Annotated in this window: 93 protein-coding genes and 1 tRNA gene (1 of these 94 running past the window's edge); 17 read left to right on the top strand and 77 right to left on the bottom strand. The window is 43.5% G+C overall.

What is annotated here, in order from left to right; all coding sequences use genetic code 11:
- The 28 genes from rplB to T357_RS20295 form a co-directional block, all read right to left on the bottom strand.
- On the bottom strand, positions 1–317 hold the 5' portion of the coding sequence (gene rplB, locus T357_RS0110540) for a 50S ribosomal protein L2 (RefSeq protein ID WP_031552133.1). Its footprint begins 529 nt before the window's first position; only the first 317 of its 846 coding nucleotides appear in the window; it begins with the start codon at positions 315–317; its stop codon lies beyond the left edge, outside the window.
- Positions 318–393: 76 nt separating this feature from the next.
- Complete coding sequence (rplW, locus tag T357_RS0110535; RefSeq protein WP_031552130.1) at positions 394–693, bottom strand: 50S ribosomal protein L23; 300 nt, start codon at positions 691–693, stop codon at positions 394–396.
- Positions 693–1,313 carry a 50S ribosomal protein L4 gene (gene rplD, locus T357_RS0110530; RefSeq protein ID WP_029199703.1) on the bottom strand — a complete coding sequence of 207 codons (621 nt, stop codon included), beginning with the start codon at positions 1,311–1,313 and terminating at the stop codon, positions 693–695. The genes rplW and rplD overlap by 1 nt, the downstream gene beginning before the upstream one ends.
- Before the next feature lie 25 nt (positions 1,314–1,338).
- Positions 1,339–1,968, bottom strand: coding sequence for a 50S ribosomal protein L3 (gene rplC / locus T357_RS0110525; protein WP_031552127.1), 630 nt, complete (start codon positions 1,966–1,968; stop codon positions 1,339–1,341).
- A 52-nt stretch (positions 1,969–2,020) separates the two neighbouring features.
- Positions 2,021–2,338 carry a 30S ribosomal protein S10 gene (rpsJ, locus tag T357_RS0110520; RefSeq protein ID WP_029199705.1) on the bottom strand — a complete coding sequence of 106 codons (318 nt, stop codon included), beginning with the start codon at positions 2,336–2,338 and terminating at the stop codon, positions 2,021–2,023.
- A gap of 610 nt (positions 2,339–2,948) precedes the next feature.
- Positions 2,949–4,202, bottom strand: coding sequence for a PspC-like choline-binding domain-containing protein (locus T357_RS0110515; protein WP_031552122.1), 1,254 nt, complete (start codon positions 4,200–4,202; stop codon positions 2,949–2,951).
- A 206-nt stretch (positions 4,203–4,408) separates the two neighbouring features.
- Positions 4,409–5,416: a class I SAM-dependent methyltransferase gene (locus T357_RS0110510; protein ID WP_031552118.1), complete on the bottom strand. Its 1,008-nt coding sequence runs from the start codon at positions 5,414–5,416 to the stop codon at positions 4,409–4,411.
- A gap of 2 nt (positions 5,417–5,418) precedes the next feature.
- Entirely contained in the window at positions 5,419–6,612 is a 1,194-nt protein-coding gene (locus tag T357_RS0110505) for an acyltransferase family protein (RefSeq protein WP_031552115.1), read from the bottom strand.
- Between the two features lie 112 nt (positions 6,613–6,724).
- Positions 6,725–7,939, bottom strand: a complete 1,215-nt coding sequence (locus T357_RS0110500; protein ID WP_031552112.1) for a ribose-phosphate pyrophosphokinase — start codon at positions 7,937–7,939, stop codon at positions 6,725–6,727.
- 164 nt (positions 7,940–8,103) lie between these two features.
- On the bottom strand, positions 8,104–9,072 hold the full coding sequence (locus tag T357_RS0110495) for an ATP-binding protein (RefSeq protein ID WP_031552109.1): 969 nt from the start codon (positions 9,070–9,072) through the stop codon (positions 8,104–8,106).
- Positions 9,059–9,856 carry a DnaD domain-containing protein gene (locus tag T357_RS0110490; protein WP_031552106.1) on the bottom strand — a complete coding sequence of 266 codons (798 nt, stop codon included), beginning with the start codon at positions 9,854–9,856 and terminating at the stop codon, positions 9,059–9,061. Before T357_RS0110490 ends, T357_RS0110495 begins: the two co-directional genes overlap by 14 nt.
- Before the next feature lie 795 nt (positions 9,857–10,651).
- The gene (gene murC, locus T357_RS0110485; RefSeq protein ID WP_031552103.1) at positions 10,652–12,052 is read right to left on the bottom strand and encodes a UDP-N-acetylmuramate--L-alanine ligase; all 1,401 of its coding nucleotides are present in this window, start codon (positions 12,050–12,052) and stop codon (positions 10,652–10,654) included.
- Positions 12,053–12,277: 225 nt separating this feature from the next.
- On the bottom strand, positions 12,278–14,971 hold the full coding sequence (locus T357_RS0110480) for a translation factor GTPase family protein (RefSeq protein ID WP_044916722.1): 2,694 nt from the start codon (positions 14,969–14,971) through the stop codon (positions 12,278–12,280).
- Positions 14,972–15,004: 33 nt separating this feature from the next.
- Complete coding sequence (locus T357_RS0110475) at positions 15,005–15,514, bottom strand: shikimate kinase (RefSeq protein ID WP_031552093.1); 510 nt, start codon at positions 15,512–15,514, stop codon at positions 15,005–15,007.
- A gap of 186 nt (positions 15,515–15,700) precedes the next feature.
- The gene (locus tag T357_RS0110470) at positions 15,701–17,398 is read right to left on the bottom strand and encodes a putative manganese-dependent inorganic diphosphatase (RefSeq protein WP_031552090.1); all 1,698 of its coding nucleotides are present in this window, start codon (positions 17,396–17,398) and stop codon (positions 15,701–15,703) included.
- A 425-nt stretch (positions 17,399–17,823) separates the two neighbouring features.
- A complete protein-coding gene (locus tag T357_RS0110465; RefSeq protein ID WP_049962380.1) occupies positions 17,824–20,628 on the bottom strand; it encodes a transglycosylase domain-containing protein in 2,805 nt (934 codons plus the stop codon).
- 9 nt (positions 20,629–20,637) lie between these two features.
- Positions 20,638–22,188 carry a ribonuclease Y gene (gene rny / locus T357_RS0110460; protein ID WP_031552085.1) on the bottom strand — a complete coding sequence of 517 codons (1,551 nt, stop codon included), beginning with the start codon at positions 22,186–22,188 and terminating at the stop codon, positions 20,638–20,640.
- Between the two features lie 570 nt (positions 22,189–22,758).
- The gene (locus T357_RS0110455) at positions 22,759–23,229 is read right to left on the bottom strand and encodes a MarR family winged helix-turn-helix transcriptional regulator (RefSeq protein ID WP_031552081.1); all 471 of its coding nucleotides are present in this window, start codon (positions 23,227–23,229) and stop codon (positions 22,759–22,761) included.
- A 106-nt stretch (positions 23,230–23,335) separates the two neighbouring features.
- Complete coding sequence (locus tag T357_RS0110450; protein WP_031552078.1) at positions 23,336–23,881, bottom strand: glutathione peroxidase; 546 nt, start codon at positions 23,879–23,881, stop codon at positions 23,336–23,338.
- A 51-nt stretch (positions 23,882–23,932) separates the two neighbouring features.
- Positions 23,933–24,844 (bottom strand): NAD(P)/FAD-dependent oxidoreductase, encoded by a 912-nt coding sequence (locus tag T357_RS0110445; RefSeq protein WP_031552075.1) that lies wholly within the window; start codon positions 24,842–24,844, stop codon positions 23,933–23,935.
- Positions 24,845–24,864: 20 nt separating this feature from the next.
- Complete coding sequence (gene trxA, locus T357_RS0110440) at positions 24,865–25,173, bottom strand: thioredoxin (RefSeq protein WP_031552072.1); 309 nt, start codon at positions 25,171–25,173, stop codon at positions 24,865–24,867.
- Between the two features lie 207 nt (positions 25,174–25,380).
- Positions 25,381–25,935, bottom strand: coding sequence for a regulatory protein RecX (locus T357_RS0110435; RefSeq protein ID WP_081828128.1), 555 nt, complete (start codon positions 25,933–25,935; stop codon positions 25,381–25,383).
- 145 nt (positions 25,936–26,080) lie between these two features.
- Entirely contained in the window at positions 26,081–27,172 is a 1,092-nt protein-coding gene (recA, locus tag T357_RS0110425) for a recombinase RecA (protein ID WP_044916716.1), read from the bottom strand.
- A 429-nt stretch (positions 27,173–27,601) separates the two neighbouring features.
- Positions 27,602–28,882 carry a TolC family protein gene (locus T357_RS0110420; protein WP_031552063.1) on the bottom strand — a complete coding sequence of 427 codons (1,281 nt, stop codon included), beginning with the start codon at positions 28,880–28,882 and terminating at the stop codon, positions 27,602–27,604.
- 84 nt (positions 28,883–28,966) lie between these two features.
- Positions 28,967–30,172 carry a TolC family protein gene (locus T357_RS0110415; RefSeq protein WP_031552060.1) on the bottom strand — a complete coding sequence of 402 codons (1,206 nt, stop codon included), beginning with the start codon at positions 30,170–30,172 and terminating at the stop codon, positions 28,967–28,969.
- A 21-nt stretch (positions 30,173–30,193) separates the two neighbouring features.
- On the bottom strand, positions 30,194–33,409 hold the full coding sequence (locus T357_RS0110410; RefSeq protein WP_081828127.1) for an efflux RND transporter permease subunit: 3,216 nt from the start codon (positions 33,407–33,409) through the stop codon (positions 30,194–30,196).
- A gap of 20 nt (positions 33,410–33,429) precedes the next feature.
- Positions 33,430–34,551 (bottom strand): efflux RND transporter periplasmic adaptor subunit, encoded by a 1,122-nt coding sequence (locus T357_RS0110405; protein WP_049962379.1) that lies wholly within the window; start codon positions 34,549–34,551, stop codon positions 33,430–33,432.
- Between the two features lie 87 nt (positions 34,552–34,638).
- Complete coding sequence (locus T357_RS20295; RefSeq protein WP_049962378.1) at positions 34,639–35,292, bottom strand: TetR/AcrR family transcriptional regulator; 654 nt, start codon at positions 35,290–35,292, stop codon at positions 34,639–34,641.
- A 365-nt stretch (positions 35,293–35,657) separates the two neighbouring features.
- Between T357_RS20295 and ispE the strand changes: the two genes are divergently transcribed.
- Positions 35,658–36,536, top strand: coding sequence for a 4-(cytidine 5'-diphospho)-2-C-methyl-D-erythritol kinase (gene ispE / locus T357_RS0110395; protein ID WP_031552048.1), 879 nt, complete (start codon positions 35,658–35,660; stop codon positions 36,534–36,536).
- A 63-nt stretch (positions 36,537–36,599) separates the two neighbouring features.
- Positions 36,600–37,304, top strand: a complete 705-nt coding sequence (locus tag T357_RS0110390; RefSeq protein WP_330373112.1) for a GntR family transcriptional regulator — start codon at positions 36,600–36,602, stop codon at positions 37,302–37,304.
- A gap of 258 nt (positions 37,305–37,562) precedes the next feature.
- Here T357_RS0110390 and T357_RS0110385 read toward each other — a convergent pair whose 3' ends face one another.
- From T357_RS0110385 to T357_RS0110355, 7 genes are all read right to left on the bottom strand, one after another.
- Positions 37,563–39,710, bottom strand: a complete 2,148-nt coding sequence (locus tag T357_RS0110385; protein WP_031552043.1) for an ATP-binding protein — start codon at positions 39,708–39,710, stop codon at positions 37,563–37,565.
- Positions 39,711–39,713: 3 nt separating this feature from the next.
- A complete protein-coding gene (locus T357_RS0110380; RefSeq protein ID WP_031552040.1) occupies positions 39,714–40,916 on the bottom strand; it encodes a metallophosphoesterase family protein in 1,203 nt (400 codons plus the stop codon).
- 169 nt (positions 40,917–41,085) lie between these two features.
- Positions 41,086–42,564 carry a low temperature requirement protein A gene (locus tag T357_RS0110375; protein WP_031552037.1) on the bottom strand — a complete coding sequence of 493 codons (1,479 nt, stop codon included), beginning with the start codon at positions 42,562–42,564 and terminating at the stop codon, positions 41,086–41,088.
- A gap of 282 nt (positions 42,565–42,846) precedes the next feature.
- The gene (locus T357_RS0110370; RefSeq protein WP_031552033.1) at positions 42,847–43,716 is read right to left on the bottom strand and encodes a phosphoribosylaminoimidazolesuccinocarboxamide synthase; all 870 of its coding nucleotides are present in this window, start codon (positions 43,714–43,716) and stop codon (positions 42,847–42,849) included.
- Positions 43,717–44,010: 294 nt separating this feature from the next.
- Positions 44,011–45,108 (bottom strand): sugar kinase, encoded by a 1,098-nt coding sequence (locus T357_RS0110365; protein WP_031552030.1) that lies wholly within the window; start codon positions 45,106–45,108, stop codon positions 44,011–44,013.
- Between the two features lie 162 nt (positions 45,109–45,270).
- Positions 45,271–47,076, bottom strand: coding sequence for a methyl-accepting chemotaxis protein (locus tag T357_RS0110360; RefSeq protein WP_031552028.1), 1,806 nt, complete (start codon positions 47,074–47,076; stop codon positions 45,271–45,273).
- A gap of 16 nt (positions 47,077–47,092) precedes the next feature.
- Positions 47,093–48,454, bottom strand: coding sequence for an ABC transporter substrate-binding protein (locus tag T357_RS0110355; RefSeq protein ID WP_031552025.1), 1,362 nt, complete (start codon positions 48,452–48,454; stop codon positions 47,093–47,095).
- A gap of 489 nt (positions 48,455–48,943) precedes the next feature.
- Between T357_RS0110355 and T357_RS0110350 the strand changes: the two genes are divergently transcribed.
- Positions 48,944–49,885, top strand: coding sequence for an AraC family transcriptional regulator (locus T357_RS0110350; RefSeq protein WP_031552023.1), 942 nt, complete (start codon positions 48,944–48,946; stop codon positions 49,883–49,885).
- Positions 49,886–50,378: 493 nt separating this feature from the next.
- Here T357_RS0110350 and T357_RS0110340 read toward each other — a convergent pair whose 3' ends face one another.
- Both T357_RS0110340 and T357_RS0110335 read right to left on the bottom strand, forming a co-directional pair.
- A complete protein-coding gene (locus tag T357_RS0110340; RefSeq protein WP_031552021.1) occupies positions 50,379–51,143 on the bottom strand; it encodes a YesL family protein in 765 nt (254 codons plus the stop codon).
- Positions 51,144–51,331: 188 nt separating this feature from the next.
- Positions 51,332–53,002 (bottom strand): BCCT family transporter, encoded by a 1,671-nt coding sequence (locus T357_RS0110335; protein WP_081828126.1) that lies wholly within the window; start codon positions 53,000–53,002, stop codon positions 51,332–51,334.
- A gap of 144 nt (positions 53,003–53,146) precedes the next feature.
- On the opposite strand from T357_RS0110335, the gene T357_RS0110330 reads away from it, so the two are divergent.
- Complete coding sequence (locus T357_RS0110330; RefSeq protein WP_031552017.1) at positions 53,147–53,854, top strand: DUF6553 family protein; 708 nt, start codon at positions 53,147–53,149, stop codon at positions 53,852–53,854.
- Positions 53,855–53,869: 15 nt separating this feature from the next.
- On the opposite strand, the gene T357_RS0110325 is transcribed toward T357_RS0110330, so the two are convergent.
- The 22 genes from T357_RS0110325 to clpB all read right to left on the bottom strand — a co-directional run bounded on the left by T357_RS0110325 (position 53,870) and on the right by clpB (position 83,844).
- Complete coding sequence (locus T357_RS0110325) at positions 53,870–54,898, bottom strand: galactose ABC transporter substrate-binding protein (protein ID WP_031552015.1); 1,029 nt, start codon at positions 54,896–54,898, stop codon at positions 53,870–53,872.
- Between the two features lie 212 nt (positions 54,899–55,110).
- Positions 55,111–56,094: a sugar ABC transporter substrate-binding protein gene (locus T357_RS0110320; protein WP_031552013.1), complete on the bottom strand. Its 984-nt coding sequence runs from the start codon at positions 56,092–56,094 to the stop codon at positions 55,111–55,113.
- 79 nt (positions 56,095–56,173) lie between these two features.
- A complete protein-coding gene (locus T357_RS0110315; protein WP_197027333.1) occupies positions 56,174–58,249 on the bottom strand; it encodes a cache domain-containing sensor histidine kinase in 2,076 nt (691 codons plus the stop codon).
- Complete coding sequence (locus T357_RS0110310) at positions 58,242–59,855, bottom strand: response regulator (protein ID WP_031552007.1); 1,614 nt, start codon at positions 59,853–59,855, stop codon at positions 58,242–58,244. Before T357_RS0110310 ends, T357_RS0110315 begins: the two co-directional genes overlap by 8 nt.
- Positions 59,856–59,953: 98 nt before the next feature.
- On the bottom strand, positions 59,954–60,337 hold the full coding sequence (locus tag T357_RS0110305; protein WP_049962377.1) for a hypothetical protein: 384 nt from the start codon (positions 60,335–60,337) through the stop codon (positions 59,954–59,956).
- A 172-nt stretch (positions 60,338–60,509) separates the two neighbouring features.
- The gene (locus T357_RS0110300) at positions 60,510–61,514 is read right to left on the bottom strand and encodes an ABC transporter permease subunit (protein WP_031552003.1); all 1,005 of its coding nucleotides are present in this window, start codon (positions 61,512–61,514) and stop codon (positions 60,510–60,512) included.
- Between the two features lie 29 nt (positions 61,515–61,543).
- Positions 61,544–63,052: a sugar ABC transporter ATP-binding protein gene (locus T357_RS0110295; RefSeq protein ID WP_031552000.1), complete on the bottom strand. Its 1,509-nt coding sequence runs from the start codon at positions 63,050–63,052 to the stop codon at positions 61,544–61,546.
- A gap of 188 nt (positions 63,053–63,240) precedes the next feature.
- Entirely contained in the window at positions 63,241–64,392 is a 1,152-nt protein-coding gene (locus T357_RS0110290; RefSeq protein WP_031551997.1) for a galactose ABC transporter substrate-binding protein, read from the bottom strand.
- Positions 64,393–64,503: 111 nt separating this feature from the next.
- A complete protein-coding gene (locus tag T357_RS0110285) occupies positions 64,504–65,436 on the bottom strand; it encodes a glycosyltransferase family 2 protein (RefSeq protein WP_031551995.1) in 933 nt (310 codons plus the stop codon).
- Positions 65,433–66,314, bottom strand: coding sequence for a LicD family protein (locus T357_RS0110280; protein WP_031551992.1), 882 nt, complete (start codon positions 66,312–66,314; stop codon positions 65,433–65,435). Before T357_RS0110280 ends, T357_RS0110285 begins: the two co-directional genes overlap by 4 nt.
- A 2-nt stretch (positions 66,315–66,316) precedes the next feature.
- Entirely contained in the window at positions 66,317–67,654 is a 1,338-nt protein-coding gene (rfbH, locus tag T357_RS0110275) for a lipopolysaccharide biosynthesis protein RfbH (protein WP_031551989.1), read from the bottom strand.
- 149 nt (positions 67,655–67,803) lie between these two features.
- Positions 67,804–68,895 carry a CDP-glucose 4,6-dehydratase gene (gene rfbG / locus T357_RS0110270; protein ID WP_031551986.1) on the bottom strand — a complete coding sequence of 364 codons (1,092 nt, stop codon included), beginning with the start codon at positions 68,893–68,895 and terminating at the stop codon, positions 67,804–67,806.
- Between the two features lie 7 nt (positions 68,896–68,902).
- Entirely contained in the window at positions 68,903–69,673 is a 771-nt protein-coding gene (gene rfbF, locus T357_RS0110265; protein ID WP_031551983.1) for a glucose-1-phosphate cytidylyltransferase, read from the bottom strand.
- A gap of 3 nt (positions 69,674–69,676) precedes the next feature.
- Positions 69,677–71,230: a hypothetical protein gene (locus tag T357_RS0110260; RefSeq protein ID WP_049962376.1), complete on the bottom strand. Its 1,554-nt coding sequence runs from the start codon at positions 71,228–71,230 to the stop codon at positions 69,677–69,679.
- Entirely contained in the window at positions 71,211–72,911 is a 1,701-nt protein-coding gene (locus T357_RS0110255) for a hypothetical protein (RefSeq protein ID WP_031551977.1), read from the bottom strand. Before T357_RS0110255 ends, T357_RS0110260 begins: the two co-directional genes overlap by 20 nt.
- Positions 72,889–73,698: a glycosyltransferase family 2 protein gene (locus tag T357_RS0110250; protein WP_031551974.1), complete on the bottom strand. Its 810-nt coding sequence runs from the start codon at positions 73,696–73,698 to the stop codon at positions 72,889–72,891. The genes T357_RS0110255 and T357_RS0110250 overlap by 23 nt, the downstream gene beginning before the upstream one ends.
- A 77-nt stretch (positions 73,699–73,775) precedes the next feature.
- On the bottom strand, positions 73,776–77,477 hold the full coding sequence (locus T357_RS0110245; protein WP_031551971.1) for a glycosyltransferase: 3,702 nt from the start codon (positions 77,475–77,477) through the stop codon (positions 73,776–73,778).
- The gene (locus tag T357_RS0110240) at positions 77,474–78,937 is read right to left on the bottom strand and encodes an ABC transporter ATP-binding protein (protein ID WP_081828124.1); all 1,464 of its coding nucleotides are present in this window, start codon (positions 78,935–78,937) and stop codon (positions 77,474–77,476) included. Before T357_RS0110240 ends, T357_RS0110245 begins: the two co-directional genes overlap by 4 nt.
- Before the next feature lie 92 nt (positions 78,938–79,029).
- Positions 79,030–79,842, bottom strand: a complete 813-nt coding sequence (locus T357_RS0110235; RefSeq protein ID WP_031551966.1) for a hypothetical protein — start codon at positions 79,840–79,842, stop codon at positions 79,030–79,032.
- Between the two features lie 49 nt (positions 79,843–79,891).
- On the bottom strand, positions 79,892–80,191 hold the full coding sequence (locus tag T357_RS0110230; RefSeq protein WP_031551964.1) for an STAS domain-containing protein: 300 nt from the start codon (positions 80,189–80,191) through the stop codon (positions 79,892–79,894).
- Between the two features lie 30 nt (positions 80,192–80,221).
- Positions 80,222–80,839 (bottom strand): hypothetical protein, encoded by a 618-nt coding sequence (locus T357_RS0110225; RefSeq protein WP_197027332.1) that lies wholly within the window; start codon positions 80,837–80,839, stop codon positions 80,222–80,224.
- 410 nt (positions 80,840–81,249) lie between these two features.
- A complete protein-coding gene (clpB, locus tag T357_RS0110220; protein ID WP_031551956.1) occupies positions 81,250–83,844 on the bottom strand; it encodes an ATP-dependent chaperone ClpB in 2,595 nt (864 codons plus the stop codon).
- 401 nt (positions 83,845–84,245) lie between these two features.
- On the opposite strand from clpB, the gene T357_RS0110215 reads away from it, so the two are divergent.
- The 11 genes from T357_RS0110215 (at position 84,246) to T357_RS0110165 (ending at position 94,852) form a co-directional block, all read left to right on the top strand.
- A complete protein-coding gene (locus tag T357_RS0110215; RefSeq protein WP_031551953.1) occupies positions 84,246–84,881 on the top strand; it encodes a prepilin peptidase in 636 nt (211 codons plus the stop codon).
- A gap of 36 nt (positions 84,882–84,917) precedes the next feature.
- Entirely contained in the window at positions 84,918–86,072 is a 1,155-nt protein-coding gene (locus tag T357_RS0110210) for a P-loop NTPase family protein (protein ID WP_031551950.1), read from the top strand.
- Between the two features lie 2 nt (positions 86,073–86,074).
- On the top strand, positions 86,075–87,250 hold the full coding sequence (locus T357_RS0110205; protein ID WP_031551947.1) for a TadA family conjugal transfer-associated ATPase: 1,176 nt from the start codon (positions 86,075–86,077) through the stop codon (positions 87,248–87,250).
- A 64-nt stretch (positions 87,251–87,314) separates the two neighbouring features.
- Positions 87,315–87,974 carry a type II secretion system F family protein gene (locus T357_RS0110200; RefSeq protein ID WP_242840094.1) on the top strand — a complete coding sequence of 220 codons (660 nt, stop codon included), beginning with the start codon at positions 87,315–87,317 and terminating at the stop codon, positions 87,972–87,974.
- Positions 87,975–87,978: 4 nt separating this feature from the next.
- Positions 87,979–89,376, top strand: coding sequence for a type II secretion system F family protein (locus tag T357_RS0110195; protein WP_049962375.1), 1,398 nt, complete (start codon positions 87,979–87,981; stop codon positions 89,374–89,376).
- Between the two features lie 200 nt (positions 89,377–89,576).
- Complete coding sequence (locus tag T357_RS22335; RefSeq protein WP_044916711.1) at positions 89,577–89,906, top strand: Flp1 family type IVb pilin; 330 nt, start codon at positions 89,577–89,579, stop codon at positions 89,904–89,906.
- A complete protein-coding gene (locus T357_RS0110185; RefSeq protein WP_031551938.1) occupies positions 89,906–91,930 on the top strand; it encodes a DUF5702 domain-containing protein in 2,025 nt (674 codons plus the stop codon). Before T357_RS22335 ends, T357_RS0110185 begins: the two co-directional genes overlap by 1 nt.
- Positions 91,931–91,941: 11 nt before the next feature.
- Entirely contained in the window at positions 91,942–92,856 is a 915-nt protein-coding gene (locus T357_RS0110180) for a hypothetical protein (protein WP_031551935.1), read from the top strand.
- Positions 92,834–93,349 carry a prepilin peptidase gene (locus T357_RS0110175; protein ID WP_031551932.1) on the top strand — a complete coding sequence of 172 codons (516 nt, stop codon included), beginning with the start codon at positions 92,834–92,836 and terminating at the stop codon, positions 93,347–93,349. The genes T357_RS0110180 and T357_RS0110175 overlap by 23 nt, the downstream gene beginning before the upstream one ends.
- Positions 93,350–93,368: 19 nt before the next feature.
- Positions 93,369–93,605, top strand: a complete 237-nt coding sequence (locus tag T357_RS0110170) for a hypothetical protein (RefSeq protein ID WP_031551929.1) — start codon at positions 93,369–93,371, stop codon at positions 93,603–93,605.
- 2 nt (positions 93,606–93,607) lie between these two features.
- A complete protein-coding gene (locus T357_RS0110165) occupies positions 93,608–94,852 on the top strand; it encodes a DUF6382 domain-containing protein (RefSeq protein WP_031551926.1) in 1,245 nt (414 codons plus the stop codon).
- Positions 94,853–94,920: 68 nt separating this feature from the next.
- On the opposite strand, the gene T357_RS0110160 is transcribed toward T357_RS0110165, so the two are convergent.
- The 16 genes from T357_RS0110160 to T357_RS0110080 form a co-directional block, all read right to left on the bottom strand.
- Positions 94,921–95,565 (bottom strand): hypothetical protein, encoded by a 645-nt coding sequence (locus T357_RS0110160; RefSeq protein ID WP_031551923.1) that lies wholly within the window; start codon positions 95,563–95,565, stop codon positions 94,921–94,923.
- Between the two features lie 141 nt (positions 95,566–95,706).
- Entirely contained in the window at positions 95,707–96,462 is a 756-nt protein-coding gene (locus tag T357_RS0110155; RefSeq protein ID WP_031551921.1) for a tRNA threonylcarbamoyladenosine dehydratase, read from the bottom strand.
- A 155-nt stretch (positions 96,463–96,617) separates the two neighbouring features.
- Positions 96,618–97,367: a phosphotransferase gene (locus T357_RS0110150; RefSeq protein ID WP_031551919.1), complete on the bottom strand. Its 750-nt coding sequence runs from the start codon at positions 97,365–97,367 to the stop codon at positions 96,618–96,620.
- 142 nt (positions 97,368–97,509) lie between these two features.
- Positions 97,510–99,408, bottom strand: coding sequence for a 1,4-alpha-glucan branching protein GlgB (gene glgB, locus T357_RS0110145; protein ID WP_031551918.1), 1,899 nt, complete (start codon positions 99,406–99,408; stop codon positions 97,510–97,512).
- A 158-nt stretch (positions 99,409–99,566) separates the two neighbouring features.
- Entirely contained in the window at positions 99,567–100,892 is a 1,326-nt protein-coding gene (locus T357_RS0110140; protein WP_031551905.1) for an alpha-amylase family glycosyl hydrolase, read from the bottom strand.
- A gap of 133 nt (positions 100,893–101,025) precedes the next feature.
- Entirely contained in the window at positions 101,026–102,186 is a 1,161-nt protein-coding gene (locus tag T357_RS0110135) for a pyridoxal phosphate-dependent aminotransferase (protein WP_031551904.1), read from the bottom strand.
- Positions 102,183–102,665 (bottom strand): Lrp/AsnC family transcriptional regulator, encoded by a 483-nt coding sequence (locus tag T357_RS0110130; RefSeq protein WP_031551901.1) that lies wholly within the window; start codon positions 102,663–102,665, stop codon positions 102,183–102,185. The genes T357_RS0110135 and T357_RS0110130 overlap by 4 nt, the downstream gene beginning before the upstream one ends.
- A 189-nt stretch (positions 102,666–102,854) precedes the next feature.
- Entirely contained in the window at positions 102,855–103,598 is a 744-nt protein-coding gene (locus tag T357_RS0110125) for an AIR synthase family protein (RefSeq protein WP_031551898.1), read from the bottom strand.
- 371 nt (positions 103,599–103,969) lie between these two features.
- Positions 103,970–104,770 carry a pyrroline-5-carboxylate reductase gene (gene proC, locus T357_RS0110115; protein ID WP_031551895.1) on the bottom strand — a complete coding sequence of 267 codons (801 nt, stop codon included), beginning with the start codon at positions 104,768–104,770 and terminating at the stop codon, positions 103,970–103,972.
- Positions 104,771–104,937: 167 nt separating this feature from the next.
- Positions 104,938–105,366, bottom strand: a complete 429-nt coding sequence (gene atpC, locus T357_RS0110110; RefSeq protein ID WP_031551893.1) for an ATP synthase F1 subunit epsilon — start codon at positions 105,364–105,366, stop codon at positions 104,938–104,940.
- A gap of 93 nt (positions 105,367–105,459) precedes the next feature.
- The gene (atpD, locus tag T357_RS0110105) at positions 105,460–106,875 is read right to left on the bottom strand and encodes a F0F1 ATP synthase subunit beta (protein ID WP_031551889.1); all 1,416 of its coding nucleotides are present in this window, start codon (positions 106,873–106,875) and stop codon (positions 105,460–105,462) included.
- 51 nt (positions 106,876–106,926) lie between these two features.
- Entirely contained in the window at positions 106,927–107,838 is a 912-nt protein-coding gene (gene atpG, locus T357_RS0110100) for an ATP synthase F1 subunit gamma (RefSeq protein ID WP_031551886.1), read from the bottom strand.
- A 43-nt stretch (positions 107,839–107,881) separates the two neighbouring features.
- Positions 107,882–109,933: a F0F1 ATP synthase subunit alpha gene (gene atpA, locus T357_RS0110095; RefSeq protein ID WP_031551884.1), complete on the bottom strand. Its 2,052-nt coding sequence runs from the start codon at positions 109,931–109,933 to the stop codon at positions 107,882–107,884.
- 2 nt (positions 109,934–109,935) lie between these two features.
- Positions 109,936–110,442, bottom strand: a complete 507-nt coding sequence (atpF, locus tag T357_RS0110090) for a F0F1 ATP synthase subunit B (RefSeq protein WP_031551881.1) — start codon at positions 110,440–110,442, stop codon at positions 109,936–109,938.
- Between the two features lie 49 nt (positions 110,443–110,491).
- Complete coding sequence (gene atpE / locus T357_RS0110085) at positions 110,492–110,707, bottom strand: ATP synthase F0 subunit C (protein ID WP_029199782.1); 216 nt, start codon at positions 110,705–110,707, stop codon at positions 110,492–110,494.
- A 119-nt stretch (positions 110,708–110,826) separates the two neighbouring features.
- Complete coding sequence (locus tag T357_RS0110080; RefSeq protein ID WP_031551876.1) at positions 110,827–111,504, bottom strand: F0F1 ATP synthase subunit A; 678 nt, start codon at positions 111,502–111,504, stop codon at positions 110,827–110,829.
- Between the two features lie 346 nt (positions 111,505–111,850).
- Here T357_RS0110080 and T357_RS0110075 point away from each other — a divergent pair, with 346 nt between their 5' ends.
- Positions 111,851–112,780, top strand: a complete 930-nt coding sequence (locus tag T357_RS0110075; RefSeq protein ID WP_044916707.1) for a LysR family transcriptional regulator — start codon at positions 111,851–111,853, stop codon at positions 112,778–112,780.
- A 176-nt stretch (positions 112,781–112,956) separates the two neighbouring features.
- On the opposite strand, the gene T357_RS0110070 is transcribed toward T357_RS0110075, so the two are convergent.
- Positions 112,957–114,576, bottom strand: coding sequence for a C40 family peptidase (locus T357_RS0110070; RefSeq protein WP_031551871.1), 1,620 nt, complete (start codon positions 114,574–114,576; stop codon positions 112,957–112,959).
- 264 nt (positions 114,577–114,840) lie between these two features.
- Positions 114,841–114,913: transfer RNA gene (locus T357_RS0110065), tRNA-Lys, on the bottom strand.
- A gap of 196 nt (positions 114,914–115,109) precedes the next feature.
- On the opposite strand from T357_RS0110065, the gene T357_RS0110060 reads away from it, so the two are divergent.
- The coding region (locus T357_RS0110060) for a helix-turn-helix domain-containing protein (protein ID WP_031551869.1) at positions 115,110–115,343 on the top strand (234 nt) is incomplete at its 3' end.

The following is a 115,343-nucleotide window of genomic DNA, read 5'->3' as shown; positions in this document are numbered from 1 at the left end:
AGGATATATGCCTTTGTTCCATCAGCATAAGCGATAAGAGCGATGTTTGCTGTTCTGTTAGGATCATACTCGATTCCGATTACCTTAGCAGGGATACCATCCTTGCTGTTTCTCTTGAAATCGATGATTCTGTATTTCTGTCTGTTTCCGCCACCCTGATGACGAACAGTGATTTTACCCTGATTGTTTCTGCCGGCGTTCTCCTTAACCTTTGAAAGAAGTGATCTCTCAGGAGTCTTCTTTGTGATCTCGGAAAAGTCTGAACCGGTCATGTTTCTTCTCGAAGGTGTATAAGGTTTATATGTCTTTATACCCATGACTTGTTTTCTCCTTTTTTAATGTCACGTATAATAGAGAATTTTTCACGTGACTGTGTCTAATTGTTAATCCTTATCAAAGGCCCTTAAAAATCTCGATATCCTTTGAATCTTCTGTAAGTGTAACGATAGCCTTCTTTGTCTTGGCTGTCTTTCCGAACTTGAGGCCTCTTCTCTTTGTCTTGCCGTCAGCGTTCATTGTGTTAACAGCCTTAACCTTTGTTCCTTCGAACATCTTCTCAACGGCTTCCTTAACCTGAGTCTTTGTTACAAGTGGATTAACAAGGAATGTATACTTCTTGGATGCCATCTCACCCATTGACTTCTCAGTGATAACCGGGCGAAGAATAACGTCATAATACTTAATGTCTGCCATTATGCGTATACCTCCTGAATCTTCTCAACAGCTGCCTTTGTAGCAACTACTGTCTGGTACTTAAGAACGTCATAAACATTGAGCTCGTTTACGCCGGCTGTCTTAACGTCCTGGATATTTCTTGCTGAAAGAATTACATTCTTGTCATTTGAATCAAGAAGAACGAATGCCTTGTTTACCTTGAAGGCATCAAGCATAGCCTGGAAGTTCTTTGTCTTGATCTCTGCAAGCTTGATATCGTCAACAATGATAAGCTTGTTCTCAGCTACTGCGTTGGAAAGTGCAGACTTAAGAGCTGCTCTCTTTTCCTTCTTGTTCATTGTTGTTGTATAGTCACGTGGTGTAGGTGCGAATACTACTCCGCCGCCCTTCCACTGCGGTGCTCTGATAGAACCCTGTCTTGCATGTCCTGTGCCCTTCTGTCTCCAAGGCTTTCTTCCGCCTCCTGAAACTTCAGAACGAGTTAATGCTTTCTGTGTGCCCTGACGCTTGTTAGCAAGCTGAGCAACAACTGCGAGGTGAAGAAGGTGCTCGTTAACCTCAACTCCGAAAACGGAATCATTGAGATCCATCTTGCCAACTTCCTTACCCTGCATATCAAATACTGATACGTTAGCCATCTATATGTTCCTCCTTTCTTTCGTCTCAGGCCTTTACTGCTTCTTTAACAGTAATAAGTGCCTTCTTAGGTCCCGGTACAGCTCCCTTGATAAGAAGCAGGTTGTTCTCTACATCAACCTTAACGATTGTAAGGTTCTGTGTTGTAACCTTTACAGCACCCATGTGTGAAGGCATTGCCTTACCAGGAAGTACTCTTGAAGGTGTTGCAGATGTACCGTTAGAACCCTGGTGACGGTGGAACTTGGAACCGTGACCCATAGGTCCTCTGTGCTGACCATACTTTCTGATAGCTGACTCGAATCCCTTACCCTTTGAAATAGCGGTAACGTCTACCTTGTCACCTTCAGCAAAGATGTCTGCCTTAATCTCATCTTTTACATTGTAGTTCTCAGCATCCTCAAATCTGAACTCTCTGAGGAATCTCTTGCAGGAAACGCCAGCCTTATCGAACTGACCCTTCTGAGGCTTGTTAACAAGCTTCTCTCTCTTGTCCTGGAATCCTACCTGAACTGCTGCGTAACCGTCATTCTCTACTGTCTTAACCTGTGTTACAACACAAGGACCAGCCTGAAGTACAGTTACTGGAATTAACACGCCATCTTCGTTCCAGATCTGTGTCATTCCTACTTTTGTCGCTAAAATAGCTTTCTTCATTGTTTCTCCTTTCTACAGCGGAGTCCGATATCTCAGACTCATTCTAGAATCATTACTTGTTCTTCATTTTGATATCAACGTAAACGCCTGCTGGCATCTCGAGTCTCTGAAGAGCATCCATTGTCTTCTGGTTAGGACTGATTACGTCGATAAGTCTCTTGTGAGTTCTCTGCTCGAACTGCTCACGTGAATCCTTGTACTTATGTACAGCACGAAGGATAGTAACAACTTCCTTCTTTGTTGGAAGTGGTACCGGTCCGGAAACCTGTGAACCTGTCTTCTTGCAGTTCTCCACAATCTTTGCAGCTGATTCGTCCACAAGTGTGTGGTCGTAAGCCTTGAGTGTGATTCTCATTACTTGACTTGCCATAAAAAAAGTCGCCTCCTATCGGTTATTTGACGATAAGTCGGTGACTGTACATTAACTGCATGCGAAACAATCGTGAGATGAAAGTTTCTCTGCATCAAAATCCATTTGCTGTGTAATGGATTAAATTGTAGTACAGTGACCTGCCGTCAGTTTCTAAACTAGACATTCGCTCCATGAAGTTCTCTTATATGCCTTATACTTGGTTGCCGTATCAGCTCTCAGGCGGAACCCGCAGGTTCACTGGATCTTTTCAGATACTGCTGTACGGATCTTGGCTTTCGTCCATATAAGCAATCTTCATTTCATCGCTATCATGTCACAGCGAATACTAAGATAACACACGCTTTTCTATAATTCAAGCGGTAATTTCGAAAAAATGTATAAATTTTAATACATTTTCCACTGAGCCGTGCGTATCCTTATTAATGTACCGCCGGCAGGTTCACACCCTGCCGTGCGTGTCATATATTAACACCGGTGTTCTTTATTTGCAACAACTTTTTTAATCGAGCTGGGAAAAAACGTCCTACCCGATTCCGCGTGACGGTCTTATCACCAAAAAAAGAAACCCGGCAGTGTAACCGGGTTTCTTCTTTATATAAACATTATCTTAATCTATGTCATCAATGTCAGGTGAAGTTGCTTCCAATACTGCAAAGCTTCCTTCGATGTTTTCCTTCAGAGTTCCGTCAGAATTTGTTGAAACCTTGTTGCCGTCTGAATCCTTAAGGTTCTTCTTGTTCTTCTGAACTGCACCGCTGGTTGAAACAACATAATCTTTTCCTTCAACGTTGCATACCATAAACTTGCTGTCGGACTCTGCGCACTGAAGCTTACCATTATAATAGAGGTAACCGTCCTTTACGCCTGTAAATCCTCTTCCGTTTGTCTGAGCATAGAATGTTATGCGATCGCCATCAGCTTCTGTCATTGAGAATCTTCCTGTCTTTACAGAGCAGTCAGACTTACTTGAGCCACAGTAATAATAGTGTGTAGTATTATCTGTCTCAGTGCATCCAAGCTGCATTCCGTATACCGGATTTCCTTTTTCGTTGAACAGATACTTTTTGCCGTTTACTGAACATACCTGATATGCATTGCCATTGCCTGCTGCCACATATCCTGAATTCTTGAAATAGAAATATTCAACATCTCCGGTAGCCAGATCCTTATCAAAAGATCCTGAGCCTGATGTCTCAAGTGGACCAACCGTTGTGTACCAGGTTCCTGCAATCTGCTGTCCCTGCTTGAAGTTTCCGTCTGTCTTCTCTGCAAAGTACATATAACCGGCTATCTCAGGTGATGTATCCTTAACCTTGGCCCAGCCGAGCTGCATAACACCGTTCTCATCAAAGCCATACTTAACGCCGTTTATGGTCTTTACAGTTACATCTTCACTCTCAGCAAAATACTTCTGGGAATTACTTGTATTAAAGAAAAACCATGCATAGGATCCTGCAGAATAGTTTACATTATCCGAATAGGAAGATGCAAAATCATCCGGGATAGGAAGATACTTCCATCCTGTCACTGCGGCACCTGAGTTGGGATCGCAATAATACTTATATTCATCGATCCATCCGGTCTGCATAACACCGTTCTCATCAAAGTAATACTTATAACCGTTTACAGTCTGCCAGTTATCCTTACGTAAGGTTCCGTCCTGAGTAGCGTAATACCATATAACAGAGCCGCCATCATTGGCCTTTATCCAGGAATTTGTGACAACTGCTCCTGTATCCTGAACATATACCTGCTCGCCTTTTGAGTTTGTCGTCCATCCTGCTGCCATGACGTTAATGGCAAAAATCGCTGCCAATGCGCCTGTCATTAATGCAAGTTTTGCAATTTTTCTTCTTAACATATAACACCCTCCTGATGATTCTCCAAAAGCTGTCTCTTTAGGAGTCATCAATCTCCAAAAACTTGTCTACTTCACAAGTTATCTTTCCATGATTTAATAATAGCTTTCAGGGATGTTAATTGCAATTTCTATTCCATTAACAATCGGCGTGATTTAATTACGATTATCTTACATCAACAGGTTCCGGGAAGCGCATTTTTCAATGATTATTTCGTATTTCTGACCCACCTTCCGGAGCAGCCGCAGGGAAGTACCAGTCCGTTTTCAGTCACAGGAAGTCCTACTTCCTCCGAATGGATCTCTCCACCGAACCTGTTTTTGATTATAACTCCCAGCATATAACTCATGACCGCCGGCTGAAGTCCGGTGGTGTAGGAATTAATAAGGAAGAAAAGACTCTTATCGGTAAGGAGTTTTGAAGACAGCTCTATGAGCTGATATACTGCATCCTCTATCTTCCATATCTCGCCCTTGGGTCCTCTTCCGTAGGATGGCGGGTCCATAATGATGGCGTCATATTTATTGCCGCGGCGGATCTCTCTTTCAACGAACTTTGTACAGTCATCAACAAGCCATCTGATGGGGGCCTGTGAGAGTCCTGAGGCATCGGCATTCTCCTTTGCCCACTGGACCATACCCTTTGAGGCATCCACATGGGTAACATGTGCGCCTGCTGCTGCGGCTGCCAATGTTGCTCCCCCGGTGTAGGCAAAAAGGTTGAGTACCTTTACAGGCTCTTCCGATCCCTGAGCCTTACGTCTGTTGACTTCACCGAGGATCTCGTTGGAAAACCAGTCCCAGTTTGCGGCCTGCTCCGGGAAAAGTCCCGTATGCTTGAAGGCAAAGGGCTTTAAGTGGAAGGTTAATGTTCTGCTCTTTTCAGGCAGCTTTTCAAGATTCTCGTACACCGGGGCCACAGGTCTGTAGGTTTCTTTATTCTTCTCATCAAAAGTCGAAGGACGTGCCGCAGTTCCTCCCAATATATAAGAGATCTTCCACTGCTTCGGGAGGTCAAAGAACTCCCACTCTCCGCCGCCTCTTTCGGAACGATGATAATGTCCGTTCAGTTTCTTCCAGTTCGGATTTTTAAAAGGGGTCTGCCAGATTACCTGAGGATCCGGTCTCCGAAGGATATACTTACCCCATCTCTCCAGCTTATCTCCGGAACTTGTATCTATAACTTCATAATCTTTCCAATGATCCGCAATAAACATTATCATCTACCTCCACTGAATATCTTCCATATAAAAGGAGTTTTCCTGCTGAGCATTTTTTTCATCAGGTAAGCGGCCGAAACGCAAATGACCGGTGTGACAAAATATAGGAAAAGCCTCAAAGCCTGATCCTCCACTCTATGGTAACCAACGTTCATGTACTCTAACATATATATACCGATTCTGGCAATCGGATAATGTATGGCATATAAAAAGAAGCTGTTCTTCATGAAATCCTTTGCCGTGGGAAGCCTGAGTGGCAGTATAAACCAGATTCCATAGCAGATAAGGAATCTACGGATCACATTTACCAGCACCTGTCCGCCTGAAGACAGGATGAGGACAAGCCAATGCTTAGGCCACCGGGATATCAGTACCCCCATCATCTTCGATATCTCACCACCGACATATAAATACTGAAGAATCCCCATTTTATGAAAATCCACCGGTGCCATAACGAACATCTGCATCCCTACTGTGGTGAAAACCTGGGTGAGCCATGAAGCTGTGATCAAACCCAGTCCGCAGATCATCTTTCCTGTGCTCTGGGTCTCAAAGCTTTCTTTAAACCATCTTGCGATAAGGGCTCCGAATAAAAAGTAGTACAGGGCATCTTCATTTATCAATGGGAAGTCCACTCCGTTTACTACAAGAAGGGTATATAAAAGCATTGAACCAAAGGTCAGGATTCTGTTTCTCAACAGAATAAAGAACAGTGGTGCAAGTACCGTCAGCAATATAAGCTGAAAGACATACCAGAACACCGGATTGCAGCTGTATTCAGCCACAGCTCTGTGGAGCCCTGTCAGACTAAATCTTTCCTTCCCCAGAAGCACATATATTATATAGTAGAAAATATTCCATGCACCGTAGGGGATCACAAGCGACATGAAGCGTTTTTTCCATTTATTTCCTATATCCTTAAGGTCTTTGAGCCCCCTGAAAAACAGATAGCCGGAAACAAGGAAAAATCCCGGTACTGCTGCCTGTCCGACAGCATTGGACAAAAAATTCTCAACATGAGCCGGGATTCCCGTCAGGCCCGAAAGATCAATGTTATTATAATCTGCCGACTGGATCATGGTGAGGAGTATAGTGTTATCATCAGCAAAATTCACCGAATGGATAAGCACTACAAGGATACTCATTATGAATGTATATATGTAAATTTTATTAGAAAAGTAGGTTTTTTCCAAGGTTTCTCCTCTATTAAAAAGGGTCGCCCGGGAATGGGCGACCCTTCATTACTACTGTTAAAGTAAACTCACGGATCATCTGATGCAGGAAAAATCAACATTAACCATCAGATCAGAGGGGAAGCTCCATCTGCTTATTTACACCTGCACGATGCTCTTTATATGCTGCAACCTTCTGATTGATTCTTGTTGAAGTGTCAAGAATCGTTGATATGGACATATCATGATTGAGGCTGTCAATGATAAGCGCGATATACTTTGCCATATCTACGCTGTGGTACCATGGCTTTGTGAGAAGCTCAGGCTGCTGATAAATAAGGTTTGTAGTATAAACACCATTTAAAGTGCCGCTTGCATAGGCCTGATCAAACTTGTTGAAGCCTGAAGTAAAGAGTCCGAAGGTACAGCATGCAAATACACGCCTTGCCTTTCTCTCTTTAAGCTCCTTGGCTGTATCGATCAATGATTCACCGGAGGAGATCATATCGTCTATGATGAATACATCCTTGCCTTCAACATTGGTTCCAAGGAACTCGTGGGCAACTATTGGATTACGTCCGTTGACTACCTGAGCGTAATCACGACGCTTATAGAACATACCCATGTCGATTCCCAGAACGTTAGCATAGTAGATAGCTCTGCTCATTCCGCCTTCATCCGGGGAAATGATCATCATATGATCCTTGTCGATGTCAAGATCATCTATACTGTTAAGTATGGATTTTATAAACTGGTAAGAGCAGGAAATGTTATCGAAGCTGTCTCTTGGGATAGCATTCATCACTCTTGGATCATGTGCATCGAAGGTCAGGAAGTTCTCAACTCCCATCTCATGGAGCTCCTGGAGCATGATAGCACAATCAAGGGACTCACGTCCGTTACGCTTATGCTGACGTGACTCATACATAAACGGCATGATAACATTGATCCTCTTTGCCTTTCCTGTAGTGGCAGCTATCACTCTCTTAAGATCAGCATAATGATCGTCCGGTGACATATGATTTATCTGACCGAAAAGACTGTAGGTCTGAGAAAAATTCATAACATCTACCATAAGGTAAAGGTCAACACCTCTGACAGTCTCCAAAACATTGGCTTTTCCCTCACCTGAGCCAAATCTTGAAACCTTTGACTTAACAATGTAACTATCCTTCTGATATCCGCTGAAAGCAATGGTTTCCTTATGCTCACTCTCACGCTGTGCACGCCATCTTGATAAGTAGCCATCAACAGCCTGTCCAAGCGGCATGATGGAATCAAGCGGCATAAGTGCAAGCGGTCCAACAGGAATACGCTCAATAAACTCTGAAGTTCTGGAATCTGGCATTTCTTTTCTCCTCCTAATGAGAACTGTCCCTTAACAAACCTTCAAAAACATGCAAACACTATCCATGTTAACACATGTCTTTAATATATGTCGGCAAATTATGGATTTTTATACATAATCTCACACATAAACATTAGATAAATTACTTCATGTATCGAAAGCTGTCAATACAGTCTTTGGTCATTACCGTACAGCGGAATGATCAAATAGTCGGAAATTATGCGGGAAGATACCCTTTCCGAGTACGAATCCCGTATGGTATTGAGGCTAAGATTGGTAGAAATGATGACAGATTTATGGAAAACCATGCGATGATTTAGTACATAAAACAGTTTTGAAGAAGTATAGCTGTTATTTAATTCTGTACCAAGATCATCTATGACCAGAAGGTCACAATTAAGGATTGCTTCCTGCATATCCTGCTGTTCTTCATCATCACCCTTCATAGCTTTGGAAAAGCTGTCGAAAAGATCCGTGCTTGTCAGATATATCACTGAATGGAAGCTGTCCATAAGAGCTTTTGCCACACAGTTTATGAGGAAGGTCTTTCCGGTTCCGGTATTTCCCGTAAACATCAGGTTTCCATGATTTTTGTCGAAATCCTCCACCCACTGAAGAAGAAGCTTTCTGTTCTCCGCCATATATTCCCGGTTGGTTTTTCCGTCAGCAAGGATAGGAACTCTGTCGTCATATCTGTTAATATCAAAATAGTCAAAATTCTGGGTTTTAACTATCTGATCTATATTGGACTGCTGATAGAGATATTTCATCTGCATTTCGATAAAACAGTGACACTTCTTTCCGTTTATAAATCCTGTATCTTTACAATCCGGACATACATACTGCATTTCCAGATAGTCTGCCGGATATCCATGCTTTATCAGCACTTCCTTTTTTCTATTTGACGCATCACTTATGAGAGATTTCAAAACAGCGATTTTTTCTTTCTGACCATCTCTCATAAGATGAAAGGTCTTTATAGACTCCGAACGTACAAAATCTTCCAGAGTCTTAAGCTCCGGAAGTTTTTCGTACGCGGTACGGCGACGGATTTCAAGTTCTCTGTTGCTTTCCATACGCCGGTCGTCATAAACCCGCATTATTTTATTGTATTGTGCATTAGTTAGTGACATTCTTCATCCTGTTAAGTGTTCTTAAATTTACTATACTGTCGTAATCAACCTCTCGCTGTTCAAGATTGATAAACTTGTTGGCTTTTCCTGAGGATTTTGATGCAGCTCTCGAGGTCTGCTTCTTGTTCTTACTTTCCTCTATGGATTTTACAAGTTCTGTTGCCTGGGCTACCGTTGCAACCCCCTGCTCATGCCAGTTCATGGCAACAGCCTGCATATACTGATATGTAGTCTTTTTGGCACTTGCACAGTACTCAATAAGAAATTCTATAACATCTGAAGACATCTTCAGCTCTTTATACATAAACTTCAAAGCTCCAACCTGGCGAACACTCGGCAGTGAGGGAAGCATCTGTCTTGCAAAGTATAAAATGCTGTTGAATTCTTCATCTGTCTCTACATCATCAACCGTACCCTGAAGAGTCTCTATCTTTTCTTCTGCTTCCAAAAAATCTTCCTCGGTTATGGCAGCCTTTTTCGCTTTCTTTCTTCTGACAACTTTATGCTCTGCCTCGTCCTCCCGTTCCTGATCCTGAAGTGATCCTGAAGAACTTTCAAATACGCCCTGCTTTTCCCAATATCTCAACGCACGCTCAATATCCTTATCGGTGAGATTCAGAGCATCTGCAGCCTGCTCCTTTGAGAACTGCTCTCCTCTGTGTCTAAGCATAAACAAATAAACTTTTATGTAATCTCCGTTTGCAGTTCCAAGATACTTATCCAGAAAATCATCCGATATGCATGTCACATGAACTGCAAGATTATCTACTATACTCGTGCCCATCTCATTAACCCCCAAATGTAAATGAAGAGTATTATGGATCTGATAATGCAGCCATCTTCCCTACTGCCCGGCTGCGATCTCACGTTTCTCCCCTTCGGTGAACTGATATTAGCATACTAAAATTAGGGCTTCAATAAGCCTAGTCCACAACTTTATCCACCAAAATTGTCCACATTGGTGTGGATAATGTGCACTACTGAATTGTCAAGTATCCACTTATTTTTTTATTTTGTTTATAACCTCTCTCCAATGTGCAAAATTCGAGGCTTTTCAAATGTCAATCCCCCAAAAAGATGTATTTATTAAATACAATCAGGGTTTATCCACAATTTGACGGTGTATTTCCGTTAATTTGTGTGGAATAAAAATTATTTTTATTTTCAAAATCGCTTATTTTGGCTTCTGAATGGTCATTTTTATATTAAATTTTAAGCATTTTTACCATTTTATAATTGATTTTGATGTGATTTTGGTTGATTTTGATCATTTTGTGGAATTATTTATTATTTTTATAGGTCGATTGTTTTTTACTTTTGTTAGAAAGTTATTTTCATATCAATTTAATAGATTTTATAAGTGCCTATATGTTTCGACCGAACAGTGAAAGAGCCCCGGGGACAGCAAGACCGACAGGGACGGTTCTTGTCGGCAGGGACGGTTCTTGTCGGCAGGGACGGTTCTTGTCGGCAGGGACGGTTCTTGTCGGCAGGGACGGTTCTCGCCGGAGAGAACCGTCCCTGATGGTATGGAAAAAGACCCGCGCCGGTATCGGCGCAGGTCTTCATTAATATACTATCACTTCTCTATAACAGCACCCGGCAGCTTCAGGAGGTCTTCTCCAACCTCATAGATATTGCCGGCACCCATGGTTATGAGCACATCTCCTTCCTTAACTCTTTCAAGGAGGAATTTCTCGATGTCTTCAAATTCAGGGATGTAATAAACATTGGTGTTCTGCTCAAGCATATGCTTTCTGAGATCATCAGAACTTATACCTATGGTATTCTTCTCTCTTGCCGCGTAAATGTCAGCAAGTACTATCTCGTCCGCCTGGCTGAGAGCTCCGGCAAAATCATCAAGTAATGCCGCAGTTCTGCTGTAGGTGTGAGGCTGGAAGGCAATCCAGAGTTTTCTGTGAGGATATTTCTTTGCTGCCTCTATGGTTGCGGCTATCTCCTGAGGATGATGAGCATAGTCATCGATTATTGTGAAACCGTTGACTGTTCCCTTTTTCTGGAAACGGCGGTCTGTACCTGTGAAGCGCTTAAGACCTCTTAAGATGGCATCCATTTCGATACCAAGCTCACGGCATACAGCTATGGCAGCCATGGAGTTGTAGATATTGTGCTCTCCCGTAACCCCTAGTTCCACCTTTGCGATCTCTTCTCCCTTATAGAATAAGGTATAGGTAGGATGGGCAAGCTTGTCATAGCTTATGAAATTGGCTGTGTAATCAGAACTCTTGTCATGTCCGTAGGTGATGATTTTACACTTAAGTCCCTCGGTAAAATAATCAAAATGTTTAATGTCAGAATTTATGACCAGAAGTCCGTCCTCGGGAAGCTTTTCCGCAAAGAGCCTGAAGCTGTGTCTTATATCATCGATATCCTTGAAGAAGTCGAGGTGGTCGGCTTCAACATTGAGAATGATCTCAATAGTCGGGAAGAAGGAAAGGAATGAATTTGTATATTCACAAGCCTCAACAACGAAGGTATCCTGTCCTCCGACTCTGATGTTGCCTCCTATATCCTTGAGGATGCCGCCTACAGTAACTGTAGGATCCACATCTGCCTCCAGAAGAATATCAGTGATCATGGAAGTGGTGGTGGTTTTACCGTGGGTTCCCGAGACATTGATAGCCTGCTTGAAATTACGCATGAGCTCACCGAGAAGCTGGGCTCTTGTCAGCATGGGTATGCCTGCCTCTACGGCTGCCGCAAACTCAGGATTGTCCGGATGAATGGCTGCTGTATAAACCACAACATCGATATCCTTTGTTATGTTCTCAGCCTTCTGGGGATAATTTACTACAGCGCCTTCTGACACAAGCTTCTTTGTAAGCTCTGATTCCTTGCTGTCAGATCCGGAAATAGTAAAATGTCTTGAAAGCAGAATCTCCGCGAGACCGCTCATGGAGATACCGCCTATTCCTATAAAGTGTACATGTACAGGTTTGTCAAATTTTATCTGATACATTTAAATACCTTCTTATCTAAAACGTAAGGGGACAATGCCTTTTACGCTGTCATACGTGTCCGATTTAACTCAGAGATTATATCATCGTGTCAATTATAACGCAAGTGAGGCCGTCCGAACCGGTGAGCATCCAATTAATATTGAAAAAAATCTGTCTTAACGTGAATCGGACGGAGCCTGATGAATTTTTTACAGCCTTGGTGCCCTACGTTCCGGGTTTAAATATCACTCATTAGTTTTCGGTATCTCCAGCCTTGTACCAATGCGACTTCCCGGGGCAGAGTCATTGAGATGCTCTTTCCGAACTGTATTCACCACTCTGTCCACCTCATCCTTAAGGTTCCGGGCGCTGAGGAGCACCGCTCCCGCTCCCCAGGTTATGACCTGAACCACCTTATCGGAGGTTGCAACTGTAACCGAATACTGCTTCTTCAGCTCATGAGTCTCTTCCTCTATATATTCGTCGGCGGTCATGGCTTCTCTTGTGAATACCACATAGATATTGTGATACCTGGTCTGTTCCACCTGATGACCCTGCACCCGGTAAGCATCGAAAACGACTATTACTTCCTTTCCGGTGTAGCCGGCATAGTTTGACAGTATATCCTGAAGCTTGCCTCTCGCGGCATCAAGATTGGACTTTGCGAGTTCATTAAGCTCGTCCCAGGCAAATATGATGTTGTAGCCGTCCACCAGAAGATATTCCTTTTTCTTTTCCGGAGTCTTCTGGTCTCTACGGTTTGCTGCCTTGTTTTCTTCCTTTTCCTTGGCTCTTATGGTACGGGCGCTGGAGATATTTACTTCCTTCGCACGATTTTTGATGGGGCCGAAGGTTCTGATAAATATATCCTCAAGCTCCTGATCCCCGATGTAGTGTCCGCCGGTTTTATATTTTTTGTCGTCCGACTTTGCTTCGGCACTTCTCTGAAGCTTCGCAACATCCGCCTCGAAATCTCTCTTCTCAACTTCACCCTCCAGCTTCAAAGGTGACTCCACATGCATGTAACTTTCCACCTGGTCGAAGGGCACTATGAAACCGGAACCGTGGGCACAGAATACAGATGAACTTGGGTTCAGAATGTCTTCCTCCGGGTTATAACCTCTCTTCTCTATAACTTCTTCCGCATTATGGCACCTGTCATAGCCGCTGAACCGGAGGAAAATATGGCCTCTTCCTTTGGTATAGACCATTACCTCCTTATGATAATCCCTCATGGCCGAAACAGGAGCCGTACCTGTGATAGTTGAGGTTTCACCGTTTATCTCAGGTGGATCGAAATGCCCATTCATATTGGAGAGATCCGTCATGGCTCTGCCCACATACTCCTGAGGAAGTTCCAGCGTAAAGGCATAGTAGGGTTCCAGAAGAACATTAACCGCCTTCATAAGTCCCTGTCTCACTGCTCTGTAGGTAGCCTCTCTGAAATCACCGCCTTCTGTGTGCTTAAGGTGAGCCTTTCCTGCAACCAGTGTGAATCTGATGTCTGTTACGGGACTTCCAGTAAGCACTCCCACATGTTCCTTTTCCCGAAGATGGGTCAGCACAAGTCTCTGCCAGTTGATGGCAAGGTCATCTGTTTTGCAATCGGACCTGAACTTGAGTCCGCTTCCTCTGGGGAGAGGCTCAATCAGGATATGAGCTTCAGCATAATGTCTAAGTGGCTCAAAGTGTCCCACACCCTCCACAGCATCGTCTATGGTCTCAAGGTAAAGTATCCGGCTTTCTCCGAACTGAAGCTCTACTCCCAGACGTTCCTTCACAACTCTTTTAATGATTTCTATCTGCACTTCGCCCATGAGATGGACGTGTATTTCTTTCAGGTTTTTATCCCAGCTGATATGAAGCTCCGGAAATTCATCCGCCAGCGTATCAAGCTTTCTGTATAATTCAAGGTCATCAACATCCGGGGATTCCACCTTATAGTCCAGAACCGGCTTTAGCGATGGATCCTTTCCTTTGGGTTCGCAGCCCACAGAATCCCCGGTCTTAAGCCCTGAGATTCCGAGGAGTGTGCAGACCATGCCTGCCTCCGCGGTGTCAGCATTAACATACTTCTCACCACTGTAGATACGGATCTCCGAAACCTTCTCTCCGGGCAGGAGTTCGTCTCTTACTTTAATCTCTCCTCCGGTAATCTTTATATAGGTAAGTCTTCGGTCGGAGTCATCCTTTGCGATCTTGAAAACTTTGCCGCCAAGGACGCTTGGATACATGGGAATCTCCGTAAATGTATGGATACCTTCGAGAAATTCCTTCACTCCGAAGTTCTTAAGGGCAGAACCGAAATATACGGGAAACAGCTTTCTGTCCCAGATAAGGTTTCTCACATCCTTTGGATCAAGCTCGCCTTTTTCGAGATACTTCTCCATGATCCGGTCATCGCACATGGCAATGTTTTCCTTCAGCTCCTCCGACATGGAATACTTTCCGGCCTCGGTAAAATCCACCGCGGCCGCTCCGAAATGCTTTTTGAGATCCTCAAGAAGATTATCCTTGTCGGTTCCAGGCTGGTCCATTTTGTTCACAAAGATAAAGACCGGAACGCCGTATCTTTGAAGGAGCTTCCACAGGGTCTCGGTATGTCCCTGGACTCCGTCGGCTCCGTTAACTACAAGAATTGCATAATCAAGGACAGAAAGGGTCTTCTCCATTTCTGCCGAAAAATCCACATGCCCCGGAGTATCCAGAAGGGATACCGCTATGTCCTGAAGGTCAAAGGTTGCCATCTTGGAAAAGATGGTGATGCCTCTTTCCTTTTCCATGTGGTCGGTATCAAGGTAAGCATTACCGTTATCAACCCGTCCGAGGTTTCTGATCTTTCCGGTCTCGAAAAGGATACTTTCGGACAATGTTGTCTTTCCGGCATCTACATGAGCCAGAATTCCTATTACCAGATGTTTTTTTTGCTGTTTCTCCAAAAGCTGATCCTCCGTAACGACCTGTTTCTACTTTTATATATTCTTTTCGATCTGTTCTGTCCAGTTCTTTATCTCCCGGACTATCTCCGCAGGAGTCTTGCCCTTCTCATCGATGATGACATCCGCATACTTCTCGTAGAGCGGTGCCCTCTCATTGAATAAATCCCTGAGGGTGAAGCCTTCCGGCATAGCGACTCCGCGGTCCGTAACATCCCCGATCCTCTGCTCCATATCTTCATAGGAAATCTTGAGATATACTATCTTGCTTATTTCCTTAAGATGCTCCATGGCTTCCGCTTCATAGCATATGGAGCCGCCGGGGGCAATGATGGTATTTTCAACTTCTATGGAGGAGGCTATATCACCTTCCACCTTCAGAAATCCATCCTGGCCTTCTTCCGCGATGATGTCTTTCAATTTCTTTCCGGTTTTCTCCTGGATCATAATGTCTACGTCCAGAAATCCCATGGCTGCCAGCTTTGCAAGCATTACCCCTATGGTGGATTTGCCGCAGGAGGGCATTCCGATCATGGTAATATTCATTGTTGAGATATCTCCTCTTTATTCAAATTCCTGGTCGATTTCGCGATAGCAGACATGTAACTACAGCCTACGCAAAACGAATTAAATGGCTGGAGTTCCCAACTGCATTTATGTAAGTTCGCATGACGAGTTTCGGCTTTATCGCGAATAAAAGCCCTGCACCCGGGGTACAGGACTTTTCAAATATCAAAGCTGTTCAGCAAATAATGTAAGCGCAGGTACCAGCTGTTTCTTTCTGGAAACGACTCCCGGAAGAACTACTGACCAGGAATCGTCTGACTTATCGTTCTTATTCTTACCCTGTCTTCTTTCCGGTGTATAGCCGAAGGCATTCTCCACAAGCTGTCCTGCTCCCGTGCCAACCGCAAGAAGATCTGTGCTCTTGTCAAGGATATTGGTGAGCATGATGAAGCTCATATCAAGCTTTTCAACCTTGAGAGCGTTATAAGCAAACTCTTCAAGTCCGTCCTTGAACTGCTCAAGCTCTTCCTTGTTAAGACTTGTAACCTGGCTTACGCCAAACTCAATCTTGCCGGCAGAGAAGTGCTTGAAATCCTGATAGAATATCTCCTGAATGGTCTTGCCCTTCAGGTTGGATCCTGCAGAGAACATAGAGAAGGCATACTTCTCAATGTCAACTCCAGCAATCTTTGCAAGCTCTCTTCCTGTCTGTTCGTCAAGCGGAGTGCAGGTAGGTGATCTGAAAAGGAGAGTATCGGAAATGATTGCCGACATAAGAAGACCTGCAGTCTGCTTGTCGATTTCAATGTTATTCTCCTTATACATCTGAGTGATGATGGTTGAACAGCATCCCAGAGGCTGGTTTCTGAAATAAACCGGTGTCATGGTCTGAACCGTTGCGATCTTGTGGTGGTCGATGATCTCCAGAATGTCTGCCGCCTCGATGCCTTCAACAGCCTGTCCCGGTTCATTGTGGTCAACAAGGATAACCTGCTTTCCGCGATTTCCGAGGAGGTTTCTGCGGGATACCATACCGAGATAATTTCCGTCCTTTGAAAGGATAGGGAAGTCACGATGTCTCTTGGAAGCCATGATCTCTCTCAGCTCATCCACGAAATCATCTTCGGTAAAGGTTATCAGATTGTCTTTTGTCATAAAGTAGCTTATGGGCATTGACTGGTTGATAAGTCTTGCCGCGGTATAGGCATCATAGCTTGTTACCATGATGATCATGCCGTTTGCTTCGGCCAGGCTCTTTATGGTGGGGGAAACATTGGCACCCTCACAGATGATGATACAGTCTGCACCGTTGTCCATGGCGGAAAGCTGGTTCTCCGCACGGTTTCCGAGAATAACGATATCATGCTTTTCTATATAGTAGGACATCATCTCAGGGTTTGCGGCTGCGATGATAACCTTGCCCTTTTCACAGCATCTTGATACATCACCGGTTACTGTGGTTGCTTCCAGGGTGTCTTCTATATTGGAAAACTTGGTGTGGGCTTTTGAGATAATGTGGCTGTCGTAGACATTGAAATAAGATTTCGCGATGTCTCCGATGGTTATGACACCTTCAAGGGAATTCCTGGAGGTGACTACGGGAAGGGTTACGACATTCCCCTCGTTCATCATGGTCCAGGCCTTTTTCAGAGACATATCTCTGGTTACGCCCGGAGTCTTGCGATACTCAATATCTGTGACCTGTGTCTTTACGTTTGTTATAAGTCTGGGTTTCTCAACCTTAAAGTGATCAAGGACAAACTGAGTCTCTCTTGAGGGTTCACCTGCCCTGCAGGGAATATACTTCTCCGTATTTGTGATCTTGTTCTTTAATCTTGCATAAGCAATGGCTGCACAGATGGAATCCGTGTCAGGGTTCCTGTGACCCGTAACCAGAACTTCACGTTCTGTATTATGTGGAATATTGCTCTTTCCCTTAGTCATGTATCCTCCCGATTTATTGATTCACTATAATTCAAAATAATTTTGTTATCTTTTACATATACAAATTATAAAAACAATGTTGTATACAGGATTTTTTAATAATTGTTCATAAATTATTCATAAATCAATACTATATTTTAGTCATAAACATGAAGTTTGTCTTCGATGTTTCTGAATGTTGATTTTTTTCCAAATTAGATTTTTCATAATTACCCCGGTTAGGCGAATACCTGCCGGGGTCTCCTCATTTAAAAAACAAGTTTACTTTTTAAACATACTTCAAAGCTTTAATTCTGCAGCTTTTAAGAAATCCCTGACTAACCGGTACATTATAAAAATGTTTTTATCAAACCATCGCCAAAAAGGCAATGGTTTGACATAAACTTATGTGATTGTACTTAACATTAGCCAAAGACAGGTACCGGAGCATCCGGAAATGTTTCCCCAACGGTAGGCTCGTTATAAACCGCCGCTGTTGTCGTCTCCTGAAGATTTTCAAGTGACTCCTGAAGTTCTCTTATCAAGCTTGAGTCTGAACCAGCCCAGGATTCCTCTTCCTCAGTATATTCTGAATAAGTAGGAAGTTTTCTTGCTCTCTTAATGGCATTTTGCAATTCTTTTGCGTACATGGATGCTTCTTCATATGTATTGCAATACTGAAGTCTCTTTATAGTTTCTGTTATAAGCTCTTCCGTATATTCATCCCTGTACTCAAGCTCTTCAAGCTCTGTGAGGGCACTAATGAATGACTCTTTATTGATGCGCTTTTCTTCTTCGGATCTTTCATTCACAGCTTCACTTTCGGCTCTCTTTTGTTCTCTGCTGGATTCCTCTTCACTTTGCTGCAAAGCACGGTCTATAACCTGGGCCCAGCTTTCCTCTATCTCATCAAAATATGGCTTTCTGGTTTCCAGTCTTCCCAGAAGATCTGCACGTTTTTCATTATCTTCGATAGAATCCACCAAGGGTTTAGCTTCCTCATAATATTTACGTGCTGTAAGTGCATCCTCAACGGTATTGACCACAAGCTTCTCATAGTTTTCTACCAATGCCGATGCCTCTTCATAAATCCTCAGCTGTTCCTTTTCGTGAAGTGCCTGCTGTGCTCTCACTTCCGCCGTTGTAGAAACATAATCTGTAATTCCATATTCATTTGTTTTCAGATCTACAGTTGCCGGTTGTGTCCAGTCTGCAGGTTCCAATCCTTCATGAAGAACATTCATGGCATTTTGCCAGATTCGTCCCGCATAGGTGGAACCGTATACTCCCGGCATAGCCCTTGGAGTGTCATAACCCACCCAGACTGCCATGGTGTAGTATCTCGTGTATCCACAGAACCAGGTATCCTTTGATTCATTGGTGGTACCGGTCTTTCCGGCAGCTATCTGACCGTTGTCGAGTTGAAGTCCGTATCCTGTTCCGAAAGGCTCATTAATGGTACCCTTCAGTATGTCAGTCATCATCCACGCTGTATCTTCTCTGTATACCTTTGTTCCCGTGGATTTATAATCCTTTGTAAGGTCTCCGTCTTTTTCATGGACTATCTTAAGAATACAGGTGTTGTCATTGTACTGACCCATATTTGCAAGGGTACTGTATCCCTTCGCCATATCCACAACTCTCACACCATAGGTGAAGCCGCCGATGGAAACCGCCTTTGTTGTACCATCTATCCAGCTCATCTGCATGAAATGCATATTTGAAAGATAGCTTATACCAAACTTTGTCCCGATGTCTTCAAGGATCTGCCATGCTACGGTATTAAGGGATCTGTTCAGGGCTTCCCTCAGGGTAAGAACGCCTCTGTAACTGCCGCCTGAGTTGGAAGGACCATTCTCTATCCTGTGATCATCTATAAAAGTAGCCGGACTGTACTCACCGGAATCAAGAGCAGGAGCATAGTCAAGTAGTGGTTTAATTGCAGATCCGGGCTGACGTGCACTCAGATAAGCTCTGTTAAACTTATCCTCCGATCCCCTTCCTCCTACAACAGCCACCACATATCCGGTTCTGTTATCAACCACAGCTGCAGCGCCCTGGAGTGCGTACTTTCCGTTGGTCTGTAGCTCCGTAAAGCTTGAAAGCTTTTCATCAAGCTCAGTCTGAACCTTTGCCTGGATATCAGGATTTAATGAGGTATAGATATCGTAACCTCCGGATCTTATGAGATTTGTGTAGTACTCATAAGACTCTCCGTATTTTTTCTCGTATTCCTCCTGCTGCTCCTCGCTGTCCCACATATATTCGAATTCGAAGTGGTTGATATCCATAAGTGTAAGAGCCGCACAATGAAGAGCATAGGATGTGAGATAGTCTTCATCTGTCTGCTTTTGAGGATCCGCGGTTACATCGAGGGAAGAAGCAACATAGGCTTTATACTCTTCCCCGGTTATATATCCCTGTTCCTTCATGGAATTAAGAACCTGATTTCTCTTTTCGAGACAGGCCTCGGGATGTCCTATAGGCTCATATATGGAAGGAGCATTTGAGATTCCTGCCAGGGTCGCTGCCTCTACGACATTCAGATCCTTTGCTGATTTTCCAAAATAGTAGCGGCTTGCGGCCTCGACACCATAACAGCTGTTGCCATAAAAGTTTGTGTTGCAGTAAAACTCCATGATATCAGCCTTTGTGTACATCTTCTCCAGTTCCTGAGCCAGGAGAATCTCAACAAACTTTCTGGTGAAGGTTCTTTCGGAAGTAAGATATGTATTTTTGACCACCTGCTGGGTAATGGTGGAACCACCCTGGGTTATGACACCCTTATTGCGGACAAGCTCTATGGCAGCTCTCAGAACCGCGCTCCAGTCCACACCATGATGAATCTTGAAGCTTCTGTCCTCATGTGCAATGTAGGCATTCTGAAGATTTATGGAAATGTCGTTGATTTCCACATATTCGAAATGGCCTGCATTAACTATACCGAGGAGCTTTCCGTTGGTGTCAAACACCTGGGTATCCGAAAGCCGGGTCATATCTGTCACATCCACCGATGCCAGCTTGTCATAGGCAGTAACCTTAAGTGATTCATACTCCGGCAGAATCACTAAAAAATACGCAGAAAGGCCTGCTATCGCCAAAATGACGAGCAGACCTACAAACATGCGCTTAAATATTTTCTTTATAAGATGTCTTCTGCGAGGTTTCCGTCTCTTTGATGGAGCGGAAACCTCAGCCTTTTTTTCAGTGTTTTGTTCGTTATTATTCATTTGACTTATTTACTTGGCGTAATCAACAGCTCTTGACTCGCGAATGATATTAACCTTGATAACACCAGGATACTGCATCTGATCCTGGATCTGCTTAGCCATATCATGTGCCATGATAGTCATATCATCATCAGATACCTGATCGGGAACAACCATGATACGAACTTCTCTTCCGGCCTGAACCGCAAAGGACTTTTCAACTCCCTTGTATGAATTGGTTATATCCTCAAGTTCCTTAAGTCTGTTGGTATACGTCTCAAGTGACTTACGTCTTGCACCCGGTCTTGCAGCAGAAATAGCATCGGCAGCAGCAACTACACAGGCAATGAGTGATGTAGGCTCTGTACCGCCGTGGTGTGATGCCACAGTGTTAATGACGATTTCCGGCTCATGATGCTTCTTGCAAAGCTCTACACCAAGCTGTACGTGTGTGCCTTCCACATCGTGGTCAATGGCTTTTCCGATATCATGAAGAAGGCCGGCTCTCTTTGCCATACGTACATCGAGTCCAAGCTCCTCTGCAAGAAGTCCTGATATCTGGGCAACTTCCACTGAATGTCTGAGAGCATTCTGTCCGTAAGATGTTCTGAACTTCATACGGCCAAGAAGCTTAACAAGTTCGGGATGGATGCCATGAACACCAACTTCAAGTATTGCGGCATCTCCTTCCTCTTTGATAGTCTCATCAACTTCCTTCTGAGCTTTTTCTACTACTTCTTCAATTCTTGCGGGATGGATACGTCCATCTACGATAAGCTTCTCAAGAGCTATCCTTGCAACTTCACGACGGATAGGATCAAAACCTGAAAGAACAACTGCTTCCGGTGTATCATCTACGATAAGTTCAACACCTGTAAGCTGTTCCAGTGTGCGGATATTTCTTCCTTCACGGCCAATGATACGGCCCTTCATTTCATCATTTGGAAGCTGTACAACGGATACTGTTGACTCAGTAACCTGATCTGCAGCGCATCTCTGTATCGCATCAACGATGTAATTGCGTGCATTCTTCTCGGCATCTTCCTTTGCCTGATTGTCCATCTCGCGGATCATCATGGCATAATCATGCTTGGTATCCTCTTCAAGGGATTTCAGAAGTTCTGTCTTTGCCTGATCTCTTGTGAGACCGGAAATTCTTTCAAGCTCGGTAACCTTCTGGTTATGAAGTTCTTCTACTTCTGTTTCTCTTTTGCTGATCTTATCCTGACGCTTCTGGAGCTCCTGCTCTTTCTGCTCAAGGCTTGCAGCTTTCTTCTCGGAAGCTTCGTCTCTCTTCAGCATTCTGTGCTCGAGGTCGGATACTTCTTTACGTCTGTCCTTGATTTCCTTATCAAGGTCATTTTTTGCCTTTAACGCCTCTTCTTTTGTTTCGAGGAGGGCTTCTCTCTTTTTATTCTCGGCTGTTCTTATAGCATCATCTATGATCTCTCTGGACTTCTGTTCAGCGGATCCGACGGTTTTCTCATAGTCGGACTTTGCCTTGTTCTGTCCGGCTACGAACATAGCTATGCCTGTAATGGCAGCAACAACCAAAAGAATAGCAATTCCTAATGGGGACACTTTGTGTACCTCCTTCACTATTTTGTTGTTAATGTACAAACAGATATGTGAAAAGGTAAAAGGTTTTGTAGATTTTTACCCTGTCAAATTCTATTTATATATAAAATTATATTGTTTTCAATATAAACATTAACTTAACTACTATATTTTATATAAAATAGAAGTCACTGTCAAATAGACAATTATAAAACAACAGTCCTGACGGACAGAGCCGGAGGGCATCCATTTTGAAGTGAGGTTTTTCGGTCGAAAAATCAAAGCAGGCCACTACGATCTGATGGACATCCATCTAAAAACGAGTCGCTTCGACGGAAAAATATAAAATCGGACCCCTAAGAGGCTCTAGACCCTCGCCAATGTCAGAGATTTTCTCTTATGAAAACTCTGACTTGGCGAGGGGGCTAAGGAAAATGGATCAAGAGCCTCTAAGGGGTCCGATTTTTATTTTTCTCGTCTCAGCTCAACGTTTTTAGATGGATGCCCACCAACTCTACGTGGCCTGCTTTGATTTTTCTCTGTCTGATTTAGCGATCAAAATGGATACCCTCCGGCTCTGTCCTGTTATTGGTTTTATTTTTTCTTTTTGTCTTTGTCAGTTTCCTTGGAGTTTTCTACGCATTCAAGGGTGCGGTATAAAAGACGATAGAGGGTGCCGGCTTCTTCTTTGGTGAGTTTTATGCAGCTGCCCATTTCTTTGGGGACTTCAAGGGCTTCTTCTCTAAGCTGAACTCCTTTTTCTGTGATAGTCACGTCAAGGGATCTTTCGTCTTCGGGACAGCGTTCTCTTTTTATAAGGCCTTTTGCCTCGAGGCGTTTAAGAAGGGGGGTCAGGGTGCCGGAATCGAGGTATAAACATTCGCCCAGCTCCTTTACGTTGACTCTTTTCTTTTCCCACAGAACCATCATGGCTATATACTGGGTGTATGTTAGATCTATTTTCTCCAAAAAAGGCGTATATCTCCGGACCAGTTCTTTTGCGCAGACATAGAGCGGAAAGCAAAGCTGGTTTTCTATTTTCAGAGATTCATATTTATCTGACATTTTAACCTCCGGATAAATGTTTAAAAATAAAACTCTGCCATAGTGGCCTGTAAATCATTTTCCTTATTTTAACATAAAACCGACAAATTCTAAAAACGCATTATATTCAGAGGATTGCGGCAACCTTTTCCTCAACCTGAGCCATATCCATGGTAGGCTCGAAACGGTCCACAACATTACCATCTCTGTCGATCAGGAACTTTGTGAAATTCCACTTTATATCAGGTGTGCTTTCATAGTCAGGATGCTGTTTTGCGATAAAATCCTTCATGAAGTCTGCCGTTTTTCCTTCACCAAGTCCCTTGAATCCTTGCTGTGACTTGAGATACTTAAAGAGCTCTGTCTCATTTTCCCCGTTTACATCTATCTTTGCAAACATAGGGAACTTAACACCAAATCTGCTTGAACAGAACTTTGCTATCTCCTGCTCGGTTCCCGGTGCCTGATGTCCAAACTGATCACAGGGGAAGTCCAGTATAACCAGTCCCTTATCCTTATACTTATCATACATGGACTGAAGCTGCTCGTAATGTGGTGTAAATCCACACTCGGTAGCTGTATTCACAATAAGCATTACCTTACCCTTGTACTCCTCAAGTGTTGTTTCATTCTTTTCCTTATCAAGAACTTTGATTTCATAAATTTCAGCCATAATTATCTCCTTTCAGTTCTTAACTAACAATTCGGTTTATCGAATAAAAATCTACATAGCATCTATATATCCGCAGGCTGCCAATGCTGCCACCGCACCGTCTGAGGCTGCGGTTGTAAGCTGTCTCACCGTTTTGGTACGGCAGTCTCCGGCAGTGAAAATACCTTCTGTTCCGGTTTTCAGGTCTTCACCGGCCTTTATATAGCCTTTTTCGTCAAGCTCTGCCACATTTTCAAATGCAGTATTGTCGGGAGCCTGACCTATGGCAACGAATAATCCGGATACTTCTATGGTTCTTGTATCGCCTGTGGTTTTATTTGTAACTTCGATTGATACAAGACCGGCGGCATCCTCATTAAGTTTTGTAATAGTACTGTCCAGAACGAATTCTACGTTGTCTTTTGCTTTTAAACGCTCTACTTCTTTCTGATCTGCGCGGAATTGGTCTCTTCTGTGGATCACATATACCTTCTCACAGTAATTGGAAAGAAACTGTGCATCCTCAAGGGCAGTGTTACCGCCGCCGTTTACAGCTACCACCTTATTTCTATAGAACATTCCGTCGCAGGTTGCGCAGTATGAAACACCTTTTCCTACCAATGTTTTCTCATTGGAAAGTCCCAGAGGACGGTTTTTTGCACCTGTAGCAAGTATCACTGCTTTGCACTCATACTCGTTTTGCGAAGTGGTTACTTTCTTAATGTCTCCGTCATTGATAATGCCGGTTACTTTTTCGAATTTTATGTCTGCACCCAGATCTTTTGCCTGGTTATAAAGTCCTGTTGCAAAATCAAATCCTGAGATATGTGCTATTCCCGGATAGTTTTCGATGTCCGGAGTGTTGATTATCTGTCCACCATAGGATGAGGCTTCAAGCACCAGTGCACTTTTTCCGGCTCTTACGGTATAGATCGCAGCGGAAAGGCCAGCTGTGCCGGCGCCGATTATTACTACATCTACCATAACATTTTCCTCTCAATATATTACTTAAGAAGCTCAAGTACCTGCTCTTTAGGAACAAAACCTACAGACTGCTTATAAATCTCACCGTTTTTAAAAACAATGAGTGTCGGGATGGATCTGATTCCGTATCTGTCAAGAAGCTCCGGATTTTCATCGGCATCTACACTCATAACCTTGAAGCCGTCTGCGGAATCAGCAATCTCACTTATGATCGGAGCGAGCATCTTGCATGGTCCGCACCAGCTTGCCCAAAAATCCACCAGTACCGGAACATCACTCTTAAGTACCTTCTCATCAAAATCTGCTGTATTAATTGCCTGTGCTGCCATATTGTTACCTCCGTTATATTTTAAAAATTTTTTATTTGTCATTTGACTTGATTGAATTGTACGCAATTTATATTAGATTGTCAACAATTTAATTCTAAAATTTAGTTTATAATTTTGGGGCGGCAAAACCTGAATCAGCGTGCAGCACGTGTTTTCGAAATACAAAAAAATCAGGGAATCACCGATTAAGGCGTTTCCCTGATATGATCAATAATCTTCTTCTATTGAAAGTGCATTTCTGACTGTGGAATAAGAAAATCCCTTTCGCATAAGTGATGCGTAAAGCTTCCTTTTCTGTTCTGCATCCAATGCAGAAGGGTCTTTGCACTTTTTATATATGGCAGCTTTAACTGCTCTCATCTCAGCACCTTCTGACAGCTCATCATCTTTGAATTCGGCCATTGCTTCCTTTATATCTTTTTGATTCACACCTCTCTGATAAAGCTTCTGTTCAATTTCCCTAAGGGACTTTGAACCTGAATAGTGTTTTATCAGCTGCTTTGCAAATCTTAAGTCATTGATATAATCGTATTTTTTCAGGAAATCCATGGTCTCTTCTATGATCTCTTCGCTGTATCTTCCGGATTTAACCAGTTTTTCTCTGAGTTTTGACTCAGGTTTAGCAGCCTGTTCCAGAAGGTAGAGACTCCGTTCCTTACATCGGTTTAAAAGTTTGTCATGTTCGGACATCTTGTCAGGATCAAGGTTATATCCAGACACTTCTCCGCCATGCTCTTTTAATAAATCGTCTATTGTTTTCACTGTAACATCTCATCTGTATAAGCTTTTTTGACTGTTATATAACTTGCAAAATCAAATGCCGGCCAAGGGTCGGCATTTCTTATCAAAGCAACCGCCCTTAACATAGCAGCGAGAAAATATCTCAGTATTGTAATATTCAGTCTTTTTATGCTTCATCGTCTGACTCCGAAGTTGCCCGTGCGGCTTCTGCCTCGGCAAATTCATCCTTTGGAAGTCCGTACTTCTCACGAACCTTGCCTTCAACCTCTGCCATAATCGCCGGGTTTGCCTTAAGATATTCCTTGGCATTCTCACGGCCCTGTCCTATCTTCTCACCGTTATAGGCAAACCACGCACCTGACTTTTCAACGATATTTTCTTCAACCGCAAGGTCAAGTACATCTCCTGACTTTGAGATACCTTCGCCAAACATGATGTCAAACTCGCACTGTTTAAACGGCGGAGCAATCTTGTTCTTAACTACCTTTACTCTTACACGGTTTCCTGCCGCATCACCGTTCTGCTTCAGGGTCTCAACTCTTCTTATATCAAGTCTTACAGATGCATAAAACTTAAGAGCACGTCCTCCTGTGGTGGTCTCAGGACTTCCGAACATAACTCCGACCTTCTCACGGAGCTGGTTAATAAAGATAAGTATGCAGTTTGATTTTGCAATGATGGAAGTAAGCTTACGTAATGCCTGAGACATGAGTCTTGCCTGAAGTCCCACATGGGAATCACCCATCTCTCCGTCTATCTCAGCCTTTGGTACAAGTGCTGCTACAGAGTCGATTACAAGGATGTCCATGGCGCCTGATCTTACCATGGTCTCTGCAATCTCAAGTGCCTGTTCACCTGAATCAGGCTGTGATATGTAAAGGTTGTCAATATCTACTCCGATATCCTGGGCATACTTTGGATCCAGTGCATGCTCTGCATCGATAAATCCGGCTATTCCGCCTCTCTTCTGAACTTCAGATACTGCATGAAGTGCAAGGGTTGTTTTACCTGATGATTCAGGTCCGTAGATTTCTATGATTCTTCCTTTAGGGAATCCTCCGGCTCCGAGAGCTATATCAAGAGAAAGTGAACCTGTGGGTACAGTTTCTACATTGAGGCTGGCTGCGGAATCTCCGAGCTTCATAATGGAGCCTTTTCCGAAATTCTTCTCTATCTGTGTTAAAGCAACGTCCAGTGCTTTTAATTTTTCTTCGCGGTCCTGGTTAAAATTAACCGGGGTTTTTGTGGTCTTTGCCATGTTTGTCCTCCGTAAAACATATGTTTTGTGTTATTTTGTATTTTAATCTTATTTAGATTCGATGTCAAGGAGTATAACACAAGGTTTTGCTCAATAATATACTCTAAATTCAGACTATATTTAGTTTACGGTAGGCTGTGAGCAAAAAAATGCAAGGGACGTGTGACGGCCCACGAGATTGAAAGGACACCCCCGCGGATATGTCCGCCCAGAATGCACAGGTATGTGCATTCTGATCGGACATATCCGCGGGGGTGTTCTTTCAACTCGCAAGCCTAGTCACCCATCCCTTGCATTTTTTTGCAATTTACTTTTACTGATTCCCTAGTGCATCCGGAAAGTTACTATAAATCCATCGAGGACGATTCTCGAAAGCGAGAACCGTCCCGGTGGATTTAGGGAATAATATTATTTCGTTTTTTAGGGGGATCACACAAAACCTTTAAGAGCGGCCTGGTAGTTTAGGACGGCGGCGGAGGCGTTGATCATGGCCATGTTGGCCTGGGCTTCGGAGACAATGTACTGAACAAGGGCGCCCTGGTACTCGCCGTTTCCGACTGTTCCTACGGCGTAGCTTCTTTCGGCCTGACCCTTTTGTCTTGCGGCAAGGGCATAGCCTGCCTGGGCGGCATTGTTTTCGGAAGCTGCCCTTATAACGGTGTTGTAGAGGTCAGACATAGAGACATTAAGGTTTTCACGGGCTTCGTTTCGACTGATATCTGTCTCTGTGTATCCTGTGATGTTTTTGTCCACTGTGCCCTGAGCTGTACCGTATTTAACATTATGCAGGCGGGCCTCGGCAATATCGTTATCGAGATTTCTGGTAAAGATGTAGTTTTCATCATATGCAGGCATGGCACCGATGGAAACATTGGCACAATTTGAAGAATCCCAGCCAAGGATCAGGGCCATCTTATCTCTTATGCTCCGCATATTTTCCCTGTTTTTGTTAAGGTTGATCATGGCGGATTTGAGATCTGCTTCAGCTTTTTTTACCTGGAGATCCGTGGCCATACCTACTGCCCATGATCTTTGGGTGGAATCATAAATCGTCTGGTACATGTCCACCTGTTTCTGATACATTTGTTCAAGCTCGGCAAGTGACTGATATCCTATAAATGCCGCATTCATGCCGGTAACAATTGAAACCTTGCTGCCATGCATGGACATTTTTATCCTGTTCACAGTACTTGTAAGGCCGCTTTCTGCGCTTGATTTTGCCACGTGAAGGGTATCTGTGGAGCCACTGCTGTTGATCATGGCGCTGATCATCTTTATGGACGCTTCATAAGCTTCCTTTTCGGCTTCATTATCCGTGCTGTTTTTTGCATCTTTCAGATCCGAAATCATGGCGTTTAAGTCTTCTATGGTACTGCTCAGACTGTCCACTATGGTATTCATATCAACAGCAATATTATCTATAGCCGCATACTGCTGCTGTGCTATGATACTTCTGTACTCAACCAGGTTTTCGATCTCGTCATAATCGATGACATCATCCTGAAGTCTTGCCCAGGTAACATCGTCCATGCCATTTGGGCGTCCCTGTGAGTCAACGCCGGTGAGACTTTGCTGCTTAGTGTAGGGATCATACACAGGCGTCAGAGTTCTGGTACCGGGCATGGGGTTTGATGCCAATGCTGCATTGCAGGACATTAAAGCCAATGTCAATGTAACGCCTGCTGCAGTTCTCAAAATATTCCTTTTCATAGTAATCTCCATGCGACGTTCATAAATATTTCCGGGGGAAACCTATTTCTTCAAATACAAAATCTTTATCTAAAGTCCGGATTTTTATGATGCCGAATTTGTTCCTGTTCCTGCAAGCCCGTCCCTATATGAAATATATGTAAAGTACGCTGACTGAAGTGCATACTTCTTAAGCTCAGTGTTTAACTTTGAGGATTCCAGATTAAACTGTGCACTCTCAAGCTCCCTTAAGCTTGCGGATCCCGTTTGATAACTTCTTGTGACCTGATTCAGGGTCTCTGTAAGATTCAGCTCATCCAGCTGCTGCTTTAAAAGTTCATTCTGGGCTGTTAAAAGTGCATTATAAACAGAAGTCATGTCTGACTGCACCTGATTTTTGTCACTGTTCAGAGTAAGTTGAGCACTGCTTGTTGTACTTTCTGATTCTGCAAGTGCCAGCTTCTTTTCATCTATGGCAAGGACGTAGCTGTTTCCGTATGCCTTTGTGATATCTTCCTGAAGGTTTATGGAATTGATCATTTCGTCCGTAACCTCAGGTACCGCACAAATAACCGGCTCCGCATCATATTTCCAGCCAAGGTTTACAAGTACTGTCTGCTTGTTTTTTATCCGGTCGGTTAATGCTTTCTGAAGTGCTGTCTCGTCATCCTTCAGAGTCTTTTCTGCCTTCAGAACATCAAGCTCTGTTCCAGTACCAACCTGAAGCTTACGCTGTGCCTGCTCAAGAAGATTCCTGTCATTATTTACTGTAATCTCAGAGAGTTTTGCATTAAGCTCCGATGTATATATACCGATTATTTTCTGCTTTATGGCTTCGGCAGTTTGCACTTCTGTTTTCTGATAACCCTTTGTCACTACTTCTCTGTCTGAGTTCTGGATGGTTGTATCAACGCTTGCAAGTGACGTTTTTCTTGTGAGTTCCGCAGAAGCATCCTGTGCGTCACTTATTCCCAAAGAGTTCTCATAGGTAGTTTCGATATTGTCGATAACATCGTCATATGTAAGGTCATAGGTTCCGCCGTCATCATTGTCTCTGTAGTTTATCCAAAGAGAAGAAACTGTGGGATTGTACTCATGCACAAGATCCCTTATCTCATCCCATGTAAGTACATTGTCACGGAGGGACGCCCACTCTTCCGCAGATCTTTCTCTTTCATAGGAGGTCTGTTTGGGGGCTTTGTCAACTGTAGCCCCCGTTGCTGCCAATGCTGTCACAGCGGATCCTGCAAATGTCTCTGCCAGCATCACTCCCGCCATAACAATAGCCAGTTTTTTTCCACTAATTCTCATTTAATATCTCCTGAATTTTTATCAATCCGGGAAGCCTTCAGTGAAATCTGCTTTCTCTTCCAGTTTCTCTTCAAAATCATCTTCACCTGTTGGATCATCGTCAGGTGTGCCGTAGCGTTCCCATTCCTCTGCGGCCTTCTTCTGGTAATACTCCGCAGGATTCTTACCTTCCATGTATCCGGCGCTCGGAACATCCATATCTACATTCTTTTTCTTCTTATCCATTACGGTGTAGTAAATAGGAAGTACCAGTAGGGCCAGTATGGTAGAGGCCGTAAGTCCGCCTATATCTACTATCGCAAGACCTCTCATCATTTCACCGTTATCACCGATACCTAAAGCCATAGGTATCATGGAAAGAACGGTGGTGAGGGTTGTCATAAGGATAGGTCGGAGTCTGGTTGCACCGGCTTCTATAAGGGCACGGCGCCTCGGCATACCCATTCTGTACTGGTTTACGGTATCTACATAAAGGATACCGTTATTAACAACCGTACCAACCAGCATCATAAATCCAAGAAGTGATACCATGGAGATAGATGCATCCGTCAGCCACAAAAGTGCAAAGGAACCGATAAGTGCCAAAGGAAGTGTGGTCATGACCATGAATGAAAATCTCATGGACTCAAACTGCGATGCCATTACTACCCAGATGAGGAATACAGCGATAACCAACGCTACACCAAAGGATGCGAACTCTTCCTGCTGTGACTGATCGGAAGAATTCAGACCCGTGGTTATACCATTTACGAGATACTTCTTGATCACTTCATTATTGATGCTCATTCGGGACATCTGATCCGCCTTAGTGGTGTAATCAGCCGTTATGGTTGCAATATACTTCTTGTTTTCTCTCGAAATAGAGGCAGGTGAATCCTCAAATACCACCTCACTGATGTCCTTAAGCTGTACCTGGGAGCCGGAAGGGGTTGTAAGGAATACATCCTTGATCTTTTCTACATCATCAAACTCATCCTTAGGATACTCTACGGTAACATCGGTATTCTGTCCGTCTATACGCATGGTCATGGCTTTCTTACCGGAGATCATGTTGTAAAGCTGATTTCCGACACCCTGAGGTGTAAGACCTTCTGCATTAGCCTTTATAGGATCCACATGAATCTTGATAAGGGGAGCCGCATTCTCCAGTGAAGAGTGAACAGCTGTAATATCTTCCCTTTTCTGAAGCTCTTCCACTATTTCCTTGGAGGCCTGTTTCAGATCATTATAATTTGAAGACTTAAGTATAGTCTCATACGTCTCCTTTGCCGTTGACATACCGGACATGGAGTTATTGGCCTTTACGGAAACCACCGCATCGGGAAAACCATCGAAAAGCTTACGATAGTAGGTGGCTTTATCCTTTGTCTTCATGCTCCTTTCTTTTATAAGCTCCACGGTGACGGTAGAACTGCTTCCGTAATACATGGTCTGGATACCCGAACCGCCAGAAGACACTCTGTAGTTTTTTGTATCCGGATCCTGAGAGACTACATCCTCTATCCTGAGAAGCATCTTATCAATTTCATCTACCCTGAGACCCGATCTTGTATTCAGGGTGATGGTCAGCTTACCGTTATCGGTTGCCGGCATCATCTCTACCTTGATAGCTCTCAATAATCCAAGTGAGCTAATGAAAAGGGCAATTGAAATGATAAGCACCAGAGCTCTGTGGTTAAGGAACTTATCGATTATTACGCGATAGGCTACCTGCATTCTCTGTATAATATTATGTACCGGAGCATGATTATTCTCCTTCGGTTTATACATAACAAAGCATAGAGGCACTATGGAAACCGCTGAAATAAGGGACGAAAGCATGCAGAACACGATGGTAAATCCAAGGGGTCCGAAGAACTGTCCCATAAGTCCCTTCATGAAACCAAGCGGCAGGAAAACTACGCAGGTGGTAAGGGTCGAACCAAGAACCGACTCACCGACTGTCTGTATGGACTCGAGAGCTGCTGACTGTCTTGTTTTCAAGCCAACCGTACTGTACTTATCCATGGCTCTGAAGCAGGCTTCAAGTACAACTATGGAGTTATCAACCATCATACCAACGCCGAGAACCAGGGCTGACATGGTGACCATATTAAGGGAATATCCCATTGCCCACATGGCTACAAGTGCTGTAAGGATAGACAGCGGGATTGAGGTACCAACTATGAGAGATGCCTTCAGATCTCCGAAGAACAGTATGATTATGATCATGGAAATGATAACGGCCGCGATCATTGTCTCAAACACTGATGTCAGAGAGCTCTTAATGCTGTCTGCATCATCATCGATTATACGGATCTTCAGATTATCATCTCTTGCTTCCAGCTCCTCGATAAGCTTTTTAGCCTGATTTGACATGGAAACCGCCGACTCACTCTGTTTCTTGGTGAGATCCAGCATGATGGTATCCTGTCCGTTGTATCTTCCTATGGCCTCCCTGTCTTTGAGAGCCAGATTTACGCGTGCGATATCACTGAGATATACGGTGTTTCCGTTTCCTGTAGTGATAGGGATGCTTTCAAGAGCTTTTACCTTGTCATAGGTATTACCTGTGGATACGGACAGCTTCTGTGTGCCTACATTGGTGGTTCCCGCAGGGAGGGAGAAATCCGCCGCTGCCACTGTGGAAGCCACTGTTGCCATGGTAAGGTTATATTGCTTAAGCTTATCCGGCTTTATCTCAATGCTTACATACTGCTTTTGTCCGCCGGCAAGTGATACACTGGCAACTGTTCCAAGGCTTTCAAACTCAGGGGAAATATCATTCTCAACATAGTTATACATATTATCCTGAGCCGAATTCTCTATGGACAGGCTGAGTGAAGCCTGCTCGTTAACATTCATGGTGAGGACATCCGGATCATTGGCACCATCCGGAAAATCTGTCTTTACCCGGTCTATCTTCTTTTTCAGCTCGTCGTAAGCCTTATCCATGTCAGTACCATACTCATACTGAACCATGGTGAAGCCATAGTTTTCCGAGGATTTGGAGGTGACTGTTTTTACATCCGAAAGTACCGCAACACCTTCTTCAATAGGCGATGTTATAAGTTCATCGATATCTTCCGGGGACGCACCGTTGTAGGTTGTGGTAATGATGATTACCGGAACATCGATGTTTGACATAAGCTCCATCTTCTGATTAAGAAGGGACATTATGCCGAAGAATATGAGACTGATGACTACCAGGAGGGTGGTAACCGGTCTTCTGATGACAAATTCGGTTATTTTTTGCATTATAATGCTCCTTCCTGATATCAGTCAGCTGATATATTTCCATTTTCGTCTATGATACGAACGCTGGCTCCGTCATATATATCCTGTGTCCAGCTTGAAACGATCTTATCGGAGGTTGTGATGCCGTCCAGTACCTGGTACTCTGATTCATTTGTGATTCCCAAAGTAATGAAGGCTCTCTTGGCGATGCCGTCCTCGTATACATATACATAAGGATTTCCGGATGAATAGTAAACATAGTCCGCCGGGATGATCGTGGTATCATCAGCTGTTGCAGCGGTAAGTTTAACCTTTGCGGCAACACCGTCTGCAAGAGCTTCGGCATTTTTAAGATCTGCCTCTACCGCAAAAAGTCCTGTGGAGTTATCTACCAGTCTGCTTAATTTAGTTATGGCTCCCTCATATTCGGAACTGTTTTTTTCAACAGTCACCTTCTGCCCGATGGAAAGGTTGTTAAGGATTTCCTCAGTCACACTGAAGGTAACCTTTCTCTGACCGGAACCCGTGATGACACAAAGCACCGAGGACTGTGAAACAGTTCCGTTTAATGTCATATTCTGGTTCTGTATGGTTCCGTCGGAAGGAGCTGTAACTGTTGCGTATTCAATCTGGGTATCGTAATTCAGTTTTGCAGACTCTGCCTGAGCTTTTGCGGAAGCAACCTGGGCCTGAGCAGCATTGGCAGAATTCTGTGTAGACGTAAAGGTCTGAGGAGCCACATCACCTGCCTGGAAGAGCGGTGTCATACGATTTAATGCATCCGCCGCAGTAGCAGCCTGCTGCTGAGATGCCCGGACGGAAGCATTAGCTGCATCAAGGCTTGCCTTTGCAGAATCTATGGCCTTCTGGTTATCTATCTTTGCGATGGGATCTCCTTGCTTTACGGTGTCACCGTTCTGCACATAGATCTCTATGATCTCGCCTGCAACCTTCGGAGATACACTGTAAGTATCAGAAGGCTGGATCTTTCCCATTATGGAAGTATCATGCTTTATGGAGCCTATGGAGGCAGTGGATATGGTAACCGCAGGAAGTTCCTTCGTCTGGATCTCCTCCTTCGGCTTCATGATCCTGGCTGCGATTGCCCAGCCAATAACGCCTATTATTCCAACAACGATTAATATTGCTACCGGTTTTTTCATACAACTCTCCAATCTTTTCTATGGAAATATTTTTTCAGTCAAATGTCACTCTGTCTGGTTATTCTCTGTTTTTTATGCTCTCTTCTTTTATGAAGCCTCGATAAGTTTCCGGGCCTCCCTGCCTGCTCCGTATCTCAAAAGCTCAAGCTGCATATTAAATTCCCGAAGGATCAGGTTTTCATCTTTATCAGGATGGAGCAGCATGTTAAAAAGCGCTGTTACGGAAAGCATATGTGCGGATTTCAGTATCAACCCAAGTCTTTCTTTACTTCCTCTTACATCCATAAGGCTGAGATCAAGATGTTCCATCATCCATTCCAACTGTTCCTTCTCGGTCTCTTCCCTGATCTTAATATCCGTTTCCACCCAGTCCACCACTCGTCTCATCATATTTGTCTGAGTAAGAATGTTGATACTCTGCTGTATGGTTCCTTTTTTCATGTACCCGGCCACTCTTCGAGTGTATTCTGTAATGGCTTTCCAGAAATCACCTCTGTTTTCCAATACTATCTCCTTCAGAAAGTGACTGTTTTTTTCTCCTTCTTCCTTGAATATGTATTGGAGAAGATCTCTCTTATCCTCAAAATAGGTATAGAAACTGCCTCTGGAGATACCTGCATTTTTGATGATCTGATTTATGGATGCTTCTTCATAGGGAACCCTGGCGAATTCTTCTCTGGCCGCATTCAGGATTCGTTGCCGTTTGTCCTTCGACAACTTTTCGAACCTTTCCGTTGACACTTATAGCCTCCGATTCTTATATATCCCTGCATAAACTCAGATGCAGGGTGCATTATACTGCTGTTAACTGTCTTCTGCCTTGTGTGGAATACCTGTTATAGGGCAGTGTTATGACATTTTGTCATTTTTAGTGACAGTTTGTCACCTCGTGATATCTGAGTATAGTGACAAGGTGTCATTCTGTCAATTATTTCTTCTGCATTATTTTACTTTTTCATAAACAATATATTTCATTTTTATATTTTTTTTAGAATATTGTATAAATCCAAGTACACAACTCCTTGCTTAAACAGAATATTTGCATTACAATAACGGAGTATTGTATACAAAGAACGATTTATATATGAATTTCGGAGATTTAATTTATGGACAGTGTTAAACTGCAGGCCTACGGAAAGATCAACTTGTCTTTGGACGTTTTACGACAAAGAGAGGATGGTTATCACGACGTAAGAATGATCATGCAGACCGTAAAGCTCCATGACAATATCGACATGCAGAAAACAAAGGATCCGGAAATAAAGCTTACAACCAACCTTTCGTTTCTGCCTGTCAATGAGAACAATCTTATGTACCGCGCAGCCAGGATGCTCATTGATGAGTTCGATATCAAAGAGGGCGTTTCAATGCAGTTAAAAAAGGTGATCCCCGTTTCTGCCGGAATGGCAGGAGGATCAACCGATGCGGCTTCTGTTCTTTACGGAATGAATAAGCTCTTTAATCTGAGATTATCCACAGAAGATCTTAAGTTACGTGGAGTTAAGCTTGGAGCGGATGTGCCATTCTGCCTCACGAGGGGTACTGCCTTATCAGAGGGAATAGGCGAAGTACTGACTCCTCTCAGGAAGCTGCCGTCCTGCCCCATAGTGCTTGCGAAACCGGCGATTTCCGTATCAACTAAGTTTGTATATCAGAATCTTCATGTTAATGACCTGCCGGCAGAAGCTCATCCGGACGTTGATTCCGTGATAGCCGCCCTTGAAAAGCAGGATGTTAATGAAGTTGCCGTAAATATGGGAAATATCCTGGAGACAGTTACGTGCAAAAAGTACCCGGAAATAGAGCTTATAAAAGATGCCATGAAGGAGCTTGGAGCCGTAAATGCGATCATGTCCGGCTCAGGTCCTACGGTATTCGGTATTTTCAGTGATGTTGCCGAAGCCCAAAAATGCTATGAAGCTTTGCGATTCGGAAAATACAGGAATCTCGCCAAGCAGGTCTATCTTACAGAGCCATGGCTCTGATATGACGATTCTTCTTATTCCGGAGATAATCTAACCTATTAAATATTGGAGGACAAAACCTTGATGAGTGAATTCACAGTTAACATGAACGAGTATCTTCCTCTCAGAGATCTCGTTTTCAATACTTTGAGACAGGCAATCCTTAAGGGGGAGCTGAAACCCGGTGAGCGTCTCATGGAGATTCAGCTTGCTGAAAAGCTTGGGGTTTCCCGCACGCCTATAAGAGAGGCTATCCGTAAGCTGGAGCTTGAGGGTCTTGTTATCATGATTCCGAGGCGTGGTGCCGAGGTTGCCAAGATTTCCCACAAGAGTTTACAGGATGTTCTTGAGGTTCGCGGCGCACTCGAGGAGCTTGCTACAGATTTGGCCTGTCAGCGTATCAATGATGAGGAGTTAAAGGAGCTTGCAGATGCGGAAGACCATTTCAAAAAGGTTGTTGAGAATAATGGCTCTGAAATGGAGATTGCGGAAGCTGATGAAGCCTATCACGACATTATTTACAAGGCTACCCGCAATGATAAGCTTGTTCAGATGATCAATAATCTTCGTGAGCAGATGTACAGATATCGTCTGGAGTATATTAAGGATGAGGCTCAGAGGGGTACTCTTATCAATGAGCATGAGAAGATTCTTGAGGCTATCAAGATCCGTGATATCATTCGTGCCAAGACTCTCATGAAGGAGCATATCGACAATCAGGAGTCAACGGTTTCCCAGAATCTGGAGTGGGAAGCAGAGGCTGAAAGCAAAAAGCAGCGGAAGAAGTAACCGGCCGAGCCGGAAGGCATCTATTAAAAAACGAATCGCTGCGGCGGAAAAATCTAAAATCGAACCCCTAAGAGGCTCTAGACCCTCGCCAATGTCAGATATTTTCTTTATGAAAAATCTGACTTGGCGAGGGAGCTAAGGAAAATGGATCAAGAGCCTCTAAGGGGTTCGATTTTGATTTTTCTCGTCCTCGCTCAACGTTTTTTAATAGATGCCTTCCGGCTCTTACTCTATCTATACCTGTTGAGTTTTTGCTTTCTACTGTCTGCTTTCATGACAAGTGAAATAAATTACCTGGTAGGACCGGGCGATTTCGTCGAGGAATTGCATTGCGCCGGGGATTTTGTAATCGTCCAGGTTTACGAAGGGGTCATCCAGTAGGATGAAGGGTTTTTCTTTTTGATACATGGCTTCAATGAAGGCCATTCTACGGGCAAGTTCCACCATGTTGCGGAAGCCTGCGGAGAGGAGCTGGGTGCTGTGCTCACGACCGTCTGCTATGAAATTCACGTTAAAATGGGCATCCATGCGATAAGGTATTTCTCTGAGACCGTTGGTATTGATGAGGATACGGTAAAACTTTTCAAAGGCAGACATAAGGGGCGCCATATATTCTTTTGTGAAATTGTTATGGGCTTCTTCTATATGGTCTCTTGTCAGTATCAGAAGGTTGTATCTTTGTTCCAGCTCCCGGAGCTCATCCAGGCCGAGAACATACTGTCTTTCCTTTTCATAAATCTTTTCAAGTTCTTTTTCTATGTTCTGTGAATGCAGTTTTAATCTGTTGATGGTTTCAACTGCTTCATTGTATTCCTCTGTGGTTTCCTGAAGCTTACGGCTAAGGGTTTCAAAGCTTTCACCATCTTCTCCGGGTCTCATGGCATTTCTTAATTTCTCTATATCATGGGTCTGTTCAAACTCTGCCTTCTCCCGTCTCTTTAGAGCCAGTTCTTCGGCAAAGCCTTTTATATCACATAGTCTGTTGTATCTCAGGATATCGTTTCCCAGACTTCTGAAGGCTTCGAAATCAACATTGTCGGGATCCGAAAAGTCAGCTTTTGGGTAATATCTCATCAGATACATAACTACTTCAGAAGTCAGTTTATCTATCTCTTCGTAAACTTCGTCTATAGTCTGGCGGTGTCTCTCATTTCCACCTGAGCTTTTATGACCATGGTTTCCGGAGACTGCCTGAGAGATAAGCATTATGATGAGCATGGATAATCCTGCTGCCAGTATGCATACTCCTATCACGAGGCTGAGATCCGTGAATATCATGTAGGCTCCGATGATGATCAGGATCACCGAAAGGATACATACCATGATTCCGGTCAGATTTGAAAATTCTCCGCCATAGCCTTTTCCACGAGTCCGGAGGCCGGCCTGCTCCATAAGGTCAAGCTTTTCATGGAGGAACTGTATACGTGATATCCTTTTTTCGATACCTCTTAGCTCAGTTTCTCCCGGTACACCATTCCGGAAGCGAACATCCAGCTCCCTCATGTCGTGATTAATCCGGGAACTTCTTTCCTCCGGAGTAAGGGTGTCGGCTTCAGCTCCGAAATGTCTTCTCTGTATCTCCATCAGTCTCTTTTCACACTCTGAAATATCCTCTATAAGGTCTTCATATTTCATTTTGTCTTTAAGTGTATCCTGATACTGACTGAGAGCCATGGCACGGCTGTTTAGTATCTCTATGTTTTTTGCTCTGGTTCTCTGTTCATCTCCGAGATTTTTTAACCGCTCCGCACTGCCGGTAAGTTCTTTCTCCAGGGCTTCCTTGTTTTTAAATTCAGACTGAAGGATCTCCAGCTCCATTCTTTTTTTGAAGATGGCTCCGGTTCTTCTGTTGGGGGAAAGGTTATTTACCTCATCCTTTATGGATTCCATGACCGTTTCGTAGCGGTTCATGTCTTCGGGGTCTTCGGAAACATTGCCAATCTTGGCATTGATCTGAGAGGTCATACCTGTTTCCAGTTCCTGCTGCCCTATGAAAACGGTTCTTCTGAAGGATCTTTCATCGATCTTCAGTATCTCTTCACCGATATTTTCACTGAAGTCCGTTGACGGGAGGTTTGTTTCGGCATCATACAACGTAAAGGTATCCTGAGCCTTTCTTTCTCCGAAGGTCCGCACTATACGATAGCTTCTTCCTTCCGAAAGTTCAAATACCAGTTCTCCTCCGAAGGTACCTCCCTGCCAGGGTCTGAACTTCTTACGGTCATTATCCTCGTCCTGGGATTTTCTGTCGCCGGAGAGTCCGTAAAACATAACTCTTATGAAGGAGGCCAATGTTGTCTTCCCGAAGCCATTTTCCCTCAGGAAAACATTGAGACCTCCACTAAAATCTATGCTCCTGTCATGGAGCTTTCCGAAATTTTCTATTTTTGCACTGATAAGTTTCATTTATTAGCTTCCTATAAGCAGCTTTATGCCGCATTCTATGATCTCGGCCTTTAACTCATCACCGATTTCCATATCTTCACGGACTGATCTTATGAATTCTCCCTTCAGGGATCTGTCATTCTCAAAGATCCGGTAGTCAACAGTCCGGCGGGTATCATCAACTACTTCTGTATAGTAGAACATGGAATCAAGCTGACTTCTTATGAATGTCATATTTTTTTCGGCCGTGATATCAAGCTCTCCCTTAAGGATAACTCTTACCATATCTTCCGGTTTCAGCCGACCGCCCCCTGACTCCTCAAGGATTTCTTTTATGGCATCGCTGTCTAAATTTTTTATCTCCTCTGAGGAAGCAGGCACTCCGCCAAGCAGCGACAGCTCTGCCTTAGTTCTGCTTACTATATCAATAGAGGTTTCCAGACCTGTTATGTCCACGGGTACCAGCCAGAGATGTCTCGTACTGAAATCGATCATCTGACGCTTCACTTCATGGGTCTCTTCATTTATGTCAAGCATTATGAAGCCATGCCTTGAACACTCATCAAAACCTCTTCCTTCAAGGCATCCCGGGTAACACCACATACCTCTCCCGTCTATCCGGCCTTCACTGTACTTGTGAATATGTCCGAGAGCCATGTAATCTATATTATGCTCCGCGTAGTCGGAAATATATATATCTTCGTCTGTTTCCGCCGATTTTTCAGTACTGTATCCTGTTATAACCTGACCGTGGAGCATGACGATATTGAAGTCTTCTTCTTTAAGCTTCAGGGTTCTCGCCGCCCAGTTCTCCGGAAGCTGTGCTCCCGCAAAGCTTGTACTCAGTTCTCTTCCTGATACAACTATGTTCCCTGACAGTCTGAACATCCTCCATGAATCATTAAAGGTATACATGTTCTCCGGTAATGCTTCTGCCCTGTTCAAAAAGGTATCCGTGTCATGATTTCCTTTTAAATAGAAGAAAACTATTTCCGGATGGTTTCTTATGCTGCCGATGACAGCATTGGCAGTTGTCCCGCTGACTGCTGCCGTATCGAACATATCGCCGGATATAAGAATCGCTGAAACCTGCTGCTTTGAAGCATATTCCAGAAGCCTTAGCCAGGTGCCCAGAAGCTCCTGCCTGCGTTCCTTTGCTCTCTTCTCATCCAGGTGTGTATTTAATCTGCTGTCAAGATGCAGATCTGCGCAATGTATAATCTTCATTTATCAAAACCAAACCCTAAATTTCAAACAAATGTACGTTGTTATTTTATCATTTAAATCCTTACAACTCAACTGTTTTATTTTTAGAGTTATCCACCGGGGATAACTCCATAAATAAACATCGACAGCGGAGATCCTCTGCTGTCGATGATAGGGTTATCTATAGTATTTATTCGATATATCCGCCGACCTTCATTTCTTTGAGACGTATATGGTGTCTTCTCAGGAACAGGAAGAAGATGCCGAATACAAATACCACTGTTATAAGTGCACCTACAGCCTGATTATATCCGAATATAAGCATCAGACCGGTGTATGCCGCAAGAATCAGGAATATCTTCGCCATAGAATCAAATCCAAACTTAAAATGTTCCTTTGCATACCTCTCTATGGAAAGAATGCAGATATAGTAGATGGTCATGGTGATGACCATCCATATGGTCTTCGGAAACAGGGGCACCAGAGGTCTTGACAGTAGTTCAAGGGCAATGGTGGTGGAGTTGATGGCCAGGATCATGATAACATGTATCACCAGGAAACCGAGGCCCGAGGTCCTTTTATGATGGTCAAGTACGTTGTCATAAAAGAATCCGTAGCTCAGGAACATGCCTATGACTACAAGGAAGGAGGAAACATTGAGCCAGATGCCTGTTTCTTCCTTAAAGAAGCCGGAGATGCCGATAATCATTTCTCCGAAGGTCAGGATGACCAGCAGCAGGTTTCTTTCCGCAAAATGAGGGAAATCACAGGGTCTTTTGTCATAAGCCGTGTGCTCCTTTAGCTTTCCGATGTATCCTACTATCAGCGCAACCGGTGAAATCACTATTCCCGTCAAATGATAAACCGGGATTGAAATAACGATCAACGCAAACTCGAAGGTCAGGATGGTTACGTTATTCCTTAGGATTTCCTTATCGATTTCATCCAGTCTCGTAGCAAATCGCAGCTTATCCCAGCTTCTGTAGGCAATATTCAGCATTATCAGTGCCCAGGCAATGTGGTAGCGATTATAATGATCAAGAAAGTGAAGGTTGGAACCGCTGGCCATGTAATACAAAAGGTACATGTTGATCAAAATGCTGATGTAATCTCTCAGTGCCTTCCTTCCGTATCTGTTGAAAAACATGGTGGTGAACATCCAGACCTGCATGACTACCGCGGTAAGGAATATAAATGTCAGTATGGCTTCCGCAGGCGGGAAGGATTCTTCATAGCTATGGAAAATGGCGTTGATAGTTCTCAGGCTGTACACAAAAATCAGATCATAGAAAAGCTCAATGTACTCAACCTTTTTCTCAACGTGATCTTCCGGTGCGGGACTCTCCTTATTTACTCTGGACCAGATTCGATAGAGGATTGAGCCTTCCGCTTCCTTTACCGGTCTGTCCTCATCTATTTTTGTTTCTCCCGCAGCCTTTTCAACTATTTTGTTGAAATACTCTCTCTTCTTATGCTCTTCTTCGTCTATGTCCTTTCCTTCGGTACGGACATGTATTTCCATTAATTCCTGTATCATGGGCTTAACGGTGTAGTCTTCCTTTTTAAGACTGCTTCCGTCGGAATCCAGGCCGGGAATGTCTACATCTTCCGTATATCCACTGTGCTCAGAGCCTTTTTTCTTTAAATCGATATCATCTTTTGAATTCATGGTATCTCTCCTTTAAAACCCCGGTCTTTTATCCATGCCATACTATGCCCTTGTGACCGACCTCTTTATAAATCATTCCCCTTAACCCATATCTTGTATACAAAAGTGCACAAAAAGTCGGAGAACACTGTAAAATTAATATTCAAACTAACTATATTTACGTGATTTTACCATACAAAAAAAGAACGGCACAAGACATCTCTTGTGCCGCTCTTTGTTTTTATTTAGATACTTTACAGCAGTTCAGCCCATGGTCCACCGGCTGTACTTGTTACAATACTTTTACAGTGTCTTGCCTGTAAGCATGGTATATGCTTCCTTATAGAGGTCAACTGTCTTATCAACAATATCCTGAGGGAGGGTAGCATTGTTATCAGGATTTGCTTTCAACCAGTTACGAACAAACTGCTTATCGAAGGAGGACTGACCCTGGCCTTCCTTATACTGATCGAGTCTCCAGAATCTGGAGCTGTCAGGTGTGAGAACCTCATCAGCGAGAACTACTTCGCCGTTCTCATCGAGACCAAACTCAAACTTTGTGTCTGCAATAATGATTCCCTTTGAAAGAGCATAATCAGCACACTTTTTATAAACAGCGAGTGTTGCATCCTTGATCTTTGTGGCAATCTCTTTTCCCTTTCCGGGGAATGCCTTCTCAAGGACTTCTATGGACTGCTCGAAGTTGATATTCTCATCATGGTCTCCGAGATCAGCCTTTGTGGATGGTGTGTAAAGCGGCTCGGGAAGCTTCTGGCACTCAACCAGTCCCTCAGGAAGCTTTAATCCGCAGATGGTGCCGTCCTTCTTGTAGTTCTCCCATCCTGATCCTGTGATGTATCCGCGCACGATGCACTCAATAGGTATCATCTCAAGCTTCTTGCAAAGTGTTGCTCTGCCATCAAATTCAGGCTTCTGGAAATACTCCGGCATATCATCGTTATCAACTGAGATCAGATCGTTTGGAATAACATCCTTTGTGAGATCGAACCAGAACTTTGACATCTGAGTAAGAACTCTTCCCTTATCGGTGATCTGGTTATGAAGAATCACGTCAAATGCTGAAATTCTGTCAGTAGCCACCATGATAAGCTTGTCACCGAGATCATAGATCTCACGTACTTTACCTTCCTTGACCGGTTTAAAATCTGCCATCTTTACCCTCCATATTCAATTAAGGACCCTCGCGTCCGAATTGTGTTACCGAAATTTAGTATAATTCATTTGGCTTAAATCACAAGTCCAATTATGCATACAAAAATCACTGTTTTCAGGTTTTATTAGTTGCAAATGCCAAAACGCAGTGCCACACGGATCCCGGAATTAAAATCCTGAAGGAAATCCACCGGAGATACCATATAACAGAAAAAGCAGGCCTTTCAGCCTGCCTTTCCTGTTTTAGGTTATTTATAGAAAAGAGTTTATCGAGTCAGTAAATTTAATGAGAGTTTATCTCTGTACACGAGCTCCTGCACCACCCATAACGGCTTCAACTTCTTTCTTTGTAGCCATTGTGGTGTCACCAGGAGTTGTCATGGCAAGTGCGCCGTGAGCTGCACCATAGTTTACAGCCTTCTCGGCATCGCCGGTTGTCATAAGTCCGTAGATAAGTCCTGAAGCGAAGGAATCACCGCCGCCTACACGGTCCATGATCTCAAGACCCTTGTAATCTGCTGCCTTATAGATCTCGCCGTTTGCCCAGCAAAGAGCTGACCAGTCATTAACTGTTGCAGTGTGAACAGTACGAAGTGTTGTGGCAACAGCCTTGAAGTTAGGATATGTCTTAACAGCCTCGTTGATCATCTTCTTGTAGCCGTCAACATTAAGCTCCTTAAGAGACTCATCCTGTCCCTCGATCTTGAAGCCAAGGCAGGCTGTGAAATCTTCCTCGTTACCGATCATAACGTCAACATACTTTGCGATTTCTTTGTTCACTTCCTGAGCCTTTGCCTGTCCGCCGATAGCTGACCACATTGAAGGACGGTAGTTAAGATCATAAGAAACGATTGTGCCGTACTTCTTTGCTGTCTTGATGGCTGCGATAACAGTCTCTGAAGCCTGCTCTGAAAGAGCTGCATAGATTCCGCCGGTATGGAGCCAGCGAACACCGAGCTCACCAAAGATATAGTCAAAGTCGAAATCTTCAGGCTTTGCCTTTGAGATAGCGGTGTTTGCTCTGTCTGAGCAACCCTTTGCTCCACGGATACCGAAACCTCTCTCTGTGAAGTTAAGTCCGTTTCTGCAAACTCTGCCGATTCCATCTGTATCCATCCACTTAACAAGTGATGTATCAACACCGCCCTGCATCATGAAGTCCTCTACAAGATGACCTACCTCGTTGTCAGCAAGAGCTGTGATAACTGCTGTCTTAAGTCCGAAGCACTTACGAAGTCCGCGGATAACATTGTACTCTCCGCCGCCTTCCCACGCACGGAAGGATCTTGCTGTTCTGATCCTGCCTTCGCCCGGATCAAGACGGAGCATAACCTCTCCCAAAGAAGCTGCATCAAATGTACACTCATTTGCCGGTCTTAAATTTAAATCCATATCTTCCTCCATTTTAAACTGAAAATAATACTGTTCATCAGTTAATTAAACTCATTTATTCTACGACACGCCCACTTTTTGTAAGCGCTTTCAAAAGCAATTAGAAGTATAGCACAAGACATCTGAAATCTTCAAGATGTCTTGTGCTATTTTTTTAAAATTTTATACCTCAACAAACTTTCTGGTTGCGGCGTTAAGTTTTCCTGTTACTTCAACATTGTGATCCATAGCCTCTGAGATTCCACTCATATCGCCTACTATCTCCATGGTATTCTGAGCGGAAAGGGTGATGGCCTGTGAGCTCTCGGATACGGAATTTGTGATGGAGGATACGGAATTTGCCATATCAGACATTATACCATTGAGATAATCCGCCTTATCTTTAAATGTGACAAGCATCGTATTCATGGTATCTGCCGTATTTTCGTACTTGTTTCCGGTCTCAACGAAGCTGTCGTAATCCTTAGTTACATCCGTCTTAATGAAATCCAGAACCATCTGGGCATTAGATGCAAGCTCCTCAACAGCAGATGTAACATCCTTGCTTATACTCTGGATATCATTAGCGGTCTTCTTGGAGTTTGCAGCCAGATTGCTGACCTCGGAAGCAACTACCGCAAAGCTCTTTCCTGCCTGTCCGGCACGGGCTGCCTCGATGGAAGCATTAACGGCGATAAGATTGGTCTTTTCCGCTATATCAAGTATGTTCTTGGTAAGTGTATTGATTTCCTTAACCTTCTTGGAATCTTCAAGAGACTTTGCAAGCACTTCACTGAGTTCGCTTACCTTCACGCTCATGCCATGCTTTCTCTCCGTAACATGCTGCTTTATCTCATCAGCTTCCAGCTTGATGCCTGATGCGGTTTCTCTTCCGCCGGTTGCTTCACGGTTTATCTCATCCGTTGAGGCCTTTACTTCCATTACCTGATCATTGATGGAGGATACCATCTCTGAAACCGACTGCATGCTGGCGCTGAGCTCTTCCATGGCAGCGGAGGTACTCTGTACATTTCCGTTTGACTTGTTGAGCTTCATTGTAACTGTTTCGGTGGAAGTATTAAGTACCTCAACACCGGACTTAACCTCCTTCATGACATTCTGAAGGGTCTCTATGAAGAGGTTAATGCCGTTTATGATATAAACAAGTTCCGATGCACTTCTGGTATAGATTCTTGTGGTCAGATCTCCCTCACCCTTTTCTATCTTTCCGATGATATCACTTACTTCTCTTGAGATGTTCTTTATCTTTCTCACTATTCCGAAATAGTTAAGAAGGAAGTTAAATACTATAAGGAGGATAAAGAGTCCTGTACCCCGGATGGCAGCTTCTATTCCGTTTTTCAGCATCAGCATCATTTCCAGATTACTGTTGTCAGCCTCAGCTGTAACGGCTTCATCTATAACCTTGCAGGAGTGGAATATGGCTACCTTCTGGAGCTCCGCCCTGTTAAAAAGTATATCATAGGCTGTATCCTGATTACCCTGATCGATGGCTGCAATGGATTCATCGATCATTACATTAAGCCGGTCATACTGTTTCTGTATCTCCTGAAGAGATGCTAATGCCTCGGCCTGTGAATCCGCATCCAGCTGTTTTTTAAGCTCGGAAATATCCTCACTTATAATAGTTCTTGTAGACTGAATCTCAGGGAGAAGAGCTACACGTGTCTCGTCGGCTTTTGCCGATACGTAGCCTATTGCCTGATCATACAGGGACATGACATCTGACTTAAGTTCTGCTTCTTCTGTACTGAGAGACAGAACATACTGAGACATTGACCTGCTGTTCAGAGTCTGCTGCTGCATCTGTCCTATAAGCATCCTCATCACAAACATGAATGCGATAAGCATTACGATATTTATAGCACTAATCTGAAACATTACCGTGCAGAAAAACAAAGGACTCTTTCTTACTTTAAGCTTTTTTTCTTTAATTCCGGCATTTTTAGCCACCATAAAGTTATCCATTATGTTCCTCCGTTCCTTACTTATAGTAATTCTTTACAGCTTTTGCTATCTCGGAAGTAAATCCTTCAGCATCCATGTCTCCACGGGCATATCTGTTAAATACCTTGCCAAGGGCATTGGCTGCGATGCCTTCCTTCATATCCATCCAGTGCCAGTTTGAAGTTTTTCCGGATGCGATATATGAGGATACCACCGGTGCAAACGGATCCGATGCCACATACTTGCAGGATGTGAAAGGACTCACAAATCCGGCATCCTCAACCAGTATCTTCTGTCCGGAATCTCCTGCGCACCACTGGAGGAATGCCTTTGCTTCTTCGGCATTACCCTCTTTCAGAACTGCCCACCAGGAAGGTGGATTCGTAAGTATGGTGTCAACTCCCTTATCAAAAACATATGGAAGCATTCCTACTTTGAAATGTCCTGCCTTTTCATATTCCTGCGCATTATTTCCTGTCATAACGGCTCCGATCCAGGAACCCTGGGTTACAAATGCATATTTTCCGGAGGCAAAATTCTTTACCTGATTATCGTAAGTTCCGCTGACAAGAAGAGCGGGATCGCTGAATTCCTGAAGAAGATTTATAAATTCGGCAAATTTCAGGAATCTGTTTTTATCTATGGCATGATCGTTGTTGATCATATCGATGTAGGTGGTGTCGGATCTGTCGAGACCTGCATCGATATAATTTCCGAATATGTGGTTTCCGGTTGACCAGCTGAGATTCTCATCTTCCGCACAGTAGCCTACCACAGCAGTAAGCCCCAGCTGATCCTTTTTACTGTCAAGGGTTTCAAATGCTTTCCTCATAAGCTCGGGACTCGTCAGGGTTTCCGGGTCTATTCCGGCCTTCGAAAGAAGGTCTGCATTATATATGAGACCTATAGCTTCTGTGGCATAAGGGAATCCAAGGGTTCCGTAGTTCTTGTCAACATACTCCGCTTCTGTATCCTTTACCCAGGCCTGGTCACTGAGATCTTCAAGAAGACCTTCCCAGTTTGCAAAACCGGAAGATTCGCATACAAAAATATCCGGCATCTTGTCAGAAAGATAGTAGGCTTTCAGTGTCGCCTGGACATCAACTCCGGCCTGCGCGGACTCAACTTCCACATTCACGCCTGTTTCCGCTTTATATTTTTGAGCCAGCTCTCTGATCTGAGCATCCACTTCACCTTTACCGTTAAACAGTTTTAAAGATTTCTGCTGGACTGTAGTTGAATCTTCTTCCTTCTCTGAATCATTTTTTTCAGCGATATTGTTAAGCTCTTTCATGTCAACATTAAAAGCTTTTTCCACAACCTCGTCTTTGATACCGCAGGCGGAAAGCATTGATACCGCCGCTAACCCAAATGTAATTCCGAATAAATATCTTTTCATATAGTTTCGCTCCCTGATAAGCTTTAAACCTAAACCCGTATCAAAATTAGGGTCACTTATTATTTATCTCGGAACTTTATTTATTTTTATAAGTTTTAATGGAACTATAATCCACACAGTTTTCCAAAGGGGACGGTTCTCGCCGGTGAAAACCGTCCCCGGTATATAAAACCGCGCGAACATAAAAAAAACCAAAATCGTGATCACGATTTTGGTTTGCAGGATTAGAATTTAGTTCTCAGGATTATGTGAGGCCCGACTTGAGTGAGGGGTAATCGGGTCTCAATCCTGATAGTATAGAGTATAGAATAGTTAGACTCATTGAAGTCCTTTAATAGCATATCCTATTTCACAAATTGAATCAATTATTTTTTTGTTTGAAATATGGTAAAACACTGAATAATTATCCTTTTATAGTTTCTTTTTAGTATTATAAATATGTACTACAAAGCATTATAATGATAATAACTACTTATTTCGAGGTTTAGTATGGCAATTATCGGATATACAATTAACAGAGTTTTTATTGATACCAAGTCAAGAGACCGGAATTTTGAGATGATTGAACCTCATGTACATAACCATTATGAGCTGTTTTATCTCAATAAGGGAAGCTGCAATTTTTTTATAAAATCCCACTTCTATAATCTGGTTCCGGGAAGTGTTCTCCTTATACCGCCCAACACCCCCCACAGCGTGCACTACACCTCGAAGCAGCAATCGGTGCGCACTGTAATATTATTCCGTGAAGAGGATGTAATATTCCCCAACACACAGTTTATATATGATACTCTGGCAGAACGTAAAAATACCTATATTTTACAGATACCGGCCATGTATCAGGTACATGTGGAACACATTTTACAGAATATGGAGGCAGAGCAGCGTTTCAATGATGAAAGAGTGAGCCCTGCCATGCTTTCGTTATGCCTCATCCAGCTTATAATTATCATTAAAAGATTCTCCCAGGATATAGATGCAAGTCTTCTGGATGAACTTCATACCACTAACCGTCAGCTGAGCCTGGCTGCCACTTTCATCAAGAAAAATTTCAATCAAAAGATAAGGCTTAATGATATTGCGAATGCCAGCGGTTTCAGCCCGAATTATCTTTCGAGAAAGTTTAAGGAAGACACCGGTATCGGTGTTCATGAGTATCTTACTTTTGTCCGTCTCAATAAGGCTGCCATCGAGCTTGCCCATACGGACCATACCATTACGGAGGTTGCATTAAATAACGGTTTTAGTGATGCCAACTATTTTAAGGATGCCTTCCACAAGGCTTTCGGTTTATCTCCCAGGGATTACAGAAAGCAGGATGCGAAATCGGCTTTGGATCCTGTTGTGTCATTCTCTGAGATTGCCCCTGTTGTAGCTCCTGCTGCAGCCACTGCCGAGGAAATCACTCCCGGTCCCGCAACTATAAAATAAATATAACGTCATGAAGTATCGCCCGACTGTTCTTTAACTTTATCGGGCCATGAGCTTCATGACGTTTATTTTTTTGCCTTATAAAAGGGAGGAGGGCAGGTGACCAATGGTCCCTGCCCGAGTATTATGAAAAAAATCTTATTAACTATTGATAACCTATTTCGTTATCCTGTCTTTACTATAAAAATCATCAATGAACAAACTATGTTTTTCTTTTGAATAATTTGTAAACAATTGTGAACGGGATATGAACGATGTGATCCGGTCGAGCGGTCGGGCATCCATTTAAAATCGAGGCGCCTTGCCGGAAAAATCTAAAATCTGACCCCTAAGAGGCACTAGGCCCTCGCCAATGTCAGAGTTCTCTTTATGACAACTCTGACTTGGCGAGGGGGCTAAGGAAAAGGGGACCAAGTGCCTCTAAGGGGTCAGATTTTGATTTTTCACGGCTCGGCTTTACGATTTTAAATGGATGCCCGACCGCTCTACTCTACTATTCATCCTTGTTTTTTAAATTCTCCAAATCACGTTCTGTTTCAGAAGAAGAACCTTCTTTCAGGGTGCCGTCGAGGTTCAGGTCCTGGAGGATGGGGCGGACTTCTTTATCTTTTGAAGGGTCGGTTTTGGGCATGTATTTTTCGAATATGTGGTCCAGCATGGTGGAGTTTATCCAGGCGAGAAGGGGGTAGCCCATGAGTACCATGAAGGCGGTTATCCAGGCCATGTAGTAGAGGGCCACGTAGCCGACGGCGATGACGATGACATCGCTTATAAGCATTGACAGTGTGGATCCGAGGTAGCGTATGGACATGTAGGCTGCATTGGTGACGGTGTTTTTTACGGTGTTGTCGAATCTGCTGAGGAGGGGCCATACATAGGTGAATACGAAGATCCAGATGACTATCATGGCTATGGTGAGTCCCTGCAGCAGTATCCTTGCAATTCCTGCTCCCGCAAGTGCGGTTCCGAAGAAGTTAAAATCAAAGACAAGGAGCATGCCCAAAAGAAGCATTGGTATCCATATGATGGTGGCCTGCTTAAAGTTCAATTTGAAGGATTTAAAGAACATTTTAATGTCTCCGTCGTCCTCGTTTCTCACTATCTTTAATGTGCAGTAATATAATGCGGTTGTTGAGGCTCCTATGGTGACGATGGGCAGGGAACATAAGATCCACAGTACATTAAGAAGTATCATATCTCCCAGTCTTCCGACGAAGCGCCAGATGGGATTGTCGTAATTAAAAAAGCCCTGAAGCATATATTTTCTCCTTTATAAACGCATGTTTTTCGCCGTTTATCTCTGACATACAGATGCATATCTGATCGGCTCCTTTATAAGAAATCCACCGGGGACGGTTCTCGCCGGAGAGAACCGTCCCCGGTGGATAACTCCATTAAAAAACTCGTGCTGCGGTGGTCGCAACACGAGCATTCTATCACATATATTTATCTATCACCATAGATATATTCCCAGTTACCGATGATTTCTTCAATTTTCTCATCTGATAAATCGTCGTCATCTTTTGGTGCAAATGCTTTCTCAGCCGGCACTGTCTGTTCAGTGGTTTCCACTGCCTCAACGCATTCTCCCCTCAGTTCCCTGATAAATACTCTGGCATCTTTCATAAATGCTGCGGTTATGAGCACGATCACAAGTCCTATGGGGAATGCTGCGATGATACTTACCGACTGTATATTGGCCATGGAGCTTTCCGAAAATACCAGTGCAACCGGAAGGAGGATAAGCATTACTGACCAGAAGGCTTTGATTATATCCTTAGGTTCTTCGTCTTCTTTGAGATCCTTATAGCTGTACTGTGCGGCCACAAGTGTTATGGAGTCAAAGGATGTTGCATAAAATGCGATCATGGCCACAACCAGAACCACCATTACCAAAGCTGACAGCGGAAGCTGCTTAAGTATTTCTATGATGGTAATGTAAAGGTCACCGGTTGCTTCATATATAGCCACCGAATCAAGCTTTCCAGTTACCTGAAGTCCCAGTCCGTAATTTCCCAGTGCTATGAAGCTTACGAAGGTACTGCCCATTCCGAAAACATATCCACCGAGAATTGTCTGGCGGACTGTACGGCCTCTGGAGATGCTTCCGATAAAGAAGGGGGCCGCAACACACCATACCATCCAGTAAGCCCAGTAGAATATGGTCCAGTTTTCTGCGAAGCCTGTGGTTCTGAGAGGATCAGTGTAGGTTGAAAGACCTATAAAGTTCTGGGCAAGTCTTCCCATTGCTGCGAAGCCGGTTTCGATGATGAATTTGCATTGGCCTCCGAAGAGGAGCACGTAAACCAGCAGGCCATAAAACAGGTAGGTGCAGACATTGGCAAGTATGGAAATGCCAAGCATTCCTTTCATTACCGAGTAAGTGTAGATAATACAAGTCACAACAAGTATGAATATGGTTATGGATCTTTCCGAGATGTTAAGACCTGTAAGTGATTTTATAACCTGACTGAGCAGCGGGGTTGCAACGGAAAAGGTTGTGGCTGTTCCCGCAAGGAGGGCAAATACCGCAAGAAGGTCGATAAGTTTTCCCGGTAATCTGTCTGTATATCTTCCGAGAAGTGGTCTGCAGGCCTCTGAATACTTCTGTCTTTTACGCTTACGAACATGGAGCATAAAGCCAAAGGCTACAGCAAGCACCAGATAGAAGGCCCATGGGATAGGTCCCCAGTGGAAAAGTGTAAAGGTACTTGACCAGTCCATAAGGTCACCCATTTCTTTAGTATGAGGATCCACCCAGTAAAGTATCCACTCACAAAGAGAATAAAAAAGTATATCTGCCGCAAGACCACAGGTGAACATCATTGAGCCCCAGGCAAAAAAGCTGTATTTGGGCTTCTCGTCCTGCTCACCCAATACTATATTTCCGATATCAGAGCAGGCAATGTAGATGGAGATCACCGCAAAGGCAAGTCCTATGAAAAGATAATAAACTCCGAAGCTATCACCAAGGTAGCTCCTGATGCTGTTAATGATGACATTGGACTCCTGAGGCATCACAAAGAAGAACACACACATCAATCCTATAAGAAGAAACGGAACCAAAGTTATAACCCAATCTATTCTGTTTTTGTCAAATGTTGATTTCTTGTTCATTTTTTACTCCTTCCGCTATTTTGTGAACATGATAACATTGACTATCTTTTTCGTCAATAGTTTTATATATCTGTAGTTTTTAAAGTTTTGATGATAGAATTATGAAAAAATCAATTACGGAACAGAGATCGGAATAAAAATCACATGCTTTTAAATCAGATCATTAAAGATAATTTAAACTTAAAAAAAGACTGGGCTAAACAGTATTATGACATAGCCGATATAGATGACCGGGAAAAAGTACTTCGCGAATTGATCTCCCTATCGGATAATTATGAATCCTTTCAGGAATCTGTCGATCCAAAAAATATAGACGGATTTGCTTCTGAGGATGAATACAGGCAATTTTTTTCAGACAATGAAAGAAGGCTTGAAATCCTCCTTAAACGCTACCCTGAAGCTATAAAAAATCAGACTCGTGCAGACAGATTTGCTATGGCCTGGCTGAATCTTCTCGCAGACTCACGTATGGATATCAACTTTCTGAACAGAAACAGAGTAAGAAAGGATGTGACAAGATGCCTCAGGGATCTTCTTGTTATTGATTTTGTTGCAGATGACATTCTATGTCAGGAGTGGGCGCAATTTGCGGAATTTTGGATAAAGTCCTGCACCAGGGATACCACTTATGACTCAACTGCTTTTGGATTACTGCGCTTAAATGACAAGCGTTTAGGCAGCAAAATAGCTTCTGAGATCATAGATGTAACCTTCACCCTTCCGGAAAAGTTTGGTTATACAGAAGAGTGTGCACCACTTCGAAACATTTTCAGACAAACATTTTTAAAAATGATCGATCACGGTGATATCTACTGGTCAGAAGCTGTAAGTGATAAAAATGATTTGTTATAGGAGAAGCCTACACCCTCAATCCTTGAAGCTGTCAACATTTTGTTTTGTGATCTTCCGGTAGGGGAGCCTTATATATTTATCTCCCTGAAGTCCCAGGCCTTCGAGGCTTTCGCCGGAAGCAAGTCTTTTCGAAAGGTTAAAGATGGCATCGGCCTGACCACGGGCATCATTATAGACCGTTGCAGCCATGCTGCCTTCCTTAACAGCCGCCCTTCCGGGTTCCGTTCCGTCTATGCCTATGACATAGGGCCACTTATTCCTGGGAATATCAGAAACATTATATGCATCTATAACTCCGAGGGCCATATCATCATTGTTTGCGAAGACGAACTCTATTTTATCTCCATGGTTTTTTATAAGCTTTTCCATCTGGTTTGAAGCCTGAGCCCGATTCCAGTTGGCAATGGCATATCCCAGCTTATCAAGCTTCACTCCCAGCTCCCGTATCCGGTTTACACAATTCTCTGAGCGGACTATGGCATCCTGATGACCTGCCTCGCCTTCCAGGATAACGTACTGGATCTCGCCGTCATTGTTTCTGTCAACGTTTTCGTTCTTTATAATGTCAACCGCCAGCTCTCCCTGCATGATTCCGGATTCAAATGCATCCGCCCCCACATAATAGAGCTTATTCCACCTCAGCATATCCTCATCCACCAGCTCCCGGTTAAAGAATACTATGGGGATATCGGCATTCCTTGCTGCATCTATGATATTGGAAGGTGCCGTGCGGTCAACAAGATTCACACATATAACATCGCAGCCGTGTTTTATCATTTCCTCAACCTGATCATCCTGTGTGGACTGGCTCTGGGAAGAGTTATATATTTCCAATGTTATCTCCTGCCCGGCTTCGGCCCTTGCCGAAAGGACATCTTCATTCAGATCCTTGAGGATCTCAGCGATAAAGGTATCATACCTGTCATAAACCGTGATACCGATCTTTATTTCATTGTCCGGCTTTTCAGGCACAGCTCCGGATCCGCACCCCGGCAGAGTCAGGAGTACCCCTGCCGTAATAAGCATTAATAATTTTTTCTTCATATGCTTCTTCTTGATCATCGGGATAACAACCTCTCATTTATTATTCAGCATTTTAGAGCCTTAAGCTTACACAAATACACATCTTATAAGCTCCATATTTACAAAGGATCGACAATGGTTTTTAGTCACTCCTGATAAACACTTTTTTTTGTGGTTTTATCTGACACACAGACACCTTACAATCTGGCAGGCTCTGATTCTGGCCTCAGGTTTCAGCGGACTATGGGGAATAATATCTGCTGGTTATCCTCTCCGAACAGATTCTCTTTATTCACAACGCCGAAACTCACTTCTCTGTCCTCAAGGACTGAGGTTCGGTTCTGAAGCTTTAATGCAAGGTCTGACAGGCTTTGATACCCCATGCTGAAATCGTTGGTAAGTATCATGGAGTCGATCAGCCCGGAATCGATATAGTACACAAGCTTTTCGCTGCAGCCCGAGCCGTAGAGCCTTTTGTCACCCGAATCCCCCTTTGTGCAGTAATCTACCGCTTTCTCCATGCTGTTATTATCAAGGCATACGATTATCTCTGCCGGATTTTTTGTATCCGCCTTTTCCAAATCCTCGCTGGTGTAACGGGATTCTGAAACATTCCAGACTATCTCCGGATCAAGATTCTTCGTTGCATCCATAAATCCCCGGAGCCTCTGCTGCATCCCGGACTGTTTCTGATTACCTGAAACTATTCCTATTTTAACTCTTCCCTCTTCTGTCCTGCCCTTTAAATCTATGGCAAGCTCATTACCTATGGCTCTTCCCACGGCATAATTGTCGGGGGCAACGGTTGCATGATTGCCTCTGACATCCACATCCGCGTCAACGTTTGTAACCACAAATTCAACCGGTACCCTGGCACTTATGGAAGAAACCATTTCATGTATTCCCTCACTAAGGCAGAATTCCACTATGACACCGTCAGCTCCCTGAGAGATCCTTGAATTGATCATAGATGCTTCTTCCTGGATATTGTCTATATAATCTGTATACACATAGTCAAGCTCGATGCCGTTATCCTTTGCAGCCTGTTCAAGACCTGCCTTAAAAGGTACCCATCTTCCTTCGGAGGAGTTGCTGACTATCACGGAAATCTTATAGTTCTCCGAGTTTATGCCCTTTGTGAGCATGACAAGGCAGAACATAATAACTATAAGGGTCGCCACCACCACAGGCAGCAGAAATTCTTTATCTTCGTTCATTATTTCTAACCATTACCTGTTTAAAGATAGAATCCTTACGGATTCTTTTGAACCGCCCGAAGCCGCATGGCTCCCGGGATTAAAAATCATGGGCAGATTTATTTCTCAGGGATTTATAATGTCCGCTTTCCAGCAGCTTCTGATTTTCCTCATTAAACAGTACCGCCGGAAGGTGTATGGTAATGCAGGTTCCCTCGTCGGGTTCCGATTCCACCTTTAAACCATACTGCTCACCGAATCTGAGCTTGATTCTCTTATGAACATTAACAAGTCCTACCCCGGATCCGTGCTTTGGAGCACGTTTTACCCCTTCCTGATCGTTTAGGAGATTTTCCAGAACCTCCGGAGGCATACCAAATCCATTATCTCTCACCTCAATGTAAATATCTCCCATGGAAATGTCATTCTCCATTCCGGTTTCACCAACCCTGCCGGAATTTCGCAAATTTGTTTCATCCGGTTTTTTCGATATATCATCGATCCCCTTCGATATGACCATGTCATCACCATAAGGCTCAAATTTTGCAATGATTTTTATCTCTCCCTCATCATCAGGATCCATATCACCAACTCCGTAATATATGGCATTTTCCAGGATGGGCTGAATGATAAGCTTTATGGTTGCAAATTTTTTCACCTCCTCCTGAACGTCGAAGGTCACCTTGAAATTATTCTTATACCTTACCTTCTGAATATTCATATAGTTCTCTGCGTGGCGTATCTCCTGCTCCACAGGAATGATATTTTTTCCCCTGCTGAGACTTATTCTGAAGAGGCTGGCAAGCTGTGTCACCATGAACACTGCATCTTTATTTTTCTCACCCTCTATCATCCATACAATGGAATCCAGGGTATTGTAAAGAAAGTGTGGATTTATCTGAGACTGGAGGGCGTCCATCTCAGTCTTTCGCTTTTCCTCCTGCTCTATAACGATATCATCCATAAGCTGATTGATACGTCCCAGGGAATGTCTCAGAGTCTTTCCCAGATGCTCAACCTCCCGGGTTCCCCCAACATAAATATCTTCAGGATAAATATCTCCGTTTTCCATATTTCTTATGGATCTGTTCAGAAGATTAAGAGGTCTTGAGATGAGGCTTGAGATCATTTTGTTTATGAAGATCATGATGAGAAGTCCGCAGGCGATAAGGAGTATGACAAGAAGTCGCATATTGCTGATGTCAAGCTGGTATGCCTCTTCCGGAAGCACGGCTACCATTTTCCAGCCGGTATAGGAAATGCTGTCAACTATAACCTGTCTTTTTTCGCCCCCGAAGATCTCATCATGTATACCATCCGCATAATGAGCATTGTTAATGTTGTTTTCCCTGATGATTTCATAGTTTATCTGCATCTGCTTCGGATGATATATGATATTTCCGCTTGAATCCGTAAGATAGATATACTGACCGGTACTGTCAGTATTGATGCGTTCCATCATCTGCTTAATGGTGGAGTAGTTCATATCTACCAGCAGTACTCCGAGAGACGGACTTCCGTTTTCGGTTAGCTCCACCACACGACTAAGAGATATGACCCAGCTGTACTTGTAAGCAGGATCCAGAAACAGATTTTCCACATGAGGAGTTGAAAAATGAAGGTTCTCCATTTTATCAAAGGCCGAGGTGAACCACTTCTGGGTTGTTACCTGAAGATCGGTCTTTAGGCTTGAGATGGGGGATGCCGAAACCAGGGTGCCATCCTGCATAAACAGGGAAAGACTCACCAGATTATCCTTGTGAGCCTCATATATGATATTCATCTCATTATCAACCGAATCTCTTTCAAAATCAGCATTTTTGATGACATCATAGTACATGGCATCAGAGATACGCCGCATACTCACAAGATAGTCCTCAAGGTTTACAACCGACTGCTCCATGAGCTGCTGCGTGGCTTCTATGGTACCGCTTCTCATACGGCGGGCAAAAAGGGTGTACAGCATTAACCCGAGGATCAAAAGAAGGGTAAAGGATACCACCGTAAAAGCCATAAGAATGGTACTCTGTATGGTGTGGGGCATATATTTCCTGATTCTTTCATTAACCTCGGAAACCCTTTTGTTCAAAAGCTCCTCCCCGGACTCTCTTGCCTCAACAATCTTTTCTACCCCTGAAGCCTTATTCAATTCCTTTTTGTTTTCCTGATCATCCATTTTGCTGAGATTTATATCTTGATGGCGAAACGCCAAACTTCTTTTTGAATGCATAACTGAAATAGTTCGGGTCACTGTAACCCACAGCCTCAGCTATAACATAGGTTTTCTCATTCTCATCCAAAAGCATACGCACAGCCATTTCCATACGCATGTCAGTAAGATAGTTTATAAAGGTTTTTCCGGTCTCTTTTTTAAATACCGTAGAAAAATACGCAGAGCTGATGCCAAGGTAGGAACACATGCTCTCTACAGTAAGGTCCTTATTGCTGTAATTTTCCCTGACATAATCAATGGCCTTTGACACGAAACCCTTTGTTGTATCCTGACGGCTTGTGCGAAGGATCTCTCTTATTTCATGCGTAACAGACTTAAGCCATTTTGTAAGCTCCTGCTTATCCATGTGCTGTACCTTGTCATAAGGATCCTCATCCTTTTCGAAGATCTCTGTTGTATCGATATGATTGGACTTTATAAAGCGATATAGTTCAGACACCATATCCATAACAAAGAATCTGTAATCCTGTATGGAAGGATTTACCGGCATTTCTTCCGAAATGTACCTTTCCACTTCCATATCAAGACTATCCCCTGAATCCATTTTTATCGCCTTAAACACAGCATAAAGCTTCTGATCCACAGGCTCAGCCTTCAGGTTATCCGGGGTCTTGTTTCTTTCGGGAGCTATCTCGGAAATGTTTATGGCCTGGCCTCTTCCATAGATGACTCTGTAGGAGATGGCCTCCCTGGCTCCTTCATAAGCCTTCGGCAAAGACATTATACTTGAAACAGGCTTTCCTATTCCGGCGGTTATGGTGGCATTGGACACACGCTTACTGAGTCTGCAGAGAACCTGACAGGCGTCAGTAAGCTGGGTAACATCACTTTCAGTTTCCATCTGAACTATGATGATAATGTTTCCGAGGTAGGAGAAATACTTTGCCTTCCACCTTTCCTCCATCTGTTCTTCCCAAAGCTTCCTTACGGACATGGTGATGAGTACAGGGTTGATACCTTCCGGCGCAAGGGAAATGCTGTTATGAAGTATCACAACATCAAAAAAGGATCCCTCCAGGCTTACCTGATAATCCATCATGTCTCTTTTGAGGTAGCTCTCTGATACACGCCCTTCTATAAGGGAGGTATAAAAATTCTCCTGTAATATGGGAAGACTTTCCTGATAGTAGGTTTTAAGCATGTTTATGTTCTGCTTTTCATCAAACTCCTTATCAAGGGCGGACTTTATCCGCTTAAAGACTTCACTTAGCTCTGTTGCATCGATGGGCTTAAGTATGTACTCTTCAGCTTCAAGCCTTATGGCTTCCTTGGCATATTCAAATTCATCAAATCCCGAAAAGATGATGATCTTTATGGTTGGATACTGCTGCTTAAGTCTTTTGGCAAGCTCCAATCCGTCCATATAAGGCATCTTTATGTCTGTCATGACCACATCCGGCTGTTCCTCTTCCGCCATCTCCAGGGCTTCAAGACCGTTATGGGCATATCCCTGTACCGAAAAGCCCAGAGCTTCCCAATCTATCTTATGGATTATGACATTGATAACATCCTCTTCGTCATCTACCAGCATTACCGAATAATTCTTCAAATTCACTGCTCCTTATAGCTACGTCTAAAGTTGTTTCTTTTATTCATGAAATCCTGTTTGTCTAAGCTTCTTATTTTGGATTCTTTATTTTGGAATCTTTATTTTGGATTCTTTTCTCCGTACTTCTCTTCAATCTTCTTGAATCTGAAAAACATCAGGGAAACGGCAAGTATCATAAAAAGTAAAGCCATGAACCCATCATACATGGAGACTATCTCCATAAAAATAAGGCAGGCAGCGAATCCAAGTGCAAGGATTCCCGCTTCCCTTGCATAGGGCTCAACATTTTCTTCCTTAAGCTTCTTCCACTCTTTTGGTCTTACGGAATCTACATCCTTAAAAACCAAAAGCTTCACAGCATAGTAAATCGTCATTACCGCGAGCACTACCTGTATGCCATGCTGGGCAAAAAACACGGTGACGGGACTCTGGGTTTCTGCCAGAAGCACCATGCCTGAAAACGCAATATTTGAAAATCCCATTATTTTCTCCTTTAGTCCTATTATATCGAGGGGAGGAGTTTTCTACGCCTAGTGACCATTTGGCTGCTTATTCGGAATTTAGTCTCTTCCCTTTGGAATCTCTTCAATAAACAAAAGAGGTCTGTGGAAAAACCACAGACCCCATTATAATCGATTGAATTATTTCGCTCAATTACTTCTTCTGAACGTACTTTCTGATATCGAGAGAAATAGCTACGAAGATAACGATACCGATGGCGATGTACTGAGAGTTTGCATCTACTCCGAGGAACTGGAGGGCAACCTTCAAAAGCTCAAGTACGGCAACACCGATGATGGCGGATGAAACCTTACCACGTCCACCGGTTACGGATACACCGCCAAGTGCACAGGCTGCGATACCTTCCATCTCATATGAAAGACCGGTATTGATAGAAGCACCGCCGGCCTTTGCTCCGAGCATGAAACCTGCCATTGCGAAGAATGCTGATGCCTTGGCATAGATAAGAATCATTGTAAGCTTTACAGGAACACCGGCAACCTCTGCTGCCTGCTTGTTTCCGCCGATTGCATACATGTACTTTCCGTGACGGGTCATGTTGTAAATGAACCAGGTGATTCCGGCCATTGCAAGTGCCATCCAAACCAGCCAGTTGATACCAAGGAGACCGGGCTTAGCGAAGTTTGTATATCCTTCGATATATCCGCCGAGAGGTGTAGCTCCTGTATAGATAAGACCAAGACCATAGATGATCTCCATCATTGCAAGTGTTGAAATGAATGGAGGAACATGAAGGAATGCTATAAACCATCCGGTTACGGCACCAAAGCATCCGCAGATGATCATTACAAGGATAAGAACCACAAACGGGTTAAGCGGTGTGATGCTTGCCATGAAGCCTTCCTTGAAGAAACGTCCGCCGTACTCTACCTTCTGTAAAAGTGTACCTGCGATACAGGCACCAAATCCAACCATACGTCCACCGGAGAGATCGCATCCGCCGGTGATAACTGCACCTGAGATACCGAGAGCGATAACCAGTCTGTATGACATATTGGCAAGAAGGTTCATGAAGTTATTTTTTGTCAGGAAGTTATTGGTTGTAAGTCCTGTATAAATAACGAGGATGAACATTACGATGATAACACCGTTATTGATAAGAAAATCTACGATTTTCTGTTTCTGTGTCTTTTGCATTTTTCTTTCCCCTTTAAATCTTTAATCGATCAGAACTGTGTTGCATATCTCATGACATTTTCCTGTGTCATTTCTTCTCTCTGATCTATCTCTCCTGTGATTTTTCCATTACACATAACATAAACCCGATCCGCCATACCAAGAAGCTCAGGCATCTCGGAGGAGATCATGATGATGGCCTTACCCTGCTTTGCAAGATTCTCCATGATTTCATAAATCTCATGCTTTGCTCCGATATCGATACCTCTTGTAGGCTCATCCATGATAAGGATGTCAGGATCGTTGGCAAGCCATCTTGAAACGATAACCTTCTGCTGGTTTCCACCTGAAAGGTTAGCGATGTGCTGGTTCATGCTTGGTGTTTTTATAGAAAGCTGTGTGATGCTATCATCAACTATCTTGTTAATTGTCGGATGATCAAGAATGAAACCACTCTTTAAGTGCTTGTTGTAGATTGAGATGCCTACGTTATCTTTGATTGAAAGACATCCGAAGATACCGTTTCCACGACGATCTTCCGTGATCATTCCAAGCTTTGCATCCATGGCGTCCTTTGACTTTGTAATCTTAACTTCTTTTCCATGGATCTTTATGGTTCCTTCTGCCAAATGTCTGATTCCGAAGAGACCTTCCATAAGCTCTGTTCTCTGAGCTCCTACAAGTCCTCCGAATCCAAGGATTTCTCCCTTACGTATATTGAAGGAGCAATCTTTGAAAGACTTTTCATGTATGGAGGTTAAGTGGTCTGCCTCAAGGATAACCTCACCTATCTCATGATCATGCTCAGGATAAATCTGGGTAAGCTCACGTCCTACCATCTTTGAAATGATATCTTCTGTTGAAAGTTCTGCAGCAGGCCATGTACCTACGTAGGTTCCGTCTCTCATTACCTGGATATCATCCGCTATCCTCTTGATTTCATCCATCTTATGGGAGATATAGATCATGGCAACGCCTCTTTCACGAAGCTGGTTCATGATCTTGAAGAGGAAGTCTACCTCATTATCGGAAAGTGAAGATGTTGGCTCATCGAAAATGATAACCTTGGCTTCATGGGAAACCGCCTTTGCGATCTCAACCAGCTGCATCTGTCCGATGGACAGGGTGCTTAAAAGAGCCCTCGGATTATATTCAAGACCAAGTTCCTTCAACCACTTTTCTGTCTCGTCGTACATGGTCTTATGGTCTATCATCTTGATGGGACCATACTCTTTTAACGGGAAACGTCCCAGATACATGTTTTCACCGATGCTTCTGGCCGGGATGGGCTGAAGCTCCTGATGCACCATGGCTATACCATGCTTTGCGGCCTCATCAGGGTTATCGATAACTACTTTCTTTCCATCCAGATATATCTCGCCTTCGTCCATATGGTAAATTCCGAAAAGACACTTCATAAGTGTGGACTTTCCGGCACCGTTTTCACCCATGAGAGCGAGAACCGAACCCGGACGAACAGCAAGATTGACTTTATCCAGCGCTTTTACACCCGGAAATGACTTAGATACTCCTCTAAGTTCCAGCTTATACTCCGCCATTTTGTCCTCCAGTAAATTTTCTTTATCGTGCAGGATGGGGAATCTTTTCCCATTCGCTGCCCAGGTGCATCGGTCAAAACAAAACCTTAATTATACACCTAATCTGATGTTAAAGAAAGAGTACAGGTGCGATGTCGCACCCGCACTCTTTTGATGTTTCTGATTTAATTTGTCTGATTCCTTATGAATTAGCCAAGAGATGCAAGGATGTCATCTACATTAGCGGTTGTAACCTTAACGTAATCGCATCCGATGTAGTGCTCATTGCCCTCACCTGTGAGATACTTAACAGCTGCATCTGCTGCTGAGTGAGACTGTGAGATGTGATCGTTAAATACTGTACCTGTCTGCTTTCCGGACTTAACGTTGTCGCAAGCCTCCTGAAGAGCATCTACACCAAGAAGATATACATCTGTTCCGACTGTCTCGCCTGCTGCCTCGATAGCCTGAAGAGCACCAAGAGCCATAGCATCGTTGTTACAGAATACAACTTCGATATCCTTGCCATGCTGTGCAAGAGAGTTAGCTACAAGTGACTGTGCCTGAGCCTGATCCCAGTTACCTACCTGATCATCGAGACACTCAACCTCAACGCCTGCATCTGTAAGAGCCTTAACTGAGAACTCTGTTCTGTACTGAGCATCAACGTTCTCAGGGTCACCCTCGATCATGATGTAAGAAACCTTGCCGTCGCCGTTGATATCGCCCTTGTTCTCAAGGTCTAATACGATCTCACCCTGCATTGTACCTGACTGACGTGCATCACATCCAACGTATGTTACGTTCATGTTATCTGCCTTCCATCTCTCCTCTTCCTGAGCATCCGGCTCACGGTTGATGTAAACGAGAGGAATGTTAGCCTCAGTTACCATATCTGTGATTGTAGCTGCTGATGAAGAGTTAACAGGGTTGATGATGAGAACGTCTACACCTGATGTGATGAAGTTCTGGATCTGGTTTGTCTGAGTAGCCTGGTCATTAGCACCATCTACGATAGAGATATTCTCAGCCTTGAATCCGAGTGACTCGAGATATGACTGTAATTCGTTTCTGAAAAGTGTCATGAAGTTATCAGAGAACTGATAGATACATACGCCAACCTTCTTATCTGAAAGATCAACATCACCGGTTGCTGCAGCTGCCTCTGTTGCAGCTGCGGCTGCTTCTGTAGCTGCTGTTGTCTCTGCAGGAGCTGCTGCCTCTGTTGCTGCTGCCTCTGTTGCGGCTGCCTCTGTTGCTGCAGGAGCTGCTGTTGTAGCAGTTGTGTTAGATGATCCACAACCTGTAAGCATTGATACTGCCATTGCTGATACTGTAAGTAAGCTAAGTGCTTTCTTCATAATAATCCAATCCTCCTAGATTTTGTTTTGTTTTGCGGTGTCCCCGCGTTTCGTTGTATAAATAATAACAAAGGCAATCTCACGAAAGAATAGATTATTCTTCTTTTAATCTTAGAAATTCTTCTTATCTTCGATAATGTATAAAGGTCTGTCTTTAAGCTCCTCAAAAAGCACTGCAATATACTCTCCGATGATACCGATAACTATAAAAAGAACCGCAAACATAAAGCATAAAAGCACAACTATAGTGGCATATCCCGAGGGTGCCCCGTCATGGGTGCACAGTGTATAGATAAGAAGTATAAACCCCAGGAATCCGCTGCTTAAGCCTGCGAAGATGCCGAGTTTAAGCGGAACATTGGAAAAGCACATGATGGTATTCATGGCAAAGGTAAAGAGTTTTTTTATGGAATAATGACTCTTTCCGGCAATTCTCGGAGCTGCCTTATACTCTATTGTGGTTTTTCTGAATCCAACATTCTGTACATAGCCCCGAAGGAATCTTACCTTCTCGCGGTAGTTTTTCATAAGTACCTTCTGGACTGTACTTGTGATGGCAAAGAAATCCGAAGCATTTGGTTCAAGATAGATATCGGAAAGCCTGTTGATGAGCCAATAGAATCCCCCGGAGGTTATCTTTTTGATAATTCCTGCAGTTTCATTGCTGGTTCTTACCATTGATATAACCTGGTATCCCTCATCAAAAGCCTCTGTAATGGGCAAAAGATACTCAGGCGGATGCTGAAGATCCGCATCCATAAACACCAGTCCGTCTCCTGATGCATAGTCAAGACCTGCTATCATCGCTGCTTCATGACCGAAATTTCTGGAAAAGCTTATGAGCTTAATGTGCTCTTTGTCAGTATCAGCCAGTTCCGAAAGAATCTCGCCTGTTCTGTCCATTGAGCCGTCATTCACAAATATAAACTCGTAGTTCCATCCTTTTTCACGAAGCTTCTCACCATATTCCTTTGTGACTCTGTAAAATTCATTTACTCCTGCCTCTTCATTGTAGGCGGAAACGACGATGCTAAGCAGTTTCATTGTATCTCCAACTCTCTTCCGCTGTGGGAGGGCTGACGCTTCTCAAGCGGCGGAAGCTTCATATAATCTCCATAAAGCATTTTGAGAACCTTGTCCCACTCCCTGGGACCTGTGAATCTTTCACCTTCAAACTCAAAGGATATCGGTTCTTCCCAGCTGTCATCAACCACACAGTACTGAAAATCAGGCTGGTAGTTTGAGAAAAAGGATTTTCCGGCGGAAACATTATTATCTGTTTTATAAAGTTCAGTGTACTTTTTTGCGCTGTTATCCTGCCACTTAAAGATGGTCTTCATGGGAATGAGTCTCCCAAGTCCTACAAGTACCGAAACCTCCAGCTTCTGGAGGCCTTTGTATTTGGACCAGTCCAGCTTTCTCCTGTGGGCCATACCCATACCGAAAAAAATCTGCTGCTTTAAACGCATAAGCCTGGAAGAAAGCTTTCCCTTAGGCAGTCTGTCTATAATGAAAAGATCCACCCACAGGTGATTAAGCTTTCCTTCGTAGAACTCCATATCCGCGTCATCCTCTGAGTGCCTGCGGGAATTCTTATATATAACTCTCGGAACAAAGTCGTAAAAGGCTTCTCCATCCCGATAGTCATCCGGCATTACCAGCTCCATATTTCCCGGAAGCTCAAGATTTGCTATCACCTTAAACTTTTCAAACTCTTCCCGTCTGAAGCAGAGATCCACATCATCATCCCAGGGAATGAAACCACGGTGTCTCACGGCTCCGAGAAGAGTACCGGAATCAATAAGATATGTAATGTTATGTCTTATGCAGATTTCTCTTACGGCTTTTAGTATTTCAAGATTGGCCTTATGGATTTTTTCGAGGTCAAATTCAAAGTCAGTATTATTAGTCGTTTTTTCCATTTTTATCTTAATGCCTCAAGCAATGTCTTTGCCATGTAGCTGAGCTTCTCGTCTGTCATGCCGGGATAAAGGCCTACCCAGAAGGTATCCTTCATGATCCGGTCTGTTATTTCAAGGTTTCCCACAACACGGAATCCTTCTCCGGTTTTTCTCATTTCATCAAAGCATGGATGTTTTATGAGATTTCCCGCAAAAAGCATTCTGGTCTGAACCCCGTGGTCCTCCACGTATCTTACAACCTGCTCTCTTTCAACACCTTCCTTACAGGTCATAAGGAAACCGAACCAGCTTGGATCCGAATCCGGCTCTGCCTCAGGAAGAATGAGCTTTTCTTCAGCTCCTCCCTTTATGAGAAGGTCCTTAAGATAAGTAAAATTATGTTTTCTCTTCTCAACAAATCCCGGGAACTTTTCAAGCTGCGCAACTCCCACGGCAGCCTGCATATCTGTTGCCTTCAGGTTATATCCGAAATGAGAATATACATACTTATGGTCATAGCCTTTAGGAAGCTCGCCGTACTGCCCGTCGAAACGATGGCCGCAGGTATTGTCCTTTCCCGGTGCACACCAGCAGTCTCTTCCCCAGTCTCTGATACTTCTCATGATACGATGAAGCAGAGGGTTGTTGGTATAGCAGGCACCGCCCTCTCCCATGGTCATATGATGAGGAGGGTAGAAGCTGGAGGTTCCTATATCGCCGATGGTACCTGTAAGCTTTGTTTCACCGTCAATTGTGTAGGTGGAGCCCAGGGCATCGCAGTTATCCTCCACAAGCCAGAGACCGTGTTTATCGCAAAATTCCTTTACGGCCTTAAGATTGAAAGGATTACCTAAAGTGTGGGCGATCATAACCGCCTTTGTTTTATCACTTAAAGCTTCCTCAAGCTTTGTCACATCTATGTCACAGGTGGGTAATGTCACGTCCACAAAAACAGGCACTGCACCGTACTGGATTATAGGCGTTACGGTTGTGGGGAATCCCGCCGCAACTGTGATAACCTCATCTCCGCGTCTCACCTGTCTCTCCTTAAGAAGAGGACTTGTTAATGTACTGAAGGCAAGAAGATTGGCGCTGGAACCGGAGTTCACGAGACTCACATACTTAACGCCCAGGTACTTTCCGAAATCATGCTCAAACTTATCCGTGAATCTTCCCGCTGTGAGCCAGAACGCTAAAGCACTGTCCACAAGATTCACCATTTCTTTATCGTCATAAACCCGGCTTGCGTAAGGTATACGGTCTCCCTCTTCATAGGGCTTTGCCGGTACTTTATATTTTTTTGCATATTCGGAAACAAGATCAAGTATCTCCTGTCTTGCCTGCTGCTCTGTTTTTTCCATAGTAATTCTCTTTCTAAATGATACATTTGCCTGATTCAGGCTTTATATTCGTGTAGCTCATTTCCGGCTTTTCTCTTTTCATACAATCATAGATAATGCAATATCATATGGCACATTCTCTGAAATCATAAGTCATGTTAATAATTTTATTAATCCGCCAGAAAATCCTTTATTTGCTCTTCAGTATATTTAAGCATGTCCTCTTTGTCATTCCATGCCCGGTACCACTTAACGGTTTCCCGGACAGCTTCATCCACATGCCAGACAGGTGTCCATCCCAGGGCCTTCTTGATCTTCCCGGTATCAAGCATCAGGAATGATGCTTCATGGGGAGCGTCAGCCTCTGCTTCCGTATGCCACTTTGCGCCCTCACCCCAGGAGGCCACAAATTTATCCGCCAGATCTCCGGTTGTGATGGCATCCGACTCATCGGGACCGACATTATAACAATCGGAAACCTCCGGATCCTCAGCCTGTCTCATGGCGATAAGAAGATATACATAAAGGGGCTCCAAAACATGCTGATAAGGTCTCGTACTGTAAGGGTTTCTCACATGAATGCTTTTTCCCGAAACTGTATCCCTTACGCAGTCAGGGATTATACGGTCTCTGGCAAAATCACCTCCGCCGATAACATTACCGGCACGGGCTGTGGAAATCGGGGTAACCGAATCCTCACCACTGAAAAATGACTTTGTATAGCTGTGGGTCACAAGCTCGGAACAGGACTTTGAGTTACTGTAGGGATCATAACCATCAAGCTTTTCTTCTTCCTTAAAAGGATGGTCCATGAGGTCGCTGTTTTCATAAACCTTATCGGTGGTAACATTCAGGAATGTCTTTACCCTGTCGTCCCCAAATTCACGGCTTTTTCTCACACACTCAAGGATATTGACGGTGCCCATAACATTTATCTCATAGGTTTCTCTCGGTATCTCATAGGAAGTTCTCACTATGGGCTGGGCCGCAAGGTGAAGAACCACTTGAGGTTTCACCTTTTCAAAAAAGGAGCTTAAATGCTGAAAATCCCTGATATCTCCGATCTCTGATGTCATCTCCTTTTCGAGACCGAGTATACTGAAAAGGGAGGGCTCAGTAGGAGGTTCCAATGCATAGCCATAGACCTCTGCACCAAGCATCCTTAGCATCAGGGACAGCCAGCTGCCTTTGAAACCGGTATGACCTGTAACCAGCACTCTTTTTCCGTTGTAGTAATTCTTTAGTTCTGTGAATTTTGACATTTATTTATCACCATCTCTTCCATGGAGCCCTATTCTCTTCCCAAAGAGTCTCAAGGAGCTTCTTTTCTCTCTGTGTATCCATACACTGCCAGAAACCCGGGTGATAGAAACTCATAAGCTCACCATCTGCCGCAAGCTTATGCATTGGCTCCCGTTCAAGGACGCATTTGTCACCGGTCAGATAATCAAAGACCTTTGGATCAAATACCATAAAGCCTCCGTTAATGATGGCGCCGTCCTCATTCTGCTTTTCCCTGAAGGATCTGATCTTGTTGTTGTCATCGATATCAAGAACGCCCTTCTGCTGGGCGAGAGATACTGTAGTAATGGTTGCGATCTTTCCATGGCTTCTGTGGAACTTTTCAAGAGCGCTAATGTCTACATCGGACACTCCGTCACCATAGGTCAGCATGAAAGGCTCATCCCCCACATACTTCTGTACTCTCTTGATACGTCCTCCGGTCATGGTATTGAGTCCGGTATCAACTATAGTCACCTTCCAGGGCTCATTCATATTGTTATGTACTTCCATACTGTTATTGCTGAGATCAAAGGTGACATCTGAATTATGAAGGAAGTAATTCGCAAAAAACTCCTTTATAACATACTGCTTATAGCCCGCCAGTATGATGAAATCATTGTAGCCGTAGCTTGAATAGTATTTCATGATGTGCCAGAGTATGGGCATCTCGCCGATCTCTATCATGGGCTTTGGCTTTAAATGTGATTCCTCTGAAATACGTGTTCCGAATCCACCTGCTAAGATTAATACTTTCATTTTCTATCCTTCCCTGAAGACATTAAGCTTGTTATCCTGAAGAACGGATATAGCGTGTCTGACCTTATTGGCACCATGATTATACTCAAAAATTGCATTAAGTTCATCATCCGTATAATCATCAACATTTAATGCAGCTTCCCTTATGGATTCAAAGTATATCTTCCGATAGGGCATATTGCTCATCTCTAACCTGCCGGTAACCAGAGTTCCTGCGATAAAAGAAACCGGGATTGCCAATGCAAAAAACAGGCACACAAGCGAAAGAACTCCCGGATTGCTTCTCCGTCTCTTTCTGCTTTCCGGCTCCAGTCTTTTCTCTTTATGCCTGTACACCAGATATCTTTCATACCAGTCAGTAAAAAGCAGGCCATAGATCATTATGAGTCCCAGAACTCCCGGCATATACTGGAGTGAATATCTGCTCTGCCATGCGTAAATTTCTGTAAGAAAAATATATCTCGATAAAAATACCAGTGCATGGCTGCTGAGTCCGCTGACCATAAGTATAAGCGGAAAGACTGTTTTTTTGTAAATGCCTTTCCTGAAGAACAGTATAAATGCCAAAAGATAAGTTGCAACCACAATTGCCCCTGTGAGATATATATCACTGTAGCCTATGACTCCGAGCCCAAGCATTGACTCAAGACATGAGCCGGACAGCAATTCAGATGCAAAACCGTTAAGTATAAAGTGAACCGTGAACCCGGTCTGCTTTGTCAGCACTTCCATAAGTGTCACATCAGCGGCTCCTGCGTATTCATATCTTGCCATGGAATTGCTCCACAGAAACATTATCACCGGTATGGCTGTGGTTATCACATATATAGGGATGCGGCTTCTGTCCACATTCCGGTTTTTTATCACCAGCATATAAAGGGCTGACGCAATAAGGGCTGCGCAGTACTGTACTATGTAGGGCCCGGCTGTCAAAAGTGCTATATATGGAAGCACAGTCAGAAGCACATCATCGTATCTCTTTTTTGTGCCTGTGAACACTCTCTCAAGAATGTAATAGTTATAAAAGAAGAGTCCGTAGCTAAGGAAGTGAGGGTAGCCTGAACCATTCAGGAGAAGCTCCCACTTGTTAAGACTGAATCCCACAGCCATAAGTGCAATAACGGAAAATACATTGAAATGCATTCTGTTTATGTAGAGGCTTACCGTAAACATCATGATAAGCACTCCCAATACCCCAAGAAGTCTGTCAAAGTTAACAGAATAGGAAAAAAACGTGACATTGATCCATCTTATCAGGTAGGTTACCGGTATACGGGTCAGTACATCCGGCACCAGGAAGCTTTCCTTTGCCAGGGTATCCGGAAGATAGCTGTTTATGAGCCTTATATAATCCGAATACACCACATCAAGAGATGCTCCCTTAATGTACCATAAAAGAAACATTGCCCCTGAAAACGGAAGAATCAAAACTATGCTCTGCCAGACCTTATAGCCGGGGCTTTGTATCCTTGCTTCATTTACAGCCTCGTGGTAGTTAAGGGCTTTTCTCTCTGAATCCTTATTTGATTTTATGCTATCACTTTTCTTTGACGGCATCCCAATCTGCCTTTCCGAATATCTGATCTGTTATATCTATATATTCCCTTTGATCGGTGCTTTCAAGAAGTATTACGGAATTTTCATAGGCTGCATACTCCGGAAGCTCCGACACATCATTGATAAAATGTACTTCAGATCCCTGACCGGTTTTCTCCGGATCATAGGGTTTATAAAAATACTCCCCGTAGAAATCTGTCATACCATATTTATTGTAAAAAATATAGGTCTGTCGTACTCCCAGAAAATCCTGATATTTTCCTATGGTCTGATCTGCAAGAGAATTCACTCTGTCAAGCTCAGTAAAGAAAAAGATGTTTCTGAAATTACTTCTGTAAAGCTGCTCCACCGGGATCATGATACCACAGTAGAGGATAAACATTACCGCAAAACATATAACACCTTTAGATGAAAAATCCGCAGTTTTTCTCCGACGGGAACGGTTGTCCACATGGGTTTCCGGGTTGTCCACTGCCTGAGAATGGCCTGATTTCGCGGTTTTTGCCTCTGCCAGCTTCCCGAACATATAACAAACATAGAGAAGCGCGGCTGTGTAGCTTACATAAATCCACCGTATCTCAAGTCTTACGGTTATGGAGCTGCAGCCAATGCATAAGGCTATGAAGCTTATAAACAACAGGTTTTGTATAATATCATAGAGTGGTTCTTTGATTTTAAGGCTTTCCTTTATGAAGTAAATCATCATGGCGAAAAGCACGATCCAGCTTAAATAAACAAGGGTGTGAACCCATAAAGGTGTTTCACTCCAGTTTATTCCGGAGAGATAGGATTCTCCTGCATTAACTCCAAAGATGTACTGAACCTGCTGGAGAGCATACATAAATGCCTGACTGAGTTCAAAGGTTTCTGAAACCTTTGTTCCTGCCGTACCCACCGGCATTGCCTGACCGGCGATGATCCGCCTGATTCCGAAGAAAAAAATTACTTCGAGAAAAGGAATGGCTGCCTTCAGAACATAGTCACTTATTCTTCTTTGATCTAAACCGGATCTCCGTAGCTTTTGATCTTTTTCAATCTGATACTTATCACGAAGGTTAATAAGAGAAAGATAAAACAGCGGAAACAATGCCAGAAATCTCTCATGGGTAAACAACACAAGAAAGTAGCAAAGGCAGGCCAAATTGTAGTAAATACTCTGTCCAACTTCCGAAAACTTATAAAGAAGGTAAAGCACTGAAATCGCCAGACTAAGAGCCATGGTTTCCAGAAGTCCCAGAACCTGTCCTATCTGGTATCCCGCAAAATGTGATCCGAGATACATGGCTGCGGTAAAAAATGAAACAATCTGTCCTGCCAACATTTTCTTTCCTTTAAGTTTAAAGGTCTTTGTAAATCCCAGAGAAAAGAAATATATCAAAAAAGAGACAGCTATATTTATCACCGTATTGAACAGGGCATAGTAGTTTACATGCCGGCCCACGATAACAAACTCAAGGTAACTGAGAGCCCAGTAAAAAGGTCTGAAATTACCCTTTGTTTTCATGGGGAAGGTAAACTCCCAGAAATTTTCCTCCCCATAATAGGACCAGAGATACAGATCATCTCCGTAAAGTCCTCTTATCTGTATTTTTCGATTTATAAACAAACCAATTAAAATAAGTGCAAAAAGTGCAGGAAGCACCATTTGCACCTGTTGTTTAGTTATCTTTTTTATTTTCATATGCTCCGTATGCTTTCTTATAGAAATGCATGAGTAATGCGGCTATAGGTGCAGGATGCAGCTTTCTGAACATCTCCTCTTCCTCCAGCTCACGGTTATGGTTCTCGATATTACGCATGGTCTCAGCTCCCGGATGGATGCGATAAGCCATAAGGGATTTCTCGATAACTATGAATCTTCCGGGCTCTTTCGCAAGTCTTACCAGAGTTTCCCAGTCTATGGCAAACTTATAATCGTTTCTGAAGAGAGGTGCAGGGCAGTAGGAAACATTGTAGGTGCAGGTTGGGCAGCCTATGCCGTTTCCGTATTTTAATGCCGACAGCTTTACTCCGGTCTTATGGGCTTTGCTATGATCCCTTAAGCGCCATCTGAGTAACCTCTTTACCCGCTCTGAAGTTCCGGGGATAGTATTTCCCTCTCCGTCGATGGTATCGTAACGGCAGCAGAAAAGAGACATATCCGGAAACACACTGTAGGCATTTAATAGCGCTTTGGTATAATCCGGAAAATACAGATCATCCTGATGGGCTATGGTTACGAGAGGAGCCAGCCGGCTCCCCTCTTCATATGCAAAATTCCAGTCTTCCTTAAGTCCGTGCTTTCCGTTTCTCACATATACCGGATACCCGAACCGGGCACTGCATTCAGTGATGAATTTATTGGGTGTAGAGGTACAGATGATAACCTTACTCTCCATACTCTGGTTTTTCAGAGAATTAAGAAGATATGGAAGATATTCGGATTCCCCGTATGCGGCTACCGCAAAGCAATGCTTATACTTTTTCACACTCTGTATCCTCCCCAAAAACCGGATTTATCCGGAAATCCATCATCCAAATGCTCATCTTAACGGATTAAAAAATCTCACTTCCTGTAGTCTGATTCAAAATCATCACGGATCTTGTTCCATGCTCCCTCAGGGGAGTAATAATCCTTTATGAACTGTACTGCCCTCTTAGACATATTCTCAATATCATAGGTGTTGTTATAAAGGTTTATAACATCTTCGGCAAAGCCCTCTTCCGTATCCTGAATATGGAGGGCGGTTGAAGCTTCCGGTATTCCCTCAGCTCCGCAGGAGGTAGTTACCACGGCTGCACCGGCATGGAGTGCTTCCACCACCTTGCCCTTTACACCTGCACCGAAACGGAGAGGTACAACTACAACTCTGTTCCTGCGGTAAAGCTCATCCAGCTCTTCGATGGTAACAAAGCCGAGAACATTGATATCCGGACGGTTGTTAAGAGCCATCACCTCTTCATCAGCCTTGGAGCCGGCAACATTAAGCACTATATCCGGAATGCGGGCTCTTATCTTTGGAAGGATCTCGTTGGCAAACCAGAGGAGACCATCCTTGTTTGGCGGATGTCCGAAACCACCCACAAACAGAAGTCCCTGCTTGTTTGCGTAATCCTCATCCAGCACCGCCGGCTCATCATATACATAGGCGGTAATGCCTTTGACGTTAATCGTAGGATCCTCTTTACGCACGATTTCTGCTTCAACTTCTGACGGGAAGTAGCTTGCGTCAGCCTTACGCATAACACCATACTCGATGTTGTGCCAGTACTCTGCATCCTCTTTAGTCTTCTCGTCATGATTAAGCTCATACTCTCTCATGAGACGAAGAGAATGGAGATCATGACCGAAGTAGATAACCTTTACATCGGTATTATCGCGGAAATAATCGATATATTTCGTTGCAATGTGCGGTCTGTTGAGATATGCAATATTAATAAACTTCTTATTCTTATCTATCCATTCCCAGATGCCGGCCTGCATGGTATTTCCGTACAGCACTTCGATGCCCATCTGCTGAAGCTCTGAAGTGTAAGGTTCCTCATGAGCAAAATTGTCCCCAAGGAATTTAACCTTGTAGCCAACGCTCTTGAAAAGCTTCATATACTGATAATCAAGCTTTGATCCTGCGTCCTTATCCCATGTAGGCACATAATGATCAACCACCAGGATATACTTGCTGTTCTGTCCACGCTCGCGGGCAGCAAAAGGATTTGGATTTCCGTCATTAACAGACTGTGATTTCAGCTCCTCAGCCCACTTCTCCTTAAACTTCTCCTGATTAACCACCTGATAATGCTTAAGTCCCGAAGTATCCTGGGTATCCGTTCCGTTGGATATTCCCTCAAAGTGAGTGATAACGGATTTCGGCTGGAACACAACCTTCTTTCCATGCTTACGCACTTCAAAGGCAAGGTCCGTATCCTCATAATATGCCGGAGCGAATCTCTCATCGAATCCGCCGATTTCCTTCCAGAGTTCGGTACGGATCATGATGGCTGCACCCGAAATGTAGTCAACTTCCTTTACGTAATTGTATTCCGGCTCCTCAGGATCCTGGAGTCTTCCGTAATTCCAGCCTGAGCCGTCTGACCAGATGATGCCGCCGGCCTCCTGGAGACGTCCGTCGGGATAAACCAGCTTTGAACCCACCATACCGATGGAATCATCGCTTTCTATAAGCGAAACCAGAGAATCAAGCCAGCCTGCATTAACCTTGGTATCATTGTTAAGGAAGAAAATGTACTTACCTTTGGCAATCTCAGCTGCCTGGTTACAGTTCTTAAGGAAGCCCATATTCTCACGGTTTCTTGCGATAACCAGGTTATCTGCATAAAAACCGATCTCTCTTGTGGCATCCGTTGACACGTCATCCGCTATGATGACCTCGTAAGGAGTCTTCTCAAAATCAGTGTTTTCCTTGATGCTTATGAGACACTGATAGGTATAGTTGATCTGGTTGTAGCAAGGTATAACGATGCTTACCAGAGGAGTATCTGTTTTTTCGAAGCTTACCTTTCCGTACTCACTGTAGGCAGATCCTATATTGAAGTCACCTCTTATACGGTTCTTGCCCTCTGCAGTGAAGAATAGGGGTAATGTTTTCACCGGGTGTCTGAAGCTCTGACCGATATAGTAAAGCACCTTACGTTTGCGGGAGCCCTCCGGGAATCTTCTGTTATAGGCATTGCTTATCTTTTGAGACAGCTTACCCCTGATTCCCATACGAAGTCTATAGTATTCCCGTTCTTTTATGAGAGTTTCAATGTCTCTCTCATGTATCTCGATGACCTTTGTAAGGTTCGCTACGTGAACAGCAGTCAGTCTGTTAACCTCACGCTCCTTTTTAAGAGCGATCTTATTCTCTTCGTTTCTCTGACCAAGTACTATTAGGTCATTCTCTGCTACCGCAAGTCTTCCCTTAAGCTCATTGAATCTGTGGACAGTCACCTTGTTCTCGTAGTAAGCATTGATATTGCTGTCCCGGCCGTCTCCGTGGACATAAACCTGGAATTCCTGTTCTTTATCAAGAAGCTCATTGCATTCCGGCGTAGTGAATCCAAAGTTACGCATAAATCCGAAGAGATCATCATAACTGAGCTCATTTCTGTAGGAAAGATACCAATAATAAAGTATTCTGAACTGTAAAAATCTTACATCCACAGCCTCGGTCAGTACCCACTCGCAGTCTATGAGGGTGGGCTTACCGTTAACCATGATAACATTATCAAAGAGGCAGTCGAGATTTGCCGGTTTTATCTCACCGTCTCTCTTGCCTATAACCATATCAACGGATTCCACAAGCTCCTTTACCGGAGCAACTCCGTCTTTTATGAGATCTGCAAGGAGTCTTCCGAGATTCTTTCCTTCAAGATAGGGATAAATCTGGTAGCTTAAACGCTGGAAATCTCCCAAAGCATGACTTGTTTCCTCAGCCTTAAGCACATCCAGCGTAGGATTAACCTCACGCTGCTCCTTAGCCTTGGCTGTAAGAGAATCGATGTGAGCATTGGCCTCAGGAGTGATACCTGACTTTGCCACATGCTTAATGTCTCTGCTGTCTTTATATATAACTGTCTTTATGGCATACTCCGGCTTGCGGCTTGAGTTGTACTTAATGTAAATGGGTCGGTACTTTCTGTAGTCCTTTGCACGACTTTTGTGTGATCCCTTAGGCTGGAAAATGAAGAAGTATGACGGTGCAAACTCCTGAAATTCGTTTTCCTTTACCAGAAGGCCTATCTTCTCTGTTTCATCAGAAGGTCCCGGTAAACGTTCATCCGTATAAAAATTAAGAGGCATCTTTAATTCAGGAACAGGATAGTACATCCATTCCTTTGACTCAGGCTCTTTCTCCTTAAGCTTTTCGCGAAGAGCCTTCACCTCTGACCAGCGCATGTAGACGGTGTCTCCCTCTTTTTCTCCTGAAGCGAGACGATCAATGTCCAGGGCATTCTCTATACCAAGCAGGATGCAGCCACCCTCTTTAAGCCAGGTGCCGGAGAGGGACTTAAACATGCCTTCGAGATCACCCTTAAATATTTTAAGCACTCTTCTTGTGAGAACCGGGATGATAATGTAATCATATGCTGTCTCATCAAGTCTTCTGGAAACATTACGGACTCTCTTTTGAAGTAGTTCTATGAAGGGAGCAGTATACTCTTTGTCTCCCAGTACCAGAACTGAGGCATCTCTTTCCATGCCTGTGGTCATATCATCAAAATAGAACCACTCTATCAAATTGGTCTTATGATGTGTGAAACTCATTGTCTGTTATGCCTTTCCAGAGTCACCTTCGACTCCATGTCGTAAACACCGACTGTGTTTTTGTTTGAGAGCACTGTGATAGATGCTACATCATATTTTCTGTCATAGACCACGTGCTCTCCCTGCTCAAAACCTGTGCAGGACATACTGAGAAGGTACTCTCCCCCCTGCAGCGTCATACGTTGTGTGAAGGTGCAGACATATTCATCGCCTTCCTTAACTGGTTCAATGCCGCACTCCTCGATCATTGTATTGGTGCCTGTAAGATCCGCGCCTCTTTTATCTTTTATTGTGAATGTAAAAATCGGAGCTTCCAAAGGTGCATTGAAACGTATCTTTTCCTTTATGGAGAAGGTCTCTCCCTTAACTATGACGTTTGTAACCTTTCCTCTTTGATCCAGTATACCGAGATCATAAATAGACGCTCTTCCGTCACCATAATGCTGAAGATTAGGATTCAGATTAAGCTCGTCCTGCATCAGGTGACCGCTGTCAGGATTGTCATATTCCGGCCCGTTATCATTTTCCGGTCCGGATGATCCTTCTCTATCCTTCATGGCGGCTGCGCCAATGCTGTCAACGCCGAAATCCTGCCCATCTATAAAGGAAACGGCTGCATCAGCATCCCGCTTCTTCTCGATATTCTTTTTATCCTCTTCGGTAAATCTTCCGGCAAGGATTTTTTTATAAAGATCAACCATCTCTCCCGGTTTTCCCTCAGCGATCTTTTCTCCTTTATTTATAAGGACAACTCTGTCACAGTATTTCATTACAGATCCGAGATCATGAGTAACCATCAGAATGGTGGTTCCGTTTCTGCGGAGTTCATCCATGCGGTGATAACATTTGGCCTGGAAGAAGACATCTCCTACCGAAAGAGCCTCATCCACGATGAGTATCTCGGGATCCATGGCCACGTACATTGCGAAGGCGAGTCTTACGAACATACCGCTGGAATAGCTTTTCACAGGCTGGTTCACGAAATCCCCAATGTCTGCGAAGTCCAGGATTTCCTGAAGTTTTTCATCCATCTGCTCCTTTGTGAAACCCATCATGGTTCCGTTCATGTAGACATTCTCTATTCCGGTATAATCAGGATTGAATCCGGCGCCAAGTTCAAGAAGGGCACATATTATACCCTTTATGTTCACCTCTCCATCAGACGGAGTAAGGACTCCGGTTATTATCTTAAGGATGGTGGATTTACCGGAACCGTTTGTTCCGATGATACCCACGGACTCACCCTTACCGACTTTGAAATTTATATGATTAAGAGCATAAAAATCACGATGATAATTCTTATGGGTCAGGCTGACTGCTTCTTTGAGTCTGTCTATGGGCTTATCGTAGAGTCTGTAGATCTTTGTCACATCTTTTACGTCTATGACGAAGCCGCTGTCCCCAGGGGTTTCATTATCACCGGCATTTTTGCTTGTATTTTTTATTTCATTATCTGCCATAAAAAAATTCTCCAGATGCGCTGGTGCGCATTTGGAGAATATAATAGCATATTTCTTCATATTTTACCACACCGCTGAACTGTTACTATTAATCACGCTCCGGGTGTCTGGTATGTAGCTATATTATTACTGCCGGTGGATGGTAATGTTCCGTTGTAGCCTACCGCTGAACTGTTATTGGTTACAGGTGCGGAGGAAGATGTGTTCTGGGTTGTGGCTGCAGCTGTATTTCCGGTTGTTGTGTTTGTGGTTGTTGCAGCTGCTGTGTTTCCGGTTGAAAGAGATTTTCCTACTTCGGGACTTTCTGCATTGGTTACCAGATGTCCATCACTGACTTTGTAACTGTAGGTTCCGGTCTGGATACCCTGAGTTCCGGAAATCTTTGCTGTAACACTGTTTCCGGGGCCAACATAGGTTCCGTCAGATATTCCTGAGGAGTTTGCTGCGGTCTGATCCGAAGTCTGTATCATAGGGAGCTCACTGTTTGTCTGACTGCTTGCATTACCCTTAGTGTAGGTACGGTCTATTACAGCTACCATATTGGTGTTCATGTTGGCATTGGCTGCTGCGCTTTCAGCTGCACGGTCCGCATCTGTAGTCACATTTGTAACATTGCCGCCTCTTGCTGCCTTTGCTGCATCTGCAGCTGCGTTGGCTGCCGCTATGGCTGAAGCAGTATCTGTTTTTGTTACTACCGGAGCTGTCAGTGTAAGTTCCGGGGCAGGTGTTCCGTCAGGAGCAGGCTGTCCGGCATAAACTGTAGTCTGTTCTCCGCTTGTTGTATTGGTCCAGACTGCAATCGGTCCATACAAGGTATATTGCCAGTCGGAAAGACCTGTCATACTCATTGAAAGTGAAAGGACCACAACCGCCAGGCAGGTGTTTCTTATTTTATTAAGCTTCATTTTTATCTCCTGAAATACTCTGTATTTTTTTCTGAGTATATCACCGGATTTATTCAATAGTGAGGATATCTGAAAAACCTGTTACATTGAATATCTCATCGATTTCTTCAGATACGTTTCTTATAACCATCTTTCCCTGCTTGTTCATCTTCTTCTGAGCGGAAAGAAGTACACGGAGTCCCGCACTGGAGATATACTCAAGAGCTGCAAAGTCAAATGTAAGCTCTGTTACGCCATCGATCTCTGCATTGATCTCCTGCTCAAGCTGAGGTGCTGTTGTTGTATCAAGACGTCCCTCAAGTACAAGATCTAATTTGTTGTCTTCTTTTTTCTTTGTGATATTAAACATAGTTTTTCTTCCTTTTCTATTTATTATTTTTTATTTACATACGATAGTCAGATCTACATGATCATTCTTTACACCGACTATAACATCTTTTGCGAGACTTGCAACTATAGACTTTTCCAGTTCGTCTACTTCTTCGTCTTTTTCTTCACTTTCTGAATCCTGAAGTGTTCCACGATAGTTCTCAAGTGACCACATCATGGGAACTCCTGCTGCAGGATATTCTCCCATAAGTCCCATGGTCATAAAATCATATCCTACGCCGTACTCCTGCTGAAGCTTTGCGCTTTCATCAAAACTCAGAAGGCCATTCTGGATTATATCACTGATTTTTCCCATGAAGCCTTTGGCTGATGCATTTTCATGTTTTGTAGAAACTGAAAGCAATGCTTCCTTTTTTTCTTTGTCCATGATGGTATCGGCCTGTAGCCTTACCTTGAATTCTCCATTTTCTTCTTCTATCCAGAACAGGGCTTCAAAGTCTCCGGTCATGGCACGCACCATTCCCAAGGTCTCTTCACATATAAGTCGTAAGTGGAGGGCTTTCTTGTTTTCCAGTGCACTGCTTCTGATGTATTTATCAACTGCGTCCAATGCTTCTTCGGTGCCTTCATCTCCGCCGCTGATTTTGATTTGACTCATTTTCTTCATGCCACGATCTCCTTTCATTCATACTTCCTCTATTTTACACCCTAAGGGGCGGGATGTCTCAAAAATTTTTTAACTTTATCATACAATTCGGGAGAATGGGGCGGTCAGAGCATGGGGGCAGCCGGTTAAAAACGGGTCGCTGCGGCGGAAAAATCTGAAACAGCCCCCTAAGTGGCTCTAGGCCCTCGCCAATGTCAGAGATTTTCTCTTATGAAAACACTGACTTGGCGAGGGGGCTAAGGAAAAGGGAACCAAGAGCCACTAAGGGGGCTGTTTCTGATTTTTCTCGTCCTCGCTCAACGTTTTTAACCGGCTGCCCCCATGCTCTGACCTTACTCATCACTGGCCTTACAGTTATCATCAAAAAAGGCTATCGAATTTCCAGAGGAAATCCGATAGCTTTTGGGAGGTTATGAGTGCTTTATTTCTGTGGAGAGTTTGCCGAGGTGTTGGTCTATTACTATTTTATCGCCTTCACGGACTTGGTCTTCGAGGATGGCGCGGGCTACAAGGGTTTCGACGTTTTTCTGGATGAAACGGCGGAGAGGACGGGCACCGAACTGGGGTTCGTAGCCGTAGTCTGCGACGTATTCCTTGGCTGCGTCGGTAAGCTCGATGGAGATCTGTCTGTCTTCGAGTCTCTTGTTGATGGACTTTATCATGAGGTCTGTGATGAGGCCGATGTTGTCCTTGCTGAGAGGTTTAAACATTATGATCTCGTCGAGACGGTTCAGGAATTCGGGGCGGAAGGCTCTACGGAGTTCGTCGTTTACGTTCTTTCTGGCGGCTTCTGTGATGTTTCCGTTACTGTCTATGCCATCGAGAAGGTACTGGGCACCCAGGTTGCTTGTAAGTATGATTATGGTGTTTTTGAAGTCAACGGTCTTGCCCTGACTGTCTGTGATTCGTCCGTCGTCCAGAACCTGGAGGAGGATGTTGAAGACATCGGGGTGTGCCTTTTCTATCTCGTCGAAGAGCACTACAGAGTAGGGCTTACGGCGAACGGCTTCTGTGAGCTGGCCGCCTTCTTCATAGCCTATATAGCCGGGGGCTGCGCCGATGAGTCGTGAAACGGAATATTTCTCCATGTACTCGGACATATCGATTCGAACCATGGCATTTTCGTCGTCAAAGAGGTTCTGGGCCAATGCTTTCGCAAGCTCTGTCTTACCTACGCCTGTAGGTCCCATAAAGAGGAAGGAACCTATGGGTCTTCCCGGATCCTTTATGCCGGCCTTTGAACGCTGGATGGCTTCAACTACCTTTTCAACGGCTTCATCCTGACCGACGAGTCTCTTATGGATCTCATCATCAAGGTGAAGTACCTTGCTTCTTTCGGATTCATTAAGCTTTGATACAGGGATTCCTGTCCAGCGGCTTACGATCTTTCCGATTTCTTCTTCAGTTACTGTTTCCTGAAGGAGAGCCTTGTCCTCATTGTGAACGCTGTTCTCTGCATCTGAAAGCTGTTTTTCAACCTGTGCCAGATCCTGATACTTAAGCATTGAGGCTTTTTCATAATTGCCTGCCTGCATAAGCTTTTCGATTTCTTTACGTATCTGATCTCTCTTTTCACGGAGCTGCTGGAGGTTTCCGACGGAGTTTTTCTCATTTTCCCACTGGGCGGATTTTGCATCAAATTCTTCCTGGAGTTCGGCAAGTTCTTTTTCTATCTCCTGAACTCTTTCCTTTGAAAGCTTGTCATCTTCCTTTTTAAGTGAGCTTTGTTCCATCTTAAGCTGGGTGATATGGCTCTTCATGGCAGCCATTTCTTCAGGCATTGACTCCATCTGGGTCTTTACCATGGAGCAGGCTTCATCCACAAGGTCAATGGCTTTATCCGGAAGGAATCTGTCGGAGATATATCTGTCGGAAAGCATTGCTGCCGCCACCAGGGCATTGTCCGTAATTGATACTCCATGATATCTTTCATAGCTGTCCTGGATACCTCTTAAAATATAGATAGTATCCTCTACAGTCGGCTCGTCTATCATTACAGGCTGGAAACGTCTCTCGAGGGCTGCATCCTTTTCAATATATTTATGATACTCATTAAGGGTTGTGGCACCGATACAGTGGAGCTCACCTCTTGCAAGCATAGGCTTCAGGAGGTTTCCGGCGTCCATGGCACCATCGGTCTTTCCGGCTCCTACTATGGTGTGAAGCTCATCGATGAACATGAGTATCTGTCCATCGGACTTCTTAACCTCATCCAGAACAGCCTTCAATCTCTCCTCAAACTCGCCTCTGTACTTTGCACCTGCCACAAGGGATCCCATGTTAAGGGCAAATATCTTCTTATCCTTAAGGCTCTCGGGTACTTCTCCGGCAGCTATCCTCTGGGCAAGGCCTTCAACAACGGCGGTTTTACCTACACCGGGCTCACCGATGAGAACTGGATTGTTCTTGGTCTTTCTGCTGAGGATACGGATAATGTTTCTGATCTCTTCATCTCGTCCGATTATGGGGTCAAGCTTCTGATCCTTTGCACTCTGGACCATTTCATAACCGTATTTATTTAAGGTATCATAGGTGCTCTCCGGGTTGTCTGTGGTCACTCTCTGATTTCCTCTTACTTCCGAAAGGGCCTTTAAGAACTTATCCTTTGTGATGTCATATTCCTTAAGGAGCTTCTTAACTGTAGGATCGGCTTCTTTTATTATGGACAGGAAAATGTGCTCTACAGAAACATAATCGTCTCCCATGGACTTCATATGGTCTTCAGCTCTTGTAAGGGCGAGATTGGCAGCCTGTGACATATACATCTGACCGCTTCCTCCCGATACCTTTGGAAGCTTTGATATCTCAGTTTCCAGAGATGCTTTGAAACCATCTATGGAAATTCCCATCTTTTTCAGAAGCTGGGCGATGAGGCTCTCATCAACAGTTATGAGGCTGTACAGAAGATGTATCTGCTCCACATACTGGTTTCCGTATTCGGTAATGATATCCTGACACTTATTTATTGCTTCAACTGATTTCTGGGTAAACTTGTTAATATTCATAATCTCCTCCTCTATATAAACCTTTCGGTTTGCTATTACTTTTTAAATTCATGAGAAACGTTCCGGCCTGCCCCGGATACCCACAATACAGTATTTCCGTTGCGTTTCTCTTTTATAGTAATGATTATATCTCGATTGTTAGCACTTTCAAGTGGTGAGTGCTAATTTTAGACTTTTTTTAGGAAGTTTATAAACTGTTTGTTTTGTGCATTTTCACCATAGATTTTACTTTTTATACATTTGCCTGCTTTTTTCAGGAATTTATGAGGCTTTCTTTTTTCACTATTTTGCTCCGTTTTTCAAGAACACGTAGTCTCTTTTCAGACCTTGTCATAATTTAGACTATAGGAATATCTGAAGATCGGTCATATACTGAGCACACAAATTCATACGGAGGCAACATGACAGTATCTCATCTGGTCCTTTCGCTGTTCCTTTATGGTTCAGCTCTCACCGATCTATATGACCGGCGCATACCAAACGCTTTTACAGGTATGCATCTTTTACTCGGATCGTTTCTTAATTTCCGATGTATCTCTTTTCCGGGTATGACAGGTTCCCTAAACCTCTTATACTCCCTTTCATTTCTTCTGACCTTTCTCATCTCAACTCTGATCCTGTCCGTTCTCACCGCTATGACCAATGCAGGCGCAGGAGACGCCAAACTTATCGCTCTTATCATCTCATGGACCGGTTTTTACGAAGGTCTTCATTTATTACTACCGGGTCTCATCCTAGCTCTTGCATTTATTCTGATCAGCAAAGCTGAAACAGTCTTCGCATCTTCAAGAAGTAAAAAAGTAAACATTACCCCTAAATGCTTTTTTATCCCCACAAAGATCTCTAAAGCTTTACATCACCCCTACAAACAAAAGCTAAAGTTTCTCTTTCCGGAGCTTAAGTGCCTTCTTATAGATTTCAGAATTTTTGAAATCTGCCTGAGACTCCCGGAAAGAGGTACTCTTCCCCTCGCGATCCCTGTTTTTCTCGGTGCAATTCCGGGACTGATCACTACTTCACTCCGGAGTCCTTTGTGAGCTTAGGAGGGAACATTCTAAAGATAAGGAGTTTTTATGCATCATATTCTTGCTTTCTTTGATGAAGATAAAACCTACTGTGACAGGTTCAGAAAATTTGCTTCCAACCATCAGAACTGTCCGTTTACGGTTTACTCTTTCGATAATTACCATGATCTCGTGAATTTTTCCCAGGATCACCCCATAGAATTGCTTGTTGGAAGCGAAGCCAAAAGATACAATTCCGGAATTTCCCGGACTAATGCTTATAGCGGATCTGCTTTCACAGGCCAATCGGAGTGTTCGGGAGATTCTTATGACAGGAAGTATTCATTTGAACCGGTCAGATCTCAGGTTTCGGAACCCGACCTTTTATATCAGATTCCTGCAAAATCCATCATTAAGCTTTCTGAGACACCTGTTGAAGCCGGGAATGCTGATGGACAGCGTAATGACCCTGCCGGAAAGTACCGTATATATAAGTATCAGTCCGGCGAAAACATTCTCCGTGAGATCATGACCATCTACGGGCAGAAAAATCAAGATTCCAAAAGGGAGTACTCAGGCCGCCGATCAAAACTTTACCTTATATACAGTCCTGTAGGACGTTCCGGGAAAACCCGTTTTGCCCTTGCCCTTACAAAGGTCTTACAGAAGGATATGAAACCACTGTATGTGACTCTTGAAGAAGTTTCTTCTCAAAAGACGCCGGATGAAGACATTATGTGCCGGGGTACATTGTCAGAAGCCATGTACTTTTATAAAGAGGGAAAACTTACGGGCAGCCGTCTTCAGGAGCTCATCGTTCATGATAAACAGATGGACTCCATCCTTCCTGTAAGGACTCCGGAGGATATAACTACTCTTAGTCCCCAGGAAATAGCCGGTTTCATCGAACACTTAAGGACTGTCTCCGAAAGGGATGCCATCATCCTGGATACCGACAGCATTTTAAGCCGCGTTGAGGGGATGCTGCCCCTTTGCGACTGGACCTTTATGCCGGTAACAGACGACATTAAAGCTAACAGCAAGATAACTCAGCTGGAAAACTATCTCTCAAAAAACCTGGCTCCGGAAGCATTAAGCCACATATCAAAAATTGTGGTTCCGGAAACGGATCAGTACGTATCTTATGTCGATGCCATGGAGAATCCCTCAGACCCCCTCCTTAATTTCGCAAAAGCTGTAGTACAGAATTATATATATGAATAAATATGAACACTTTAAATGAAATAAAAAAAGAACTAAAACAGGAGATCCTTTCTGATCTCAAAAACGAGCAGAATCTTCAGGATGAAGAGCTCTACGGAAGGATCGATGAACTTTTACTGTCACGAAATGACATCAGCCTCAAAAACAGACTCTATCTCCGTTCTGCTATCTTCAACAGCTTCCGTCGTCTGGATGTTCTTTCCGAGCTGCTGGATGATCCCACCATAACAGAGATCATGATAAATTCCCACAAGGAAATCTTTATCGAACGTTTCGGTCATCAGGAAAAGTGGAACAGAAGCTTTGAATCCGAGGATCAGCTTGAAGAAGTCATTCAGTCTATAGTTAGTAAGGTTAACCGTACCGTTAATACTTCCAATCCCATCGTAGACGCCCGTCTTTCCGACGGTTCCAGAGTCCACGTGGTTCTCCCGCCCATAGCATTAAAGGGGCCTACTCTTACCATTCGTAAATTCCCGGAGCCCATCACCATGGATAAGCTCATAAGCTATAAATCCCTGTCGGAAGAAGCGGCAGCCTTTGTTAAGGATCTTACCAGAGCAGGCTACAACATCTTCATTTCCGGCGGTACCAACAGCGGGAAGACCACCTTCCTTAATGCTTTAAGCCAGTACATACCGGCTGAGGAAAGAGTCATCACTATCGAGGATTCCGCGGAGCTCCAGATCCGGAATGTGCATAATCTGGTTTCCATGGAAACCAGAAATGCAAATTCCGAAGGTGAAGGACAGGTGAGCATGGCGGACCTTATAAAGGCGTCCCTTCGAATGTCTCCAAACCGTATCATCGTTGGTGAGGTCAGAGGCGGAGAGGCACTGGATATGCTCAACGCCATGAACACCGGTCATGATGGGTCCATAAGTACGGGCCATGCAAATTCTGCAAAAGACATGCTGAAACGTATGGAGGTTATGATACTTCAGGCAGCGGATCTGCCTCTTCCCGCAATAAGGAATATGATCGCTTCTGCCATAGATGTAGTCATTCACCTGGGCAGGACAAATGACCGGAAAAGACGTGTTTTAGAAATATCGGAGGTACTTGGAGTTGAAAACGGAGAGATCGTCCTTAACCCGCTTTATAAGTTCGATGGTGAAAAGCTTCAGAAGCTTTCGGCCCTTAAACAAACAGACAAACTCATTAATAAATTACAATGATTACTATTTCACCGTACCGGAATATCTCCGGCATGTTCTTACAGCTGTGGCAGCTGATGCACTGGTGAGCTATACATTTTACCAGAGTAAGCCGGTGTTTCTGGCAGCACTGCCCGTATGTCTCATTTACCCTTTTCTTATCAAAAAAACTCTGGTGGAAAAAAGACGTGAGCAGCTGCTGGAACAGTTCAAAGAGGCTTTATCCACGTTGTCCTCATTCCTTAGTGCAGGTTACTCAACGGAAAATGCTTTCAGGGTCTCGGTTCCCGAGCTTAAGCACATGTTTTCTGAGGATGCGCTCATAGTGAGGGAATTTGAACACTTCACCAAGGGCATGGATCTTAACAAGCCTTTAGAGGATATGCTATCGGATTTTGCCTATCGTTCGGGTCTTGATGATGTATCCAATTTCGCAGAAATCTTCATCGCCGCAAAAAGAAACGGCGGAAACCTTGTTCAGATCATCGCACACACCTCGGGCATCATAAGAGACAAGGTTCAGATAATGGAGGATATCAAAACTTTGAATGCATCAAAGCAGTATGAACAGAAGGTCATGAATCTCATCCCCTTTGTCATCATAATCTATATGAATCTTTCTTCCCCGGACTTTTTTATGACTCTTTACACCCAGACCCTGGGCCGCGTAACTATGACTGTATGCCTTCTTTTGTATTGTCTTGCAGTTTATCTTGCAAATCGCATTATGGATATAGAGGTGTAACCAAATGAAAGCTAAAAAAACATTAATTACAGCTTTTCAAAACAGGATGAGACAGCTTTCAGTGAAGCTCAGGAAGATTCCCCGAAAACTACTGAAGGAGCAGATGCTTTGTATAGGCGTATCGCTGATACTCAGTGTTCTGGTTTTTCTTAGCTCCCAGTCCGGGAACATTATCACAGGCGGAAACCTTATAGAAAGAAACAGCTATGGAAGCAGTGACAGAAATCTCACTCTGGAGGTTTCCGGTTTACGTGACGACTCGGATGTATCCCTGGATATAAAAGTAAGTCCCAGACGTTACAGTAAAGAGGAAGCTGACCTGGTATTTCAGGATATCGTCGAAAATATCGAAGGCATAATCATAAAGGATGAGGGTGAAAGTCTTGCGGCTGTAAGTCATGATCTAAACCTTGTAACCAGGCTTAAAGAAAGAGGCGTCGACCTGTCATGGGATTTCTATCCCGAAACCGGGGATCAGGAATCCTACAGAAAATACAGACATCTTATCGATGATAACGGTCAGGTTCATAATGATACCATACCTGAAGGTGAAGTTGTTACAGGCTACCTTTCACTTGTTATGAGTACCTTTATAGTTCCGGAGGAGACTTATTCTCAGGGTGGAACCTCCAAAGACTACACAAAGGTCAAGTATCATTCCGATCCATACAAGATCTATGTTAATATAATCCCTCCCGAATTCAGTGAATATGAGCTTCTCCTTAGAAGCCTTAAGGAAAAGATAAGTGCAGCAGATATGTCCGCTCTCGGTAATGATTCCGTAACTCTTCCAACTGAACACGAGGGAAGGTCCATAAGCTATCATGAACCTTCAGATCAAACCTATCTTTTTATGCCTCTTCTCGGTTTAATCGCTGCCATGGCTTTATATCTTCGTCAGGGTTCTGTTGCAAAGGAAGAAAAAAAGAAAAAAGAAACTCTTCTCATGCTTGATTATTCCGATCTTGTGTCAAAACTTATGGTCTATACCGGAGCCGGGCTTACCATAAAAAATGCCTTTATAACTATTTCAAAAGGCTACGACAATCTGGTACAAAGAAAGCTTAAACCGGATCGTCCTCTCTATCAGGAGTTAAGAACACTTTGTTTTCAGTTCAATAGAAATATGCCGGAATCCGAGGTTTATCTTGACCTTGGGCGACGCATAAATCTTAAGTCTTATACAAAACTTGTATCTCTTATTGAGCAAAACCGCCGTACAGGAACAAAAAATCTCAGAGCCATGCTGGAGCTCGAAATGAATGATGCTTTCGAGCAGCGAAAAACCACAGCCAAACGTCTGGGTGAAGAGGCCGGCACCAAACTGCTGCTTCCCTTGTTTCTATTACTCGGCATAGTGATGGTCATAGTTATCGTTCCGGCTCTCACAGCCATAAGATAATGCTTTGACATTCACTTTCACTTTTACCCCCTCTTTTTCCGGATTAATGTCCGGTTCAATATAAGATCCGGTTTGACTCTCAAACTGCTGTCAAACTGTTTTTCTCCGGGATAATCCCGGCAAAATCATTCAAAAAGTGTCACCATAGTGCCACTTAATACTTAATTTAACGAGGAAAAATCCTCAGAAGGAGATTTAAAATGAACATCACAACAACTACTATGCACTCATCACCTTTATCTGTTTTAGCTTTCGGCCCCTTTGGTCCACTTGAGTATCTGGCAAGAAAAGTAATTGAATTTTTCAAAGGACTTCAGTTTACTCTTTTCTGCTGTGATCAGAAAGCAAAGAGAGCCCTTAGATCCCACATGGATTATGTCATCAACGGTGAATCCGGAATCGGAACTATTGAGTTGGTACTGATTCTGGTAGTACTCATTGCCCTTGTACTTGTATTCAAAGGAAGGATCAATGACCTCCTCACCAACATCTTCGACCAGATCGACAGCTCAGCACAAAGCGTATATTGATGTTAAAGAAAGAAACAAAATCCTCAGTGACCATATTTATGGCACTTAGCTTCACCATGATAGCCGCTTTACTGCTGACAATTACAGAATCCTGCAGAACCGTCGGAGAACGGTTCTACTGGCAGGTTGCGGCGGATGCTTCAATGGAATCCCTTTTTTCGCAGTACCACCGGGGACTTTGGGAAAACTATCGTCTCCTCGGTCTTCAGTACCGGACAGACGGGGATCTCATTGAAGAGTTCTATGATTTTTCCGAGCCCTACAGAAGTGCCCATAATCTTTTTCCGGGTAATCTGAAGGAGGACAACATTGACCTTAACAGTCATCTGCATATAACCGAGGATACCTGTTTTCAGGAGGAAATTCTTGAATACATGAAGTACGGCATGATTGATTCTATGATCCGTTTTGCGGGTTCCGATAAAAACGAATCCGATCTCTCTGAGGAAATGCAGAATATCTTTAAACGCACTACCGAAACCTCTGAAATCAGGGAACTCCAAAAGAAGTATGCACTTGATTCCAATGATCTAAAGGCTGTGGAGGATGCGATTTTCAATGTTGATGCCTCTGCCAAAAACGCCAATGCATGTCACCATGACGCCTGGTCAGATCTTAAAAATGAATCTCCTGACGGGTTCTACGGTTCAAAAGACAATTTTATGGGGTCTCTTGACAAAATAGATTCGTCAGTTTCCGATTACACAGCCGCAGCAGATTCTCTTGCAGAGAAAGTCTCTGAACTAAGAAGCGATTTCGAATCCCGTAAGTCTTCACTTTCCGAAGAGGGCATCGCTGCCATAGAAGCAGAGATTTCCGAATACGAAAGCTACGTTTCGGGAACCGGGGCCGTAAGATCAGAAATAGAAGCCATGCCGGAAAAAACTTCCCGGCTTCGGGTCGATGCCGACCGGGTGGAAACCGACGTTCAGGAATTTGAAGAGTGGCTTCAGGAAGCGATGGAAGAATATCATGACGATGAGGATGAGGATTATGATTTTGAAGCTGAGATAACCGCCTTTTACAGCAGTGCCTCAGGAGACTGGAACAGTTTTCCACTTGTTGCATATAACGGTGAGGTATCCGAGATAAACAGCCATAACAAGCAGCTTCTCGACAATATCAGCACCTTTTTAGAGGGCGAACTCCTCTCCCTGGTACTCCCTGAAGGTCAGGCAATTCCATCCAAAACAAAGGTTAATGACAGTAATCCACATTTTATGACGGATTCCACAGCCAATCCGGTGGAAATCGCTCTTATGGGTGAATACGCTATGAAGTATTTCAACTACTATCATCAGGGTACCCAGAATAAAGAATCTCTTCCCCCAAGCGGAAATACAGGTCTTGAACTTGAGTACCTGTTGGAAGGCAAGGAAAGTGATTATGATAATCTTTCCGAATTTGTCACCAAGCTTGTCACTCTGAGAGAAGGTCTCAATCTCATATATCTCTATACAGATACCGCTAAAAGAAATGAAGCCAGGGCTTTCGTTACTGCCTTTTTATGTGTAACCGCAAACCCTGCCCTTATATCGGTTTTCACCTTCTTTGTACTTGGAATCTGGGCACTTGCCCAATCCATAAAAGACGTTAAGACGCTGCTTTCAAATGGTCGTGTCCCTGTTTTCCATGATTCAGAAACCTGGTCAATGGATATAGGCGACTTGCTGGATTTCGGAAGCAGCCGGTCCATAGAAGCAGATAATACAGCAAAAAAAGGCCTGTCCTACAGAGATTACTTAAGAACCTTTTTGCTGGGACAGGGCATCATTGATCAGACTCTGGTCAATAAAAGGATGCTCAGCCGCATAGAAAGAAACCTTCGCACCATCGGAAAGGATCCGGAGTCAACATTCTCCATAGACGAATGTCTCTATGCTCTCGAGATAAACATTGAGCCTGATACAAGGCACGTTATGTACGGTACCGGAATTTTGAATCTGGCAGCAGGAAATGTTCCCGAAAAAGATTACTCTTTCCAGGTTTCAACCTATTACAAATATAAAAATGATACCCATTAAGTGAGTCCGACATGAAAAAGAAAGTATTTAAACCTACATTGCGCTTATTTCAAAACTCCAAGTACGAACAAACGCAATCAGAAAATAAAAATAAAAATAAAAACAAATATATCACACAACTTAATACTTTTCTTCATTCATCATGCCGTTCTTCATATACGGTGGAGGCAACTCTCTCATTAACACTGCTCATTTTTGCCTGCGTTGTCCTCATGACACCCATGTTGATCCTGAACCACCAGCGTAATGCTCTTATGATTCTTGAAGAAAATTCCCGAATGGTGGCTCAGGAAAAATACATTGAATACTACACAAGGAAAGACGGAACCCTGAAGCTGGATAAAGATATGGTAAGCAGCTTTGAAACCACCCTTTCCGCTCTGGCTCTCGGTCACCAGATAGAGCAGCCGGGGATGGCACATATCGATATGCTGAAGGATTCCGAGGTAACCGATAAAAACATCAAGTATGTGGCTGATTATGATGCCGTATTACCTTTTTCGGTTTTTGGCCTGAACAGCATTGAGCAGCAGGTAGTAAGCAGCAGGAGAGCATGGATAGGCGCTGATGGAAACCGCTGGATGGAAGATAACGGGAACACCGGAATAAAGGATGATATCACGGTTTATGTAAGTACAAAGGAAAGCGATGTTTATCACACTACCATGGACTGTACCTATATAACTCATGAGATACATAAGGCTTCCGGGGAAGAAATGAAAACCCTTCGAACGAAGTTTGGAGGACGATTTTCTCCCTGTGCCTCCTGCAGACCAAATACAAGAATGTCAGTTGTATACTATACCAGCGGTGCCAGAAGCTATCACAGTACTCCCACTTGTAAAACCTTATCAAGTTACATTCAACCCTTTAAAAAATCCGAAGCAGAGGCTATGGGCAAACATGGCTGCATTCGCTGCGGTTAGAATCCATATGTTAAATACAATTATTTTATTTAAAGCCTGTTTTTTTATTTTTCTGTTTTATTTTTTCTTAGCCTGTGCATTTGATCTGAAATACAGAGCTGTGCCAACTATGATACATCTTATTTTTATCCTTACAGGATTCCCTTTGTTCCTGTACCTGAACATTTTCACCGTGACAGCTTTTGACTTCCCTATATTGAACGATCTGGTCCTGCGATTTCTTCCGGGTCTCCTGTTACTTTTTGTTAGCATAGTTTCAAGGGGATCTCTCGGAATAGGAGATGCCGTATTTATGACCATTTCAGCCTTTTATATCGATCTGAGATCCATACTTTTTATCTTTATAAGCGGCTTTCTTTCAGCATTTATCGTAAGTGCTGTAATGCTTATTTACGGAAAGATGAAAAACAAGGATCTTCACCATATGTCACTGCCCCTTATACCCCTTATGCTGCCGGGGCTTTACCCAATTCTTATGAATCTTAACCTTTAATCTCTAACCCGGAGTAACCATGAACACAATTGAAGCCACCTATGTACTAAGCTTTACATTTTTAGTTATAGCCACTTTGATAAACGGAGCCGTCCACCTTCAATCAAAGATCAATAATTTCACAAGAACTGCCATCGAAGAGGAAGTGGACAGCCATAAACAGGATGGTGAAAAAATATTTAAACCGGAAAATTTTATTCGGGAAATCAGTATATTTGAGCAGGACATGGATCCTGCAGAAGAAGGAGAGTCCTAATCATGGAAAAAAATATCAGTTTTGAACATTCACTTACACACAGTTTCATGAACATCAGGAATATGGATATATCACCGGAAGCATATGAAACAAAGCTTTTAAAAGAAACCCCTGTACCCGGTGCTTTGCCTTTAGTTTATGAACATTCACCGGAAGGTACGATCTTAAGCTACAATGTCACCGGTCTTGAACCCATGAACAGTCTTTTTGAAACAAAAGCATTATCCCACCTGGACATCTCAGTCTTTATGGAGTGTCTCAATGATTTTCTTTCCTCCCTGGAAGAGTATATGATCTCTGAAAACTCCGTATTCCTTTCCCCATCTTCCGTTTTCTACAATCCGGATAATAACAAGTGGCTTTTTACGCTGATTCCGGCATATGACAATGTTTTCCGGGATGAACTTACAGAGCTTCTCACATATGTTTTAAAGCATATTGATTATGAAGATGACAGAGCCGTCATCATCGGCTATTCCTTATTCCAGGAAACAGGCAAGGAGTTCTATCAGTTGACCGACCTCATGCGTATCGTGCGCACAAACATAGAGAAAGAAAATGAAATAAAGAATGCTGCTGTTGAGAATCCCAAAAAACATCCGGGGCTCATATCACAGGATGGCATTTTCAGACCTGTGGATGCCGGGATAATCCTGAACAATACCGGTAAAGATTCTTCCTCAACTCTTACATACAGTAATGAAGCTTGTGAAGATACTGAATTTATGAAGCTGAAAGCTCAGCTAAAGGGTGAAAAGTATGAGGGGGTCTCCGGATCTTCCTCAGATAGAATACCTCTGTCTTCCGTATCCTCATATCCGGAAACCGGTACAGGTAATATCTCCTTCCCTTCAGATTACGGCAAGGATAAATACCCGAATAATGATCTTTCTCAAAGTGTGGAGGTTCGTAATCTGGCAGAACCTGAGGATGCAAAGCTGTTCGGAATATTTACATTCCCACAGATCCATAAGTCCAAAGAAAACAGAAAAACTGAAACTTTGCAGAATGAAGCAACAATAAAAGACAGGCTTGATTCTAAATCCGGGGATAATTCTCTTAAGGGAAAGATTTTGCTTTCTGTTCTTCTTATGATCCTGATTCCATCTCTCGTCTGGTTCCTGAAAGGTGCTTTTGTATTTAGAAAAACCCTTCCTCTCATCATGGCTTTAGAAGTAGGCCTGTCTCTTATGATATTACTTGATCTCATCATGCATAAAATGCCTGATGAAGCTCAGGTTGCATGATACATATTAATTCCATTCCACTGTCAAACTGCGGCACAGATGGTGATGTGAAGCTATTTTTCACAGTACTACTCTGCTGCTTCCTTCTCCTCAGCTTCTTTAGCTTCCGCTGCTGCCTTTGCCTCCTCTTCAGCTTTGGCTTCTGCATCAAGATCTCTTTCGTAGGTATAATTCAGTATTCCGATATGTTTTTCCAACGCAAAGTTATCAGGAAGGTACTCACCAAGCTTTTTTCTGAACTCCTGATTGAGCGCAATGGCAGAATAAGCCTTTCCGGATATAGCACCTATCATATCACTGAATTCCGGTCTGTTAGGAAGAATATAGTAAACCTTTTCCATTTCTGAAAGATCAGTCTTTATTCTTTTGTTGTTAAAGCCTGTATTTCCGAAGCCATCAACGGAGATAAAAGGAGTGAAAACTATGCTGACCCCTTCCTTATTTCCGTCAACAGCATAAAGATCAAAAAACTGGGATTCCTCATCACCCTTGCTTCCGGCAAACTCAGCTCTTATCCATTTGACTGAACCAACAATGTCCCGGTTAACGAACTGCTCCATGGTGACACTCGGTGTGTTGGGATCTCTCATATCCTTTAACCACTCACCCTGGATATACTTTATGTTACTTTTTACGTATCTGGGGTATATGGACGCAAATTCTTCCTGTTTTATAAGTAATACAACCCTCTCTTCACTATACCATCTCTTCATAAAGTCACCTCTCGATAAAAAAACTATTCTGTAGTTACAATCATTAAAGCAGTGGTTCTCTTACTAAGATTAACTAAAAATATACCAACCCCCGCGAAATTAAATATCTTTCTTTATTTTAATAATTCCGGGCAGTTTTTACTAGTCTTTTATAAGATCCTTTATAACTTCTCCACCAATTATCATTCCTGCAACAGCAGGTACAAATGCCACAGATCCGGGGGTTGCCTTTTTGAAAGCTCCGGAAGCAGCGGTTTCAGAATCGTAAGCTTCAGAATCCTCCGACGCTTTATCCACATTTTCCTTTGGCTTTACAGGTAATTCTGTGGAGAAAACAACTTTAAGCTTCTTAATGCCTCTTTTTTTTAGTTCCCGGCGCATAACCCTGGCCAGCGGATCTATAGAGGTTTTATATATGTCAGCAACCTGAAACTTTGTAGGATCAAGCTTATTGCCGGCTCCCATACTGCTTAGTACCGGAGTCCCGGCTTCATGGCAGGCTGTTATTATCTGTATCTTTGCTGTTACGGTGTCTACAGCATCCACAACATAGTCATATTCCCTGAAATCAAATTCATGACTGTTTTCAGGAAGAAAAAACATCCTGTGTGCATTAACTCTGCACCCGGGATTTATGTCGTTTATCCTCTCTGCCATTACATCAACTTTATATCTTCCGATGGTTTTTCTCGTGGCTATGATCTGGCGGTTGATATTGGATTCGTTAACGGTGTCATTATCCACCAGGTCTATGCTGCCTACTCCGGTTCTGGCCAGTACTTCACATACATATCCTCCGACACCTCCGACACCAAACACTATCACTCTTTTATTTTTAAGTTTTTCCACAGCCTCTTTTCCGAGAAGTATTTCAGTTCTGCTGAATGTAGATTCCATATCAAACCCTTTCCTATAAAATCGAGCAGAGATTATTACCTACTCGATTTCCCGTTAGCCGTCAAATGTGGGTTTATAAAAGCACAACGCCCGCTTGACGGCTTTATCACTAAAAAAACCGTCGCCCTCACGGCGACGGTTTCATCATACTTTGTTTACATCAAATCTGCAACGTTAAGCCAGCTTTCGAGAATCTCTTTCTCTTCAGGTCTGTTCTTGGTAAGATTTGCTGCTGCAACGATAGGCAGCCACTTATGTACATAGCTCTTATCTGTATTTGTCTTTGCACAGAAATCAGCATAATACTTCTCAGCTGCATCCTTATTCTTAAGATACAGAATGGTATAAGTTCTTGCAACATCCGCACTGGCATTACCCTGTGATGCATGTACCCAGTCAATAAGATACATACTTCCGTCATCCTTAACGATGATGTTTGAAGGTCTGAAATCTCCGTGCAAAAGCTTAAAGTGCTTTGGCATAGATTCAAGTCTTGTAAGAAGCTCATATCTGGTGCTTGAATCAATGGTGTTTAATCCATTGATCTGATATGTAAGCTTGTCTCTCAGCTTCTGAAGAAGAGGTGCCTTCTTTGTGAACATAAGAAGCTGAAGGTCTACCATTTTTCCGATATACTCATCAAGCTTATCCGGGTTTTCATCCATAAGCTGCTGAAGTGTCTTTCCTTCAACATACTCTTTTTCGATGAGCCACTGTCCGTCTTCAAATCTGACTCCTGTTATCTTTGGAACGTTTATCCCATCGATATTCTCAACACGAGTGTTGATAAATGCCTCATGGAAAACTTCAGACTTATCAAAATCTTTGGCAAATATCTTTAAGATTTTATCTCCGTCGCGATAAACACTCTGAGTTGCTTTTTGTGATAATAACTCTCTTGCCATGTTCCTGTCTCCTTTACATATAACCCTTATGTATTCACTGTCGTTCTAAAAATGTCCATCCGTTCTTTGGATAAACCTATCATACTACAGTGTTTTCCAAAAGGAAACAAAATTCGTTAAAAAAATAACAAATTTTTTATTATCAGTAATTGAACCTGAATACTGCGCATCCGTAAGCCGGTAATGAATATTTGATACGGAACGGTTTACCGTCGCATTCTCCTTTTTCTGCAAGATAAACATTCTTTGCATCCGCTCTTGTGTTTCCGTTTTCATCCAGGATCAAAGTATATTTGGTCTTTACGGGAGCTCCTACCATGTAGTCCTTTCTTTCCATAGGAGTCATATTGATAACGAAGAGAAGGCTGTTCTTTCCGGTCTTGTCCTTACGTATGAAGCTGAATATGGATCTGTCGTTATCGTCAGCATTAATCCACTCAAATCCCTGCCAGCTGTCATCAAGCTCCCATAAGGCAGGATACTTTCTATACATATGAAGGAGATCCCTCATAAAATCATGGACGTTCTTATGCCATGGTTCATCGGTGAGATACCAGTCCAAAGCCACATTCTCATTCCACTCATGAAGCTGGGCAAAGTCCTGTCCCATGAAAAGAAGCTTCTTTCCGGCATGGCCAAACATGAACAGATAGCCGCACTTCAGGTTCCTGAACTTGTCCTCATAGATTCCGGGCATCTTGTTTATCATGGAGCACTTAAGATGCACTACCTCATCATGTGAAAGTACAAGAATGAATTTTTCGGCAGTGGCATAGCTCATACCGAAGGTCATAAGGTTGTGGGCACCCTTACGGAATAACGGATCCAGCTTCATATAATCAAGGAAGTCATGCATCCAGCCCATATTCCATTTATAAGTAAATCCCAGACCATCATCCTCCGGAGGAGTTGTTACCTTCGGCCAGGCTGTGGACTCCTCTGCGATGATCATGGTTCCGTCTTTTCTTCCGCGTATTACGGAATTGAGATGCTTGAAGAACTCCATGGCATCAAGATTCCCGTTGCCTCCAAACTTGTTTGGAACCCACTGGCCATCCTTACGTCCATAGTCAAGGTATAACATTGATGCAACCGCATCCACACGAAGTCCGTCTATATGGTACTCGTCATACCAGTAAAGAGCATTTCCGATCAGGAAATTCTTTACCTCATTCTTGCTGTAGTTGAATATCTTTGTACCCCAGTCGGGATGCTCTCCCATACGTGGATCCGGATATTCATAGGTAGGGGTACCGTCAAAATCCGCAAGTCCTTGGGCATCCTTCGGGAAGTGTGCAGGAACCCAGTCAAGGATGACTCCGATTCCCTTCTGGTGAAGATGATCCACCATATACATGAAATCCTTGGGAGAACCGTATCTGCTGGTAGGTGCAAAATAACCGGTAACCTGATAACCCCAGCTTGCGTCCAGAGGGTGTTCAGCTATTCCCATGAGCTCCACGTGAGTGTATCCCATGTCATTACAGTACTGTGCAAGCTCATCTGCTGCCTCTCTGTAATTATAGAAACCATTCTTCTCTTCCCGGTTTTTCTTACGCCATGACCCTATATGACATTCGTAAATGGCCATAGGCTGTGCAAATGTAGGAGTTGCAGCTCTTTTGCTGAGCCACTCACCATCACCCCAGGGATACCCTGCCACATCTGCAGTTTTGGATGCGGTTCCGGGTCTGTATTCTGCAGAGAATGCATAAGGATCGGCTTTATATAATATCTCGCCTCTCTGGGTATGTATGGCGAACTTATAAAGCTCATCATAACCCATGTTCTCTATAAAGCCTTCATATATTCCGCTGTCCTCCAGAGGAAGCATATAATTCGCTTCCACATCCCATCCGTTTCTGTCGCAAACGATGGCTACCGCCTTTGCGTGAGGTGCCCAGACGGCAAAATGCATTCCCTTCTTTCCGTTCAGTACAGCAGGATGGGCTCCCATCTTCTGGTAAATTTTGTAATTTCTGCCTTCACCAAAAAGATAACGGTCCAACTGAGTTAAAAATACGGGATCCAATTCTTCCATATCCTGCCTCTTTTGTTTTGGTGCATCAACAGATACTGCAGGAGCAGGCGTGTTGTTTATCACTACGTTACTTTTTTCTGCCTTTGGTTTGGTTATTTTTTTTCTTCTTGATGACCTAGATGACATTCTTTTCCTCCATTTAATAATATTTGTTTATCTCACTTTATCTTTATAATCTTCCCCGAATTCGGTTCAAGATTTATCATGATCCTGTCGTCCTGCTCTATCTCAATTTCCTCTTCCGTTATGAGATCAAAGGCAACATTACCCTTTACAGGCAGGGTTACATAAAACACAGCCGGTTCTTCGGCATTGTTAAGTGCCGTTATCACCGCACTGTTTGTATCTACCCGGGCATATGCCCATTGCTTACACTGAAGATAAAGCTCTTTATACTGTCCCATATGAAGCTCTGAATTCTTGCCGTGAATCTCCGCAAGCTTGGCCACAAAGGAAGTAAAACTGTTTGGCTTCATTTCATCAATATTGATGGAAGGTCTCAGAGGACTGTCATCACATCCGTCCTTTTTCTTTCCCTCCAGTCCGAATTCACCGCCATAGTAAATCGAAGGCTTACCCGGCATGGTGAAAAGGGCCATGTAACAGGGCTTAAGGTTATCTTTATTCTCAAGCTTTGAAGCAATCCTGTCCACATCATGGTTCTCAAGGAACATATACAGATCCCTTGCGATATTCATATTACGGTTTAAGTTATGGGCAATCTCAAAGAAATTGTGGCTGTTAAAACCGCTGTATATGGATTTATGAAGCTCATAGTTTGTGACTGAATGCAGGGTCTCAGCATTAACCCATCTCGGATACTCACCGTGTATAACCTCTCCCATAAGCCAGAAATCAGGTTTCATCTGAGTTGTAAAGTATCGGAGTGACTTTTGGAAATTGATATCCAGAACATCCGCACAGTCAAGTCTCAGTCCGTCAATATCAAAGGTATCCACCCAGTACTGAACCACTTCAATGAGATATTTCCGCATATGCTCATTATTGAAGTTAAGCTCAGGAAGCTCCCATGCCCCTCTCCAGGCGGAATAGCTGAAATTATCGCCTCTCGGTGAACGGCCTCCGAAGTTGATGCCTTTGTACCAGTCCTTATACTGACTGTCCGGTCCCTTTTCCCTTATATCCTTGAATGCAAAAAAATCTCTGCCGGTGTGGTTGAAAACTGTGTCAACTATTACATGGATGCCATAATTATGGGCCGTGTCCACAAATTTCCGAAAGTCATCATTGGTACCAAGTCTACGGTCTACGGTTTTGTAATCAGTGGTGTCATATCCATGACTTCCGGACTCAAAGAGCGGGCCAATGTATATGGCGTCACATCCAAGTACCTTAAGATAGGGGATAAAAGCCGTAAGCTGATCAAAGCGGCGTTTCACTTTTCCGCCATCATTCACTTTCTCAGCTCCCACCATACCAAGGGGATACATATGATAAAAAATTGCACTATCGTACCAGGCCATATTTCCTCCGTATGTAAAAAATATTCTGCAATGGTCATCAGTCGATAAAGGATTCTTTCGTTACTACCAAAAATTATACCATGTAAGCCATATAGTTTTGAGTACCTCAAAAGAATCCCCGGGGATTATCTTTTTATTTCAGTCTGCTCACAAATTTTTCTATCCTGTCCAGAGCTTTCTTCAGATCCTGAAGCGAATATGCATAGGATATACGCAAAAATCCTTCGCCGCAGTCTCCGAAGGCAGTACCGGGAACCAGGGCAACCTTTTCCTCTTCAAGAAGTCTCGTTGCAAATTCCTCTGAACTCATATTAAAGCGTTTGATGGATGGAAATACATAGAAGGCTCCGTAAGGCTCGAAGCAATCCATACCCATCTCTCTCAGACGTGTAACCAGATATCTTCTTCGTTCGTTATATGAATCTCTCATCTTGGCTACATCTTCGTCACCGTTTTTCAGGGCTTCCGTAGCCGCATACTGTGAAGTTGTGGGAGCGCACATGATGGCGAACTGATGAAGTTTGAGGATCTGTTGCATTATGATCTGAGGTCCGCAGCAGTAACCAAGTCTCCATCCGGTCATGGCATAGGCCTTGGAGAAACCATTGATATAAACAGTTCTCTCACGCATTCCCGGGAACTCAATGATACTTGAGGGAGTTCCCTTATAGCTTAGCTCACTGTAGATTTCATCTGTAATAACAAAGAGGTCGTGCTCTTCGATGATAGGTATAAGCTTCTCCAGATCCTCCTTCTCCATAATTGCTCCTGTAGGATTGTTGGGGAAGGGGAGTACCAGCACCTTTGTCTTCGGTGTGATCTTTTCCAGAAGCTTCTCCGGTGTCAGTCTGAAATCATCCTTTTCTTCAAGCTCTATAGGAACCGGTGTGCCACCTGCCATGATGGCGCAGGGAACGTAGGATACGTAGCTTGGCTGAGGTACCAGCACCTCATCACCGGGATCAAGCATTACCCTGAGAGCCATATCTATAGCCTCTGATCCGCCTACCGTTACCAGGGTCTCGGTCACCGGATTATAATCTATATTGTACTTTCTCTTTATATATCTGGTGATCTCTTCTCTCAGTTCCTTAAGACCTGAATTGGAAGTATAAAAGGTTCTTCCTCTTTCAAGAGAATGGATACCCTCTTCTCTTATATGCCACGGAGTGTCAAAATCAGGCTCACCAACTCCGAGGGATATGGCGTCCTTCATCTCCGAGACTATGTCAAAAAATTTTCTTATACCACTTGGCTGTATGCCCGTGATCTTACTGTTCAATGGATTTCTCATGGTGATACCTTCATTCTCTCGTCAACTCTTGGCTGTTCTATAACGGTGCCATGATCTTTATATTTCTTAAGAACAAAATGTGTAGCTGTGGAAAGAACGGATTCCATGGGAGAAAGCTTGCTGGATACGAAAGATGCAACCTCCTTCATGGTTTTTCCGCTTATAAGCACAGTGAAGTCAAAGGAACCTGACATAAGATAAACCGCATCAACCTCATCATACTGATAGATACGCTGTGCAATGGAATCAAATCCAAGTCCGCGCTGAGGTGTAACCTTTACTTCTATAAGTGCATCAACTCTCTCATCCTGGGTTTTGTCCCAGTTTATAAGAGTATGATATCCGCAGATGATATGTTCATTTTCCATTGCCTCTATCTCTGCAGAAACCTTCGACTCAGACTCACCAAGGATGTTTGCGATATCCTTGACTGTAAGCCGGGAATTCTTTTCTATGATGGTTAAGATTTTTTCTCTCATGATTTTCTCCTTACTTTTTATTTACTTCCCTCTAACATTATATTCAATTTTAATATCCCATAACTGTTCATACAACTTAAGACTCTATTAAGGTAAAGCAATATCATCAGCCGACCCTTACCTATGCCTCAGATATGTAACGGTTCAACCTGTGGACCATTACGCAGATATCATTTATGCAGCTCGCAGCTAAATGAATCTGTCCAGCTCTTCATAGCTTTCACGGGTCAGATATCCGATCTCACTCCCGTCCACCCGGATACGCTTTTTTTCTTTTGTTATCCTTCCGAAAACAGCTGCCCTTACAGGCTCCGTGGTCCTTACATGCTGCTCACTGTCAAAGCCCACTCTTGAACCTTTTGCAAATGTCTCGTCCGCTAAGTCTTTGGATGCCCTTAACTGCATCTCCAGAAAGTCACGGCAAAAGTGGTCTCCCTTTTCCATGGTCATGAGGAAACAGTCCCGGGACCATAGTCTATAGGGCAGAACATCAAATAACTCACATATCTCCATGGTAAACTGGCTTACCGGAATGCTGTCATATCTGAACTCACATCCAAGGCCGTAACCCTTTTTTCTTCCGGTTTCCGTGTCCAATGCTGCCGCTTCGCAAAAATCCCACAAAGCCTTAAGTATCCCGCCCTTTTCAACCTTTCGGATTTCGGTCACACCATAGGTCTTTTTATAATCCGGCATGGCGTAATCTATAGGATCTGCTTCAGCCTCATCCGCTCGTGCCTCCCGGGCGGCATGGTACCACTGCTCCATTACATCTTTCTGCTCCGAGAGCTTTCTTTTTTCTTCAGAAAGATAGAACCCGGAAAATCTTTTATTAATATCCTCCGGATGCAATTCCAAAAGCTTTTCAGCTCCATAGGTACCTATCTCCCCTACTATCACAAGGTCCTGCCCCGGCTTTATCTTTTGATTCATGTCGTCACCTGAACGAAGAAGCGGCAGTCCGCAATGGACTGCCGCTTCGCATTTCTCTTTCTTTCTTATTTCAGAATATTCAGAATATAAGGAAGAACCATTGTCAGCACCATTGCAAATACAAGAGCAATGACAATAACCGCTGATATGGTTTTCTTTGTTTTTGGACTCATCATCTCTATACTGTCTCCCTGAAACCTCTTCTGTATTAATGTTTCAACCGGCATTTAAGACCTAACGTCAAAAATCCATGCCAACAATTTTTTTATATAATACACTTTTTACTTAGTACTGACAAGTTTTTTATACTTAAGGACTGTTACAAGAATACCATACTCCGGTCAGTATCATTCTGTATCATAATTTCCGTCTCATCCCTGAATCGCCTTTACGGCATCTATCACAGCTCCTCTGAATCCATGTTCCTCCAATGCTGCAACTCCTTTTATGGTGGATCCGCCCGGTGAACAAACTTCATCCTTCATCTCTCCGGGATGCTTTCCGCTGTGGAGCTGAAGTGCAGAGGTGCCCTCTATCATTCTTGACACCATCTGATAAGCTGTCTTTCTCGGTATTCCGTACATTACCGCTGCATCTGAAAGTGATTCTATGAACATATCCGTAAAGGCAGGACCGCATCCGCATACTGTACCGGAAATTCCAAGAAGCTTTGTCTCTACAGGAATGACCAGACTTATCTTTCCCAGAAGGTCACTTACGGTTTCAAACTCTTCCTCTGAAAGAGAATGTTTATTTTCCACAACAAAGATGCCCTTATTTATGGCAACCGGAGTATTCGGACAGGAACATATAACATGAGTTCCCTTTACAAGAACCTCTTCATCAAAGTATCTGTCATAATTATATCCCCATACAACAGATACTATCACCTTACCATCAAGAGAAAGCTGGGCTCTCAAAGGTGTGATAACTTCCTTTATCTTGGCAGGCTTAACCGCAATAAAAATCACATCTGATACATCGACAACTTTCGATGCATCATCCATAGGGTTTATTCCGCCCATTTTTTCACATTTTTCCTGAAGCTTGTCAAAGTGACCTGCTGCAGCATAGCAATTTTCTGCCGGAAAACCGGAATTGATAAGTCCTTCAGCAATTGCACCCGCCATATTTCCAAATCCTATAAAACCAACTTTTAGTTCTTCTGTCATTCGCATATTACACTCCTTAATCTGATGTATCTAACCGACTCTATAATCTTCTTTTATTTTATATTCTCTCTCTTTTCAATTCCATTTCTTTTTAGTTATGACGGATATACAGAAAGAAGGCAGACTTATGAATTGAACTTACCATAAGTCTGCCTTCCTGAAATTAATTAAATATAATGCTTCTTCTGACTGGAGAATTCAAGTCTTGTAAGAGCACGGGCAAGAGACATCTGTGATCTCTTGAATTCACCTACCGACTGCTTCTGTCTCAGCTGTTCAAGGGCTCTTTCCTTTGCCTCTTCAGCTCTTCTTACGTCGATCTCTTCGGCAGTTTCGCAGGTGTCCACAAGTACCGTCACACGATTATTGGCAATGGTACATACGCCGTTGCTCACAACAACGGTTATTCTTTCCCCATCCGGCTTAACGATACTCATCTGACCGGTTTCCAATGCATAAACAACAGGTGCATGGTGTGCCATGATACCTCTGGATCCGGTCAGTGTATTGATCTGCAGATATTCTGCCTGTCCCATATAAAATACCTTGTTGGAAGCTGTCACATTAAGACTAAAGGTCGCCACCTTATCTGCCATCTCAAAACCTCACATTAACTCAACTTACAAATCTGAGGAAACATTACTTAATTCAAAATTTCCTCCGGTAAATCACCGATTCAATCGGTAATTTTAGCCGACATTTTTCTTGGATTCGGCATTTGCCATATCCTCAGCCTTTTTCTTTACGTCCTCGATGGTTCCCACATTAAAGAATGCACTCTCCGGATAGTTATCCATCTCACCATCGATTATAGCCTTGAAGCCCTTGATGGTATCCTTGAGCTGAACGTACTTACCCGGAACTCCGGTGAACTGTTCACCTACAAAGAAAGGCTGACTCAGGAAGTTACGAATCTTACGGGCTCTGAATACCGTCTTCTTATCCTCTTCCGAAAGTTCTTCCATACCGAGGATAGCGATGATATCCTGAAGCTCTTTGTACTTCTGAAGTATTCTGAGTACGCTCTGGGCTGTGTCATAATGCTCCTTACCAACTATTTCTTCGGTAAGAATTCTTGATGAAGATTCCAGTGGATCCACTGCAGGATAGATACCCTGCTCAACTACCTTACGGCTAAGTACGGTGGTTGCATCAAGGTGTGCAAATGTTGTTGCCGGAGCAGGATCAGTAAGGTCATCCGCAGGAACGTATACTGCCTGAACAGATGTTACGGAACCCTGACGTGTGGACGCGATTCTCTCCTGGAGCTGTCCCATCTCTGTTGCAAGAGTGGGCTGGTAACCTACCGCCGAAGGCATTCTTCCAAGGAGTGATGAAACCTCGGAACCTGCCTGTACGAATCTGAAAATGTTATCAATAAACAGAAGTACATCCTTATGCTGTACATCACGGAAATACTCAGCCATGGTGAGGCCGGTCTCCGCAACTCTCATTCTCGCACCGGGAGCCTCATTCATCTGTCCGAACACGAGGGCAGTGTTTTTGATAACTCCGCTTTCTGTCATCTCACTGTAAAGATCGTTTCCTTCACGGGAACGCTCTCCTACACCGGTGAAAATGGAGTATCCGCCATGCTCTGTAGCGATATTTCTTATAAGCTCCTGTATAAGGACTGTTTTACCTACACCGGCTCCTCCGAAAAGTCCGATCTTACCTCCCTTTGCATAAGGGGCCAGAAGATCGATAACCTTTATTCCTGTTTCCAGTACTTCCTGAACCGGATTCTGATCTTCAAACTTAGGCGGCTTTCTGTGGATTTCCCAACGTTCTTCCGTTTCGGGATCCTCCTTGCCGTCTATAGCATCACCAAGAACATTGAAAAGTCTTCCAAGGGTCTTTTCTCCAACCGGAACAGTGATACCTTTTCCGGTGTCGATAACCTCCATATCCCTTTCAAGTCCTTCACTGGCAGTAAGCATGATGCACCTGACTGTACTGTGCCCAAGCTGCTGCGCAACTTCCATGGTACATTTGGTACCATGATTATCTACATTAAGTGCAGTCTTTATCTCCGGAACGGAGCCGGTTTCAAACTCGACATCCACTACCGGACCCATTACCTGCACTATCTTTCCTATATGCATATGTATCTCCTTGTAAACCCACCGGTTTCGAAAATCCGATACCTAAAGCTTTTAACGATTCTTCTTCTGGGCTCTCGCTCCCGCCGCAACCTCGGTTATTTCCTGAGTGATGGCGGCCTGACGGGTTCTGTTATACTGAATGCTCAATTCCTGCTTAAGCTTATTACCGCTTCTGTTGGCTGCATCCATGGCAGTCATTCTGGAATTCTGCTCCGAACAGAAGGACTCAACCAGGGCACTGTATATGAAACCACTGATATAATCGGGAATGACATTATCAATGACCGCTTCTGCAGAAGGCACCAGTCTGAATTCCTCCATGCCCGCAACCATAGGTATAGCCTGTCCGAATACGCCTTTATTGATCTTATCAATGGGCAAAAGCTGCTCCGTTTCCGTTTCCATCTCGAGAGAATTCTTCATTCTGGTATAGACAATATAAACAGAATCTATCTCATTATCGTGGAAAAGATCCAGTACTCGTCCTGTAATGACACGAGCACGATGAAGGGTCGGATTCTGAGCCGTATAATGGAATTCTTCTTCAATATCTATCCCATTTGAGCGGAAATATACTCTGCCCATTTCTCCTACAACATACAGCTTATGCCTCGGTCTCGCCTTAAGGATTTCCTCCGTACGCTTTATAACATTATGGTTATAAGCACCGGCAAGTCCCTTATCGGCAGTAACACAGATAATTGCTGTTCTGTAATTCTCTGTTCTCTCCTTCTTACGAAGATCTTCTCTGAGATCAAGATAAGGATGTCTAAACCCTTCGGGAACATGTCTCAGGATACGCTGTATGGTGGTTCTCAGGGTATAAAAGTAAGGTTCAGTCTGCTGAAGCTCCACTCTGGCTTTTCGAAGCTTTGTACTGGAGATAAGATACATGGCATTTGTGATCTTTAATGTATTGTCAATGCTGGAGATTCTGTCTCTCAGCTCTCTTGTTGTTGCCACAATTCACTCCTCCGTATGAAATAATGAGGGCATACTGTCCGCATTATTTTTCTTCACTGTCGTCTTCAAGCTTTCCTTTGCTGTCATTCCACAGCTTTAAGAATTCTTCAGCCACGGTAATGATCTCAGCTCTTGTATCATCTCCCAGCATTCTTGATATCTCAATGTTCTTTCCGATCTCAGGGTATCTTTGTCTGAAATAATCAAGCATCCTGCCCTGGAATCTCTTAACATCTTTCTTCTCAATGGTCATCATGCTGTGATTAAGAGCCACTACAAGGGTTATGACCTGATCACTCAGGGACATAGGATTACATAATGGCTGCTTCAAAAGTTCCATCAAGACATTACCCTGTGTAAGCAGGTCTCTTGTGTTCTGGTCAAGATCAGAGGAGAACTGTGTAAATACAGCCATTTCTCTGAACTGGGCAAGATCGATACGAAGAGAACCTGAAGATTTCTTCATGGCCTTTGTCTGGGCTGCGCCACCAACACGGGATACAGAAAGTCCGACATTAACCGCAGGTCTTTGACCCTCGAAGAAAAGATTGGACTCAAGGAATATCTGTCCATCGGTAATGGAAATAACATTAGTAGGAATGTATGCGGATACATCTCCGTCCATTGTCTCAATGATAGGAAGAGCTGTTATGGATCCGCCGCCGAGCTCCTTGTTCAGATGGCAGGAACGCTCCAAAAGTCTTGAATGAAGGTAGAATACGTCGCCCGGATAAGCCTCACGTCCAGGTGATCTTCCGAGAAGCAGTGAAAGTGCTCTGTAAGCAACCGCATGCTTTGAAAGATCATCATAAATGATGAGAACATCCTGGCCCTTATACATGAAGTATTCTGCAAGTGATGTTGCTGAATAAGGAGCGATATACTGAAGCGGTGCCGGATCTGCTGCTGTTGCCGCTACCACACAGGTATAGCTCATGGCTTCATGTTTCTTTAAGGTCTCAACCAGAGATGCGACTGTTGATTCCTTCTGTCCGATGGCTACATATATACATATGCAGTTCTTGTCATGCTGATTAAGGATAGTATCTATAGCGATAGAGGTCTTTCCTGTCTGACGGTCGCCAATGATAAGCTCACGCTGACCTCTTCCTATAGGAAACATTGAATCGATGGCAAGTATTCCGGTCTGCATAGGCTCATTAACCGGTGAACGGTCAATGATTCCCGGTGCCGGCTGCTCGATGGCACGAAACTCTGTTCCATTTACAGGTCCAAGTCCGTCAATGGGCTCTCCGAGAGCATTAACAACTCTTCCGAGGTAATCATCGGAAACTGCGATACCTGCCATTCTGCCGGTACGTATACCTCTGCTTCCTTCCGAAAGTCCTGATTCGTCTCCAAACAGGATAACACCTATCCTGTCTCTTTCGATATTCTGAACCATACCCTTGGTTCCGTTATCAAAAGTGATAACCTCACCGTACATGGCATGGTCAAGACCATTCATTATGGCAATGCCGTCACCGATGCTCTCGATGAATCCGATTTCCTTCTTTTCAGCCTTAAGGTCAAAGTTACCTACACTCTGCTGAAGTATGGTAATGATGTCGGCATCACTTGTTAACTCTGAACGGGTATTCTTTAACTGCTCCAGGAACTGATTTCTTCTTCCGATGGTTGACCAGTCATACTGGTCGTTCCCTACTTCCAGGATAAATCCACCGCCCAGACTCTTATCCTCACTGAGATTAAAATCAAAGTGATGGGTATTATATTTGTCAAAAACAAACTTCTGGATATCCATAAGTTGTTTTTCAGAAGGTCTGGTCACATATCTCAGCTGTACATGAATCTGTCTTTCATTACTGGTACGTATATTTGTGTACTGCTTTGCTATTTCATCCCATTTCTTCAGATCGTTGTCATCACAGAGGCTCTTAAGAGTCTTTCTTACTTCTGTAGGAAATACACTATCGATAACCTCATAACGCTTTTCAATGGGAATCGTAGGATCACTCAGCTGAGAAGCCGTCTGGGGTAGTACCTCGAAAATTCTTGAGGTGGAACTCATTACACTTTCGGATACCTGTGACTGAATCAGACGTTCTGCAATTTCTCTGGCATTCTGACTCACGATTATGCCTCCTGATTATCTGGTTTAACTGAATTACTGTCTCCGTTTATGAACTGATCGAAAAGCTTTCTGTCATTAGCCTCGCTGTCCTTGGAAGCTGCGATCTTGTATGCGGCTTCTGCGACAAGAACTGCCATCTGCTGCTGCATCTCACGCTGCTTTGTCTCTGCTTCCTTCTCTGCCTGGATTTTGGCTTCAGCGATTATCTTATCGGCCTTCTTGTTGGCATTGTTTACTATCTCATCATATTCCTTTGAAGCATCGATCTTTGCTTTATTGATAGTATTCTTTCGCTCTTCTTCGATATTTCCGAGGCTTTCCTCATATTTTTCTTTAAGATGCTTGGCATCTTCATTTACCTGTTCAGCCTTCTTATAGGACTCTTCTATCTCTGCCTGACGCTTCTCCATAACCTCACGAACAGGTTTAAAAAGAAACTTTTTCATGAGATAGACGAGTACCAACAGATTAATGACTGTAAACAATAAGTTGATATCTACTCTTAACATACTTTCTCTCCTGATGATCTTGAATTATGATTTGAAAATTCCGTAATGATCATTTAAGGAAGAAAATGCAAAGGATACCAAGTACGAAACCGTAAATAGCTGTTGCCTCCGCAAGAGCACATCCGAGAAGAAGGATTCTCATGATCTTTCCGTCTGCTTCAGGCTGTCTTGCAATAGCCTCTGCTGCTTTACCTGTTGCGATACCGATTGAAAGTCCTGCTCCCAGGCAGGCAAGTGCTGCTAAACCTACACCAATTGCTGTCATGCTCATATTTTTTTCTCCTTTAATGTTAAAAATATTTTTTTGCTCATGGACTGTGGTCTAAACCTAAGCTGCCATAAGCTGATTTATAGTTTTAAATATTATCCTTTGTTCCCGAAACTTTATTCCGTTGCATCCTGGATATAAAGAGATGTCAGGAAAACAAATACATAGGCCTGGATAAGACCGTCAAATATATCAAAGTAAAGGCTGAAGATCGCAGGAACACCCACGGGTACCACCATCTTTATAAGCTCCATGATGATGAACGCGCCGAGGACATTACCAAACAATCTCATACAAAGAGACAGGGGTCTGATAACCAGCTCCAGAATATTGATAGGGGTAACAATGGCCACAGGCTCTGAAAAATGCTTTATCCAGCCTTTGGCACCCTTTCTTCTGAATCCCGCGATCTCTATAAGGAAGATACTTATTACAGAAAGTCCCACCGTTACATTGAGATCCTTTGTTGGCGGCTTCAGGCCAAAAAGACCAATGAGATTGGATACTCCAATGTAAATCAGGATAACGGAAATTATGGTACTGTACTGTTTTCCGTGTTCTCCCAGAAGCTCTCCCGTGAAATTGTCAAACCAGGAAACAATGATTTCTGCCAGCTGCTGTTTCTTGCTTGGATTTCTGACTTTCAGATTAGATCCGAGGTAAACTGACAAACCAACCAGCACTGCCATGATAACCCATGTGATGACAGTTGATTCCGCAACCTGGATCCCTCCTATGCTGAATACTGTAGAAACCTGTAGCTGTTCCTGGAGTTCTTCGGTAAAATGCTCCATTTGACTACCTCCATTTCTATTTATTGTGTTCATGTGAAAAATGTGATGTAAAACATTTTTTACATGTTTACTAACCCATTTGACTCACGGGTTTTTATTATATTCCCGGATTTTTAATATTCAATCCGCATTTTTTGCATGTTATCTATATCAAATTGACATGGTTTGTAAATTTTGTTATATATTTTTATGCATCTTTTAGGATATTTGTTTCTTTTACATCATAAAAAGAGCTTTATTTACATTTCGTTTTTTCATAAATATTTATTCGAAATGAATATTTTTTTGTAATGATTGAAACATGCCACTATACTCTTTCTTACTCGGCAAAAAACTGGAGAATATTATGATTTCTTTTGATTACTACAGAATATTTTTCTTTGTAGGCACCTACAAAAGCTTTACAAGGGCTGCAAGGATGCTTGGCTCAAACCAGCCCAATGTCAGCAGAGCCATGAATAATCTTGAAGAAAACCTGGGATGTAAGCTTATGCAAAGAGGGAAACGCGGTATAACACTTACTCCCAACGGGCAGAAGCTTTTTGAACATGTGTCCATAGCATTCGAACAGATAGAGCAGGCCGAAAAGGAATTGAATAAAGATATCAGTCTTGAATCGGGACAGGTTACCATAGCAGCATCGGAGAATGCCCTCAGGATCGTTCTCCTTCCCGTGCTTCGGGATTTTAAAACAAAATATCCGGATATAAACATCCGCATATCAAATCATGCCACCCCTAAGGCCATAGTATCTCTTCAAAATGGTATTGCAGATTTTGCGCTTATTACCACTCCTCTTACCATCCGTGCACCTCTTACCATGGAGCCGTTATTTAATTTCAGGGAGATACCTATCGTGGGGCCCTCTTTAAAGCACCTTTCAGAAAAACCCATGTCTCTGAGAGAGCTAAGCACCTATCCTATAATCAGTGTTGGCCGCGATACCGGGACAAGAGAATTATATGTACAGTATTTTCTGAATCATCAGCTGACATTTCAGCCTGAGTTTGAAGCTTCATCCACAGACCAGATCCTTCCCATGGTGGAAAACGACCTGGGAATAGGATTCTATCCCGAAGCTCTGGCCGCGGATGCTCTGGAACGAAAACTCGTGTACAGGATTCCTTTGCTGGAACCTATCCCCGAAAGGACTTTTTGTCTTGCCATAGACAGCTCTCGAAACCTTTCTTCGGCTGCCATAAGACTTATCGAAACCTTTGTCCGGGAATCCAACAGAAGAGAGCTTCTCCACTCCTATTCGCCGGAAAAAGACTAAGAATAATTTCTTATGACCCGATTTAAAATCGGGGACAGAAAAAAACCGGTCACATCAGGATTTTCTTTCCTGATGTGACCGGTTTTTAAAGTCAGTATAGTGTAAAGATTTTCGGCATTTCATAGCTTACGTGTTATATGTTTGTAACATTAAGCCTGCTGCCAACATTCCATCTATCAGCTGAAGATTCTCCAACCGCAGATGAAGTGATTTGCCCACCATGCTCCGAGGTTTCTGTGAACTACTCGTCCGTTTGAAGATGAAGCATCGATGATGGTTCCGCCTCCGGCTACGATACCAACGTGACCTGAAACTACGATGATGTCTCCTGCCTGAAGTTCATTATAAGATACCTGCTTAAATCTTCCCGGATTTCTCCAACCTGAGGAAGTCATGTAAGAAACGCCTACACCGGCCTGATTCAGACACCAGTATACGAATCCTGAACAGTCAAAGCTGTTAGGTCCCTTTGCTCCCCATACGTAAGGGCATCCGATCTTAGAGGATGCTATAGCGATAAGGTTGGCTGCTGAACCTGAAACTGTTTCTCCACCGTTTCCAACATATGCTGTCTGAGGAATCTGAACTGCTGCCGAGCCTGAATTTCCGCCTGTATTTGCAGGTGCGGTTACAGTTGTATTTCCTGTAGTTCCTGAAGAACTCTGTGAAGTGCTGCTTTGCTTTGTATTCTTCTTTACATTTCCGCTATGAAGAAGTGTTATAGTCTTGGCACCTGCAAGTCCGTCTGCAGTCAGTCCGTTCTTGCTCTGGAAATTGGCAACCGCTGACTTTGTAAGTTCTCCAAAGTAACCTGTAGCCTTATCTGAATCGAGATATCCGTACTTAACAAGATATTCCTGCAATTCCTTAACTGAATCCGACTGTTCTCCGAGACGCATAGCATACGGAATAGCATTGGGATCATCCAGAGCAGCTCTTGTATCGGGACCGAGATATCCATCCACAACCTGGTCATTTCTTGACTGGAATGCTTTAATGGCATTTTGTGTTCCCAGTCCGAAGTTACCGTCTGCCTCACCCTCAAGGTAACCGAGATTAATCAAAATCTGCTGATACTTTTTAACAAGATCAGACTGTTCACCCAGAGCAACAATATTGGCCTTTACTTCATCAGAATATAACAGATTGTAAGTACTTGTTCCGTAAATGCCGTCTACGGTAAGTCCGTTCATCTCCTGTAATTTCTTTACTGCTTCCATGGTAGTCTCGTCATAAGTTCCATTTATGTCGGAAGCATTATAAAGATAACCAAGGTTATACAAACGATACTGAGCATGAGTAACGTCATTACCCTGAAAACCGAGTTTTAATGCATAGTGCGGAGCATTGTCAGACATGATGGCATCCCAGGTCTCAACACCACAAATACCATCCATGGCCATCCCGGCCTGTCTCTGGAAATACTGTACGGCAAGAGATGTTGCATCACCATAATATGTTGTAGGTTCATCAGGATCCATATAACCGAGATCCATAAGTCTCTGCTGAAGATCTCTTACAACTGAGTTGATGACTCCGACCGTAAGGTTAACCGGTGCCAGCTCTTCAGCTGCATCGTCTACAGTAACGCCTGCTATAGAGGGAAGTACATTGGAATTGATTCCCAATGCAGCCACATATTCAACAGCCTCAGTCTCCGGTGCTGTTGTAACAACTATCTCTGATTCATTTTCTGTATTTACAGATTCACTTATCTGCTGTTCGCATCCTGTCATAACCAGCATACTTGCTGCCAATGCCAGTGATGTAAGCCGTAAAAAACTACGATTGAACATAAAATTCGCCTTTCTGCGATGACTCACCTATAAGGAAGTATCAATGCGGATTCATTTGAACCGCCCGGCTCCCATGATCGAAAATCGTGGGCAGTCTTGTATCATTCTACTTTTTAAACTATATAATTATAGCATCAGCATCATAAATTCATGTTACTTTATTCTTACAATACTATAATAGAGAAGGGAAAAGAAGGAAAACCGGAGTCTCACTGACTCCGGTTTTCCTTCTTCTGACACTATGTACTTTTAAGCAACAAAAAATGCACCTTCAGGGACTTGAACCCTGGACAAACGGATTAAGAGTCCGCTGCTCTACCAACTGAGCTAAAGGTGCATGTCTTATGCGTTCTTTTTGAGCGCTTGTTTATAATACATAATCAGTTGGGGGTTGTCAATAACTTTTTGAAATTTTTTTAATCCTCATTGAATGAAATAGTAAATTCCATATTATGCGGAATTAAGTCTTACACTCTGATTCATATGTGTGTATTCTTAGACAGGTTTCTTATTCGCAGTAGAAAGAGAAAACCATGTCTAAAAAAATACAGACCAGTCAGAAACACATGAACCAAAATGACCGCGTTGTTATTGAGAAACGGTTGGACTTATCCGTATCTTTCAGAGCAATAGGTGCAGAGCTCGGCAAAGATCCTACCACTATTGCCAAGGAGGTGAAGAAGCACAGGGTCTTTCAGGAACACAACAAGTTCAATGAAAAACCTTACAGATGTGCTAACGCCAAGGATTGTCACAAGAAAAATGTA

It is taken from the genome of Oribacterium sp. FC2011, from assembly GCF_000701645.1.
Classification (GTDB): Bacteria; Bacillota; Clostridia; order Lachnospirales; family Lachnospiraceae; genus Oribacterium.
Note: the sequence above shows the minus strand (reverse complement) of the source record. Positions and strands in the feature narration are given on the sequence as shown.

Bases quoted from the DNA above. Each gene is read 5' to 3' on its own strand.
- rplW (WP_031552130.1), bottom strand. From the start codon at position 693: ATGGCAGACATTAAGTATTATGACGTTATTCTTCGCCCGGTTATCACT.
- rplD (WP_029199703.1), bottom strand. From the start codon at position 1,313: ATGGCTAACGTATCAGTATTTGATATGCAGGGTAAGGAAGTTGGCAAG.
- rplC (WP_031552127.1), bottom strand. From the start codon at position 1,968: ATGAAGAAAGCTATTTTAGCGACAAAAGTAGGAATGACACAGATCTGG.
- rpsJ (WP_029199705.1), bottom strand. From the start codon at position 2,338: ATGGCAAGTCAAGTAATGAGAATCACACTCAAGGCTTACGACCACACA.
- T357_RS0110515 (WP_031552122.1), bottom strand. From the start codon at position 4,202: ATGTTAAGAAGAAAAATTGCAAAACTTGCATTAATGACAGGCGCATTG.
- T357_RS0110510 (WP_031552118.1), bottom strand. From the start codon at position 5,416: ATGTTTATTGCGGATCATTGGAAAGATTATGAAGTTATAGATACAAGT.
- T357_RS0110500 (WP_031552112.1), bottom strand. From the start codon at position 7,939: ATGCCAGATTCCAGAACTTCAGAGTTTATTGAGCGTATTCCTGTTGGA.
- T357_RS0110495 (WP_031552109.1), bottom strand. From the start codon at position 9,072: ATGTCACTAACTAATGCACAATACAATAAAATAATGCGGGTTTATGAC.
- T357_RS0110490 (WP_031552106.1), bottom strand. From the start codon at position 9,856: ATGGGCACGAGTATAGTAGATAATCTTGCAGTTCATGTGACATGCATA.
- murC (WP_031552103.1), bottom strand. From the start codon at position 12,052: ATGTATCAGATAAAATTTGACAAACCTGTACATGTACACTTTATAGGA.
- T357_RS0110475 (WP_031552093.1), bottom strand. From the start codon at position 15,514: ATGAATATTACCATGATCGGAATGCCCTCCTGCGGCAAATCCACCATA.
- T357_RS0110465 (WP_049962380.1), bottom strand. From the start codon at position 20,628: ATGAATAATAACGAACAAAACACTGAAAAAAAGGCTGAGGTTTCCGCT.
- T357_RS0110455 (WP_031552081.1), bottom strand. From the start codon at position 23,229: ATGTCAGATAAATATGAATCTCTGAAAATAGAAAACCAGCTTTGCTTT.
- T357_RS0110450 (WP_031552078.1), bottom strand. From the start codon at position 23,881: ATGGCTGAAATTTATGAAATCAAAGTTCTTGATAAGGAAAAGAATGAA.
- T357_RS0110445 (WP_031552075.1), bottom strand. From the start codon at position 24,844: ATGGTAGATGTAGTAATAATCGGCGCCGGCACAGCTGGCCTTTCCGCT.
- trxA (WP_031552072.1), bottom strand. From the start codon at position 25,173: ATGGCAGCACAGGCAATTAATACAGCAGATTTTGATGAGAAGGTACTT.
- recA (WP_044916716.1), bottom strand. From the start codon at position 27,172: ATGGCAAAGACCACAAAAACCCCGGTTAATTTTAACCAGGACCGCGAA.
- T357_RS0110420 (WP_031552063.1), bottom strand. From the start codon at position 28,882: ATGAAAAGGAATATTTTGAGAACTGCAGCAGGCGTTACATTGACATTG.
- T357_RS0110415 (WP_031552060.1), bottom strand. From the start codon at position 30,172: ATGAGAATTAGTGGAAAAAAACTGGCTATTGTTATGGCGGGAGTGATG.
- T357_RS0110410 (WP_081828127.1), bottom strand. From the start codon at position 33,409: ATGCAAAAAATAACCGAATTTGTCATCAGAAGACCGGTTACCACCCTC.
- T357_RS0110405 (WP_049962379.1), bottom strand. From the start codon at position 34,551: ATGAAAAAACCGGTAGCAATATTAATCGTTGTTGGAATAATAGGCGTT.
- ispE (WP_031552048.1), top strand. From the start codon at position 35,658: ATGGACAGTGTTAAACTGCAGGCCTACGGAAAGATCAACTTGTCTTTG.
- T357_RS0110390 (WP_330373112.1), top strand. From the start codon at position 36,600: ATGAGTGAATTCACAGTTAACATGAACGAGTATCTTCCTCTCAGAGAT.
- T357_RS0110385 (WP_031552043.1), bottom strand. From the start codon at position 39,710: ATGAAACTTATCAGTGCAAAAATAGAAAATTTCGGAAAGCTCCATGAC.
- T357_RS0110380 (WP_031552040.1), bottom strand. From the start codon at position 40,916: ATGAAGATTATACATTGCGCAGATCTGCATCTTGACAGCAGATTAAAT.
- T357_RS0110375 (WP_031552037.1), bottom strand. From the start codon at position 42,564: ATGAATTCAAAAGATGATATCGATTTAAAGAAAAAAGGCTCTGAGCAC.
- T357_RS0110370 (WP_031552033.1), bottom strand. From the start codon at position 43,716: ATGGCAGATTTTAAACCGGTCAAGGAAGGTAAAGTACGTGAGATCTAT.
- T357_RS0110365 (WP_031552030.1), bottom strand. From the start codon at position 45,108: ATGGATTTAAATTTAAGACCGGCAAATGAGTGTACATTTGATGCAGCT.
- T357_RS0110360 (WP_031552028.1), bottom strand. From the start codon at position 47,076: ATGGATAACTTTATGGTGGCTAAAAATGCCGGAATTAAAGAAAAAAAG.
- T357_RS0110355 (WP_031552025.1), bottom strand. From the start codon at position 48,454: ATGAAAAGATATTTATTCGGAATTACATTTGGGTTAGCGGCGGTATCA.
- T357_RS0110350 (WP_031552023.1), top strand. From the start codon at position 48,944: ATGGCAATTATCGGATATACAATTAACAGAGTTTTTATTGATACCAAG.
- T357_RS0110340 (WP_031552021.1), bottom strand. From the start codon at position 51,143: ATGCTTCAGGGCTTTTTTAATTACGACAATCCCATCTGGCGCTTCGTC.
- T357_RS0110335 (WP_081828126.1), bottom strand. From the start codon at position 53,002: ATGAACAAGAAATCAACATTTGACAAAAACAGAATAGATTGGGTTATA.
- T357_RS0110330 (WP_031552017.1), top strand. From the start codon at position 53,147: ATGCTTTTAAATCAGATCATTAAAGATAATTTAAACTTAAAAAAAGAC.
- T357_RS0110325 (WP_031552015.1), bottom strand. From the start codon at position 54,898: ATGAAGAAAAAATTATTAATGCTTATTACGGCAGGGGTACTCCTGACT.
- T357_RS0110320 (WP_031552013.1), bottom strand. From the start codon at position 56,094: ATGAACGAAGATAAAGAATTTCTGCTGCCTGTGGTGGTGGCGACCCTT.
- T357_RS0110315 (WP_197027333.1), bottom strand. From the start codon at position 58,249: ATGGATGATCAGGAAAACAAAAAGGAATTGAATAAGGCTTCAGGGGTA.
- T357_RS0110305 (WP_049962377.1), bottom strand. From the start codon at position 60,337: ATGGGATTTTCAAATATTGCGTTTTCAGGCATGGTGCTTCTGGCAGAA.
- T357_RS0110300 (WP_031552003.1), bottom strand. From the start codon at position 61,514: ATGCAAAAGACACAGAAACAGAAAATCGTAGATTTTCTTATCAATAAC.
- T357_RS0110295 (WP_031552000.1), bottom strand. From the start codon at position 63,052: ATGGCGGAGTATAAGCTGGAACTTAGAGGAGTATCTAAGTCATTTCCG.
- T357_RS0110290 (WP_031551997.1), bottom strand. From the start codon at position 64,392: ATGAAGAAAGCACTTAGCTTACTTACAGTATCAGCAATGGCAGTATCA.
- T357_RS0110285 (WP_031551995.1), bottom strand. From the start codon at position 65,436: ATGAAACTGCTTAGCATCGTCGTTTCCGCCTACAATGAAGAGGCAGGA.
- T357_RS0110280 (WP_031551992.1), bottom strand. From the start codon at position 66,314: ATGGAAAAAACGACTAATAATACTGACTTTGAATTTGACCTCGAAAAA.
- rfbH (WP_031551989.1), bottom strand. From the start codon at position 67,654: ATGGAAAAAACAGAGCAGCAGGCAAGACAGGAGATACTTGATCTTGTT.
- rfbG (WP_031551986.1), bottom strand. From the start codon at position 68,895: ATGTCAAAATTCACAGAACTAAAGAATTACTACAACGGAAAAAGAGTG.
- rfbF (WP_031551983.1), bottom strand. From the start codon at position 69,673: ATGAAAGTATTAATCTTAGCAGGTGGATTCGGAACACGTATTTCAGAG.
- T357_RS0110260 (WP_049962376.1), bottom strand. From the start codon at position 71,230: ATGCCGTCAAAGAAAAGTGATAGCATAAAATCAAATAAGGATTCAGAG.
- T357_RS0110255 (WP_031551977.1), bottom strand. From the start codon at position 72,911: ATGAAAATAAAAAAGATAACTAAACAACAGGTGCAAATGGTGCTTCCT.
- T357_RS0110245 (WP_031551971.1), bottom strand. From the start codon at position 77,477: ATGAGTTTCACACATCATAAGACCAATTTGATAGAGTGGTTCTATTTT.
- T357_RS0110240 (WP_081828124.1), bottom strand. From the start codon at position 78,937: ATGGCAGATAATGAAATAAAAAATACAAGCAAAAATGCCGGTGATAAT.
- T357_RS0110235 (WP_031551966.1), bottom strand. From the start codon at position 79,842: ATGAAGCTTAATAAAATAAGAAACACCTGCCTGGCGGTTGTGGTCCTT.
- T357_RS0110230 (WP_031551964.1), bottom strand. From the start codon at position 80,191: ATGTTTAATATCACAAAGAAAAAAGAAGACAACAAATTAGATCTTGTA.
- T357_RS0110225 (WP_197027332.1), bottom strand. From the start codon at position 80,839: ATGAAGAAAATGAGTCAAATCAAAATCAGCGGCGGAGATGAAGGCACC.
- clpB (WP_031551956.1), bottom strand. From the start codon at position 83,844: ATGAATATTAACAAGTTTACCCAGAAATCAGTTGAAGCAATAAATAAG.
- T357_RS0110215 (WP_031551953.1), top strand. From the start codon at position 84,246: ATGACAGTATCTCATCTGGTCCTTTCGCTGTTCCTTTATGGTTCAGCT.
- T357_RS0110210 (WP_031551950.1), top strand. From the start codon at position 84,918: ATGCATCATATTCTTGCTTTCTTTGATGAAGATAAAACCTACTGTGAC.
- T357_RS0110205 (WP_031551947.1), top strand. From the start codon at position 86,075: ATGAACACTTTAAATGAAATAAAAAAAGAACTAAAACAGGAGATCCTT.
- T357_RS0110195 (WP_049962375.1), top strand. From the start codon at position 87,979: ATGAAAGCTAAAAAAACATTAATTACAGCTTTTCAAAACAGGATGAGA.
- T357_RS22335 (WP_044916711.1), top strand. From the start codon at position 89,577: ATGAACATCACAACAACTACTATGCACTCATCACCTTTATCTGTTTTA.
- T357_RS0110185 (WP_031551938.1), top strand. From the start codon at position 89,906: ATGTTAAAGAAAGAAACAAAATCCTCAGTGACCATATTTATGGCACTT.
- T357_RS0110180 (WP_031551935.1), top strand. From the start codon at position 91,942: ATGAAAAAGAAAGTATTTAAACCTACATTGCGCTTATTTCAAAACTCC.
- T357_RS0110175 (WP_031551932.1), top strand. From the start codon at position 92,834: ATGGCTGCATTCGCTGCGGTTAGAATCCATATGTTAAATACAATTATT.
- T357_RS0110170 (WP_031551929.1), top strand. From the start codon at position 93,369: ATGAACACAATTGAAGCCACCTATGTACTAAGCTTTACATTTTTAGTT.
- T357_RS0110165 (WP_031551926.1), top strand. From the start codon at position 93,608: ATGGAAAAAAATATCAGTTTTGAACATTCACTTACACACAGTTTCATG.
- T357_RS0110160 (WP_031551923.1), bottom strand. From the start codon at position 95,565: ATGAAGAGATGGTATAGTGAAGAGAGGGTTGTATTACTTATAAAACAG.
- T357_RS0110155 (WP_031551921.1), bottom strand. From the start codon at position 96,462: ATGGAATCTACATTCAGCAGAACTGAAATACTTCTCGGAAAAGAGGCT.
- T357_RS0110150 (WP_031551919.1), bottom strand. From the start codon at position 97,367: ATGGCAAGAGAGTTATTATCACAAAAAGCAACTCAGAGTGTTTATCGC.
- glgB (WP_031551918.1), bottom strand. From the start codon at position 99,408: ATGGAAGAATTGGATCCCGTATTTTTAACTCAGTTGGACCGTTATCTT.
- T357_RS0110140 (WP_031551905.1), bottom strand. From the start codon at position 100,892: ATGGCCTGGTACGATAGTGCAATTTTTTATCATATGTATCCCCTTGGT.
- T357_RS0110135 (WP_031551904.1), bottom strand. From the start codon at position 102,186: ATGAGAAATCCATTGAACAGTAAGATCACGGGCATACAGCCAAGTGGT.
- T357_RS0110130 (WP_031551901.1), bottom strand. From the start codon at position 102,665: ATGAGAGAAAAAATCTTAACCATCATAGAAAAGAATTCCCGGCTTACA.
- T357_RS0110125 (WP_031551898.1), bottom strand. From the start codon at position 103,598: ATGAATCAAAAGATAAAGCCGGGGCAGGACCTTGTGATAGTAGGGGAG.
- proC (WP_031551895.1), bottom strand. From the start codon at position 104,770: ATGACAGAAGAACTAAAAGTTGGTTTTATAGGATTTGGAAATATGGCG.
- atpC (WP_031551893.1), bottom strand. From the start codon at position 105,366: ATGGCAGATAAGGTGGCGACCTTTAGTCTTAATGTGACAGCTTCCAAC.
- atpD (WP_031551889.1), bottom strand. From the start codon at position 106,875: ATGCATATAGGAAAGATAGTGCAGGTAATGGGTCCGGTAGTGGATGTC.
- atpF (WP_031551881.1), bottom strand. From the start codon at position 110,442: ATGTTAAGAGTAGATATCAACTTATTGTTTACAGTCATTAATCTGTTG.
- atpE (WP_029199782.1), bottom strand. From the start codon at position 110,707: ATGACAGCAATTGGTGTAGGTTTAGCAGCACTTGCCTGCCTGGGAGCA.
- T357_RS0110080 (WP_031551876.1), bottom strand. From the start codon at position 111,504: ATGGAGCATTTTACCGAAGAACTCCAGGAACAGCTACAGGTTTCTACA.
- T357_RS0110075 (WP_044916707.1), top strand. From the start codon at position 111,851: ATGATTTCTTTTGATTACTACAGAATATTTTTCTTTGTAGGCACCTAC.
- T357_RS0110070 (WP_031551871.1), bottom strand. From the start codon at position 114,576: ATGTTCAATCGTAGTTTTTTACGGCTTACATCACTGGCATTGGCAGCA.